We start from the raw sequence: 114,286 nt of genomic DNA on the forward strand, positions 1-114,286 counted from the left end.
CGCCGGGGGTCGCGGGTTCGAGTCCCGTCCGCTGCGCCATATTCGGTAACCTGGAACACTGAACGCCAGGTCACCACAGAAAGCCCGCCCAGTGCGGGCTTTTTGCTGTCTGGCGATTGGCTTTTTGCTCGTCCGGGCATGAAAAAAGCGACCTGCGGGTCGCTTTTTTCGTTTCTGCGGTTTGTTACTGGCTGGCGTTGCGACTGTGCCGGTAATCACTCACCGCTTCATACACCGCTTTACGCAGACGGTTGATCCCGCCAATCGGGCGGTGGGCCTCGATCCCAAACCATGGATTGAACGACAGGTTGTCGCATTGCAAGTTCAGAGCCGGGGTGTCGAAGTCCTGTGGGGGCAGGGTGATTTTGGCTACGGTCTGAAATGGACTGTCCTGTTCGCGCCATTCGATGCTGGTGTCTTCGATCGGCATGAACCGATTGGCGTCCTGACGCTGGATCTGCAACACAAAACACGCGGGCACCCGATCCGTGGACAGTTGCTGATTCAGCGCACTGCGCAGGAAATTCGGCAGATCCTGGTTTTGCTTCGGAAGCGTGTACGCCGGGCAGTTGTCCGGATCCGGCATCACCCGAAACTTCGCATTGGCCTCACCAAATTTGTAGGGCGATACCGAAAAGTAGGTCGTGCGTGTCGGGCTCTCTGGTGGCGGAGAAAGCGTCGCCAGCGCAATGAACAAATGCCTGATCTGCCAGTTTCGCGGGTCCCAGCCCGGAAAAAACGCCATGACCTTTTTGCCGTCAGCCTGCGCCGCCACATTCTGACGATATTCAGCGACGTCGCTGACGAAGAAATTCGGATGGCTGAACATCACGAAATCCTGTTCGTGCAGGCCCTGACGGTCACTTAGCAACTGTTTGCCCGGCACATCGAGCAATTTGATCGCCATGCCCCGGGCATCACGGATGCTGTCGAACTGCGGATAGGCGTTGCCGTTGGACAGGCGCATCGTCGCCTGCCAGAGCTTGCCCGGCTCGCTGAAAACACCTCGGCGCAGATCCTGAGCCAGATCCGGCAGCACCTGCACGTCGGCCTTCAAACAACCGTGGGCCTTGGCATGGGCGTCACGCAGGAAACGCGTACTTTCCCGGTGCTGGTCGACAATTCGCACAGCGGTCTGGATCACGTCCTGCGTCATCGCTGCTTCGCCGTCCGGAATCTGCTCCGTCGCCGACACTGGGCCTCGGTGTTGCCAGGCAAACCAGGCGGTTGCCAGAGCCCAGCCGATCAGGCCGACCACCAGCAAAAACAGCAGGGTTTTGCCCAGCAACCGCCCCAGCCACAACCAGAAACGCGCCAGCATCGATGGTTTCTTGAACGAATTGAAGATCATGGCAGTTGCGCCTCCAGCGGGCCGCCCAGCACTTTCAGGTATTCCAGCAGCGCCCAGCGTTCCTCGGGCTGCAGCAACCGTCCGATAACCCCGTTGCCGCGCTCGCCGGCGCGGAATTCATGGCCACTGTTGTGGTTGCCGGTGATGCGTGTGTCGAACAGGAAAGCGTTGGTAAAGGCTTCGGTGCGATAACCCAGATGCCGAGGGTCATATTCGAAGGTGCCCTTATAGAAAGTGGTGGCGCGTTCATCCTGAGGCGACAGCAACTGATAGAGACTCGGCACCGAGCCGTTGTGCAGGAAGGGCGGTGTAGCCCACACGCCTGCCAGCGGCCGGGCCTTGTAGGCCACTTTTTCCCGGACACCGATCGGCAGGCCAAAGCCGTCGAGCTGAGGTTTTTCAGCGGCAGTGACGCCAGCCTCGCGATAGGCGCGGTTTTCAACGAACGCCGTGACGTAAGCCAGGCCCTTGGCCACGGATAACTGGCTGAGGTCGAGTTGTTCTTTGGGAGTGGGGTGCAGCTTTACGTCCATCTGCTCCAGCTCTGCTGGATTCCATTGCAGGGCTGTCAGGTCGAAACGGTGGTTGGCGATGTTGTTGGCCGCGTTCGGATCGGTGCCGATGACGTCGACGGGCAACATGTGCAGGTGCTGGACCCAGCGTTCACCCTCTTGCGTCACCCGTGGGACGTGGCAGCCAGCGCAGTTTTCGGCAAATAACGCTCGACCCTTGGCCGCCAAAGGTTTGTCGACCTTGCCCAACAGCTCCTCTGGCCAGGCGGGTGGCTGAAGTTTTTGCAGGGTTTCTTCGATCTTGTGCAGATCGCGCACACGCACGCTTGATGCATAACGTTCATCACCCTGTAGCGGCTGGCCATTGGCATCGAAGAAATTCAGGGTAGCGCCTACCCCCAGCGCCTCGCCGATGTTGCGTGCCATCGGCTGCTGCGCCGAGCCGTTCCACTGCACCCAGTCGAACGTCCACATGTCCCACAGTTGCGGGTAATCCACGGGAGCGTTGGCCACGCGATAGTTGGCGGGGGAGATCGCATCGCCGAAGGTTGCGTTGGCGATTCGTCCGAAAGCATCGGTTCGGCCAGGGCCTTCCTCGGTGGGGTAGAGGCCGCGATGGGTGTCGTTCCACGCCACTTTGAGGAAGGTATTCAGTGAGCCTTTGAAGTCTTTGCGCAGTTGTTCATGGCGGGCGTCATAGTCGTTGCCCAGTACGTTGCGGGCGAACCGCTCGAATTTCCACGGGTTGTAGTAAGTGGAGGCCAGACTGGCGACCAATGCCTGTCCGAAACTGCCCCCGCGCAATGTAGGAACGCTGGAAGGCAGCACATGCTGCGCCGAGCCGCCGTCGATGCGCACGGCATGGCCATTCAGGTGCAACTCGCCGGTGTGGCAGGCCGCACAGGTGATGTCCAGATATTGCTCAGAGCTGCCGGGATTCTGATGGCGGGCGAAACCCACTGGCAGATTCCCCGGGTTGTTCGACGTTGCTTTCTGCTGTGGGTCGATCAGAAAGCCGAAGCGTGCAAGATATTCCGGAGAGGCAAAGCGTTGCTGCGAGAACGGCAGCTCCAGGGCCTGGAACCACTCATAACGCAGGCCTTTGACCTGGGTGCCTTGCGGCGTGAAGTAGTAGGTCTGGCGCTCTTCGTCAGTCCATTGTTTGAGGTAGTGGACCTGTTTGGCGGGCGTCGGGAAGGGCAGTTTCGGATTGGCGACATAGTAGAGAATCACCGCCAGGACCAGTCCCAGCAGTACCACGATCAGCGTCAGCACACGGAATATGAGGCGCAAGATGAACATCCTTGTCGAGTTGTTGCGCTGTTATGCCTGAGCCGAGCCGTGTGCGGCAAGTGGCCATTACGCCAAGTGTTGTGGGAAGGGGCATCGGTTAATGTCAGATCAAGATGACAGAAGCTTCATCATGCCTTTGCCCAAATGCTTTTTAATCCCTGAACTTATCGGAAGATTCCTGCTCTCATGCCGGTAGCCATTGGTCGTGGCGGCCTGATAAGCTCGCGGCTTTACTCGATTGCCCTTTCGGCGCATGAACAAGGAAATAGCATGAAACAGCATCGGTTGGCGGCGGCGGTAGCCCTGGTTAGCCTGGTACTCGCGGGTTGTGATTCGCAGACCAGCGTAGAGCTGAAAACCCCGGCGCAAAAAGCTTCCTACGGTATCGGCCTGAACATGGGCAAAAGCCTTGCTCAGGAAGGCATGGATGATCTGGACTCCAAAGCGGTAGCCCAGGGCATCGAAGATGCCGTCGGCAAGAAAGAACAGAAGCTGAAAGATGAAGATCTGGTCGAAGCCTTCGCTGCACTGCAAAAGCGTGCCGAAGAGCGTATGGCCAAGATGAGCGAAGAGTCGGCAGCCGCCGGCAAGAAATTCCTCGAAGAAAACGGCAAGAAAGCCGGCGTGACCACCACTGCTTCCGGTCTGCAGTACGAAGTGGTCAAGAAAGCCGACGGCCCACAGCCTAAGCCTACCGACGTAGTGACCGTTCACTACACCGGCAAGCTGACCAACGGCACCGTATTCGACAGCTCCGTCGAGCGCGGCAGCCCGATCGATCTGCCGGTCAGCGGTGTGATCCCGGGTTGGGTCGAAGGCCTGCAACTGATGCACGTTGGCGAGAAGTACAAGCTGTACATCCCTAGCGATCTGGCTTACGGCGCACAATCGCCAAGCCCGGCAATCCCGGCCAACTCGGTTCTGGTCTTCGACCTCGAACTGCTGGCCATCAAGGATCCAGCCAAAGAAGACGCTGCCGCCGCCAAGTAACAAGCGTCGGTACCGGCTTCAACAACAACGCCTCGCTTATGCGGGGCGTTGTTGCATCTGGGGCACGGCGAGCGTAAACAGACCGAACCGATACGCATCGCGACAGTCCTAGACTTTGAGGCCGCCCGCGCTAGACGCCCTGAGCTGCCAAGTCAATGAAATAATGGGGTTTTTTATGTGAGTAAAAAACGCCCGATCTGAGCGCAGCCCTTATGAACCGGGGCTCTCAGCGTCGAAATGCAGCTCTGTTCACAAGGTTATCCACAATTTGTGTGGATAACATTTCAACGGGAGAAATAGATGAAAGCTCCATGGAATTTCGCCCGATTCCTGCCGTTGGCCGGACGACTCCTGGCCCGTGGCCGTTTGCCGACGCTGTTGTTCGCCGTGGCCAGCAAAGGTGCCGCCCAAGGCAATCGTCTCGGTAAACTGAAGGATGACCTGCGATTGCTCCAGGCGCTGTGCCTGGCGTACTGGCGCGGCGAATATCGCGCGATCAGTCCCAAGGCGATCGTTTCGGTCGTTGCGGGCTTGATGTATTTCCTCAGTCCGGTGGATGCGATCCCGGATTTCATTCCCGTTTTCGGCATGCTCGATGACATCGCCGTCCTCGCCTGGCTGATGAAAACCCTCGACGACGAGCTCACTGCGTTCCGTCTGTGGCGTCAGCGTCAGGCGCCGGAAAAGCTCAGGGTTGTCGAGCGCCTGCCCGATACGCCCGAACAACTTCAGCTTCAGGGTCCGAAAAAGTCCTGAATCGCGACAGCCTCTTATACAGATAGATACCCCCCACGACCTTGGCCGCTGTTAGGATTACACTTCTAGGGAAAAGTGCCGACTCGCTAAGCGTTGTTGTCCTACGGGGTAGTCATGGATATTCAGATAATTGCACGCGATGGCGAACCCGAATATGCGGTTCTGCCATGGGCTCAGTATCAGGCTCTACTGAAAGCAGCAGGCATTAACGAAGCACCGTCGCAACCGGCTCCAGCGCCGCTTGCGGCCACACCGGACCCGATTCTTCCAGGTCTGGATCAGTTACGCAGTTTGCGCGAAGGGAAGGGCATCGCCATCGAGGCGCTCGCCCGCACGGTAGGCATCAGCCCGTCTTACCTGGCCATGATCGAAAGCGGTGAGCGTCTGCCCGACGCTGCGATTCGCCGCAGCCTGGCCTGGGAGTTGACGGTGCCAGGGTGGAGGGAACAATCGTGAGCGTACGCATCAGTCGTCAACATTGGGACGGATTGCTGGGGGAGCTGGACCAGGCGCGCAGGCAGCGCCATCTTCTGACCTATCGAGCCTTGCTCGAGCGTCTGCAACTGCCCACGCCGGCGATGCAGACATTGACCGCTGCACTGGAGCATCTCGCTGCGCTGGACGCGAAAGCCGAACAACCGTTGCGCAGTTCGCTGGTGATCAGCCAGGGCGCCAGTCGCCTGCCACGCACCGGTTTTTTTGAGTGTGTCGAGCGTCTGGGGCGTTTTTCCGGGCCGTCCGATGGTGTTGCCGCAGCCTCATGGCACGCCTCGGAAGTGGTGCGGGTCTTTGAATACGAATACCCTGAATCGGCGGAGGCCTGAGTGTTTTTACGACTCAAGGCGCGGGCAAGTTACTGGCTGGCCCGTAGGCTGTTTCACTGGTCGTGGTTTGTCCGTCAGCCCCGAGGCTGGCGCTGGCTCGAAGGGCAGTTTGCGCGTATGGCCAACCTGGGCGATGTCGGCGCGCAAAGCTTTTACGGGCACATCCTGACGTTTCGCGGCGTTGGCCTGGGCGCGCGTGAGGAGGGTGTTCGATTGCTGCGGCTGGCTGCGCTGGCCGGAGATGGCAAGGCGGCGTATCAGGTGGGTGTCATCAGTCTTGCAGGTACGCCCAGTAAAGCGCCGGATCCTTCGGAAGCCGTTCGCTGGTGGACCATGGCCGCCAAGGCCGGGCATCCGCTGGCTGAGCTCAAGTTGAAAGAGCTGGCCGGTCGGGATCATTCTCGGTAAGCGATTTTTGTGTTCCCTGAACGGGGCGTGAGGGAAACCTCCCGCCCCGTTTTTGCGTCTGCTGTTCGATAAAGATCAGTTACAGACTTCTCCTACATCCATCGCCTACTCGCCTGACTTCTTTTCTGTTTGATCCCCCGCAAAGTCCTTCGCCTGATTTTTGCGCGAGGGAACGCACATGTTCGACCCGGTTTTTCATTTCGTCATGCGCCTGGGAATGCGCTGATGGAAGCCATCACCCGCATCGAGCAAGCACTCGATAGCTTTCCCCACACCCTCGATCTCTATCGCGAACAGCTAAGGCACTGGTTCAGTCGTTCGGCAGACAGCGTCAGTCATGCGGCCGATCTGCCGTCGCTGATGGGGATGGAGCGGATCATCCGTTTCGGCGAACACCGCACGGCAGTCGCCATTGACGACGGCCGTTTCTCTTCGGCTGTCGTGCAATGCCCGGAAACCGGGCGAATGGAGATCGAGAGCAAGTTTGAGTCGGTATACGACATTCCGTTGGGCGACATCGTTGTCGATGTGGTGGCGGTGGATGGCGGCAAGGTCAAGTCCGTCACGCTCGATGCTCAGGGCAAGGGGTTGTTCACCGGAGAGGCGGGCAAGTTCTATCGGGTGTTAGTGCACAGCGAGGCCAGCGAGAAGCAGGTCGACGCGCTTTTCGATTCCTACGATGGCCTGACCCGGCAGCTCGACAGTTGGCTGCGTAGCGAATGGCAGGGCTTCAAGCCGCAGTGGTCACAGTCGGTGGCCACTGCTGCCGGCAACGGCCTGCTGGCCGGCAGTTGGGCGGCGATTGAGGGCGTGTGGGACAGCATCGGGTTGCTGTCGGAGATTCTCAAGGATCCCGGAAAGTTTGCCGAGCGGTTGGGCAGTGGCGCCGCACAGTTGATCGCGCTGGCAGAAACAGCGCCTGAAATGATGGAGAAGCTTCAGTTACTGGTCAGTGACGAGGCGGCGCTGTGCCTGTTGCTGCGTACCGCCAGCCTCTGGCTGGAGATGCTGCCGCCCACTGAAATTGCCGGAAAAACCGCCGAGGCCGTCTCGATGGTGGTAGTGCAACTGCTGATCGATGTGTTGATCGGCGTTGTACTGACCTTTGTCGGCGCCGGGGCGGGGATTGCGTATCTGACCTTGCGTCTGGCGGATCGCGGCGCTCAGTTATTGTCGGCGGTAACGCGTCTGGTGAAGGCGATGTTCGGCATCGTCAGCACCTTCATCGGCTATGTGAAGCACTACAAATCCGTCGCCGCGCGAGGCATCGCCGCCGGGGTGAAAAAGGGTCGCATGCAGTTGCGCTGGGACGCCCGACGGAACACCTCCCTGAAGAAAGACGAGCACCACGACGACAAGCCTGATCAGGCGACAAATCCTAACGGCGACAGTGCCGATTGCGCATCGTTGACCTGCACCAATGGCTGTCCGGTGTCGATGGTCACTGGCGAGGAATTGCTTACGCTGACCGATGGCGTGCTCGATGGGCTGCTGCCGTTCGAGTTCAGCCGGTTGTATCGCACCAGCGCGGCCGAGATTGATGTTGGGCTGGGGTTTGGCTGGAGCCATTCGCTGGCGCATCGGCTGGAGGTCGAGGGCGACGGCGTGGTCTGGGTTGATCACGAGAACCGACGCACGCGGTTTCCGTTGCCGAATGTCGAGCGGCCGGCGATTCACAACAGCTTGTCGCGGGCGGCGATTTTTCTCGGGGATGAGCCGGAGGAGTTGATTGTTGCGCTGGCGGGGGACGCGGCGCGGTTTTATCACTTTCGGGCTGGGCGTCTGACGCTCATTTGCGATGCGTACGGCAACCGGCTGCGGATTACGCGTGATCGTCAGAATCGGGTTGAGCGGCTGGATAACGGCGTCAGTCGTTCGCTGTTGCTGCGCTATGAGCGGGCGCATCTGGTCGCGGTCGATTATCAGGTTTTTCGGGAGTCTGCCTGGCGCACCGAACAGACGCTGGTCAGCTACCGCTTTGATGCTCGCCATCGATTGATCGAAGCGACCAACGCGGTCGGCGAAAGCGAGCGTTACGACTACGACGACCAGCACGTCATCCTGCAGCGGCAACTGAGCGGCGGCGCGAGCTTCTTCTGGGAGTGGGAGCATTCCGGCAAGGCGGCGCGTTGCGTGCGGCACTGGGCGTCGTTCTCGCAGATGGATACGCGTTACGTCTGGGATGACGCCGGCAGCGTTACCGTGCAGTACGTCGACGGCCGCGAAGAGGTTTACGTCCACGACGACACCGCGCGGCAGGTGCGTCAGGTCGCCGCTGACGGTGGCGAGCAGCTCAAGGCCTACGACGCGCAGGGCCGCTTGGTCGCCGAGCAGGATGCGCTCGGAGCGGTCACCGAATACCGCTACGACGAGGTCGGACGGCTGATCACGCTGATTCCGCCGGACGATGCGCCGACGTCCTACGAATACCGCAACGGTTTCCTGCACAGCCGCTCACGCGGTGATGCGCAGTGGACCTACCGGCGTAATGCCCAGGGCGATGTCACGGAAACCGTCGACCCCGACGGCCATGTCACCCATTACCACTACGACCCGCAAGGACGGTTGCTGTCGATCCGTTATCCGGACTCCGGCCGGCACGTGTTCGTGTGGAACGACCTTGGGCAACTGGTCGAGGAAAGCCTGCCCGACGGTGGGGTGCGGAAGTTTTCCTACGATGCGTTGGGGCGGCGGATTACTGCGCAGGATGAACACGGCGCGGTTACCCGTCACACCTGGGACGCCGTGGGCCGACTGATCCAGAGCACCTCACCGACCGGCGCTACCCGCGCCTGGTCCTACAGCGCCTACGGCCAGATCACCGCCGAACGCGATGAACTGGGGCGCATCACCCGCTACGAGTATGACGACGACCTGCACCTGCTCAGCCGGCGGATCAATCCTGACGGCACACGACTGCAGTATCGCTACGACCATGCGCAGCTGTTGCTCACGGAAATCGAGAACGAGTCGGGCGAAAAGTATCTTCTGGACTACACGCCCACCGGACTGATCCGACAGGAAACCGGTTTTGATGGACGGCGCACCGCGTACGCCTACGACCGCAACGGTCATTTGCTGGAAAAAACCGAGTACGGCGATGACGGCTCGACGCTGGTCACCAGCTACCAACGTGATGCTGCCGGGCGTCTGCTGCTCAAGACCCTGCCCGACGGCAGTACGGTCGAATACCGCTATGACCGTCTCGGCCGTTTGGTCGGTGTCGATGACGGTCAGAATCACCCACTGGCTTTTGAATACGACCTGCAGGACCGGCTGGTGCGCGAGCATCAGGGCTGGGGCACCTTGCGTTATGCCTACGACGCCTGCGGCCAGCTCAGCCGGATGCGTCTGCCGGACAACAGCAAGCTCGATTACCGCTACGCCAAGGGCGGCGCGCTGACCGCGATCGACCTCAACGGCGCCTTGCTCACCCGGCACGTCTATCAGTCCGGTCGTGAACAGCAACGCCAGCAGGGGCTGCTGCTCAGCGAATATGCCTACGACGAACAGGGTCGTTTGCGTTCTCACGCTGTAGGCCATCAACGCAGTGCACTGTACCGCCGCGACTTTGCCTACAGCGCCAACGGCAACCTCGAACACATCGCCGACACCCGTCACGGTCAGCGCAGCTACCAGTACGACGCCCTCGACCGGCTGATCCGCGTACGCCACACCCGCGACGATGTGCCGGAAAACTTCGCCCACGACCCGGCCGGCAACCTGCTGCTGCAGGACCGTCCGGGCCCCACACAGATCAAAGGCAACCGCCTGCTGATGCAGGGCGACCGTCATTACGACTACGACGCCTTCGGCAACCTGATCCGCGAACGTCGCGGCACTGCCCAGCAACTCGTCACCGAATACCGCTACGACAGCCAGCACCGCCTGATCGGCCTGACCCGCCCGGACGGCAAAACCGCGACCTACCAATACGACGCCTTCGGCCGACGTATCCGCAAAACCGTCGACGGCCAGAGCACCGAGTTCTTCTGGCAAGGCGACCACCTGATCGCCGAAAGCAGCCCGACTCAGCACCGCAGCTTCATCTACGAACCCGGCACCTTCCGCCCCCTCGCGATGCTCGACGGCAAAGGCCCGAAACGCGCCTGCCCGTTCTACTACCAGCTCGACCACCTCGGCACCCCGCAGGAACTGACCGACTACAGCGGCGACATCGTCTGGTCGGCCAAATACAGCGCCTACGGCAAGGTCACTTCGCTGGAGCTGGCGACCGAGGATTACCTCGACCAGCCGCTGCGCTTTCAGGGGCAGTACTTCGATGCGGAAAGTGGGCTGCATTACAACCGGCACCGGTATTACGACCCGGAGCTGGGGCGGTACCTGACGCCGGATCCGGTGAAGCTGGCGGGTGGGTTGAATCAGTACCGGTACGTGCCGAATCCGACGGGGTGGGTGGATCCGTTGGGGTTGAGCTCCAACTGTCCGCCGCCTAATAAGCCGGGTTGTTCGGTGCCGGATGGGGTGAGTGGTTCAGTTGTTGATGAGGGTGAGCCAGCGCTGCCGAAGATGACGGCGCAAGAGCGGAGGGCGAGAATTGATGAGTTAACAGAAAATATTGCATTAAAAGAGTTGAAAGATATGGAAAGCGCTAACAAAAAATCTCATTTTTTACAAAAACATGGCGCCCAAACCACTCTAGCTTCGCAGCAAGAGCGTCTGCAATATGCTAAAAATCCTACTACGGGAAAAGTTGAGATGAAACTAAATAAAAAAACTAAGCTTATGGAACCAAGCATTCCACGAGCTGCAACTAGATTTATAAGTCATAGAGATCAGTTGAATGCAATTAATCGTGCTAAATTAATTTTCCGACGGACTGGGAGTCTATCGCTCTCATCGCTCCCAGTGGAGATGGGAAGAAAGGTTGGAGAGGGGTATAGGGGGAAACAAGTGGAATATATAGAGCCAACAAGAACTGTCGTTATACTCGATAGTCATGGTGAGGCTATAACGGCTTATGTGGATTGATATCAAATGAAACCTAATCCAAAGCTTTCAATTTTGCCTGGCTTTCTATTTGTCTTTGACATTGACTATCCTCACGAAGGGGCTGTTGAAGAACTAATATGTTTGGCTGATGTAAATGATTCTTCTGATTTGATTAGAATTTTTGATGCTGTTCTGAAACCGGAGTTTGTTGGGTACTCTGAATCGGATAGGTGTTGGATAATTGATACGATTTCCTATTATTTGGAAAGGGGAGAAACATTTGTTGAGGTTTTGGAAAAGAGAAGTTTTTTATTTTCTGACGAGATAGTCGATGGGCGTGGCTTTATGCGCGTGTTGCTAGAATGTCTTTCTTTATATGAGGGTGAGATAGGTAAGGTTAAAGATCTATAGAGTTACATTCTATGCTTGAGGTTTTTATGTGTTTTGGGTTTTGGGCGGGTTGGTTGTTTTATTGGTTTTTATAATGAAGATGAAAATTGTGGGAGCTGATTTGTTTGGCCAAAGCCGATTCGCCACGTTTCCGATCGAGGTGAAGTGATGTTGAGGGATCCGTATTTGAGTGAAGAGTTTGAACCGGACTTGACGTGGCTTATAGGTGTTTTCGATGTTTATGATCGGGAAGAAACTCGAGGTTTGGAACTCGAGGATTACAACCCTAATGACTCTGCTGATAGAGAGCTTCTTGTTAGAAAGTATTGCCTGAATCTGCCATGCCTTTCCTATAGACATAAGCTGGTGCTGTTTGGAAATTTGGAAATGATACTTCAGGATCCAAATTATGAGTTTCAAAAACTATTCGAGATCGATGAATGCGAAGCAGCAAGTTGGCCGCGGGGAGAATGGTATTCTCTAGAGGATCCACGCGGCTTCTTCCAAGATATCTATAAGTTTGCGAAGGAAGCTTGGGGGGAGGATCTTGCGAAAGCCGCTGGAGAGGATCGGTCCACATGGTAGTTACCGAGCTTTTACATTAGCGATGACCTGAAACGAGCGCCTCGTTAAAAGGTAGCGCACGTATGCTGTCGATAACATGCACACTATACCCCGGAACATTCTTAGCATGATGCTTCGCCTGCGAAGCCATCTCCGCCAACTGACTCGCATCCAGTTGCGCACAAGCTTCAGGATGCAAATGCACCACGCCAATGGACAGTGACAGCAACGGAAATTCCTGGCGAATCCCTTGGCGGTTTGGCGCAACAAAACACCCAGCCTCAAGGTGTTCCGGTCGATAAAACCGTCGGCATTGACTCTGGAAGTCATCAAGCAGTTGATTAAGACGCTTGCGCCAATCCTCCGGGCCAAGCACCAACAGAAAATCGTCCCCCCCAATATGCCCGACAAAGTCGCGAGAAGGATCAACGCGTTCATTCAAACACTGCGCCAGACACAACAACACCTCATCCCCCCGCCCATACCCATAGATATCGTTAAAGGGCTTGAAGCTGTCGATGTCGACATAGCAAATAACTGATTCCCGCCCCTGTTGCAGCAACCGCGTCAGGCATTGCTGAATCGGCACATTGCCGGGTAGCAGAGTCAGCGGGTTGGCATAGCGAGCCTGCTGGATCTTCAGCTCGGTAATCAGCTTGAGCACGTCAATCACCCGACCCAGGCCCAGGTAGCTGCCGTTGAGGGTGATGATGAAGTCTTCTTCGATGCGCTGCCGGGCGCGGCTGGTGATCAGGCGGCTGACTTGTTGCAGCGACTGGCTCATTTCCACGGCGAGGAAGTCGTCGTTCATCAGGCGGCTGATGGGTTTGCGGGCGAACAGGTCGGTGGCGAACGGTTTGAGCAGGGCATCGGACAATGAATGACGATGCACGATGCCGCAGGGCTGGCCTTGCTCGTCGAGCACTGCCAGCGAGTTCAGGTTGGCTTGACGCCGGAAGGCTTCGAGTACGGTGGCGGTCGGTGTGTCGCGGTCGACGGCCGGTTGATCGTTGAGCAGGGCGCTGAGGTCGCTGCCTTCATCGTTCAGCGCCACGGCACTGCTGTCGTGCTTGGGCATCAAGGCCCGTGCGTCGCGTGGCGGGTGTTCCTGAGGGCGCCCGAGCAGGTAACCCTGCACCAGATCGACACCCATTTCGGTCAGCACCGCCAGTTCTTCCGGCAACTCGATGCCCTCGGCAATCACCTGCGCCCGGGAGGCCTTGGCGATCTGCAGGATCGATCCGACGAACTCTCGCTTCAACGCGTCCTGGTGAATGCCGTCGATAAAGTGCCGATCAATCTTCACGTAATCCGGCCGCAGCTCCGACCACAGGCGCAGGCTCGAATAACCCGCGCCAAGATCATCAAGTGCAATCGAAAACCCCATGGCTCGGTAGTGATGCAGCGCGGTTTGCAGCAGCTGGAAATCGTCGATCGGCGTCTGTTCGGTGAGCTCGATCACCACCTGGCTCGGTGGAATGCCGAAATCCTGAAGCAGTTGCAGCGTACGCCCCGGCTGGTGCGCGGCTTCGAGCAGGGATTCGGGAGAGACGTTGAGAAACAGCTTGCCCGGCAATTGCTGTTCGTTGAAACGGCGGCAGGCACTTTGGCGGCAGGCGATTTCCAGTTCGCTCAAGCGCCCGGCCTGGCGGGCCACGGCAAAGAGGGCGATAGGGGAGTGCAGCGGACTGTTGGACGGGCCGCGAGTCAGGGCTTCATAACCGAGAATGCGTCGTTCAGAGAGGCAAATGATCGGCTGGAACAGGCTGTGCAAACCGCTTTGAGTCAGGATCGAGCTCAAGGCACTCAGCTGTTCGGTCGTGGTCATGGCATTCTCTGGCGATAAAAAAAGGACTGGGAGCGTTCTCGATGAAGAGAACCGCTCCCAGTCCTTTATTGCACGACAGAATGATGACTGTTTGATGACGATCCGGGGATCGTCAGCATTAAATTGCCATCACCTTACTTCTTGGCCACCTGATTGCTCAGCTTCAGGTAATCCAGCAGCACGCGCCCGGTCTCGCTCAGGTAGGCGTCGTCTTCCGGTTTGACCTTGTCCGGCTCGGCTGCCGCGAGGGCGTCGTCGTCTTCTTTCTTCAGCTCTTTGAGCGGTTCTTCGCCTTTGGCCTTGCGACGGATGTTTTCCATCGCCAGTTGCTTGGCGTCGATATCGGCGTGCTGGGCACGGCGATCGGCTTCATTGAGGCTGACGGTTTTCTCTTCCATCAATTTCTGCGCCAGGGCCAGCTTGTCGCGAATGAACACGAACTCTGCGTCTTTTGCCGAACGTACATCGTGCTCCGACTTGAGCTGAGCGATGTACGGTTTGAACGGGTCAACCGCAGGCTTGATGGCCGGTTTGATGGTGTCCCATGGCATGGCTTCCGGCAGGGCGCTCTCGCCGATTTCCTTGGTGTCGATGATCGACGGGTAATCGATGTCCGGCAGTACGCCCTGATGCTGGGTGCTCTGACCGGAAACCCGGTAGAACTTGGCCAGGGTCAGTTTCAGTTCGCCATGGTTCAGCGGCTGAATGGTCTGCACGGTGCCTTTGCCGAAGGTCTGGCCACCGATGATCAGCGCGCGGTGGTAGTCCTGCATGGCACCGGCAAAGATCTCCGAAGCCGACGCGGACAGGCGGTTGACCAGCAGCGCCATCGGGCCTTTGTAGAACGCACCCGGGTTTTCGTCTTCGAGCACATCGACCCGGCCATCGGCGTTACGCACGAGCACGGTAGGGCCCTTGTCGATGAACAGGCTGGTCAGCTCGGTAGCTTCTTGCAGGGAGCCGCCGCCGTTGTTGCGCAGGTCGATGACCACGCCGTCGACTTTCTCTTTCTGCAGTTCGGTCAGCAGTTTCTTGACGTCGCGAGTGGTGCTCTTGTAATCCGGATCGCCGGCACGGAACGCCTTGAAGTCGAGATAGAAAGCCGGAATCTCGATCACGCCGAGCTTGTAGTCCTTGCCGTCCTGTTTCAGGCTCAGGATGGATTTCTTCACGGCCTGGTCTTCGAGCTTCACCGCTTCACGGGTGATCGGCACGATCTTGCTGGTCTGGTCGTTCGGCGCATTGCTCGCCGGGATGACTTCCAGACGAACCACGGTGCCTTTCGGACCACGGATCAGCTTGACCACTTCGTCCAGACGCCAGCCGACCACGTCGACCATCTCTTTGTTGCCCTGAGCAACGCCGATGATCTTGTCCGCCGGGGCGACCTGCTTGGTCTTGTCGGCCGGGCCTGCCGGCACCAGGCGCACGACTTTCACCTGGTCGTTGTCGCTCTGCAACACGGCGCCGATGCCCTCGAGGGACAGGCTCATGTTGATGTCGAAGTTTTCCGCATTATCCGGCGACAGATAGTTGGTGTGCGGATCGTAAGACATGGCGAAGGTATTGATGTACGCCTGGAAGATGTCTTCGGCACGGGTCTGGTCCAGACGCGCCAACTGGTTCTTGTAGCGCTTGGTCAGGGTTTCCTGGATCTGCTTTGGATCCTTGCCGGCGATCTTCTGCCGCAGCACTTCGTCCTTGACGCGTTTGCGCCACAGGTCGTCAAGTTCGGCGGTGGATTTGAGCCACGGGGCGTCCTTGCGATCGATCAGCAAGGTTTCCTTCGTGGAGAAGTCCATCTTGTCGACGCCTTTGTTCAGCTCGGCAATGGCGAAGTCCAGACGCGCTTTCACGCGGTCCAGATAACGCTTGTAGATGGTGAAGCCGGCGTTGAGGTCGCCGCTCTTGAGGAAGTCGTCGAACTGGGTCTTCCACTTGTCGAATTCGGCGATGTCGCTGGCCATGAAGTAGCTGCGCGACGGGTCCAGCAGCTTGATGTAGCTGTCGTAGATGATCACCGAGCGCGCATCGTCGAGCGGTGGCTTGCTGTAGTGGTGACGTTTGAGCAACTCGACGACGTTCAGACTGGCGATCACTTCATCGCGATCAGGCTGCAACTTGTCCCAGCTGTTGGCTGCGAATGTGGTGCCCGACACCGGCAAGAGGCCGATACCGATGAAAAGAGCGAGGGCGGTGCTGGGGAGCAAATGCTTCATGCTGATTCGACGCGGGGACAATTGATAACGCATATTAGGCCGTCTTTGAAGTCGCCGGTACCTCTACGCTCTGTACGATAACTGCTGTTCAGCGTTCGTTCAGACCCCAGGGCCGGTCGCATAATGCAAAAAGCCCGGCGCTTCAGCTTCGGGCTCAGTCCAGACTCACTATGGAGGCACTGTGAAGGCATTGCAAGGCGTTGAAGGTCAAGTGGCATGGGTTGATGAGCCGAGTCCTACGTGTGATGTAGGACAAGTTCGCATCCGGGTGGCGGCAGCCGGCCTCAATCGCGCGGATTTATTACAGAAGGCGGGCCTTTATCCACCGCCGCCGGGTGCCAGTCAGGTGCTCGGTCTTGAGTGCTCCGGGGTGATCAGCGAAGTCGGCGCCGGTTCTTCCTGGCAGGTCGGTGATCGTGTCTGCGCCTTGCTGGCCGGGGGCGGGATGGCCGAAGAAGTGGTCGTCGACGGGCGGCATGTGCTGCCCGTTCCGGAAGGCGTGTCGCTGATCGAAGCGGCTGCACTGCCTGAGGTGTACGCGACCGTCTGGCTGAATATTTTCCAGCTCGCTGCGCTCAAACCGGGTGAGAAAGTTCTTCTGCATGCCGGGGCCAGTGGTATCGGTTCAGCCGCCATTCAACTGTGCAAGGCGTTTGGCAATCCGTGCTGGGTCAGCGTCGGTTCGACCGAGCGCTTGGCCTACTGTGAAGCACTGGGGGCGCAAGGTGGCGTGGTGCGCACCGATGATCTGGAGAGCCTGCGGGACTTCGGGCCGTTCGATGTGATTCTGGATCCGGTCGGTGGCAATTATTCCGCATTGAATCTGAAGCTGATGGCTCAGGACGGACGTTGGGTGCTCATCGGTCTGATGGGTGGCCGCGAAGCGAAACTCGATCTGGCCCAGGTGCTGGCCAAGCGCGTGCAACTGCTGGGTTCGACCTTGCGCAGCCGCAACGATCAGTTCAAGGCCGATCTGTTCAGTGATCTGAGCCAGCACGTGTGGCCGCTGTTTTCCGAGGGACGCTTGAAGCCGCAACTGGCCAAGACCTTTGCGATCAAGGATGCCGAGGCGGCGTTCGCCGAACTGGCGAGCAATACTGTGGCGGGGAAGCTGGTGCTGGTGATCGACGAAAGCCTGAGCTGATCGTCGATGCTTGTGGGAGCAGGCCTGCTCCCACAAGGCAATCGCTTACTTCCAGAGGTGGATCGGCCAGCCGGACTTCTCGGCCTCTGCAAGCAGTACCGGATCCGGATTGACCACATGCGGGTAATCCACTTTCAGCAGCAGCGGCAGATCATTGCGTGAGTCGGAATAGAAACTCGCGCCTTCAAGGTTTTCCTCTTCGGCATCCAGCCATTCCAGCAAGCGGGTGATCTTGCCTTCGCGGTAGGTCAGGGTGCCCACGGTGTGGCCGCTGTATACGCCATGTGCCACTTCCAGTTCGATTCCCAGAATCTCGTCGATGCCCAACCGCTCGGCAATGGGTTTGACCAGGTGCGTGCCCGAGGCCGAGATCACCAGAATCCGGTCGCCGGCTTTGCGGTGGGCGGCGATGGTTTTGGTCGCGTCGCTGAAGATGATCGGCTCGATGAAGTCTTCCACCCACGGGCCGACCAGATGTTCGACTTCTTCCGGGGTTCGACCGATCAAGGGTTCGAGGCTGAACTCCATGAAGTCTTCCATGCGCAACTTGCCATGGCTGTAGGCGTCCATCAGCTCGTTGTTCTTGCGCATGAACGACTCGGGATCGACCCAGCCCAGGCGCCCCATCTGCTCGCTCCAGAGGGTGGCGCAGTCGCCGTGGATCAGGGTTTCGTCCAGATCAAAAATTGCCAGAGCCATCAGTGCAGTTCTCTCTTCAACGTCAGCAAAGTCATCAGGCTACCTCACACAGGGCCGTCGGATCGATGGAAAGTGCCAGGCGCTGACCGTCGGGATGCAGGTCCGCCGCCGAACGGTTGAGGACATCCACCACCAATTCCACGCCCCGGGCTTCGATGCGATAACGGATCACGTTGCCCAGCAGGCTGTGGCTTCGAATCTGTGCGTCGAGTTCGCCGTTCAGGCTCAGTTCGATGGCCTCCGGGCGAATGGCGATGCGATGGTTGATCGGCCGCTGCAACAGCTTCGAGGCACTGTCGGCGTCCAGCAGGTTGTAGTTGCCGATGAAGCCGGCAGCGAATACGTCGACCGGGGCGGTGTAAAGGGTTTCGGCGTCGCCGCTTTGTACGATCTTTCCCTGATTCATCAGGAAAATCCGGTCAGACATGGTCAGGGCTTCTTCCTGATCGTGTGTGACGAAAATCGTGGTCAGGCCGAGTTCGCGCTGGATCTGACGGATCTGCTCGCGCAGGTGTTTGCGAATCCGTGCATCGAGGGCCGAGAGCGGCTCATCCAGCAGCAACAGGCGCGGACGGGTGACCAGCGAGCGGGCGAGGGCGACACGCTGGCACTGACCGCCGGAGAGCTGGTGCGGATAACGGCTGGCGAAATCATTGAGTTCAACCAGTTTCAACACTTCGGCGACGCGCTTGTGGCTGTCGTCGGCGTTGACCTTCTGCATGCGCAGGCCGAAGGCGACGTTCTGCTCCACGGTCATGTTGGGAAACAGTGCGTAGCTCTGGAACACCATGCCGATCCCGCGTTTCTGTGGCGTCAGCGGCACGATGTCGACGCCGTCGAGCAGAATCTTGCCGCCATCCACCGGCGTCAGGCCGGCGATGCAGCGCAGCAGGGTGGATTTGCCGCAACCGGACGGGCCGAGCAGGGTGACGAATTCACCCTTCTGGATTTCGCAGTTGATGTCGCTGAATACGGTTGTACCCGCGTAGTTCTTTTGAAGATGTTGGACGCTGACATAGCTCATTCGCTTTTGTCCTTGTTCAAGATGTTGGCGACCCAGGTCAGGACCAGCACGAAAAAGAAGTAGGAAATCACCAGCGCACTGGTGAAGTGGCCGCTGCTGTTGCGCATGTTGTTGAGGTAGACCTGCAGGGTTTCATAGCGGGTGCCGACCAGGATGTTGGCGAACACGAACTCACCGAACAGGAACGAGAACGACAGCAGCAACGCCACCATCAGACCTTTGCGCAGGTTCGGCAGCACCACCAGGAAGGCTGCCTGAAAAGTGCTGGCGCCGAGCAGTTGCGCGGCGTCCATTAGGTCGCGCAGGTTGATCGCTTGCAGATTGTTGGTGATCGCCCGGTACATGAACGGCAGCGCCACGGTGAAGTAGCAACCGATCAGGATCCACGGTGTACCGACCATCGCGAACGGCCCGGAGCCGTAGAGCTGCAATAGCCCGACCGACGACACCACTGGCGGCACCGCGAAGGGCAGCAGGATCAGGATGTTCATCAGTGCATCGAGTTTCGGGAAGTGGTAATGCACCACGAACAGCAGCGGCAGGATCAGCACCACCGACAGGATCAGCGCGCCGACGCACACCAGCAGCGACTGGCCGAAGGCGTGGAGGAAGCGCGGATCGCTCCACAACTGGATGTACCACTTGAAGGTGAAACCGCTGGGCAGGATAGTGGCCGACCAACTGCTGGCGATCGAGTAGATCAGCGTGCCCACCAGCGGCAGTAGCAGGATGGCGAACAGCAGGTACACCACGACGCGGTGGTAGACGCCGGCCGGGCCGGATTCAGCGCGAGACATGGTAGCTCCTCTTCAACAGCAGTTGATGCACGACGGTCACCAGAGTCATCAGCGCCACCAGCACCACGGCCAGGGCACTGGCCAGGTTCGGATCGAGGGAAATGTCGCCGGAGACCATCGCGGCAATGCGGATCGGCAGCACGTTGAAGTTGCCGGTGGTCAGCGCATACACCGTGGCGTAGGCGCCGAGGGCGTTGGCCAGCAGGATCACGAAGGTGCCGAGCAGGGCCGGGGTCAACACCGGCAGGCCGATGTGGCGCCAGAACTGCCAGCCGTCAGCACCCAGCAGTGCGGCGGATTCACGCCAGTCTTCGCGTAATGCGTCGAATGCCGGGTACAGCAGCAGGACGCCGAGGGGAATCTGGAAGTAGGTGTAGAGGATGATCAGCCCGGTTTTCGAATACAGGTTGAAGTCCTGAATGATCCCGGCCTGTTTCAGCATGATGGTGATGCTGCCGTTGAAACCGAGCAGGATGATGAACGCGAACGCCAGAGGCACGCCGGCGAAGTTGCTGGTCATGTTGGCGAAGGCGTTGACGAAGTTGCGCAGCTTCGAATCGACCCGACGCAGGGAGTAGGCACCCAGCACCGCGATGATGATCCCGAACACACTCGACCAGAAACTGATTTCGAGGCTGTACTGGATCGCCTGCAGATAGAACTTCGAATTGAAGATCTTGCTGAAGTTGGCGAAACCCCAACCGAACTCTTCCGATTGCAGGCTGTTGATCATCACCCAGACCAGCGGGGCGATTTCGAACACGATAAAGAACAGGGCGAAGGGCACCAGGCACAGGGCGGCCAGCCATTTGCCGCGAGTCATTGAGTTCACTTGAGCAACTCCCGGCACACAGGTTTGTCGTGAGGTACGCCGAGCAGCTCACAGACGGTGCCGCAGATGTCGGTCTGCTTCGGTGTGGCGTCGGCGTTCAGGCTGAAGGCGTCGCCGAGCACAAACAGTGGCACCTGGCGTTCTTCCGGCAACAGGCCGTTGTGCGAGCGGTCGTTGTTCATGCCGTGGTCGGCGGTCACAAGCACTTGATAACCGGCGTCGAGCCAGCCTTGCAGGTAGTCGGCAAGGATGATGTCGGCGCTGCGCGCGCTGTTACGGTATTGCGGGGTGTCGAGGCCGTGCTTGTGCCCGGCGTCGTCGATGTTCATCGGATGGATCAGCAGAAAGTCCGGGGCGTGGCGCAGGCGCAGGTTTTCGGCGTCGGCGAACAGGTGCGAGTCCGGATAGTGATCGTTCCAGTAGAAGTGGCCGTGCTGGATCGGTAGCGCCGGGTCATCGGTGTGACGATCCCTGGCGGCCACGAACGGCGAGCGGTTGTAGAGCTCGCTGACCCAGTGGTACGCCGCGGCGGCGGTTTTCAGACCGGCATCGCGGGCGTAGTGATAGATGCTGCGCTGATTGGACAGGCGCGAGACGTTGTTGTGGACAATGCCGCTGTCGATGGGCGGCACGCCCGTGAGGATGCATTCGTAAAGCGGTCGGGACAGGGCCGGCAGCTCGCACTCCAACTGGTAGAGCGCGGCGCGTCCTGCGCCAACGTAAGCCTGCAGATGCCCCATGGCGTGACGCGCGACTTCGTAATTGAGGCCGTCGAGCACGACAAGGATGACGTTGTGCTTCATAGGGGCAAAAACTCCGCGAAACAGATCAGATTTTGAATTCAACGCAGATTCCCCTGTGGGAGCGAACTCGCTCCCACAGGGGATCTTCAGTAACCCCGAAAACGGGATCTACAGCATCACTTCATTTCTACGATGACTTCTTCGTTCCACTTCTGCGGCAGAGCCTTGGAGGTTTTCTCCCACGCATCGGCGTCCTTGATCGGCGTGACCTTCTTGTACTGCTCGTTCGGCAGCAGTTTGGCTTTCACGTCTTCCGGAAGGGTCAGGTGCTCGGCGCGGATCGGACGGGCGTTACCGCGGGCGAGGTTGGTCTGGCCGGCGTCGCTGAAGATGTATTCACGGGTCAGCTTGGCGGCGTTCGGGTTCTTCGCGTATTTGTTGATGATGGTGGTGTAGCCGGAAATCACCGAGCCGTCGGACGGGATCAGCACCACGTAGTCATCCGGGTTGGCCATCTTGGCCTTGTAGCTCAGGCCGTTGAAGTCCCAGACCACGCCGACTTCGATCTCGCCTTTTTCCATGGTGGCGATGGTCGGGTTGGCCATCGACAGGCGACCCTGCTTGGCGATGTCTGCGAACAGCAGCAGGGCAGGCTGGATGTTTTTCTCGTCGCCGCCGTTGGCCAGCGCAGCGGCGAGTACGCCGTTGGCAGCCTGGGCCGCGGTGCTCACGTCACCGATGGAGACCTTGTATTTGCCGCCCTTGAGGTCAGCCCATTTGGTCGGTACTTCGGAGCCGTGCAGCAGCTTTTTGTTGACGATGAAGGCGATGGTGCCGGTGTAGGCCAGTGCCCAGTTGCCGTCCTTGTCCTTGGCCCATGCAGGCACTTGATCCCAGGTGGTCGGCTTGTAGGGTTGCACGACACCTTGTTTGACCGCGATCGGACCGAAGGCCGCGCCGACGTCGCCGATGTCGGCGGTGGCGTTGTCTTTCTCGGCGGCGAACTTGGCGATTTCCTGGGCCGAGCTCATGTCGGTGTCGATGTGTTTCAGGCCGTAGGTCTTGGCCAGGTCTTCCCAGGTGCCTTTCCAGTTGGCCCAGTCATCGGGCATGCCGACGCTGTTGACGGCGCCTTCCGCTTTCGCAGCGGCTTCGAGGGTTTTCAGATCATCAGCCGCCATGGCGGCGGTGCACATGGCAATGGTCGAGCCTAACAGTGTTGCCAGGAAAAGCTGTTTCATTCCGAAGCTCCTTGGTCGTGTTCAACGCTGCGATTGCGGTTTGTGTTGGTCTAGGTCAGCAATACCTGAGCCAATGTAGGGGGGCTGGATGACACTTTGATGTCGGCGAATACCCGACCCGCGTTTTATTTCTCTGGTATCGACGGCTGCCCGATAAGCGTAGACCACCCTCAAAGTCCCGGTGGGCAAGGGACTTGGCCGATGTATTGCAAGTTGTCAGGACGACCGTTCGGTAGTTTTGTCATCTATCGGTCATCTGCACTGCCTAGGCTTGCAGCACGACCGAACGGCGCAATAGTCGTGCGGTTTTGCCCCGAAACAGTGCTGGTCTAGTCCAGATAGGTAACGTTGATGCGCGATGAGGCAACAAAAGCGGTGACAGCCATTGGCCAGATCCTTCAGGAGCAACTCGACCACGGCCTTCTCGCGGCGGGGAGCAAGTTGCCGGCCGAGCGCAAGCTCAGCGAGTTGTTCGGCACGACCCGGATTACGGTACGGGAAGCCTTGTTGCAGCTGGAGGCGCAAGGGCAGATTTATCGCGAGGAGCGTCGGGGCTGGTTCGTGTCGCCGCCGCGCCTGGCCTATAACCTGATGCAGCGCAGTCACTTTCACGCGATGGTCAGTGCGCAGGGGCGGGTGCCGTCGACCGAGGTGATTTCGGCGCGGCTGCAACCGGCGTCAGCGGCGGTGTGTGCGTGGTTGCAGTTGCCGGCGTTGTCGAGCGTGATTCAGATTTGCCGGTCGCGGCGGATCGATGGGCGGTTGGTGTTGTATGTGGAGCATTATCTGAATCCGCAGTTTTTTCCGGGGATTCTGGAGTTTGATCTGAATCAGTCGATTACCGAGCTGTATGCGCGGCATTACGATTTGCACTATGGGCGGGTGCGGTTCGAGATTGTGCCTACGTCTTTATCGGTCGATGCGGCGGCGGCGTTGAGGGTGTCGGTGGGGAGTCCGGGGTTACGGATTGCTCGGGTCAATTATGATCAGTTTGGGCGGTTGATTGATTGTGATCTGGAGTTTTGGCGGCATGATGCGATTCACGTCGGTGTTGATGTGGTTTGATTTTTTTGGGTGAATATCCGTTGCTTCGGTAACGGCTTCTTATGGTTTCGCCCTTACGGCGAGTCACTTTTTTCAAACGCCAAAAAAGTAACCAAAAACGCTGGGCCCCGGCGTTCGGCACCTCGCTTTGGCTCGGTGTTCCTTCGTTACGGGATTCATCCGGGGGCATCGCCTACGGTTTGCTTCGCTGCACCTCCTCTCGATGCATGCGGCTTCGCCGCACGGTCGCTGCGCTCCCACCCCCGGATAAATCCCTCCACTCAGCCTGCCGATGGGGCCGGCACGTCAAAAGCTTTTCTCGAGCTAACGCTCATCGTTTTGAGTGGTGAGGGGCTGGTTTATTCCTGTGTTTGGCCGCCGCCTGCTGTGATCACCTGCACATTCATCCTCGGCGTCGCCAGGTCCAGCCCCGCCTCATCCAGATGCCTTTTTAGCGACAAATTGAACGCCCGTGAAACTTCCCACTGTTTGATCGGTGCGGTTTTGAACCGGGCGCGCAATATCGCATTACCCGATTCAAAACTTTCCACCCCCTGAATTTCCAGTGGCGACCAGATGTTGCGGCGCTGCAATGGGTCGGTGCGCATTTTCTGGCCGACTTCGCGCATCAGTTTGATGGCTTCGTCGATGTTCATGTTGAACGGCACCGCCACGCGGAAGATCGCGTAGCCGAATTCCCGGGAGTAGTTTTTGATGCTTTTGATTTCGCTGAACGGGATGGTGTGGACGATGCCGTCGATGTCCCGCAGGCGTACGGTGCGGATGGTCAGGCCTTCGACGGTGCCGAGGTGGCCGCCGACATCGACGTAGTCGTCGATAGCCAGGGAGTCTTCGATGATGATGAACAGGCCGGTGATCAGGTCGGCCACCAGCGACTGGGCGCCGAAGCCGATCGCCAGGCCGATCACGCCGGCACCGGCCAGCAGTGGCGTGACGTTCATGCCCATGTTCGCCAGCGCGACGATCAGGGCGATGATGAAGATCGCCACGAACAGCACGTTGCGGATCAGCGGCATCATCGTTTGTGCGCGGGCGTTGGCCAGGCCTTTGCGTGAGCGGGTGAGGGCGTGGTGGACGGCGGTGTCGCTGAGGATCCAGATCAGCCAGGCGAAGATCAATGTGCCGATCAGGCTGAACAGTTTGACGCTGACGTCGTGGCCTTCGCCTTCGGTGAAGCCGATCAGTGACATGCCCCAGACCCGCAGGCCGAGTTCGATGAACGCCAGCCACACCAGCAAATGAGCGAGGGTGTAGAAGAAGCTTTTCAGGCGTTCGGAATAGAACGCGTGGCGTTTCGGGCCGCGTTGCGGTTTGAGGGCGTGGCGGCGGACGAGGCCGTTGATCACCATGCACAACACCAGCAGTACGGTGCAGATCAGCGACTGGCGCAATGCCGTGCTGGTGTCGCCGGCGGAGACGAAGGTGGCGAACAGGGAAATCCCCACCAGCACCAGCGCCGGCACGTACCAGAAGGTACCGAGAATTTCGATGGTGTCGCTGAGGGCGCGGCGGGTCAGGCGGCGGGACAGCGGCTGGTTGCGGATCAGGTGGGCGATCGGGCGGCGGAAGCGCAGGATGAACAGGCCGGTCGACAAGGCCGCGAGCACATTGGCGACGGTGGCGGCGGTGTGCGCCAGGTGCACGCCGAGGCCGGCCACCAGTCGCGGGTCGTTCAGGGCTTCGCCGAACGCGGCGAAGCTGCCGATCAACCACAAGGGGCGGAAGGCCTGATGGCGCAGGATGTACAGCGCGCGATGGCGGTGCGGGCCGTCGAGTACGGAGAAGGCAATCACGCAGATCGCCGAGAAACAGGTACCGACCACCAGCGCGTAGGCCAGAACCATCGCCAGGCTTTTGCCCAGCGACGACGGCAGCGCGTAGCTCATGTAAACCGTGATGGCCAGGGCAATCATCCATGGCCCGAGCTTGCGCAGGGCGAAGCGCAGCATGTCGAGGGCCCGGGGGTTTTGCGGCAGCTCTTCGGTCAGGCCGAAGCGCATGCGCACCCGGTGGCCAAGCCAGATCAGTGCGGCGGCGAGCAGGCTCCAGACGGCGAGAATCACGGCGAAGGCGAAGATGATCGGCAGCCATTCACTGGCCGGCAGCATCAGGTCAGACAGTTCGTCTTTGGCCAGATCGAATTCGGCGGACCAGCGATTGAGCGGGCTGTCACTGCCGGTGAATTGTTTTTCAAAAGTGGCGAGGGTGCCGCCAATCAGGCCCAGCACGCCTTCTTCCGGGGTGGCCTGGGCTTTTTTCGTGGCGTCGCGCAGTTTTTTCAGATCGCTCAGCAACTGGGCGCGTTGCTTGTCGTTTTCCAGCGACTTGATGACTTCGTCGAGGGACTGGCCGAGGGGTTCCTGGGCTTCGGGTTGCGCCTTGTTCGATCCACTGAGCAGGCCGGGCAGGCTCACCGCGTGGGCAGGCGCCAACGGCAGCAGCGTCATCAGGCAGATGAGGAACAGGCAGGGCAGGGCAGAAAGACGAGCGAACACTAGGCGGTCAACCTCGCAAGGGGCGGATCGGGCGAGTGTACGAGCCCGTCAAAATCAATGCGAGCCGAGCGCGGATTTATTCGTTGAGTTTGGCGAGGATCTTGTAGACCACGGTAGCCAGGATCAACAGCATGCCGATCCACATGGCGAACACTCCGGCGTTCTTGTCGCGGAAGTTGAAGCCGATCGCCAGCAGAATCATTCCGCACAGTATCGGAATGAGCATGGCGTGGAACGCAGACATCGAGATCATGGCGACAGCCTTGTCGTAGGGGATGATTTAAGTCTAGGTGGAATTTTGCCGACCGGTGGTGATGTGTATCACAGTCACTGCGCAGTCGCCGTGGCGAGGGAGCAAGCACCCTCGCCACAGAACCGGTTACGGCAATTCGCGGCTGGCGTAGAACGCGCTCAGCACTTTGACCAGGTGGGCCAGGTCATGGCTGCCGCACAGTTCGCGGATCGAGTGCATGGCGAACGTCGGCAGGCCGATGTCGACCGTGCGCACGCCCAGGTGGCTGGCGGTGATCGGGCCGATGGTCGAACCGCAACCCATGTCGCTGCGTACCACGAAGCTTTGCACCGGGACTTCTTCGGCCATGCACAGATGACGGAAGAACCCGGCGGTTTCACTGTTGGTGGCGTAGCGCTGGTTGCTGTTGACCTTGATCACCGGGCCGGCGTTGAGTTTCGGGCCGTGGTTGGCGTCGTGCTTCTCGGCGTAGTTCGGGTGCACGCCGTGGGCGTTGTCGGCCGAAACCAGCAGGGATTTCTGAATGGTGCGTACGAATTCGTCACCTTCCGGCAGCAGGCGACGCAGGGTCTGTTCCAGCATCGGGCCGTCAGCGCCGCACGCCGAGCAGGAGCCGACTTCTTCGTGGTCGTTGCACACCAGCACGCAGGTTTCTTCGGTGTCGGCGGTCAGCAGGGCTTGCAGGCCGGCGTAGCACGACAGCAAGTTGTCGAGGCGGGCGCCGGCGATGAAGTCACCGTTCAGGCCGATGACGGCGGCGCTTTGGGTGTCGTAGAAGCTCAGCTCGTAATCGAGCACCACGTCGGCATTGAGGCCGTGCTCGCGGGCCAGTTGATCGGTGAGGACTGCGCGGAAGTCCACACGCTCGTCACCGGCGAACTGCGCGAGAATCGGCGGCAGTTCGGTCTGGGCATTGATCGCCCAGCCCTGATTGGCTTCGCGATTGAGGTGGATGGCCAGGTTGGGAATGATCGCGATCGGGGCCTTGAAGTCGATCAACTGACTCTCGACCTTGCCGTCGCGGCGGAAGGTGACGCGGCCGGCCAGCGACAGATCACGGTCGAACCACGGTGCCAGTAGCGCGCCGCCGTAGACTTCGACGCCCAGCTGCCAGAAACCCTGGCGCTGCAATTCAGGTTGCGGCTTGACTCGCAGGCACGGGCTGTCGGTATGGGCGCCGACCAGGCGGATGCCGTCGTGCAGCGGAGAGTTGCGGCCCATCTTGATCGCGACGATCGAGGAGTCGTTACGGGTGACGTAGTAACGGCCATTGGCTTCGGTGTGCCAGGTCTCGCGCTCGTCGAGGCGCACATAACCGGCGGCCTCCAGGCGTTGAACAAGGCTGGCGGTGGCGTGAAACGGGGTAGGGGAGGCCTTGAGGAAGTCGATCAGGCCTTGGTTCAACTCTTCGCGCATAAGAAGCTCCAGACAGCAATGGGCGGGAGTTTAACGCATGCCGGTGCGCAGGCCACAATCGAAATCGAATGTAAAAGGAGATCCACTGCGGGGGCAGGCTCCCGCAGTGGACAGTGTGGGTCAGCGGACGGCGGCCACGCGTTTTTTCAGGTAGTTCATGATGATTTTTTCATCTTCAGGCCGCTCCGGGCGCGGCAGTTGTTGCGGCCATCGGCTCTGGCTCAGGAGCTTTTTCTGACGGCTCTCGTCCCAGCGAAGAATCTCCCGCGAGGCACATTCCCACCATTCATGACGACAGGCGCTGTAGTACGGATGATCTGGCGCGGCGCTGCCGTACAGCAGATCGCGGCCGACCTTGCGCATCGTGCCGCTCTGGTTGCGCAGCTTCCATTTGATTTTCAGGCGCTGCCAGGCGGACGGAAACGGCTTGACCCTCGGCACGTCTTTGCACAGATCCACCAGGCGCTGGCTGAACTTCTCGCCGTGCTGGGAGAAGAAGAACGCCTGCATCGCATGGAAAAAGCGCTTTTCCGCGAAGTAGTGATAGATGTACTTGCGCGCCTCGACCACCGGTCGCTTGCGCAGGGCGAACGACAGAGCGATCTGTTCGATGGTATGGATCTCGAAACCGTCGGCCGTCCATTCGTCGATCAGACGGATCGACTCTTCGAACAATTTCCCGTCGCTGTCGGTTACGCCGCACAGCCCGCTGTTGTAGAGCTTGAAGCCGTTGTCCGGGGTTACGCCGTGGGCGCTGAGGTCGCGACCGAGCTTCAGGTAGTCGTCGCGCTCGAAGACGTCTTTCCAGTCGTATTCGAAACGATCCATCACTGATTGCCCGGGGGTGATGTGCTGGAACAGCCGATTCGGGTCACTGGTGAACAGGGTGTCGGTGTCGACGAACAAGGTTTTTTCGGCCAGTTGCAGGCCGGCGGCAATCGCGCAAGCCTTGCGTCGGTGGTGATAGCCGTTTTCGCCTTGCCAGCGGGTCAGGGTCGGCTCGTCGAGCAGCACGGTGTCGACCGGCCAGCCTTCGTAGTCCTGCGGCCGGTCGGTGAGAATCCTGATCGCCGGACGTTTGCCGGTCTTGGCCTGAGACAGGGCGGTCAGGATGCTGAACTTGGCTTCGCGCCGGTAAACATCCTGGTTGCCGTAAATCAGGTAGAGCAGTTGATGACGGGTCTTCTTGACGGGTGTTGCCAGGGAATCAGTACAACTCATCCGGAACAAAATCCTTTAAAACAGGCGGCTGCCGGTCAGGCAGTGCTTAAAACGGAGCCGGGCATTCGAAGCGCAAGCGCTCGCCGGACTGTGGGTGGGTAAAGCTGAGCATGCTCGCGTGCAGGCACAGGCGCGGCCAGGCGGCGAGGGCTTGCTCATGAGCATAGAGCCCGTCACCGAGCAGCGGGTGACCGATGGACAGCATGTGCACGCGTAGCTGGTGCGAGCGGCCAGTGATCGGCGTCAGCTCGACGCGGCACCAGTCGCCGCAACGTTCCAGCACGCGCCAGAAGGTCAGGGCGTGTTTGCCGAATTCGTGGTCGACCACGTGGCGTGGCTTGGTTGGCGGGTCGTAGCGCAGAGGCAGGTCGATGCTGCCGCTGTCCAGTTCCGGCTGACCCCAGCACAGGGCGGTGTAGGCTTTTTCGGTTTCGCGGTCATGAAATTGGCGCGACAGTTCGCGGTGGGTGTCCGCGTCGCGAGCCAGCAGAATGATGCCGGAGGTTTCCCAGTCCAGACGATGGACGATACGCGCTTCCGGGTAGCCGTTTTCCTGCAGGCGAGTGATCAGGCAGTCCTTGTTGTCGTCGGCCCGGCCGGGCACCGAGAGCAACAGGGTCGGTTTGTTCACCACCAGAACGGCGGCGTCCTGATGGATGATGTGGATGTTGGACAGCGGCATTAAAACAGCCTCGTAACAAATGCCAACGGCGGCTCAGGGCCCCTCCGGTGTCGGAAGGGCCCTGAGCCGCCGTCGTTCCTGCCGGATCGACTCAGCGATCTGGCAGGGTGATGTTGAGTTCCAGAATCGAGCAACTGCCCTGGCTCTCCAGTGCAACATGTACGTCGTCGTTGCCGATATTGACGTACTTGCGGATCACGTCCACCAGTTCCTTCTGCAAGGCTGGCAGGTAATCCGGCGTGCTGCGCTGGCCGCGCTCATGCGCCACGATGATCTGTAGACGCTCTTTCGCTACCGAGGCAGTGCTTGGCTTTTTGTTGGCACGAAAGAAGTCAAAAAGGTTCATTACCTACCTCCAAACAGGCGCTCGAAGAATCCCTTCTTCTCGACATCGAGGAACCGGTGTGCTTTGTCTTTGCCCAGCAGGCGGTCGACGGTGTCGCTGTAGGCCTGGCCGGCATCGCTCTGGTCGTCGAGGATGACCGGGACGCCCTGGTTGGAAGCCTTGAGCACCGCCTGGGATTCCGGGATCACGCCCAGCAGGGTCACCGAGAGGATTTCCTTGACGTCTTCGACGCCGAGCATTTCGCCCTTTTCAACGCGCTCCGGGTGGTAGCGGGTGATCAGCAGGTGTTCCTTGATCGGGTCTTCGCCACGTTCGGCGCGACGGGACTTGCTGGCCAGCAGGCCGAGCATGCGGTCCGAGTCACGTACCGAGGAGACTTCCGGGTTGGTCACGACGATCGCTTCGTCAGCGAAGTACATGGCCAGGTGGGCGCCTTTCTCGATGCCTGCCGGGGAGTCGCAGACCACGAACTCGAATTGTTCCTTGAGCTCCATCAGGACTTTTTCCACGCCTTCGACGGTCAGCGCGTCTTTGTCGCGGGTCTGGCTGGCGGCCAGCACATAGAGGTTTTCCAGGCGCTTGTCTTTGATCAGGGCCTGTTGCAGGTTGGCTTCGCCGTTCACGACGTTGACGAAGTCATACACCACGCGGCGCTCGCAACCCATGATCAGGTCAAGGTTACGCAAGCCCACGTCGAAGTCGACGATCACTGTTTTGTGGCCGCGCAGAGCGAGGCCGGTACCGATAGCGGCGCTGGTGGTGGTCTTACCCACACCACCCTTGCCGGATGTAACCACGAGAATCTTGGCCAAGGTGTTTCACCCCTAAGGAAGAAGGACTGTTCAGCCCCTGAAAAACATCTCTTGAAAACTACTGCAGTCGGACAGCCTTGGCTGGAATTTGGCTTTTGGCCTTTTTCCTACTTCGTTTGAGCCGTTTTCGCTACGTTTTAGAGATGCTTGGAAAATGCGGCAGTATCCGTTAAAGCCGAATGATGTTCAACACGTCGCCCGATAGGCTGACCTGTACACCCGAACCCCACATCGGATCGCGACGCAGGTCTTCGGAAACCTTGTAATGGCCTGCGATGGAGATCAGTTCAGCGCTCAATTGCTGACAGAAAATCCGCGCCTTGGTGTCGCCCTTGACCCCGGCCAGCGCACGACCGCGCATCGGGCCGTATACATGGATGTTGCCATCGGCGAGAAGTTCCGCCCCCGGGCTGACCGAGGAAACCACCACCAGATCGCCACCCTGGGCGTAGATCTGTTGGCCACCACGTACTGGCGTGGTGATGACGCGGGTCTGTTTGACGGTCGGCTCAGGCGGTTTTTCCGGCTTCTTCGGTGCGACGGGTTCAGCGGTTTCCAGCGGTCGCTCGCGGGCGCCGGACGGCGGCAGCACCGGAATGTCGATGGCGATGGCGGCGGCGATGTCTTCGATGCGGCTGGCGCGGATCGCCAGGGTGCGCAGACCGTGCTGGCGGCACACGCGCATCAGGCCTGGCAGGTCGACGGCGCCTTCGCTCGGCGGCAACTTGTCCAGCGCCAGAACCAGCGGCGCGTTGCTGAAGAAATTCGGTGCCTGGGCGACTTTGGCGGCCAATTGCCGATCGAGGCTGTCCAGGTCGTTGCGGGACAGTTCCAGCACCGTAATGGCGAGCATGCTGCCCTTCAGCTGGAACACGGGATCTTGGTCTGGCGATTCGGTTTGGCTCATGTCGGCATACAACGGCTTGTCACTAAAAGTGCCGAGACTTATAACGAGAACGCCCGCCAGCCGCAAGCCGGGTCGAACGATGTAGAATGCGCGGCCACTGTATTTACGGAAGCTTTAATGGATCGCCCGCGTTTTCGAAAAGCATTTCTTGCTCCACGCTTCTGGCCGCTCTGGTGCGGCCTGGGGCTGTTGTGGCTGATCGTGCAGCTGCCGTATCCGGCATTGCTGGCCATCGGTCGCTTTCTCGGTGCCTTGATGTATCGCTTTGCCGGCGACCGGCGGCGCATCGCCAAGCGCAATCTGGAACTGTGTTTCCCGGAAAAATCTGCTGCCGAGCGCAAACGCCTGCTCAAGGAAAACTTTGCCTCCACCGGCATCGCCTTCTTTGAAATGGCGATGAGCTGGTGGTGGTCGCGTCAGCGACTGGCGAAACTGGCCCACGTCGAAGGCCTGGAGCACCTGCAACAGGCCCAGCGCGAAGGCAAGGGCGTGATTCTGATGGCGGTGCATTTCACCACCCTGGAAATCGGCGCAGCGCTGCTCGGCCAGCAGCACACCATCGACGGCATGTACCGCGAGCACAAGAACCCGTTGTTCGACTTTATCCAGCGTCAGGGCCGCGAGCGGCACAATCTTGATTCGCTGGCGGTGGAGCGTGACGACGTGCGCGGGATGCTCAAGCTGCTGCGTTCCGGGCGTGCGATCTGGTACGCACCGGATCAGGATTACGGCGCCAAGCAAAGCATCTTCGTGCCGTTGTTCGGCATTCAGGCCGCGACGGTCACCGCCACCAGCAAGTTCGCCCGGTTGGGCAAGGCACTGGTGGTGCCGTTCACTCAGGAGCGTCTGGCCGACGGTAGCGGCTATCGTCTGGTGATCCATCCGCCGCTGGAAGGTTTCCCGGGCGAGACTGAAGAAGCCGACTGCATCCGCATCAATCAGTGGGTAGAAGGCGTGTTGCGCGATTGCCCCGAGCAGTACCTGTGGGCGCATCGTCGCTTCAAGAGCCGTCCGCCGGGCGAGCCGAAGCTGTACGCCAAACGTCGTTGATCCACCCAATCCCATAAGCACCACGGAGCGTTGCGATGAGCCCAGCTGAACCGGTCACAGGTTTGATTCTTTCCGGCGGCGGGGCTCGGGCGGCGTATCAGGTGGGGGTGCTGGCGGCGATTGCCGAACTGCTGCCGCTGGGCGCGGACAATCCGTTTCCGGTGATCGTCGGCACCTCGGCCGGGGCGATCAACGCGGTCAGCCTCGCCAGCGGCGCCACGGACTTTCGCGCCGCCATCGAACGCCTGACCCTGTTCTGGCAAGGCTTTCGCAGCCATCGCGTGCTGCGCAGCGACTGGCCGGGGGTGATCCGCCAGGCCAGCCGTTTCGTCAGCCACAGCCTGCTGGGCATGGGCCGGCAACTGCCGGTGGCGCTGCTCAACAGCTCGCCGCTGCGCCATCTGCTCAATGAAAAACTGCACATGCCCGGCATCGCCGAATCCATCGCCCGCAAGCAGTTGCATGCGGTGGCGGTGACTGCATTCGGCTACGAGTCGGGGCAAGCGGTGACCTTCTATCAGGGCGGCGGTAGCATCGATGCCTGGCTGCGCCATCGACGCATTGGCGTACCGACGCAATTGACCGTGGAGCATCTGCTCGCGAGTTCAGCGATCCCGCTGTTGTTCGCGCCGGTGAAAATCGGCGAGGAATTTTTCGGCGATGGCGCGGTGCGGCAGTCGGCACCGATCAGTCCGGCCTTGCACCTGGGTGCGAGCCGGGTGCTGGTGGTGGGCGTCAGCGGCAACCCGCGCGGGTTCGACCCGGCACAACCGCTGGAGCGCACTTACACCGGTCAACAGCCGACACTGGCGCAGATCGGCGGGCACATGCTCAACAGTACGTTCATTGACAGCCTGGAAAGCGATATCGAGCTGCTTCAGCGTCTGAACCAGTTCAGCCATCTGATGCCCGACGGAACGCCAACGCGGGCTTTGGGTGTGGCGCCAGTGGAAGTGCTGGTGATCTCGCCGAGTCAGCCAATCGATGAAATCGCGGCGCGGCATCGTCAGGAACTGCCGGCGGCGTTGCGGCTGTTTTTACGTGGTCCGGGGGCGACCAAAACGAGCGGGGCAGGGGTGTTGAGTTATTTACTGTTCGAGGCGGGGTATTGCAGTGAACTGATCGACCTGGGGCGGCGCGATGCGTTGGCCAAGCGCGATGAGCTGTGCCGGTTTCTCGGAATCAGCGAGGCGGTGGTTCCGGCCTGAAACAGATGGCGCCCTGGCGGGCGCCATCCGCAGCACTATCAGAAGTGGAACTTCACCAGGAAGCTGGTCACGTTCTGATTGGTGGTGAAGGCACGGGTGTCATCGATCCCGTACTTGTCTTTCCAGTAGTCGTATTCAACACCGACGTACAACTGCTTCTCGCCGAAATTCAGCGCCTTGCCCAGGTCGTATTTGACCTGTGGGTTGAAGTGCAGGTTGGCGTGGTATTCGCCTTTACTGTTGACGTCGTTGTCGACCACCCAGTCCATGTAGCCGTCGATCAGCACGTTCGAATTGCCGACCGGAATGGTGTAGGACCAGACTGGGGTGATCTGCCAGACGTTGTCACCCGGACGCGAGCCTTCGGTGTGACGCTGGTAGAAGTTCAGCTGGAAGTAATCGAAGCCCGGAATCGCCAGGTCGAAGCCTGGACCGATCAGGTAAGACTCGACGTCGCCTTCACCGAACTCGTAAGTCATCGCCAGCAGCACGTCTTTGATCGGTCCGAATTCGATCTTCTGGTCGAGGATCTTGCCGAGCGACAGGCGTGGGCTGAATTCGCCGTAATAGGTGTTGTTGCCGACGCCGCCGTCTGGCTTGCCGTTGTAGAAGATCTTGTCGATGAACAGGAAGTTGTCCCCATACTTCCATGCATCGGCGTGCTCGAAGGTGACCGTCTGCTGGATGGCCGGGTTGACCTTGAAATCCTTGCCGTAAAGGTAGGTCAGGCTGTTGTTCTGCCATTGCAGCAGACCGTCGGCCATGGCCTGACCCCCGGCCAGCATGGTTCCCGCAAGCATCAGGCTGGTGCTCATACGTTTCATTCGGTTGCTCCCAAAGTAGGTGTTCCACGTTTATTTTTTTGAGTCGGCGCTCTGGTGTGGCGCCTTTTTTCGTTGCTGCAAAAATCATCCATCCGGTCAGCTTTCATGCTGTTAGCAAGAGCTGAGCCAAGGCTTTTCGAAAAGCAAAAAAACGCCCGTCGGCTGCTGAAAAACAGTCGACTGAGCGTGTTTTCGGGACGCCTCGGTACTGACCGGGGCCGGGATAAGTTGGCCCGTTGGTCAGGAATTAAATCCGGGCTTTTTTTTAGACCGAATTCAGAAGGCCGCGGAGAATACTGACTCAACGGCCAGGTCTCAAGTGCCCCGCAACAGAGCACCGACGACAGGTAGGGGGCACGGTTGCGGGTCATCTTAGAAGTGCACCTTCACCAGCAGGCTGGCGGTGTTCTGATTGGTGTCGAGGTTGTGGCTGCTTTCGACCCCGTATTTGTTCTTCCAGTAGCTGTATTCGGTGCCGACATACAGCTGCTTCTGGCTCCAGCCGAGGGCTTTGCCCAGGTCGTATTTGATCTGCGGATTGATGTGCAGGTTGGCGTGATAGGTGCCGCGCGAGTTTTCGTCGTTGTCGACGACCCAGTCGAGGTAGCCATCGATCAGCACATCGGAATTGCCCACCGGAATGCTGTAGGACCAGCCCGGGGTGATCTGCCAGACACCATCGCCCGGGCGCGGGCCTTCGGTCTGGCGGCGGAAGATGTTCAGGGTGACGTAGTTGAAGCCCGGCACTTTCAGGTCGAAGCCGGGGCCGATCAGATAGGCCTCGCTCTCGCCTTCGCCGTACTCGTAGGTCATCGCCAGCAGCACGTCCTTGATCGGGCCGAATTCGAGCTTGCGGTCGAAGATCTTGCCGAACGAGAAGCGCGGGGTGAATTCGCCGTAGAAGGTGTGCGGGCCTTTGTTGCGGTCTTCCTGGCCGTTGTAGAAGATCTTGTCGACAAACAGGAAGTTGTCGCCGTACTTCCACTTGTCGGCGTGCTCGAACGTCACCGTCTGCTGGATCGACGGGTTGATCGCGAAGTTCTTGCCGTACAGATAGCTCAGGCTGTTGGTCTGCCACAGCAATAAATCGCCGGCCATGGCTTGTGATGCGGCCAGCAGGCCGCCGCTCAACAACACGTTGGTTTGAGTCCGGATCATCTGTTGCTCCCTCTTGTTTTTATTGTTTGAGGCAAAGCTGTCGCGAGGGGGCTGGCGTTGGCGAGCCCCTCTTTTACTCTTCGGATCAGTGCGGGTGTGCGTGACAGTCGTTGATGGCCGCGCGTTCGGCGCCGCCCAGGATGTTGAACAACAGGTTCAGCGTCAGCGCGCTGAGGGTGGCCATGGCGATGCCGCTGTGGGTGATCGGGCTCATCCACAATGGCAAGTGGGCGAAGAATTCCGGGCGCACCACCGGGATCAGGCCCATGCCGATGCTTACCGCTACCAGCAACTGATTGCGCCGGTCGCCGATGTCGGCCTCTTGCAGGATCTTGATACCGGTAGCCGCCACCATGCCGAACATCGCAATCGCCGCGCCGCCCAGCACTGCCGGTGGAATCGACGCCACCAGGAACGCCGCTTTCGGCAACAGGCTCAGAACGATCAGCAAGCCCCCAGCGACGATGGTCACCGAGCGGCAGCGCACACCGGTCATCTGCACCAGGCCGATGTTCTGCGCGAAGGAGGAGTGGGTGAAGGTGTTGAAGAACCCGGCAACGAACGATGCGCCGGCATCACACAGCAAGCCGCGACGCAGCATGCGTGGGCAGACTTCCTGGCCGGTGATCTTGCCCAGTGCGAGGAACATCCCGGTGGACTCGACGAAGATGATCACCACCACCAGACACATCGACAGGATCGGTGCCAGTTCGAACTTCGGCATGCCGAAATGCAGCGGGGTGACGAATTGAACCCATGGCGCGTTGGCCATGCCGCTCAGATCGACCATGCCGATGGCGCCGCAGAGCACGTAGCCCAGGCACATGCCGATCAGCACGGAAATGTTGACCCAGAAACCGCGCATGAAGCGGTGGATCAGCAGAATGGTGGCCAGCACCAGCGCAGCGATGGCCAGATAAATCGGTGAACCGAATTGAGCGGCGCCAGCACCGCCACCGGCCCAGTTCACGGCCACGGGGAACAACGATAAACCGATCGAGGTGATGACCGTGCCGGTCACGAGAGGAGGGAAGAAGCGCACGACCTTGGACATGAACGGCGCGATGATCATGCCGAAGAACCCGGCGGCGATGGTAGCGCCGAAGATCCCCTGCAGACCGATGCCGGGCATGCCGGCCATGGCGACCATGCTGCCGACAGCGGCGAAACTGGCACCCATCATCACCGGCATGCGAATGCCCATCGGGCCGATCCCTAAGGATTGCACGATGGTGGCGATACCGGCGACCAGCAGGTCAGCGTTGATCAGGAAGGCGATTTCTTCACGACTCAGGCCAGCGGCCTGTCCGATGATCAGCGGTACCGCGATGGCGCCGCCGTACATCAGCAGAACATGTTGCAAACCGACCAGGATCAGTTGCAAAAGGGGCAAACGCTGAATGGCGGGTGCGTCGGGGATGCGCGCTTTGGACAGCTCGGACATGCAACACCTCGGATCTTTTTTATTCTTGTGATTGAACAGCTGCCGGGTTGCTCACAGCTGTCCTTTTGCATCAGGTAAACCGCGTTGCGGCTAATCGCAGGCAAGCCAGCTCCCACAGGATTGTGTGAATCCCTGTGTGAGCGGGCTTGCCCGCGATGCTTTTATTGCTTAGTTGGTCTGGGCTCCCTGCGCGATCCATGCACCGATCAGGTCACGTTCCTGCTGGGTCATCTGCGTGATGTTGCCCAGTGGCATGATCTGCGTAGTGATGGCTTGCGCCTGGATCCGCGCCGCGTTCTGGCGGATCTGCTCGGGGGTGTCGAACATCACACCGGCCGGTGCCGCGCTGAACAGCGGGCTGGTCGGTTTGGCCGAATGGCAGACCGCGCAGCGTTCCTGGATCACGTTGTGCACCTTGTCGAACGCAGGGCCGGTGTTGGACGCCTGAGCCGGAGCAGCGGCCGGTGCAGCAGGTGCGGCCGGTTGTGCCGCTTCAGCCGGTTTCGCGCCACCACCCAGGGCCGTTTCCGGCAGCGGCTGGTACTCGATTTTCGCAGGTGCCTTGGCCACTTCCGGCGCGGTCGGCATCGGCGCAGGGCCGGTGACGTAAGCCAGGGTGATCATGCCTACCGCTGCCACTGGCAGAGTCCAGGCAAACTTGTGGCTGTCGTGACGGGTGTTGAAGTAGTGACGCACCAACACCGCCAACACGGCGATCCCGGCCAGGATCAACCAGTTGTACTGGCTGCCGTAAGTGCTCGGGAAGTGGTTGCTGATCATGATGAACAGCACCGGCAGGGTGAAGTAGTTGTTGTGACGCGAACGCAGCAGGCCTTTGGCCGGCAGGGCCGGATCCGGCGTGCGGTTCTCGGCGATCGCAGCCACCAGTGCGCGTTGCGCCGGCATGATGATGCGGAACACGTTGCCGACCATGATGGTGCCGATGATCGCGCCGACGTGCAGGTACGCACCACGACCGCTGAACACCTTGCTGAAGCCATACGCCGCGCCGATGATCAGCACGAACAGGATGAAGCCGAGCAGGGCAGGTTTCTTGCCGAGGGGCGAATCGCAGAGGAAGTCGTAGATGAACCAGCCGGCGATCAGCGAACCGATGCCGATGGCCACGCCTTCAGGGCCGGTCAGGCCGCTGCCGGGTGCCACGAGGTAGAGCACGGGGTTGGAGTAGAACACCACGCACAGCAGCGCGATCCCCGACATCCAGGTGAAATAGGCTTCCCATTTGAACCAGTGCAGGTTCTCCGGCATCGACGGAGGGGCCAGTTTGTATTTTTCCAGGTGATAGATACCGCCGCCGTGGATCGCCCACAGATCACCGGCAAGACCGGTTTTCGGGTTGACGCGGTTGAGGTTGTTCTCCAGCCAGACGAAGTAGAACGACGCGCCGATCCAGGCCACGCCAGTGATCATGTGAACCCAGCGCACGCTCAGGTTCAGCCATTCCAACAGATGTGCTTCCACAGTCTTTACCTCTCGCCTGTCACTCTTGTTGTCGAGTGATCAGACCTTCTCTTATTGGTGGGGGGCGAGGATCAAACGCTCATCCTCTTTGAAAAAATGCTCATCGCAGTTATTGCCTGTGCCACTGCGATCAACCACCAGGAAGTCATCCCGCTTTTCGATCGTCAGCACCGGATGGTGCCAGACGCCGCGATGGTAATTGATGCCCTGCCTGCCGTTGGTGACGAAGGCGCGGACCAAGCCTGATACAGGTTCATCGCCAAGTGGCGCGACCACGATCAGAAAGGGGTTGCCGAGCAGCGGAATGAAAGCCTGGCTGCCCAGCGGATGGCGTTCCAGCATGCTGACGGTCAGCGGCATGTCCTGCGCGTCGGCGCGGAAGATGCTGATGATCGCGTTGTCCTCAGGCGTCGCGGTTTCGACCGTCGCCAGTTTGTGGAAGCGCATGGTCGAACCGTTGTTGATCATGAAGTGATCGCTGCCGTCGGTTTCGATCACGTCACCGAAAGGGGCGAAGGCTTCTTTGGTCAGCGGTTCAATCGTCAGTGTGCGCATGCTGTTCTTCTTAATCTCTTGAAAATTGATCGTTCCCACGCTCTGCGTGGGAACGCTGCCATGGACGCTCCGCGTCCACTGTGACGCGGAGCGTCACGGTATGCATTCCCACGCAGACGGTTCGACGCCTCGACGTGGGAACGATCGGGTGTTACTTCGCGACTTTGCCCAGTACGCGCAGGCGGCTCACACCACCGTCCGGGAACACGTTCAGACGGATGTGGGTGATCGGGCCCAGTGCCTTGATCTGCTCGACGAAGGTGTGTTCGGCGTGCATTTCCAGCTTCTGGCTCGGCAGCAGTTCGCGCCAGAACAGCGACTGGGTTTCGATCTGGCTGTCGGTGCCGCCCTTGACGAACGCGCCCTGGATCGAGCAGGTGTCCGGGTAGTTGCCCTTGAAGTGCAGGGTGTCGACGATGATTTTCTCGATCTCGCCCGGGTGGCCCAGCGCGACGATCACCCAGTCATTGCCCGGGGTACGACGACGCGCGGTTTCCCAGCCGTCGCCCATGTTGATGCCACGGCCCGGGTTGAGGATGTTGCTCATGCGGCCGAAGTGTTCGTCGGAGCAGGCGAGGGCGCGGCCACCGTTGAGGGCTGCTGCCAGGTCCACTTGCTCGTTGTCGCCAACAGCCGACCAGTCGCGAAACGGAATGCCGTACACGCGCAGACGGGCAACACCGCCGTCCGGGTAGATGTTGAAGCGCAGGTGGCTGAACGCCTTGTCGTTGCTGATTTCGTGGTAGTGGTGGCTGTTGCCCTGCAGCTCGACGGCCGACAGCACTTCAGTCCACTGGGTGTTTTCGTCCGGCTCGCCCGAGGCCAGGAAGCACGCTTCCAGAGAGGCCGATGGCGGGAAGTTGCCGGTGAAGAATGAAGTGTCGATGTCCACGCCTTTGATCGAACCCGGTACGCCCAGGCGGATTACCGCGCTGTCGTAGCCTTCGAAGCGCTTGCGGCGCGATTCCCAGCCGTCCATCCACTTGCCGTTGTCATCGAACACGCCCTCCTTCCACACGGCCGGGGTCGGCTGAAACAGACGATTGGCGTCTGCGAACCAGTCATCGGTGACCGAGATGATTTTGGTGCCCAGACGGGCATCGGCCAGGTTGACGAACTTCTCGAAAGGTACGGCGTAAGCTTTCATTCTTCTTGTCTGCCTTTAAATAAGTGGCTTGGGATGCTTGCGAGGCCCTGGGCGTTCTCCGCGTCTGACACGCTCGGGCCATGCTCGCTAAAGAGTCAGTAAACGGAACAGGGCGATCTTGTTGATCTCCGCCAGCGCGCATTTGAACTCGGTGTCGACCGGGTTGTGAATGCGCGTTTCGAACGCCGCGAGGATCTGATGCCGGTTGCTGCCTTTTACCGCCATGATGAAGGGAAACTTGAACTTGGCCTTGTAGGCGTCGTTCAGCTCGGTGAAGCGAGAAAACTCTTCGGCCGTGCATTGGTGAATACCGGCGCCAGCCTGTTCATTGGTGCTGGCTTCGGTCAACTGGCCCTGGACGGCAGCTTTGCCGGCCAGGTCCGGGTGAGCGTTGATCAGTGCCAGCTGACTGGCGTGATCGGCGCTCAACAGGATGTCGCTCATGCGCTGGTGCAGGGTTTCGATCTGGTCGATCGACGCGTCCTGACCCAGGTCGAAGGCCTTCTCGGCCACCCATGGCGAATGTTCGTAGATGTCGGCGAAGGCGTTGACGAAGGCGTCGCGGCTCAGGGTCGACGGTTTCAGGGTTTGAAAGGTGCTCATTTGGCAGCCCCTTGGTACGGGTGGGTTTCGTGCCAGTGACGCGCGATGTCGACGCGACGGCTGAACCACACCTGTTCATGACTTTTGGCGTATTCGATAAAACGCTTGAGCGAAGCCAGACGCGCCGGACGGCCCACCAGACGGCAGTGCAGGCCGATCGACAGCATCTTCGGTGCTTCGGCGCCTTCGGCGTACAGCACATCGAACGCGTCTTTGAGGTATTCGAAGAAGTCGTCGCCCTTGTTGAAACCCTGGACCTGGGTGAAGCGCATGTCGTTGGTGTCCAGGGTGTACGGGATCACCAGGTGCGGCTTGCCGGTCGGGTTGTTCGGTTCCCAGTAGGGCAGGTCGTCGTCGTAGGTGTCGCAGTCGTAGAGGAAACCGCCTTCTTCCATCACCAGACGACGGGTGTTCGGGCCGGTGCGACCGGTGTACCAGCCCAGTGGGCGCTCGCCGGTGAGTTCGGTAAGGATGCGGATCGCTTCGAGCATGTGCTCGCGTTCCTGCGCCTCGTCCATGTACTGGTAGTCGATCCAGCGGTAGCCGTGGCTGCAGATCTCGTGGCCGGCCTCGACCATCGCGCGGATCACGTCCGGGTGGCGCTGGGCGGCCATGGCCACGGCGAAGATGGTCAGCGGAATGTCGAATTCCTTGAACAGTTTCAGGATCCGCCAGACGCCGGCACGGCTGCCATACTCGTAAAGCGATTCCATGCTCATGTTGCGCGCGCCTTGCAGAGGCTGGGCCGCGACCATTTCCGAGAGGAAGGCTTCCGATTCTTTGTCGCCGTGCAGAATGTTGCGCTCGCCGCCTTCTTCGTAATTGAGTACGAAGGACAGGGCGATCCGGGCATTGCCCGGCCAGTGTGGGTGAGGAGGGTTACTGCCGTAACCGATCAGGTCGCGTGGGTAGTCAGCGCTCACTGCAGTCTTCCTTCTTATTCGTTGACAGGTTGTGTAACGGCCTGCACAGGCTGGCGTCACAGCGATGGGCTGATTGTATACAACTTTATTCTCAATTTGTAAGCCTGAATTTTCGCATTTTTCACCGGCTGTCATCTTTTACTGCTAATGGCGTGAGCCTGCAAGAAACCTGCCTGACCAGTCAGCTAATGGACTGGGGGTTCAATGAATGCATGGTGCAAGGGCAGATCACCGGGAAATCGGAGGATGGCGGGGGTAAGAGGAAAAATGTCGTTTTTATTGTGTACAATTTTTTTGAAAAGTGTCTTAATCAATCGCTCGCCGCAGCTTTTCGTGCTCCGAAACGGTGCGGTCTCCTTTTCAACTGACTTCGGGAGGCGCGAAGTCTGACTGCTCCACGCAGGCAGGCGCGCAGAATCAATGGGACGTTTGACAACACACGTTTTGGACGCTGCACACGGTTGCCCGGGCAGCTCGATCAAGGTCGAGCTGTACCGTGTTGAAGGTTCGCACCTGGAATTGGTCGCCAGTGCGCTTACCAACAGCGATGGCCGGGTCGATGCGCCGCTGCTGCAAGGCGATGACTACCGTACCGGTGTCTATCAGGTTCAGTTCCACGCCGGCGATTACTACCGCGCCCGTGGCGTCCAGTTGCCGGAGCCGGCATTTCTGGACGTGGTGGTGCTGCGGTTCGGCATCTCTGCCGAACAGGATCACTACCACGTACCGTTGCTGATCTCGCCTTACAGCTATTCCACCTATCGGGGCAGCTGACCCCCAAGCAGCTGCCCCTACCGGGAAGCGACTGCGCATATAGCTTCTTTGGTCTTTCGCCCGCTCACACTGCGGGCTTTTTTTCGTCGGTCATTCAGCAACCTGCGATCACAGCCGCGCGTGTCCGTCGCGCACGATAAACACCGTGTCGTCAGCGTTCGCCAGCGTCTGCGGGCCGCCCCTGAGCCAGACGACTTTGTGGGTGGCGTGTGCTGCAATAACCGCCGCTGCCGCCGCTGCACCCACCTGAATGTGCAGGCGCAGGCTGGCGCTGTGCTGATCGACATTCAGCGTCTGGTTGATCTTGCGACCCCGGATGCGATGCAGGCTGATGAAAAACACGTAGTCATGCCCGGTGCGTTTGAACACCAGCGCCGGAAAAGAGTTGGACGGGCTGGGATCGAACACGGCGTAGCCGTTACGGGTCAGCAGCGTCGCCATGAAACGTTTGAGATCCACCGCCGATTGAGTGTTGGTCGAATACAGCCATTCCTGGCGAAACAGCGCCGGATCGAAATCCAGTCGCTGCAATGGGCCACCCGGTGTCGGTGTCGGCAGTTCGATGACGCGGATCGCTCCACCACCCGACGTCGGCAGAATCGGCAGCATCAGCAGTGGGTCAGCCAGTTGCGGGCGTGGATGGGAATTTCCGGTTTTCCAGTCGTTGAAGGTTTGTCGCAGCAGGGTCAGTCCCGAGCCGGTGGCGATGTTGGCGCCATTCGCCAGTACAAACTGATGGAAGGCGATGTTCTCCAGTGAGGTCGCCGATAACTCCGGAAAGTATTGGCTGACGTAATTCGTCAATGGGCGTTCGAACGGTAACGTCGGATCAATTTGCCAGTGCTGGGCCGGTGGAACCTGAATGGCGCCTCGCGGCTGTTGCTGCGGGTCCAGTCTGAGTGTGCGGTCCAGCAGGTCGAAGTCGTAGATCAGATGATTCGGGTTCTTGATGTAGACGATCGGATCGTTCGCGTTGCCGCGTGGAATGACTTTGTACTGAATCCCGTCGACGCGGATGTCGCCCGGGGTGGCGTGTTGCGGGTCGATGCTCCAACCGTTCCACGGCGTCTCCTCAAGGCGTGGGCGTTTTGACGGTACGGCGGACGGTTCATCATCCGGCACTCGGTGGCGTGAAATGAACAATTGCGAGGTGCCGGCGTCCGGCGCATTTCCCGTCAGGACCGGACGCCACACCAGCGTCCCCTCAACCCGTTCCAGCAACGGACCGGACGCGAGGAGCTCGTTCGAAAGCCTGGCTCTCATTCCATTCTGTGCATCCGGTCCGATCTGCACCGTTCCGCCCTCGACAAGATCGACATAGGCATGGCGGCCCGCTGAACGAATGCCGTTCAGCAGGTCGGGAGGCGGCAGTCGGTTGACCAGCCCGGGTGCGAGAAAATAACTGCCGATCGGCCTTTGTACGGTGCTGTCCCGGACGTGCGTCTCGGCAGGGAGGTCGTAGATTTCGATCATCTGCCGGCGGGTCACAGGTGGCGCAGGCAACTGCCAGGCCGGGTGGCTCAAGGTCGGATCGATCAAGGTGTCGGGCATCAGGCGCGGTGGTGTTGGAGTGTCCGGCGGGGTGTCCCGTACGACAGGCGTGGTATCCGGCGTATCTGTTTTCGGTCGGGTGGGGCGTTTGGGGCTCATTGATTGTTTGGCTCTGTCAGGCAATCGATTATCTGGAGGGCACCGCCTCCGTGCGCCAGATGAGGCGCACGATGCGCAGAAATGATCGTCAAGCCGGGGTTTTGACGGGTGGTACATATGTATAGCGAAGACAGATGGACCCGATCGGGCAATCGTTCATCAGAAGAGGCGAGGGGGTTTAGCGAAGCGTCTGCCACCCTCGCATGGCGATTCGAGGGCGGCAGTCAGTTGCAAATCTGGGCAGTCAGGACGCGATATTTCAGTGACCGCTCAGCAGCGATGCGGTACCTGCGCCGCCAAACAGACCGGCGCTGATCCGGTTGAACCAGCTCTGACCCTTGCCGCTGCGCAGGTAGCGCGCCGCACCATGGGCACCGAGCCCGTAGGTCAACTTGCACAGCAGATCGAGCACCGTCCAGGTGGCGATCATCACCAGCAGTTGTGGGAGGAACGGTTGTTGCGCACTGAGGAACTGCGGCAGAAACGCGGCAAAGAACAAAATGTCTTTCGGATTGCTCGCGCCCAGCACGAAGGCCCGGCTGAACAATGCGCGGAATTTCGGAACCGGTGCCGCTTGCGGAACCTCGGCGCCGGTCGATGGCTGGCGTGATTGCTGCCAGCTCTGCCAGGCGAGGTAGAACAGGTAGATCGCGCCGATGATTTTCAGGGCGCTGAACAGTTTTTCGGACGCCAGCAGCAGGGCACCCAGCCCCAGCGCCGAGGCACTGAGCAGGCAGATCGATGCGAATACGCCACCGAGAAATGCCGGGTATGAACGGCGCAAACCGTAATTCAGACTGTTGCTGATCATCAGCAATGACAGCGGCCCCGGAATCAGGATCACCACAAGCGCAGCGCCGCTGAACAGCAGCCAGGTTTCCAGACTCATCACTTTCTCCTTTTTATCGTTATCAAGAATGTGCAAAAGCCCCACCCGCAAGGGTGAGGCTGTTTTGACGCTCGAACCGCGTGACGCTTACAAGAAGATGAACTTGGCGATGAAGATCGCGCAGAGCACCCACAGGCTGACGGAGATCTCTTTGTATTTACCGGTGCCGGCCTTCAGCGCGACATAGGTAATGAAGCCCAGCGCGATACCGTCGGCGACCGAGAAGGTCAACGGCATCATGATCGCGGTGACGATGGCCGGAATACTGTCGGTCGCTTCGTCCCATTCGATGTGCGCCATGCCGCCCATCATCAGCATCGCTACATAAATCAGCGCGCCGGCGGTGGCGTAGGCGGGAATCATGCCGGCCAGCGGTGCAAAGAACATCGCGGCTATAAATAGCACACCGACGGTGACTGCGGTAAGACCAGTCCGACCACCAGCCGCTACACCGGCGGCACTTTCCACATAGCTGGTGACCGGCGGAACGCCGACGACTGCACCGAATACGCTGGAGGCGGAGTCGGCTTTCATGGCGCGGGAGAGGTTTTCGATGCGGCCGTCAGCGCCTACCAGATTGGCGCGCTGGGCAACGCCCATCAGGGTGCCGGCGGTGTCGAACATGTGCACGAAAAGGAAGGCGAGCACGACGCTGATCATGCTGACGTTGAACACGCCGGCGACGTTCATGGCCATGAAGGTCGGCGCCAGGCTTGGTGGGGCGGACATGATGCCCTCGTAGTGCACCAGACCGATGCCCCAGCCAGCCAGGGTCACGGTGATGATGCTGATGAGGATTGCACCGAACACTTTGTGGTAGCTGAGGATCGCGATCATCAGGAAGCAGATGGCGGCGAGCAGCGGGCCGGGTTCACGCAGCGAGCCAAGCTTGATCAGCGTGGCCGGGCTGTCGACGACAATGCCGGCGGTCTTCAGGCCGATCAGCCCGAGAAACAGACCCACACCGGCACCCATCGCAAAGCGCAGGCTGACCGGAATGCTGTTGAGCAGCCATTCGCGAATCCGCGAAAAGGTCAGGATCATGAACAGCACACCCGAGACGAACACCGCACCGAGCGCGGTTTCCCAGTTGTAGCCCATGGTGCCGACCACGGTGTAGGTGAAGAACGCGTTGAGGCCCATGCCCGGCGCCAGGCCCACCGGCCAGTTGGCGTACAGACCCATCAGCAGGCAGCCCAGCGCGGCGGCGATACAGGTGGCGACGAAGGCCGCACCGTGATCGATCCCGGCATCGGCCATGATGTTCGGGTTGACGAAAATGATGTAGGCCATGGTGATGAAGGTTGTCAGACCGGCGATCAGCTCGGTCTTCACCGTGGTGCCATGCAAGCTGAGTTTAAAGAGGCGCTCAAGCAGGCCATTGCGTAACGGCGGCGAGAGTTCCAGCGTCGATGCTTCGGATTTGCGGCTTTCCACAGCGAGTACTCCTCAAGAGTTTTATTGTTATTTCCAGGACCGGACCCTATGAGGGGGTGGCAGCGGTCCTTTGAGGCATACGCGAATTTGTTGACCATGCGGTCAGGAACTCGCACGCTGTGGATTATGCTTTTGTATACAAATAAAGCAAATAATGTTTTTGGTTTTGTCGACGAAAGTTTTGAGGATCGGGCTATATCACTCGGCGGCGCGGTTTTTCCCCAACGACAGATTCACCGCCAGCCAGCCGTTGACCGCCGTTTCGCCCGCTTCGGCAAACACTCGCTCCAGCAATTTCACCTGCTCGCGGCGCAATGCCTGTTCAAATTTCGCGCCTTCGACGGTCAACGTCAGAAGTCGTTTCCGTTTGTCTTCTTCGGACGCCACGCTGTCCACCAGGTGCATTTCCTGCAACTGACGCAACGGCATGTTCAGTGCCTGTTTGCTCACACCGAGCAGCGCGAGCAACTCCTTGACGCTCAGGTTCGGGTAGCGGGCGATGAAAAACACGATGCGTTGATGCACGCGGGACAGGCCGCGACGCTCAAGCATTTCGTCAGCCTTGGCGGTGAACGCCTGGTAACCGAAGAAGAACGCTTCCATGGCTTGTTGTTGGCTGGCGCAGTTTTTAAGGTCAATCATATTGACGTTTCCGCTGAGGTTGTCGTAATTTCAGTCAATAAGTTTGACTCATTTTTCTCATGCCTCGCTAGCGGTGACTTCCATGGCTTTTTCCGAACGTGTCTCGCGTCTCAAAAGTTCTCTGATCCGTGAAATCCTGGCCGCAGCTCAGCGCCCGGAAGTCATGTCCTTCGCGGGCGGTTTGCCTGCTGAAGCCATGCTGCCGAAGGTCGAATGGGCCGACATGCCGCTGTCTCTCGGCCAGTACGGCATGAGCGAAGGCGAGCCCGCGTTGCGCGAAGCCCTGGCGGCAGAGGCGAGGGCGCTGGGGTTGCCGTGTGAGGCGAGTCAGGTGTTGGTGGTCAGCGGTTCCCAGCAAACCCTCGACCTGGCGGCCAAGCTGTACATCGACAAGGGCACCGAAATCCTGCTCGAAGCGCCGACCTATCTGGCGGCCTTGCAGATATTCCAGCTGTTCGGCGCCGATTGCCTGACCGTGCCGCTGGAGGCCGATGGACCAAATCTGGCACAACTGCGCCAGCGCCTGGAGCAGCATCGCCCAGCGTTCATCTATTTGATTCCGACCTTCCAGAACCCGTCCGCCGTGCGCTACAGCGAAACCAAGCGCGAGGCCGTCGCAGCACTGCTCGACGAATTCGGCGTAACCCTGATCGAAGACGAGCCTTACCGCGAACTGACCTTCGACGGCGGCAGCGCCCAACCGATTGCCGGTCGTTTGAAGAAATCCAACTGGATCTACACCGGCACTGTGTCGAAAACCCTGTTGCCGGGTCTGCGCGTCGGCTACCTGATCGCCAGCCCCGATCTGTTTCCGCACCTGCTCAAACTCAAACAATCGGCGGATCTGCACACCAACCGCATCGGCCAATGGCAGGCGTTGCAGTGGATCGGCAGCGAGAAATATCAACAGCACTTGAGTGAATTGCGCGGCTTCTACCGTCAGCGTCGCGATGCTTTTCAATCAGCGCTGGAAACTCACTTCGCCGATCTGGCTGACTGGAATATACCCCAGGGCGGGCTGTTTTTCTGGCTGACGCTGAAGCAGCCGCTGGACACACGTACGTTGCTGAACACCGCGCTGGCCAACGATGTGGCGTTCATGCCGGGCGAGCCGTTTTTCCCCGACCCGGATCGCAACCACGGTCATCTGCGCCTGAACTTCAGCCACATTGACCCCGCCCGGCTGGACGAAGGCCTCAAGCGTCTGGCAGCGGTGGTGCGCCACGCGCAGGCCGCACAGGCGGCATAAAAAAACCGGCCATCAGGCCGGTTTTATTATTCAGACTGCGGCGAACCGCTTGTTCAGATATTCGATGATCGTGTTGGACTCATACATCCAGGTGGTCTGACCGTTCTCTTCGATGCGCAGGCACGGCACCTTGATCTTGCCACCCTGTTCCAGCAGGGTCTGGCGATCCTGCTCGTTGTTTTTCGCATCCTTCAGGGCCACCGGCACATTCAGGCGACGCAGGCTGCGGCGGGTCTTCACGCAGAACGGGCAGGCGTGGAACTGATACAGGGTCAGGTCTTTCGCGGCGGTATCCACCTGAGCCTGGGCAGCGGCGGGGCGCTGTTTCTTGCCCGGGCGGGTCAGGAAATCAACGAAGATGATCAGTTGGCCGAGGCCGACACGAAGCGCTTTGACGAACACGTTACAAGCCTCACAGGGACATTGAAGAAGGCGCGCAGCTTACCCGATTTTTCACGGGCGAAAAAAAACCGGCGATCAACGCCGGTTTTTTTGTGTCACGAATTACTTGATCAGGCTGAGAAACTCGCTGCGGGTCGCCGCGTTTTCGCGGAACTCACCGAGCATCACCGAGGTGATCATCGACGAATTCTGCTTCTCCACACCGCGCATCATCATGCACATGTGCTTGGCCTCGATCACCACGGCCACGCCCAGCGCGCCGGTGACCTGCTGGACCGCATCGGCGATCTGGCGGCTGAGGTTTTCCTGGATCTGCAGGCGGCGGGCGTACATGTCGACGATCCGCGCGACCTTCGACAGGCCCAGCACTTTTCCGCTCGGGATATACGCGACGTGGGCCTTGCCGATGAACGGCAGCAGGTGGTGTTCGCACAACGAGTAGAGCTCGATGTCCTTGACCAGCACCATTTCGCTGTTGTCGGAGCTGAACAGGGCACCGTTGGTGACCTCTTCGAGCGTCTGTTCATAACCGCGGCAGAGGTACTGCATGGCTTTGGCGGCACGCTTTGGCGTGTCGAGCAGGCCCTCGCGGGACACGTCCTCGCCCAGTTGGCCGAGAATCGCGGTGTAATTCTGTTCCAGGGACATGAAACTACCTGTGGGGATTTTCGCAAAGGGCAAGGGTACGGTGGCGGACACGACCCTGCAAGTTCGGTGTGACGGGATTATTCGTCACGGCCTTCCATCATGGTGCGTTTGAGCATCACGTAAACCGCGCCGGCGCCGCCGTGTTTCGCCTGGCACGAGCAGAAACCGAGCACTTGCGCATGCTGGCGCAGCCAGGTGTTGACGTGGCTCTTGATCATCGGCCGCTTGCCGTCCAGCCGCACAGCCTTGCCGTGGGTGACGCGCACGCAGCGGATTTCGAATTTGGTCGCTTCGGCGAGAAACGCCCAAAGGGTTTCCCGGGCCTTTTCGACGCTCATGCCGTGCAGGTCGAGGCTGCCTTCGAACGGGATCTGCCCGACCTTGAGCTTGCGCATCTGGCTTTCCTGCACCCCGTCGCGGGCCCACATCAGCTCGTCTTCGGGCCCGACGTCGATCACGAACTGATCGGACAGACCGTCAACAGTGGTGGTTTCGGTACGGATGGTCGCGGACTGGCGCAGCTTGGCGATCTGTGCACGGTCAGCCTTGGGTTTGCCGGTGTCGGCGCGGTCGTGCTTGATCGGCTTGACGCCTTGGATCGCACTTTTGAACAGGGAAAAATCGTCGTCTTGCATATCAGCCTCCGCGAAGGGCGGCCAGTTTACCCAAACAGACACAAAACGGCCCGGCAAAAAGCCAGGCCGTCGATTCAGTCGTGTTTTTTCATCAGGTGCGGGGACATGTTCAGTTCCCGCGATTGCCGTGCGCGACGCCGGCAACGACGCCACAGGGCCACGCCGAAATACAGGAACAACAGGCCGACAGCGAGAATGATCGCCGAGCCCATCGGAGTTGCGTTCAAGTCGCCGAGTGCCGGTGGGTGCCCCAGCAGGCTGGCGGCCCCGGCCAGAGCCAGCAGCACGCCGAACGTCGCCAGAATGGCGGCGATCGCTGCGCCGAAACGAAAACGCCAGTTGCTTTGGCCTTTGGGCCGCAAGCGGCGTGCGTCAAATCCATCGGATAACTTCATTCCGACCTTCCTCAATGGGTATCGGCCCTTCGACCGGGAGTTGACCGGGTTGTTCCTGAGGCTAGGGTAATTGAAGCAAATGCGAGGTCTTTGCAGATGAGCGGCGGGCTGAGCCGCTCATTTACGCTCGATCAGATCAGATCCTGGGTCAGCGCGAGGGTGGCGAAGTTGTCGGCCATGATCGCCATTTCCGCCTCCTGAACCTGTTCGGCACTGAGCACGCGACCCTTGAACGGCAGGTCACGGGTGGCGCAGGCGTCTTCGACCAGGGTGCAACGGAAACCCAGGTTCTTCGCTGCGCGCACGGTGGTGCTGACGCTGGAGTGGCTCATGAAGCCGCAGACGATCAGGTCCAGCGAACCGATGGTTTGCAGACGATCGTAGAGTTCGGTGCCGTGGAAAGCGCTCGGCAGCAGTTTGCCGATAATGGTTTCATCGCCCAGGGGTTCCAGGCCGGGGATGAATTCGCCGCGTTCGCCTTGCGGGTCGAACAGACCGCCGACGGTGCCGAGGTGGCGTACGTGCACGATCGGACGGCCGGCTGCGCGGGCGGCGGCAACCAGTTGTTTGATGTTCGCGACAGCCGCGTCCATGCCGCTCAGGGCCAGCGGGCCGCTGAGGTACTCTTTCTGGGCATCGATGATGACCACGGTGGCATGGCTCAACGTGGCCGCTGCGTAACCGCGACCGCTGAGTTGAAACATCGTTTTTGGAACGGACATTCTGGGGCTCCTTGGGGTGGGGCTTTTGCGACATTGTCCTCTGGCTGAGCGGTTCTGTGAATCGCTACCATCGTAGGCACCGTCGTTACTGGCCTGCAGCCTCGTCAAGTTACACGTTCTGTTCAATAGCTGATAAAGAATTCGGAACACTCCTACCGTCGCCCCGGGATTTTTCCTGCGTCGTCGTGGCGCGTTTTGGCTGGTAGAATCGCCAGTCGTTTTTTCTGGAGTTCTGCCCCGTGATCACTTCCCGACTTCGTACCCTGCGCGACCACATCCGTTGGGCCGTCAGCCGCTTCCATGGGGAGGATCTGTTTTTCGGCCATGGCACCGACAATGCCTGGGACGAAGCCCGGCAGCTTGTGCTCGGCGCTTTGCACCTGCCATGGGAAATCGCCGACAGCTATCTGGACTGCGCGCTGGAAGACGACGAACTGGTCAACCTGCAACGCCTGCTCAAGCGCCGCATCGAAGAACGCATTCCGACCGCTTACCTGCTGGGCGAGGCGTGGTTCTGCGGCATGTCGTTCATCGTCGATGAGCGCGTGCTGATCCCGCGTTCGCCGATTGGTGAGTTGATCGAAAACCGTTTTGCACCGTGGATCGGCGACGAGCCGGCGCGGATTCTCGACCTGTGCACCGGCTCCGGCTGCATCGGCATCGCGTGCGCCTACGAATTCCAGAACGCCGAAGTGGTGCTGGCGGACCTGTCGTTCGAAGCGCTGGAAGTGGCGAACCAGAACATCGAGCGTCATGGCGTCGATGAGCGTGTGTTCACTGTGCAGGGCGATGGTTTTGAGGGTTTGCCGGGTCAACGTTTCGACCTGATCGTGTCGAACCCGCCCTACGTCGACGCGGAAGATTTCGCCGACATGCCGGACGAATACCAGCATGAGCCGGAACTGGGTCTGGCCTGCGGCGATGACGGTTTGAACCTGGTGCGCCGGATGCTCGCCGAAGCGGCGGATCACCTGACCGAGAAAGGTTTGCTGATTGTCGAGGTGGGCAACAGCCAGGTACACGTCGAAGCGTTGTACCCGGAAGTCGATTTCGCCTGGCTGGAATTCCAGCGCGGCGGGCATGGCGTGTTCATGCTGACCGCCGAACAGTGCCGCGATCATCAGGCCCTGTTCGCTTCCCGCGTCTGACCTGAACCGATCGTTCCCACCTTGGTGGGAACGATCATTGGCTTAGCGGTGTGTGGCAATCCAGATCAGCAAGCCGGCCTGGAACACCGCAAACGCCACCAGACACGTAATGGTGAAGCGCAAACCCGCGTCTTCACGCTTGAACTTGCTGACCTTGTCTTCCTGCTTTTTCAGCTTCACTTCCTGCTCGGCCAGGTTCTGCTCGGCCTGCTGCAACATTTGCGCGGCCTCGAGAATCTCGACGATCTGCAGCTTTTCGCTGTTCCAGTCGCCCAGCAAGTCGCCGACCTGCACTTCCTTGACGCTGCCCTTCAAATGCTGGGCGTCGGCGTAAACCACATCAAAGCCATGCACGCGCAGAAAGTGATCGCGGCGCAGGCGCGTGTCTTCGTTCAGCGCGTCCTTGTTGTTCAAGTCCATGCCGTCGACGGTGTAGGTGGGCCAGCGCTTTTTCGCCCAGTTGATGCCCTGGGCGGCCATGAAGCGGCCGATGCCACGGTTCAGCGGTTCGATCTGCAGACCGCTGTCCGGACCGAAGTGCACGCGTTTGGTCTTGTGGTCGACCCACACGTCGAGCTGGTTCTGCTCTTTGCGCACACGCTGCGCCGGCAGTTTGATCGACATGCGCATCAGGCTGTGTTCTTTGCTGTTGCGCTCGGCGTAACCGAATTCGACAAAGCGCAACGGCCGCCCTCCGGTGTTGCGATCGGTCTGCAACGGCGCCAGGCGGAGCATCTTGTGGTGCTCGACGTGGACATCCGCCCATGGCAGCTCGACCGCTGGCGGTGCGTCTTTTTCAGCGGTGGTGTCGGGTGAAGTCTGGGTATCAGTCATAACGGCGAGATCCTGTCCAAGCTGCTTGCCGCCAGCCAGTACGCTGGCGACAAAGGCTTATCGGCCGTTTTCTACAGGACTAGAGGGCAAAAAGAGCTTAACGGGTGCGAAGTCCGTCAATAAATTCGAGGATGCGTGTCCCCAATTCCGCCGCCAGCGGCAAATTCGGGTCCTTGTAAGAGGCCATTTGCCGCTTTACGTCGTTGGGCACGATGCGCATCACGTGGTTCATGCCTTCGATCAATGCCAGCGTCGCGTCGGGTTTTGCCGCCTTGAGCAGGTTGGCGTCATCGACTTGAACCTGAATGTCGTTGCTGCCCTGAACGATCAAGGCCGGCATTTTCAGATGGGCGAAGGCTGCGGACGGATCCTGACGGAACAACGAAATCAGATACGGCTGCACGCTAGGGCGAAATATTGGCTGCAAGGGCGCCGGGACATTGTCGTCGGTGTGGCCGGCCTTGAGGCTGTCGAGCAACTCGTTGCTGCGCTGCATCAGTGGCGGCGGAAGACTGCGGGCCAGTTGCCGGCGCAACACCTGATCGATTGGCCGAGCCGTGCCGGACAGCGAAATGACCGCAGCGGCGTCGACTTTCGGTGCGGCCAGGCTGGCAATCAGTGCGCCCTCGCTGTGACCCAACAGGATCAACGGGCCGAAACGCGGATCAGCCTTGAGCTTCTGGCCCCAGGCCACGGCGTCCGCGACGTAGGCATCCACCGACAGATTGCGCTCATCCGGCGTCGCGGCGAGGCTTGCGGCCACCCCGCGCTTGTCGAAACGCACGCTGGCGATATTGTGCTTGGCCAGCACCCAGGCCAGTCGCTTGAGGCTGTCGTTGCGCCCGCCGTCCGGGTTGTTTCCGTCACGATCCGTAGGACCCGAGCCAGAAAGAATGAGGACAACCGGCACCGGATTGTCAGACTTTGGCAGTAACAGCGAGCCGAAAAGTTCGCCGCTGCCGGTGTCCAAAGTCACCGGGCGTTGCAGGACGGTCGCCTGGACAAAGCCAGTAAACAGGGTAAGGCTCAAGATCAAAACTCGCAGCATCATCACGCCATCATTTGCAAAGGTGCCGGTTGGACTCACCAACACCGCCAAGGTTCGAGGATGAACTACTCGGTTAGCCTGCGTATACTGGCGCGCATCATGAATTTGGGTTTGATTTCACGGAGCGTCCTGCATGTCCGGCAATACCTACGGCAAGCTGTTCACTGTCACCACCGCGGGCGAAAGCCATGGTCCGGCGTTGGTCGCCATTGTCGACGGCTGCCCGCCGGGCCTGGAGATTTCCCTTGAGGACCTGCAACGCGACCTCGATCGCCGCAAGCCGGGCACCAGCCGCCACACCACCCAGCGTCAGGAGGCCGACGAAGTCGAAATCCTCTCCGGCGTGTTCGAGGGCCGCACCACCGGCTGCTCCATCGGCCTGCTGATCCGCAACACCGACCAGAAGTCCAAGGACTACTCGGCGATCAAGGATCTGTTCCGTCCGGCCCACGCCGACTACACCTACCACCACAAATACGGCGAGCGCGATTATCGCGGCGGCGGTCGCAGCTCCGCGCGGGAAACCGCGATGCGCGTGGCGGCCGGTGCGATTGCCAAGAAATACCTGGCGACGCAGGGCATCGTCATTCGCGGCTACATGAGCCAGCTCGGCCCGATCGAAATCCCGTTCAAGACTTGGGAATCGGTCGAGCAGAACGCCTTCTTCAGCCCGGACCCGGACAAGGTTCCGGAACTGGAAGCCTACATGGACCAGTTGCGCCGCGATCAGGACTCGGTCGGGGCCAAGATCACCGTGGTCGCCGAAGGTGTGATGCCGGGTCTGGGCGAGCCGATCTTCGACCGTCTCGATGCCGAACTGGCCCACGCGCTGATGAGCATCAACGCGGTCAAAGGCGTGGAAATCGGCGCCGGTTTCGCCTCAGTCGCCCAACGTGGCACCGAGCATCGCGATGAAATGACTCCGGAAGGTTTCCTCAGCAACAACGCCGGCGGCATTCTCGGCGGTATCTCTTCGGGTCAGCCGATCGTGGCGCACCTGGCGCTGAAGCCGACGTCGAGCATCACCACGCCGGGCCGTTCGATCGACATTCATGGCAACCCAGCGGAAGTGATCACCAAGGGGCGTCACGATCCGTGCGTCGGCATCCGCGCCACGCCGATTGCCGAGGCGATGATGGCCATCGTGCTGATGGATCACCTGCTGCGTCACCGTGGTCAGAACGCCGACGTGCGCGTGAGCACGCCGGTCCTGGGTCAGCTCTGATGGGTCTACTCACAGCCGCTGCGGTCTGACCGTGGCGGCGCTCCCGTACTGGCGGCTGTCCAGTTTCTATCTGTTCTATTTCGCCTTGCTCGGCTCGACGGCGCCATTTCTGGCGCTGTACTTCGATCACCTCGGATTCAGCGCCGCACGCATCGGCGAGCTGGTAGCGATCCCGATGCTGATGCGCTGTGTGGCGCCGAACATCTGGGGCTGGCTCGGCGACTACACCGGCAAGCGCCTGGCCATCGTGCGCTTCGGCGCGGTGTGTACGCTGCTGACCTTCTCGCTGATTTTCGTCAGCAAGACCTATGCCTGGCTGGCGATGGTCATGGCGTTGCATGCGTTCTTCTGGCACGCGGTGTTACCGCAGTTCGAAGTCATTACCCTCGCGCATCTGCAGGGCCAGACCTCCCGCTACAGCCAGATTCGGTTGTGGGGTTCCATCGGTTTCATCATCACCGTGGTGGCGCTGGGGCGATTGTTCGAGTGGCTCAGCCTCGACATCTATCCGGCGGCGCTGGTGCTGATCATGGCCGGCATCGTGCTCAGCAGTCTGTGGGTGCCGAACGCGCAGCCGCCTCAGGGCAATCGGCCAACGGGCGAAGGTTTTCTCAAGCAGTTGCGCAATCCCGGAGTGCTGGCGTTCTACGGTTGCGTGGCGCTGATGCAGATGAGCCACGGGCCGTATTACACGTTTCTGACCTTGCACCTCGAACGCCTAGGTTACAGCCGTGGTGTGATCGGCATGCTCTGGGCCGTTGGCGTGGTGGCGGAAGTGCTGATGTTCATGGCCATGAGCCGGATTCTTGCGCGTTTTTCCCTGCGTCGTGTGCTGATGGCGAGTTTTCTGCTGGCGGCGCTGCGCTGGTTGCTGCTAGGTTCGTTCGCCGAATTCCTCTGGGTGCTGCTGTTTGCCCAGGTGCTGCACGCCGCGACGTTCGGCAGCTTTCATGCCGCTGCCATCCAGTTCGTGCAACGTAGTTTCGGCGCTCGTCAGCAAGGGCAGGGCCAGGCGTTGTACGCGGCACTGGCCGGAACCGGCGGTGCGCTGGGCGCGTTGTATTCCGGCTACAGCTGGAATGCCCTCGGCGCGACATTGACCTTTAGTATTGCCAGTCTCGCGGCGCTCGCTGCTGCCGTTATCATTGCCACACGTATGCAAGAGGACAGGCCATGAGCCTTACGCGTGAACAGCTTGCCCAGCAAATCGTCGACGCCGGGCGTTTTCTTTACGGTCGCGGCTGGTCGCCGGCCACCAGCAGCAACTACTCGACGCGCCTGTCGCCAAGCGAAGCGCTGCTGACCGTGTCCGGCAAGCACAAGGGCCAGTTGGGTCTGGACGATGTGCTGGCCACCGATTTGTCTGGCAACAGCCTGGAACCGGGGAAAAAACCGTCCGCGGAAACCCTGCTGCACACCCAGCTCTATAGCTGGCGTCCGGAAATAGGTGCCGTGCTGCACACCCACTCGGTGAACGCCACGGTGCTGTCGCGCCTGACGCCGGAAGATTTCATCGAGTTCGAAGACTACGAACTGCAAAAAGCCTTCAGCGGTATTTCGACCCACGAATCCCGGGTGCGGGTGCCGATCTTCGACAACGATCAGGACATTGCGCGCCTCGCCGCCAAGGTGCAGCCTTGGCTCGACGCCCATCCCGATTGCGTCGGTTATCTGATTCGCGGTCACGGCCTCTATACCTGGGGCGCGCAGATGAGCGACGCGTTGCGCCAGATCGAGGCCTTTGAATTTCTGTTTGAATGCGAGTTGAAGACCCGCAGCGTCATGAACCGCCAAGGCTGACTTCACCAGAACCAGCCCATTTGCCTGATGAATGCAGTGCCCGACCGGTCTCGAAGAACCGGACGGCAAGGCCGATACCGAGGAATTGCCCCCATGAGCAGCCTGTCCGTCTATCACGTTTCCAGCCCTGAAATTCCGAACAAGGTGCTGACCCATTTCGAAGACATCGCCTCGACCCTGGCCGAGCAGGGCGTGCGCTTCGACCGCTGGCAAGCCGCCGCGAAGATTCAGCCCGGTGCCAGCCAGGAAGAAGTGATCGGCGCCTACAAAGAGCAGATCGACAAGCTGATGACCGAGCGTGGTTACATCACCGTCGATGTGATCAGCCTCAACAGCGATCACCCGCAAAAAGCCGAATTCCGCGCCAAGTTCCTCGAAGAACATCGCCATGGCGAAGACGAAGTACGCTTTTTCGTCGCCGGCCGTGGCCTGTTTACCCTGCACATCGACGATTACGTTTACGCCGTGCTGTGCGAGAAGAACGACCTGATTTCGGTACCGGCCGGCACCAAACACTGGTTCGACATGGGCGAGAACCCGCATTTCGTGGCGATCCGCCTGTTCAACAACCCTGAAGGCTGGGTCGCCAACTTCACCGGCGAAGACATCGCCGGCCGCTTCCCGCGCCTGGAGGACTGAGCCGATGTCGATCAAGGTCATTCTCACCGACATCGAAGGCACCACCAGCGCGGTGAGTTTTGTGTTCGACGTGCTGTTCCCGTATGCCGCCAAACACCTGCCGGACTTCGTTCGCCAGAACGCCACCCGCGCCGATGTCGCCGAGCAACTGGACGCCGTGCGCCGTGACAGCAACGAATCGCAGGCCGACGTTGAACGGGTCGTGGAAATTCTGCTGGCCTGGATCGCCGAAGACCGCAAAGCCACGCCGCTGAAAGCGTTGCAAGGCATGGTCTGGGAGCAGGGTTATCAGGCCGGGCAGTTGAAGGGTCATGTTTACCCGGACGCCGTCGAAGCGCTCCAGCGCTGGCATCAGGCCGGGTATCAACTGTTTGTTTATTCGTCTGGTTCGATTCAGGCGCAGAAGCTGATTTTCGGCTGCTCGGAGGCGGGGGATCTGACACCGCTGTTCAGCGGCTATTTCGACACCACGTCGGGCCCGAAGCGCGAAGCGCAGTCGTACAGCACTATTCAGCAGGCCATCGGGGTCGAACCGCAGGAAATCCTGTTCCTGTCCGACATCGTGCAGGAACTCGACGCCGCCCAGGCCGCCGGCCTGCAAACCTGCGGCCTGGCCCGTGAGGGTGGAGAGCTGGAAGGCCATGTGACCGTCGACAGCTTTACCGGGATCGAACCGGAAGCGTTCTGATTCCACACAATCGATGCGCAAAAAAAACAGGCCGTGAAGCGAAAGCTCCACGGCCTGTTTGTTTATGCGGTGTTTACATCGAGTGATAGGTCGGCAGGGCAAAACGCTGCTGACTTTGCAGCATGCCGATTTGCGGCAGCTCGCTGGCTTGTTCGGCCAGGTCACGACGGATCGCGCTGATCGCCCACGACAATTGGTCGCCGGCATGCAGTTGCTGATAAGTGAGCGCACGTTTGAACACTTTGCCGTCGGCACTCTTCAGCGTCAGCAGGATCCCGCCATCGGGACGCGGTTGGGTGGTGACGTTGAAGTTGGAGAACAGGGAGGTAAATTTTTCTTGGATCAGGCTCATGTCTTTCAGCTCCGTATGCACTTGAATGGCAAGCATGCAGAGGGAGTTGCAGTGATTGTGCCAGTATTCTGTTTTTATAAAATCGTTATAAATCAACAAGTTAGAAATTATGCAAATTCAAGTCGTCGTGCAATCTGCATGAATGGCCATCGTGCATCCTGCATTTTGCGGGATCGCTGTCGATCCGATGGAACCATTCCATCCGGCTGCAATCGCGTTTCGCCTTGTAGCGTTGGCGGATACAAAACATTGCAAAAACCGCGTGTACAGCCCGCGAAGCGCTGACGTATTTTCGGCCTCGACCCTCGCTCAAGAAGCGCCGGTTGCCTTACCCGATTGCCCGACAATAAAAAATCCGGCCTGCACGCCAAGGTCGAACGGGAGCTGCCATGAGCCACGCGCCTAGCGACACGATTACCTGGAGCATGATGCTCCGCAAACTGCCGATGATTGCCAAAGCCATCCCTCGGGTGGTGAAAGGCATGAAGGTGGCCAACGTCAAGGATCCGACCCAAACCTGTGGCCTGGGCTGGACCTTCGAGCAAGCGACGCTGCGCAATCCCGAGGGCCCCGCGCTGCTGTCGGGTGAGGTGGTGCTGAGTTATTCACAGGTCAACCAGTGGGCCAACCGCATTGCCCACTACCTGATCGGGCAGGGCATCGGCAAAGGCGATGTGGTGGCGGTGTTCATCGAAAACCGCCCGGAACTGCTGGTGACGATTCTGGCGCTGGCCAAGGTCGGCGCCGTCAGCGCGCTGCTCAACACTTCGCAGACTCGCGACACGCTGATTCACAGCATCAATCTGGTGGCGCCGGTGGCGATTGTCGTCGGTGAGGAATTGCTGCCAGCCTTCACCGCGGTGCGCGAGCAAGTGACGATTGCGCCGGCCCGCACCTGGTTCGTGGCGGATCAGGACACCTTCAGCCAGCCGGGCATCGCCCCGGAGGGTTACACCAATCTGATCAGCGCCAGCGCCGATGCGCCAAGCGACAACCCGGCCAGCAGCCGGCAGATTTTTTTCGATGACCCGTGCTTCTACATCTACACCTCAGGCACCACCGGTTTGCCCAAGGCCGGCGTGTTCAAGCACGGACGCTGGATGCGCAGCTCGGCGAGCTTCGGCATGATCGCCCTCGACATGCGTCCGGACGACATCGTCTATTGCACCTTGCCGCTGTATCACGCCACCGGGCTTTGCGTGTGCTGGGGCTCGGCGGTCAATGGCGCCTCGGGTTTCGCGATTCGCCGCAAGTTCAGCGCCCGGCAGTTCTGGAGCGACGTACGCCGCTACCGCGCAACCACCATCGGCTACGTCGGTGAATTGTGCCGTTATCTGGTGGATCAGCCGGTCAGCAGCGATGACAGCCGCCATGACGTGCGCAAGATGATCGGCAACGGTTTGCGGCCCGGTGCCTGGGCCGAGTTCAAGACCCGGTTTGCGGTGGATCACATCTGCGAACTGTACGCGGCGAGCGACGGCAATATCGGCTTCACCAACATCCTCAATTTCGACAACACCATCGGATTCTCGCTGATGGCCTGGGAACTGGTCGCCTACGATCAGGACAGCGGCGAACCGATTCGCGGTGCTGACGGGTTCATGCGCAAGGTCGGCCGGGGTGAGCGCGGCCTGTTGCTGGCGCGGATCGACGACAAGGCGCCGCTGGATGGCTACACCGATCCGCAGAAAACCGCGAAAGTCGTGCTGCAGGACGTATTCACCAAGGGCGACCGCTTCTTCAACACCGGCGATCTGCTGCGCAACATCGGTTTCGGTCATGCGCAGTTTGTCGATCGCCTCGGCGACACCTACCGCTGGAAGGGCGAAAACGTCTCGACCACCGAGGTCGAGAACCTGTTGCTCCAGCATCCGCACATTTCCGAAGCCGTGGCCTATGGCGTGGAAATTCCCAACACCAACGGTCGCGCCGGCATGGCGGCGATCACGCCGGCCGAGTCTCTGGCGACGCTGGACTTCACCGAGCTGCTGGCCTTCGCCCGCCAGCGCATGCCGGCCTATGCGGTGCCGTTGTTCCTGCGGGTCAAAGTGAAAATGGAAACCACCGGCACCTTCAAATACCAGAAGACGCGCTTGAAAAACGAAGGCTTCGACCCCGGCCAGACAGGTGATGACCCGATCTATGCCTGGCTGCCGGGTACTGAAACCTACGTGCAGGTCACGGATGAAATCCTGGCGGACATCCGCGCCGGCAAGTTCCGTTATTGATATTGGCTATCGACTGTCTTGGAAAAAAGGGGGTGACAGCTATCGCCGCGCTCGGGAAACTATCGGCTTCCGATTGACCGAAAGTGGAGTTGCCCCATGTCCGACCAAAGCCGCCAGATGACCCCCGAAGAAGCTGCCGAATTCACCGAGCAGGTATTCAACAAGGCGCGCGACGGCGATGCGGCGATGCTGGATCGCCTGATCACGGCCGGTCTGCCGGTCAACCTGACCAATAGCAAGGGCGATACCTTGCTGATGCTCGCCAGTTATTACGGGCATGTGGACGCGGTACAAGTGCTGCTCAAGCACAAGGCCGACCCGGAACAACGCAACGGCAACGGCCAGAGCCCGATTGCCGGCGCGGCGTTCAAGGGTGACCTGGCGGTGGTCAAGGCATTGGTGGCCGGTGGGGCGCAGATTGAAGGCGCTTCCTTCGACGGCCGCACGGCGCTGATGATGGCGGCGATGTTCAACCGGGTTGAAATCGTCGAGTTCCTGATCGACCAGGGCGCGGACCCGAAAGCCAAGGACGCCAACGGCATCACCGCGCTGGACGCGGCCCGCACCATGGGCGCTGTGGACACCACCGCGCAGCTGGAAAAACTGCTGGGCTGAACCGTCGGGCCGGAACCCGCTCTGTGGCGAAGGCGAGAATGCGCTATCCTTCGCGCCCTCAAAATTCTCTTCGCCACAGGATCCGCCCCCATGAAAGCCGCACTCGCCGAACTCATCAGCAAAATCAGCTCCGGCTGCATGGGCGACGACGAGATTCAGAAGGTCGCTGATGAAGCGGCGCAGGCCTACGCCGATGCCGACGCTTTTCTGACCGCCAATCCGGACATCAACTACGACGACACTTTCCCGATTCCTTTGGGCGAATGGGTCGTGGTCGGCAGTCTGCCGGAAACCGTGCTGTTCCAGGCCGACACCTACGTTGACCTGTTCGCGCAGATCGTGGCTTCGTTCGGCCCGGGCGTGGAGTTCAACCTCAAGCCCAAGCAACTGGCCAAGACCGAAGCGCTGACCGCACTCAACCGCATCCAGGTGCAGATGAGCAGCATGAACAAGGAAAACGGCGGCTACACGCTGATGAACTTCAGCCAGTTGCTCGACGACGAACTGCAAGTGGTGCTGGTCTACGGCAACGACGTGCCGCGCGTGCTGGAACTGTGTGCCGAAGTCGGCATCGCCGCTGCGCCGTCGCTGGAAGCCTTGAAGGTCGCCGTTCACGTCTGAGCGCAATAAAAGGGAACCCTGCGCGCGACCGTCTATCCTAAAAGTGCATGCCACTATTCTGGAGTGACACCATGGGTTCCACGTTCAACAGCCTGTTCGCCCTGATTGTTTTCGCACTGGACATTTGGGCCGTCATAAATGTCTTGAAAAGCGGCGCCGAGACCGGGATGAAAATCCTCTGGGTGCTGTTGATCATCTTCCTGCCGGTGCTGGGCCTGATCATCTGGGCGATTGCCGGGCCGCGGGGCAATGTGCGGATCTGACCGTTCGCGCCAATGGATTGTGCCGAGCCGATGAAGTGAGGTTCGACCTGTCATCTTCGGCAACGTAGAATGCGCGCCTTTCCCGGGCAATCGAACCTGACGATTGGCGCCCGCGCATTCATCGGAGCACTTCACCATGACCGTCACCAAGACCAGCGAATACCTGGAAACCCTCTACGAAGGCTACGGCCAGCGTTTTCGCATGGAAAAACTGCTGCACGAAGTGCGCACCGAACACCAGCACCTGGTGATCTTCCAGAACCCGCGCATGGGCCGGGTGATGGCGCTGGACGGCGTGATCCAGACCACCGAAGCCGATGAATTCATCTACCACGAAATGCTCACCCACGTGCCGATCCTCGCCCATGGCACCGCCAAGCGCGTGCTGATCATCGGCGGCGGCGACGGTGGCATGCTGCGCGAAGTGACCAAGCACGCCAGCGTCGAGCACATCACCATGGTCGAAATCGACGGCACCGTGGTCGACATGTGCAAGGAATTCCTGCCGAACCACTCCAAGGGCGCCTACGACGACCCACGCCTGAACCTGGTGATCGACGACGGCATGCGCTTCGTCGCAACCACCACTGAAAAGTTCGACGTGATCATTTCCGACTCCACCGACCCGATCGGCCCGGGCGAAGTGCTGTTCTCGGAAAACTTCTACCAGGCCTGCCACCGCTGCCTGAACGAGGGCGGCATCCTCGTGACCCAGAACGGCACGCCGTTCATGCAGATCGAAGAAGTGAAAACCACCGCCGGTCGCCTGCGCAGCCTGTTCCCGGACTGGCACTTCTATCAGGCGGCCGTGCCGACCTACATCGGCGGTTCGATGACCTTCGCCTGGGGCTCGACCAACCCGGCCTACCGCAAGCTGAGCCGTGAAACCCTGCAACAGCGTTTCATCGGCAGCGGCATCGTCACCCGTTACTACAACCCGGAAATCCACATCGGCGCCTTCGCCTTGCCGCAATACGTGCTGCAAGCGGTGAACAAGCCAAGCAACGACTGATCACTCAGCCGTTATCACTGCGGGAGCGAGCGGCTTCGTTCCCGCAGATGAAATGTTTTTCATGTTTCATCGGTGTAAAGCTTTTGAACGATCAATCCTGACAAAAGTCGAGATAGATATGAGCCCATTTGCGGGTTTGTTCGAGGAGGCACCAATGCAAAAGTGGAAAGTCACTTTCGTGGATGATCACGGTGAAATTGTCGATGAAATCTTCGAGCGCGCGGAATGCCCCAGCGACGATGAGGCCGCTCGATTGATCAAGGAACGACTCCTTCCTGTCGCCGCCGCACTGGATCTGAACGATCTGGAAGGGCGCACCTCCGATGCAGGCGCGAAAAGCCTGAAAACCCAGAACAGCATCGAAATCCGCAGCATCACGCCCATCTGAAAATCTTCTTGTCCGTAACGTACCAGGCCTTGGCAGCGGCTCTATCTTGGGGCTACTCTGCAAGCGAGATCAGCGAACGGATCGCTAAGGTCTGGTCTTGTCAGCTACATGCTTGTTTCCCGCCGGCAACACGGTTGTCGTAGCGCTTGAGCCGTTCGGCCAGGTGCAGGGAATACGGAAAGTCTATCCATCTATGCGAGGGGGACGTTCATGAGCACAGCCTATCAAGAAGACATCAGCAGCAGCGTGCTGCGCCGCATGAAAGAAGGCGGTTTCGATTTTTCCCGATTCCATCCCATCGAGTTCTACGCCATTTTCCCGGACGAGGAGCGGGCGCGCAGGGCGGCAGGCAAATTTCGCGGTGAATCCATCAATGCCCAGGTCAGCGCGCGCGACGACGGCGCGTGGTCCCTGGAATTGAGCAAGGTGATGTACGCAACCTACGACGACATTGGCGATTTCGAACAGGGCTTTTCGGCGGTGGTCGAGCCCTTGGGCGGCATCATCGAAGGCTGGGGCGTGAAGCAGGAGGTGCGCAACCGCCATCGTTTGAACTGATAACCCTCGCAACACGTCGAGCAACGGCTGACCTTCGGGTCGGCCGTTGTCGTTTCTGCACCCTGAACATCGCCCGGCAAAACCCTGAAACAAGAATCCGGCGCAAAAAAAAGCCACCGGGAGAGGTGGCTGAAAGGGAAGACCGGAAGGAGAGGAAACCGGTCAGGGTTACGGCCGGTAGGGCTGCCAGGGCAAGCCGGATCAGTTGGGCTGCGCACTTCGTCAGGGACGTTTCGCAGCGGATGTGCGGATTATCCGCAGGCGGCGCCGGGCAGTGAAATCAACTCTGACTATGCTGGTGATAGGCGACTGCACTGCGTCGCAATGAGGCGGGGGCGATCAGGTTGGGGCATTTGCCGCACAGGAATGGTGCGGTGTTTGTGGCGTGAATATCCAACTGATTGAAATCAAAGCGTTTATGCCGATGGCACGGGCCTTGCGAAGGCCTGTATGTCCGGGGTGACAAGGAGTACGGCATGATCCGCACCTATTTTGATGAAATGTACGATGCCGGCGGCCAGGTCCGCCCGCATTACCGGGAGTTTGCCCGCTGGCTGGCCGATACGCCTGACGAGCTGTTGGCCCAGCGGCGACGCGAGGCCGATCTGCTGTTCCATCGTGCCGGGATCACTTTCACGCTCTACGGGGACGAGCAAGGGACAGAACGCCTGATTCCCTTCGACACCATTCCGCGCAGCATTCCCGCCAGCGAGTGGCGGATCGTCGAGCGCGGCTGCATCCAGCGCGTCAAGGCGTTGAACATGTTCCTCGCCGACCTCTATCACGAGCAGCGCATCATCAAGGCCGGGATCATTCCCGCCGAGCAGGTGCTGGCCAACGAGCAATACCAGTTGGCGATGCAGGGGCTGGATCTGCACCGCGATATCTATTCGCACATCTCTGGCGTCGATCTGGTGCGCGACGGCGACGGCACGTATTACGTGCTCGAGGACAACCTGCGCACGCCCAGCGGCGTGAGCTACATGCTCGAAGACCGCAAGATGATGATGCGCCTGTTCCCCGAGCTGTTCGCGGCCCAGCGCATCGCCCCGATCGACCATTACCCGAACCTGCTGCTCGACACCCTGAAAAGCTCAAGCCCCATCGACGACCCGAGTGTGGTGGTGCTGACGCCGGGCCGGTTCAACAGCGCGTTTTTCGAGCATGCGTTCCTGGCCCGGGAAATGGGCGTCGAGCTGGTCGAAGGTGCCGATCTGTTCGTGCGCGACGACAAGGTCTTCATGCGCACCACTGACGGCCCGAAAGCGGTGGACGTGATCTACCGCCGGCTCGACGACGCGTTCCTCGACCCGTTGGCCTTCCGCCCGGATTCGATGCTCGGCGTGCCGGGACTGTTGTCGTCGTATCGCTCCGGCAATGTGGTGCTGGCCAATGCGATCGGCACCGGCGTGGCGGACGATAAGTCGGTGTATCCGTTCGTCACCGAGATGATCCGTTTCTACCTTGATGAAGAGCCGATCCTGAAGAACGTGCCGACGTGGCAATGCCGCAATCCGTCTGAACTTTCCCATGTGCTGGCCAATCTTCCGGATCTGGTGGTCAAGGAAACCCAGGGCTCCGGCGGTTACGGAATGCTCGTGGGGCCGGCGGCGACGACAGCGGAAATCGATGCGTTCCGCGAGCGGATCAAGGCCAAGCCCCACGCGTACATCGCGCAACCGACGCTGTCGCTGTCGACCTGTCCGACCTTTGTCGAAAACGGCATTGCGCCGCGCCATATCGACCTGCGTCCGTTCGTATTGTCCGGCCGCGAAACCCGGGTTGTGCCCGGCGGTTTGACCCGTGTCGCCCTGCGTGAAGGCTCTCTGGTGGTGAATTCATCCCAGGGTGGCGGAACCAAGGACACCTGGGTGGTCGAGGATTGAAGGAAGCCTGCCATGTTAAGTAGAACTGCCTCGGATCTGTACTGGATGTCGCGTTACCTGGAGCGGGCGGAAAACCTCGCCCGCATGCTCGATGTCAGCTATTCGCTGTCGCTGATGCCGCAGGACGGCCGTGGCGATGGTCTGCACGAACTGGCGATGCCGCTGTTGATCACCGGCACGCTGGACGACTACCTGGAACGCCACGGCGAGCTGCATGCCGAGCGATTGCTGCACTTCTTCGCGCTCGACGCGGCCAACCCGGCGAGCATCTATAGCTGCCTCGGCGCGGCGCGAGCCAGCGCCCACGCGGTGCGCGGTCGGATCACCGCCGACATGTGGGAGAACATCAACGCCACTTGGCTGGAGATCCGCGGGATCGCCAACCAGGGCCTCAGCCGCTATGGCATGAGCCGTTTCTGTGAGTGGATCAAGGAACGTTCGCACCTGTTCCGCGGGGCGTCCTACGGCACCATCATGCGCAACGATGCGTTTCGTTTCATCCGGTTGGGCACGTTCATCGAGCGGGCCGACAACACTTTGCGCCTGCTAGACGCCCGCTATGAAATGGCCGGCGATCAGGCCGAAGCGGTCAGCGACGGCACCGCCCACGCCTATTACCAATGGAGTGCCTTGTTGCGGGCCTTGTCCTCGTTCGAGGCCTACACCGAAATCTACCGCGACGCGCCCGGCGCCCGGCATGTCGCCGAGCTGCTGCTGTTGCGTGCCGACGTGCCGCGCTCGCTGCGGGCCTGCACCGAGGAGATCGACCAGATCCTCGCGCAACTGCCGGGGGCCAACGGTCGTCCTGCGCAACGACTGGCGGCGGAAATGGACGCACGCCTGCGTTACACCGGCATCCACGAAATCCTCGAGGAAGGGCTGCACGCCTGGCTCACCGAGTTCATCCCGCTGGTGCGCCAGTTGGGCAACGCCATTCACAGTTCCTACCTGGAGGCCGCATGAGACTTTCCATCAGCCACGAGACCACCTATCACTACGAAGATCAGGTGCGGGCGAGCATCCAGTACCTGCGCCTGACACCTCACGACAGCGAGCGTCAGCATGTGCTGAGCTGGCAGCTCGACCTGCCGCGCCCGGTGCGCGCCCAGCTCGATCCGTTCGGCAACATTCTGCACGTGCTGACGATGGACGAACCCCACGAAGCGATCATCATCGGTGCTCGTGGGCAGGTCGATATCGACGAGTTGCGCGAGGCGGAACACGAGAGCCAGTCGGCGCTGCCATTCCTGCGCTTCACCCGCCTCACCGAGGCTGACGAGGCGCTGCGGGCGTTTGCCGAGAAGTCCTGCAAGCAACGACGCGACCGCAATGCATTGATCGACCTGATGCATGGCCTGAATCAGCACATGACCTATAAGCCTGGCTCCACCGAAGTCGACACCAGCGCCGCCGAGGCGTTTGCCGGGCGGGCGGGTGTTTGCCAGGATCACGCTCACGCGTTTCTGGCCTGCGCGCGCAGCCTCGGTGTGCCGTCGCGGTATGTGTCGGGTTATCTGTACAGCGAGGATTGCGAGCATCTGGCCAGTCACGCCTGGGCCGAGGCCTGGATCGATGACGCCTGGTACAGCTTTGACGTGACCAATGAACTGGCCCGGCCGGAGCGGCACCTGAAACTGGCGGTGGGCCTGGATTACCTCGACGCCTGCCCGGTGCGGGGCATGCGCCGGGGCGGCGGGTCAGAGCAGATGCACGCGAAAGTGCTGGTGTCGCCGACACCAGCGCCAATCATCTCGGTGCAACAGCAGTAAACGACGTAGTCGGGTTACTTGGCGGGCGCAACCTTGCGCCCGGCCATGTGCTGCAAGTACCCCACCAGTTTCTGTAGATCCGCATCCGGTAATACCTCGGCGGAAAACCCTGGCATCTTCGCTTGCGGCCACTGGCGCAAACTCTGCGGATCGCGGATGTAGCGCTTGAGGAAGTCCGCGCCGAAATACTCGGTCGGGTTGTAAGGAATATTCAAGTCCGGTCCGAATTGCGCATCCCCCGCACCATTCAGACGATGGCAGGCCAGACAGTTCTTCTGGAACAGCGCAAAACCCTGATTCACCGGGTCATCGGCCTTCAACGCAGGATCCGGCAGCAGGGCAGGGAAGCGCTCGGCCACCGGCGCCATGCGTTTGATGCTCGCCACTTCGAACGGCCATTGTTCCGGGCTGATATGGCCGGCCTGCGGATCGGTCCACACCAGATAGAACGGCCCGGCGCTGTGCTTGCCTTCCGACAGCGGCGGCCATGGGTGAGCGGGGTCTTCGATGGCCAGCCAGGCGCGGGAACCTTTGGTGTTCAGCAGCGGCGCGGCAGACAGTTCGGCGGCAAAGCCATCCAGTGCTACGGCTTGCAGGTGATCGTCCGGTTTGATGCCGGTCAGCAATGCGGCTACGGGCACGGCGCGATAGGTCATGTCCTTCTTGTAGGACACATCATTCTTGATCGTGAGGGTTTGTACCTGAGGATGCTTGAGCAATTCCTCGGTCTGCCAGTTGCGGCTGTTCGCGCCCAGCTCCAGATTCAGCTGTGCGGCAGACAGGGGCAAGCTCAGCAGCATGGCCCCAAACAGAATGAGCGTTTTCAATTGATCGCCGTCCATGTCGTGGAAGTGCGCAAAGGTTGGCACAGCCACGCTGGCCCGGGTAGCGGGCCAGTCACATTTTCAGTGGCGATGAGCAATACCTGTCGCTTGAATCAGCCGATGACCTTGGTCAGATTCGGCAAAATCAACAACAGCGTCGTGGCGAAAAGAATGAGCCCTGCTTGACGAACTTTCGGTTGTTTGAACATGGCTTGACCGCCTTTTTTGTTATTTCCTGATGCCTGCCTGCATATCCATGATGGCAAGCGCTGCACTTCCTGTTGAAGAACGCCTGCCTCGGCAAAACCCGACGACAACGACGTACATGTTCACCTTAGGGCCCGCGTCACGCTTGGCTTAGATCCATTTCATATGTATTTGCTGCTGAACGCGATTAAAAAGGCATGAGGCCCATTGCCAGCTTCTTTGCCGCCCTTTTGCTAGACAGCTCGCTGACCTGAACCGGTTAACCTGGTCGGGAATGACCGTCCGTCTGAGCGTGCGCGTCAACGTCATTGAGCGCTGTGGTCATTGAATCCGTGACCGTCCCGGCCAAGAGTGGAGGCACGAATTTCACTCACCGCACAGGTTCGAGAACGCCATGACCCAAGCTTTGATTTTCGACGCGTTACGCACGCCCCGTGGCCGGGGCAAGGCCGACGGTTCGCTGCACAGCGTCAAACCGGTGAACCTGGTGGCCGGGCTGCTGACCGCTTTGCAGGCGCGCACGGCGCTGGACACCAGCCAGGTCGATGACGTGGTGCTCGGTTGCGTCACGCCGATTGGCGATCAAGGCTCGGACATCGCGAAAACCGCCGTGCAGGTGGCCGATTGGGACGTCAGCGTTGCCGGCGTGCAGATCAACCGGTTCTGCGCCTCGGGCCTGGAAGCGGTGAACCTGGGGGCGATGAAAGTGCGCTCCGGGTTCGAAGACCTGGTGGTGGTTGGCGGTGTCGAATCCATGTCCCGCGTACCGATGGGCAGTGATGGCGGTGCCTGGGCGCTGGACCCGCAGACCAACCTGCACAGCCATTTCACCCCACAAGGCGTCGGCGCCGATCTGATCGCCACGCTTGAAGGCTTCAGTCGTCAGGACGTCGATACCTACGCGCTGCACTCGCAACAAAAAGCCGCCCGGGCTCGGGCCGACGGTTCGTTCAACAAGTCGTTGGTGCCGGTGCAGGATCAGAACGGCATCATTCTGCTCGATCACGATGAGTTCATTCGCGCCGAGTCGACCCTCGAAGGCCTGGGCAAGCTCAAGCCGAGTTTCGAAATGATCGGCCAGATGGGTTTCGATGCCACGGCGCTGCGGGTCTACAGTCATGTCGAGCGGATCAACCATGTGCACACGCCGGGCAACAGCTCGGGCATCGTCGACGGTGCGGCGCTGATGCTTATCGGTTCCGAAGCCAAGGGCCGGGCGTTGGGCCTGCAACCTCGGGCGCGGATTGTCGCCACGGCGGTCACCAGCACCGACCCGACCATCATGCTCACCGGCCCGGCGCCGGCCACTCGCAAGGCGCTGGCCAAGGCCGGGCTGCGGGTCGAAGACATCGACCTGTTTGAAGTCAACGAGGCGTTCGCCTCGGTGGTGCTGAAATTCATCAAGGACATGGCCGTCGACCCGGACAAGGTCAACGTCAATGGCGGCTCGATTGCGATGGGCCATCCGCTGGGCGCCACCGGTTGCGCGATTCTCGGCACCTTGCTCGATGAACTGGAAGCTCGGCGCCTGCGCTATGGCCTGGCGACGCTGTGCGTCGGCGGCGGCATGGGCATCGCAACCATCATCGAACGCCTCTGACCCCAAGGAATCTTGTCATGACCCAAGCCATTCGTTACGAAAAAGGCCAGGACGGCATCGTCCTCCTGACCATCGACATGCCGGGCCAGAGCGCCAACACCATGAACGCGGTGTACCGCGAGGCCATGGCCGACAGCGTCGCCCGACTGCTCGCGGAAAAAGATGACATCGCCGGCGTGATCATCACTTCGGCCAAAAAGACCTTCTTCGCCGGCGGCGACCTGAATGAACTGATCAAGGTCGGCAAGCCCGAAGCCAAGGCTTTCTACGACATGGTGCTGACGCTCAAGGGCCAATTGCGCACCCTGGAAACCCTCGGCAAACCGGTGGTCGCGGCGATCAACGGCGCGGCGCTCGGCGGAGGCTGGGAAATCTGTCTGGCCTGCCACCACCGCGTGGCGCTGGACGATGCTTCGGTGCAGCTCGGCCTGCCGGAAGTGACCCTCGGCCTGTTGCCGGGCGGCGGCGGAGTGGTGCGGATGGTACGCATGCTCGGCATCGAAAAAGCCCTGCCGTATCTGCTCGAAGGCAAGAAAGTCCGTCCGCAGCAGGCGTTGCAGGCCGGTTTGATCGATGAACTGGCGGCGGATCGCGATGAACTGCTGGCCAAGGCCCGGGCCTGGATTCTGGCCAACCCTGCGGCCGTGCAGCGTTGGGATGTGAAGGGCTATCAGATTCCCGGCGGCACACCGTCGAACCCGAAAGTCGCGCAAATGCTGGCGATTGCGCCGTCGATCCTGCGCAGCAAAACCCAGGGCACGTTGCCGGCGCCGGAGAGGATTCTCTGCGCAGCGGTGGAAGGCGCGCAGGTGGATTTCGATACCGCACACCTGATCGAGACCCGTTACTTCACCGAACTGACCACCGGCCAGATCTCGAAAAACCTGATCGGCACCTTCTGGTTCCAGCTCAATGAAATCAATGCCGGCGGTTCGCGCCCGCAGGGTTTTGCACCTTACGTGACGAAGCGCGTGGGCGTCCTCGGGGCGGGCATGATGGGCGCCGGCATCGCCTATGTCAGCGCCTCGGCCGGGATCGAGGTGGTGCTCAAGGACATCAACCTCGCTGCCGCCGAAAAGGGCAAGGCGCATTCGGCGGCGCTGCTGGACAAGAAAGTCGCTCGCGGGCAAATGTCTGCGCAGCAGCGTGAAGCGGTGCTGGCGCGGATCAAGACCACTGAAAGCGATGCCGATCTGGCGGGTTGCGATCTGATCATCGAAGCGGTGTTCGAGGACCGTCAGCTCAAGGCCAAAGTCTCGGCAGCGGCGCAACAGGTGGTCGGTGCCGACGCGGTGATCGCCTCCAATACTTCGACCTTGCCTATCACCGGCCTGGCGGCTGCGGTGCCGGATCAGAGCAAGTTCATCGGCCTGCACTTCTTCAGTCCGGTGGAAAAAATGCCGTTGGTAGAAATCATCAAAGGCGCGCAAACCAGCGATGAAACCCTCGCACGCGGGTTCGATTTCGTCCTGCAAATCAAGAAAACGCCGATCGTGGTCAACGACAGTCGCGGCTTCTTCACCTCGCGGGTGTTTGGCACCTTCACCAACGAAGGCATTGCCATGCTCGGCGAAGGCATCAGTGCGCCGATGATCGAAACCGAAGCACGCAAGGCCGGCATGCCCATCGGGCCTCTGGCGATCTCTGACGAAGTTTCCCTCAGCCTGATGAGCCATATCCGTCAGCAAACGGCCAAAGACCTGCAAGCGGAGGGGAAACCGCTGATTGAGCACCCGGCGTTCGCCGTGATTGACTTGCTGCTCAACGAATACAAGCGGCCGGGCAAGGCGGCGGGAGGCGGTTTTTACGAGTACCCGGCGGGAGGCCAGAAACACCTGTGGCCCGAGCTGAAATCCCGCTTCGAGACAGCCGACGGGCAGATTTCGCCGAAGGATGTGCGTGACCGGTTGCTGTTTGTACAGGCCATCGAAACCGTGCGCTGTGTGGAGGAGGGCGTGCTGACTTCGACGGCGGACGCCAATGTCGGCTCGATCTTTGGCATCGGTTTCGCGGCCTGGACGGGCGGCGCGTTACAGTTCATCAATCAATATGGCGTGAAGGACTTTGTCGCGCGGGCCCAGTACCTGGCTGAGCAATACGGCGAACGTTTCGCGCCGCCAGCGCTGCTGCTGGAAAAGGCTGCGAAGGGCGAGTTGTTCTAACGGGCGGGGACGCATTTCGGGGCTTGCCTTGCCGGGTGGTTTCAAGGCAGGCTCTGGGGTGTGCATTATTCCCATCACGTGTCAGGTATTTTTTATGTCGCTACGCATCTGCATTCTGGAAACCGACATCCTGCGTCCGGAACTGGTCGATCAATATCAGGGTTACGGGCAGATGTTCCAGCGCCTGTTCTCGCAACAGCCGATCGCCGCCGAGTTCACGGTATACAACGTGATGCAGGGCGACTATCCGAGTGATGACCTGACGTTCGATGCGTACCTGGTCACTGGCAGCAAGGCCGACTCGTTCGGCACCGACCCATGGATCCAGACCCTCAAGCAGTACCTGCTGACCCGCTATGAGCGTGGCGACAAACTGCTCGGCGTGTGCTTCGGCCATCAACTGCTGGCGCTGCTGCTGGGCGGCAAGAGCGAGCGCGCGACCCAGGGTTGGGGCGTCGGCATTCACAACTACAAACTGGCGGCCAAGGCACCTTGGATGAGCCCGGTGCGCGAAGAGCTGACGCTGCTGATCAGCCATCAGGATCAGGTCACGGCGTTGCCGGAGAACGCCACGGTGATCGCCTCCAGCGATTTCTGCCCGTTCGCCGCGTACCACATCAACGATCAGGTGCTGTGCTTCCAGGGGCATCCGGAATTCATTCACGATTACTCGCGGGCACTGCTGGAACTTCGCCAGGAAGCGTTGGGCGAGCAGATCTACAGCAAGGGTGTGGCCAGCCTTGAAAACGATCACCACGGCGCTACGGTGGCCGAATGGATGATGCGTTTCGTGGCGCACAAACCGAACGCCGCTTGAACCCAAACGCCCCTGTGCCGTACACGGGGGCGTTTTTTTAACCTACAGCCAGCCCGATTTCTTGAAGCTCGCCCACAGTCCCACGCAGCCCACCGTGATAAAGCTCAGTACGGCGAAATAGCCGTAGTGCCAGCTCAGCTCCGGCATGTTCTGGAAGTTCATCCCGTAGATCCCGGCGACCGCCGTCGGGAACGCCAGAATCGCTGCCCATGCCGCAAACTTGCGCTGCACCACGCTTTGGCGTGACGCCTCCAGCAACACACCGATCTCGATGGTCTGGCTCGCAATGTCGGCCAGGGTGGTCAGGTCTTCCATCTGCCGCGTGACATGGATCTGCACATCCCTGAAGTAAGGACGCATGTTCTTGTCGATGAAGGGGAAGCTCAGCTTCTGCAACTCTTCGCCGATTTCCACCATCGGCGCCGCGTAACGACGCAAGCGCAGCACATCGCGGCGCAGGCCATGAAGCTTCTGGATGTCGTGCTCGTTCAGCGCGCTACACAACACGTTGCGCTCCAGTTCATCGATCTCGGCGTGGATCGCTTCACCCACCGGCTGATAGTTTTCGATCACGAAATCCAGCAACGCATACAGTACGAAATCTTCCCCGTGCTCCAGCAACAGCGGCCGCGCCTCACAGCGCTGACGGACATGGGCGTAGGACGCCGAATGGCCGTTGCGGGCAGTGATGATGTAGCCCTTGCCGGCGAAGATGTGGGTTTCGATGAACTGCAGAATGCCGTGCTCGCGCACGGGGGAGTAGGTGACGATAAACAGGGCGTCGCCGAAGGTTTCCAGTTTTGGACGACTGTGTTTTTCCAGGGCGTCTTCGATGGCCAGTTCGTGCAGGTTGAACTGGCGTTGCAGGTTGGCCAGCTCCTGGGCGTTCGGCTCTTCGAGGCCGATCCAGACGAAGTGCCCGGTCTTGGCGGCCCAGGCGGCGCCTTCATCGAGGGAAATATTGGTGACTTTCTTACCGGCGCTGTAAACCGCAGCAGCAACAACTCGACCCATGGTGGTGGTTCACTTCTTATTGGCAGATGGCAGGGGAGACATGGCTTCAGCTTAGCCGTGTCGCTGCTTGAGAGTCAGTGAAATCTGCACAGTTCACCGGGCAAAAGAAAACCCGCACAGGGCGGGTTTCTTTTTCACGCAGCTTGAAGTTGCCGATCCATTGCATCGATGCATTCGCGCATCTGCTCGCGGCACTGGGTGATGAGCATGGGCATGTCGTCCATGGTCAGGCCGGCGGTAGGAATTGCCGGCAGCGAACGGATGAGAATTTTCCCGCTGCGCCAGCGGTTCAAGCGCATGTGCTTGATGTAGCTGCTGACACACACTGGAACGATCGGCACACCGGCGGCGATGGCCATCTGGAACGCGCCTTTCTTGAACGGCAGCAGTTCTTCACCCAGGTTGCGCGTGCCTTCCGGGAAGACCCAGATCGAGGTGTCTTTGTGCTGCAAGGTGTCGGTGGTCGTCAGCATCGACTGGCGCGCCTTGTGCGCGTTCCCACGATCGATCAACACGTTGCCGGCCAGCCAGAACAACTGTCCGAACAACGGCACCCATTTCAGACTCTTTTTGCCAATGCACACGGTCCGTCGCGGCACCACATTGCCGAACACGAACAGGTCGTAGTTGGACTGATGGTTGGCGATGATCACGCAGCTGTCAGGCTTGCTCATCAGCTGACCGACGTCGGCCTTCACTCGCAGGCGCAGGATGCACATGGCCGGCAGTGCGTACAGTCGGGCGCACAGACGACTGTTGTCCGGATTGAATGGTCGGCACAGCCCGAGGATCACCCCGAGCACACCCGCCAGAATAAAGTGCAGGCCCATCAATAACATACGAAACACAAACAGCATTTTCAGGCCCTACCGGGACAAAAGGTGGCGCAGTGTACGGATGTGCACTGTTTTCGGCAATTGCCGCTATAGAGTCAGGAGATGGGCGATGTTTAAGCGCATGTTTCCGACTTGTCGGTCAGAGGCGTCCTAGAGCAGCTGCGGAGTTTTGAAACGTGCGTGCAAGAAAAAGCCCGACACGACGGTCGGGCTTTTCTATAAAGGAGCGAACCGGGTTCAGCCCAGGTGTTCCTGATCCTGAATGATCGCGTTGTCCAGGGTTTCCAACAGCGCTTTGCGTACTTTCAACTTGGTGTTCTTGTGCGCGGTCATGTTGATCTTCTTCAACTGACGCGCAGCGGCGAGGGCGGCACCTTGCAGCTCTTCGGCCGAAACCACCTTGTCGAGGAAACCGGCATCCACAGCACTTTGTGGATCAAACATTTCGCCATTGATCACCGAGCGATGAAACGCCGAGCGGCGCAGGCGATCACGGGCCAGCTCGATGCCGGCGTGGTGCATGGTCATGCCGATCTGCACTTCGTTCAGACCAATGCTGAACGGACCGTCGACGCCGATCCGGTAATCGGCGGACAGTAGAATGAACGCGCCTTTGGCCACGGCATGACCCGGGCAGGCAACGATCACCGGGAACGGGTGCGACAGCAGACGACGAGCCAGAGTCGAACCGGCGGTCACCAGCGACACGGCTTCTTTAGGGCCGGCGGTCATCACCTTCAAGTCGTAGCCGCCGGAGAGAATGCCCGGCTGGCCAGTAATGATCACAATGGCGCGATCCGCCACCGCCTGATCCAGCGCCGCGTTGAAGGCCGCGATCACGTCCGGGGAAATGGCGTTGACCTTGCCGTTGCTCAGGGTCAGGGTCGCGATACCGTCTTCGAGGTGGTAGGCAATCAGGTCGCTCATGGCGCAATTCCTTATAAGAAAGATGGGCAGACGTTACCCACCGTCGCCGGTCAGGTAAAGCACTGTGACTGACCCGCCGGTCACCCTCGACCGGCTGATGCACCGCAACGCGCCCCGCGGCAAACGCCTCTACGCCTATATAGAAGGGCCGAGCCCACCCGAGATTGGCCGGATCGCCATGGCCCATCGGCAGCAGAAACGACTTTTTCTCTTAACCGCATGAAAATTCTGAAAAAAAGTTTGCCATCAGAAAAGCTTTCGACTACATTAACGCGCCTCGACAGACAGAACATGTTTGAAGAGATACGGTGAAGTGTCCGAGTGGCTTAAGGAGCACGCCTGGAAAGTGTGTATACAGGAAACTGTATCGAGAGTTCGAATCTCTCCTTCACCGCCACATTCAGTAAACACAAACCCCTGATTTTCCTAGAGAAAGTCGGGGGTTTGTGGTTTTTGGCGTCTGGAAAAAGGCGATATGGGAACAGTATGGGACTGGCGCACCATTTCGCTGAGTAAAAAGCAGGCGCGGCTTTTGAGTTTCCAATGAATGTGGGTGAAATTCCCGCGTATCGTCAGTTCCCTTTGGTTATGTTTCTGCGCGATAGTGGCGTTTTGTTATCGACTTCAGGAAACGCTACTTGCCTGGAAGGTCATCGGCAGTTCAACGCAGGAAGCGCAGTGAAGACAATAGTCACGATGGTTCTATTTTTGGGGTTGTGTGGCTGCGGCTCCGACTCTCGCAGTTCTGCGCCGACACTCTGGACAGACGGCATCATGCTCGAGCAGAAGAAGGTTGTCGTCGATGATCAGCACGCCAAAGTGATCATGCAGGCATCAGGCGATACGGCCAATCCGGTAGATTTTGAAGTGATCCGAGGTAATGACCCGGACAGGCGTCCTGATCATTTGGGGACGGTAGTCAAACCGTTTCGCAATAAAGTCGGCGAATGGTTCAGCCGTCTCGACAGCGCGGTCTCCAAGCGTTTTCCCCAATTGGAAATGCAGGCCGATGCTGGCCAGATTCTGCAAGTGGGCGGCTCATCGACGATCAGCAGTCAGGTTCCGGCACCGGGCTATCGGACTCTTTATAACGAAGACTATGTATTCAACCCGTCGAAGAACAAGTATGAGAAAAAGCTAACCGCCAATCCGACCGTCCCGTCGTCTTACTCCTGTGGGCCGATCACAAGTGCCTTTATTCCCGAGAAACAAAAGGTCTATCTGGCGGAGTTTGTCTTCGTGGATCGGGGGGACGGTTGTGAACTGCAGCTCTATGACATCACGCAACCCGAACTGCGTATCCCCGTCGTTGCCATCAAAGGCACGCAGCCCTCGTCCGCCAGGTCGTTCCGTTACCCATAAGTTCATAAACAAACCCCCCGGTTTCGCAAGAAGCCAGGGGGCTTGTGCATTCTGGTGTCCGGATTTCTTTGGTCACAGAGATGGGTTCGGCTTCATTTTGCCGGGGCGGTACAATCGCGGTTTTATCTGTATGTAAAAGGACGACTTCCATGATCATTTCCACTACCCACTCCATCGAAGGCCGGCAGATCACGGCGTATCTGGACATTGTCAGTGCCGAGTCGGTGCAGGGCGTGAATGTGATTCGCGATATGTTCGCCGGGATGCGGGACTTTTTTGGCGGGCGTTCGCAGACGCTGGAGCGGGCGTTGAAGGAGGCGCGTGTTCAGGCGACTGACGAGATCAAGGAGCGGGCGCGGGCCTTGCAGGCGGATGCGGTGGTCGGGGTGGATTTCGAGATCAGCATGCCGGCGGGGAAGGGCGGTATGGTTGTGGTGTTCGCGACCGGCACAGCGGTCAAGTTGCGCTGAGCATCGGTTTCCGCTTGTGAGCCCATTCAAGTGAATGGGCTCGTTGCTGACAATCAGCCCTGCGGCTTGAGCAGGACGGTGCCTTTCGAGTCGTAGGTCAGTGGAGTGTCGATCGCGACGAGTGGAGTGCCGGTGGACTGGCCAGGCTGAATCGGGTCTGGATAATAGATGACGCCAGGTTTGCCAGGCTGCACCGGACTAGGTCCGTCCAGCGGCTTGATGACGATCTCACCTGAGGCAAGCTTCTCCTTGAATTTTTCCGCCGCGGCTTTACCGGCGGCGATCTGCTCGTCCGTGAGCTTTACAACAGGCATCGGTGGGAATCCTTTGATTTCCATGTTCTCTCCTTGAGATTCATTGCGTAGGAAAAAGGGCAACGGCCAGTCATCGAGAATCTTTAGCTCTGTGGGACCAGCGGTTCATCTTCGCGCCGAGCTTTTTGTAGGCCATTCGTCGGGCTCTGGGCGATCTGAATCACAAGTCCAGGAATGACCGGCTAGTCTCAAAAGCCTTGGAGGTCGATATTTTTTCAGGCAAAAGGGTCTTGCCGGTATCGACCCGCTTTTGAAAGGGGTGAAGAGATGACTGATCCGTACATCGAAGACGACGGGGCTGAATTTCCATTCAACAATTGCGTGCGCTGTGGCCAGACCGAGTACCAGGCGGGCTTTGGCGAAGATCCGGTGCAGACCGGCAAGATCAAGTCGACAGCACCCAAGGGGCCGAAAGCGAAATTTCTGCCCAAGGTGACGACACGTTCCAGGAAGTAATCCGGATGCGAAAGAACCCCGCCAATGAGCGGGGTTTTTTATCCGTGTTTTTCAGAAAGAAACGTCCTACAGAAATTGCGGATTCGTCTGGTTTCTTTCACAAACTTTTCACACCGGTCTACGTAGGGTGAAGCCATCCGTTAGAAAGCAAGTCTCCAGCCCGTCTCCCCAGCGGGCTTTTTTTTGCCTGCCATAAAACCTTTTCCATAATCGCTGTCCAATCGGCGCCAAGTGCGTTGCGACGCTGGACTTTACCGCGGCAACAGCATTCAATCTGCGCCCTTTTTTCTTCCTTCTGTTGAGGTTTTCGTCATGCGTTTAACTCTGCCTGCTCTGGTTCTGGGGCTTCTGGTTGCTCAAGGTGCAATGGCTGGCGACGGTACCGCCGCACTGGGTGGCGGTCTGGGGGGCGCGTTGGGTAATGTGGTCGGCCAGAAAATGGGCGGCAGCACCGGTGCAGCGATTGGTGCTGGTGTAGCGGGTGCGGCCGGTAGTGCATTGGCTGCCAAGAAAGGTGCCCGTACCAAAGCGGCCATTGGCGGCGGTGTCGGCGCGGCAGGTGGTTCGGTGATCGGTAACAGCCTGGGCGGCAAGACTGGCGCAACCATCGGTGCCGGCCTGGGTGGCGCAGCTGGCGGCGCGGTAGGCAGCAATCTGTCCAAAGGTCACAAGCGTCACTGATTGCGAATGCATGTCTGAAAAGGCCCGGCTTGATGCCGGGCCTTTTCGTTGCTGAACGTTTTCCCTGAATGCGCCTCCAATCTCACATAGCCCCTCTCCGGGCATACCGTCCCGATCCGGGACCTGTGAGGTCTGTATGCGCTCGACTTTAACTGCAACTGCGTTGGTTATTGGACTGCTCGTGGCTCAAGGCGCCATGGCTGCCGGCGATGGTTCCGCGGCTGTCGGTGGTGGGCTGGGCGGTGTGCTGGGTAATGTGGTCGGCGGTCAGCTCGGCGGCAGCACCGGTGCGGCGGTTGGTGCTGGCGTGGGCGGTGCGGCCGGCAGTGCCGTCGGGGCGAACAAGCGCAATCGTACGGAAGCCGCGATTGGCGGTGGTCTCGGCGCCGCTGGTGGCTCAGTGCTCGGCAACAGCCTCGGCGGCTCCACCGGTTCGGCCATCGGCGCAGGATTGGGTGGCGCAGCGGGTGGCGCGGTCGGCAACAACCTGGGTGACGATGGTGGTAGATCGCACTCTGGGGGCGGCCATAAGCACAAGTACAAACACAAGAATCGTCATCATTGAGTGACCGCTTCTACATAAACCCGGCTTGATGCCGGGTTTTTTGTGCCTGCGTGTCAGGCGCAGGAACGATTAGCGACCATACTTTTCGAACGTCGTATACGAATGCGATTGACGAGGTGCGCCATGACTCCCGAAACCGAAGGCAAGGAAGAAAAAGGTCCGAGTGGATTGCCGTTTATCAATGATCCGGGGAATGAAGATCCGGGGTCGTTGATGGATGACGCGACGGTTCCGCTTTGGGAGGGTGAGGGAGAGGAGCTTGAGTATGAGGATTTTGATGATGATGAGTGATTTGATTTTTATAAATTATTAGGGCCTGGATTTCAGGCCCTATGGTTAATGATTTTTTAGGACTTTATCCATTCAAGGTAAAAGGATCGTTGTTTTTCTGGATCGTTGGTTAGATTTTGATCTTCGTAGTCAAAAATAAACACAATATCCTCTAGGTTGGACTCTTTCCCAATTGTGAGTTCGTAAGCCTTTAGTCCGAGTGACATTTGTGATGACATGCTTGAGGTGTGGACGTTTAGTTTTGATCCTTTGCAGAAAAATGTAATTTCTGGGTTGTCTTTTCGTAGTGAACCAAAACATTTGTAGAAGTCGCTACCCACGTATGTTTTGCAGTCGTTATCTTCGAGATTTAAAGTTATGGTTTTCGCCTCGCTATTGCATATTAGCTCTGCGTGTTTTTTTTCATTATGAACGCCTATGCATATGGTAAACCGCGAAATCATTTGTCTATTATCCTGTAAGGGTTGGGAATCGAATAACCGAACTCTCTGCCGTCGTCAATGATAAGAGTAGCTCCCAGAATGTCTTCCCTTTTGATTTCTTTTGGGATAGCAACCTCTTGCTCCCTCCCAAACCTATAAGCCGATCCCAGCTCATTTTTTAGATCATGTCCTGGGATCATTTTAAGTGTGTAAAGAAATCCAGGTGTTGTGAAGCTGGATGTCGCAAATTCTTTGCCCATATCCCTAGATAGCGATGTGCTAATGAAGTTGCTGGGAGGGTAGTCACTATCAATTGAGTGAAGTAGCAAATCATTACTGTCTCCCTTGCTTTTAAATCCGTTTTCAAAAACTTGTGTAGGATCTTTTTGGTCTCCACGGTACAAGTACCTACGCTGTATTTGTGGGGCTGGAACGTTAAGGGGGAGTTCGCCGCCTTGAATTGTTTTTGTCGGATCATCTTGTTCAAATGATGGTTCGTTACACCCGTCACCTCCTGGACAATTACTCAACCCCAACGGATCCACCCACCCCGTCGGATTCGGCACGTACCGGTACTGATTCAACCCACCCGCCAGCTTCACCGGATCCGGCGTCAGGTACCGCCCCACCTCCGGGTCGTAGTACCGATGCCGGTTGTAATACAGCCCGCTTTCTTCATCGAAATACTGCCCCTGAAAGCGCAGCGGCTGGTTGAGGTAATCCTCGGTCGCCAGCGCCAGCGAAGTGACCTTGCCGTAGGCGCTGTACTTGGCCGACCAGACGATGTCGCCGCTGTAGTCGGTCAGTTCCTGCGGGGTACCGAGGTGGTCGAGCTGGTAGTAGAACGGGCAGGCGCGTTTCGGGCCTTTGCCGTCGAGCATCGCGAGGGGGCGGAAGGTGCCGGGTTCGTAGATGAAGCTGCGGTGCTGAGTCGGGCTGCTTTCGGCGATCAGGTGGTCGCCTTGCCAGAAGAACTCGGTGCTCTGGCCGTCGACGGTTTTGCGGATGCGGCGGCCGAAGGCGTCGTATTGGTAGGTCGCGGTGGTGCCGTCCGGGCGGGTCAGGCCGATCAGGCGGTGCTGGCTGTCGTAGCGGTATTCGGTGACGAGTTGTTGGGCGCGGCCGCGGCGTTCGCGGATCAGGTTGCCGAAGGCGTCGTAGTCGTAATGACGGTCGCCCTGCATCAGCAGGCGGTTGCCTTTGATGCTGGTCGGGCCTGAACGGTCCTGTAGCAGGTTGCCGGCGGGGTCGTGGGCGAAGTTTTCCGGCACGTCATCACGGGTGTGGCGCACGCTGGCCAGACGGTCGAGTGCGTCGTAGTAGTAACGGCGTTGACCGTGACGGCTGTCGGCGATAGACGCCAGGTTGCCGTTGACCGCGTAGCTGTAGTGACGCAGGTACAGTGCTCGGTCATGTTGATGAACCGAATGCACTCGCAAACGGCCCTGTTCGTCGTAGGCATATTCGCTGAGCAGCAGACCCTGCTGGCGCTGCTGTTCGCGACCGGACTGGTAGACATGACGGGTGAGCAAGGCGCCGTTGAGGTCGATCGCGGTCAGCGCGCCGCCCTTGGCGTAGTGGTAATCGAGCTTGCTGTTGTCCGGCAGGCGCATGCGGCTGAGCTGGCCGCAGGCGTCGTAGGTGTAACGCAGGGTGCCCCAGCCCTGGTGCTCGCGGACCAGTCGGTCCTGCAGGTCGTACTCGAAGGCCAGCGGATGGCCCTGGCAGTCATCGACCCCGGTCAGCCGACCTAGGCGGTCATACCGATAGCTGACTTCAACCCCGTCCGGCAGGGTCTTGAGCAGCAGACGCCCGGCGCTGTCGCGCTCATAAGTGGTGACCAACGTGGTGCCGTCGTCACCAAACTCGGTCTTTTCCAGCAGATGGCCGTTGCGGTCGTAGGCATAGGCGGTGCGCCGACCATCGAAGCCGGTTTCCTGTCGGATCAGTCCGGTGGGCGTGTAGTCCAGAAGATACTTGTCGCCCGACTCGTTCTCGATTTCCGTCAGCAACAGCTGCGTATGGTCGTAGCGGTACTGCAGCCGCGTGCCGTCAGGGTTGATCCGCCGGCTGACCAGGTGCAGGTCGTCGTCATACTCGTAGCGGGTGATTCGCCCCAGCTCATCGCGCTCGGCGGTGATCTGGCCGTAGGCGCTGTAGGACCAGGCCCGCGTCGCCTCGGTTGGAAGCGTCGTCTGGATCAGTCGGCCAACGGCGTCCCAGGCGTGACGGGTAACCGCGCCGTGTTCATCCTGCGCAGTAATCCGCCGCCCCAACGCATCGTAGGAAAACTTCCGCACCCCACCGTCGGGCAGGCTTTCCTCGACCAGTTGCCCAAGGTCGTTCCACACGAACACGTGCCGGCCGGAGTCCGGATAACGGATCGACAGCAACCGTCCTTGCGGGTCGTAGTGGTAATGGGTGACATGGCCGTCGGGATCGACCGCTTCGGTGACGTCACCCTGAGCATTGCGCCGGTATGTCCAGATGGCGTCACCGCGCGAACGGCTGTGCAGGAAACCGTGGCGGTATTCGTAGGACGTCGGCGCATCGTCCGGCGGAATCAGCGCGATCAGCCGTCCGACCTCGTCGTAGCGGTATTCGGTGACCGCCCCCAGCGCATCCTGCTCGGCGACCAAGCGGCCCTGCGCATCGTAGGCCTTGAGCTGCTCGCCACCGTCAGCGGCGACCTGACGCACCAGCCGCGCCGTGTCGTCGTGGACGTAAACCTCTTCGCGACCGTCGACGTACTGCACGGTAACGCTGCCGGCGTCGTCCCAGACGTAGCGCGTATCCATCTGCGAAAACGACGCCCAGTGCCGCACGCAACGTGCCGCCTTGCCGGCACGCTCCCACTCCCAGAAGAAACTCGCGCCGCCGCTCAGTTGCCGCTGCAGGATGACGTGCTGGTCGTCGTAGTCGTAACGCTCGCACTCACCGACGGCGTTCGACGCTTCGATCAACCGGTGGCGGGCATCAAAGCGGTAGCTGACCAGCGTCTGCTCGGTGCGCCAGGCCGCATCGCGCCAGACTTGATAATCGACCGCCACCAGATGTGCCCGGTCGTAGCGCAGCAACAAGGACCGACCGGCCCCGTTATCCAGTCGCTGAATCCGGTCGGAAAGATCCCGATGCACCGTCAGGCGATTGCCGTACGCATCGCTGACAACCGTCAGACGCCCGCCCCGAAAGTAATAAAACCGCGCCGCCTCACCCGCCAGCGCAACGATCAGTTCCTCCGGCTCATCCCCAAGAAAGATCGCCGCCCGCGACAGACTGTTGTGAATCGCCGGCCGCTCGACACTCGGCAACGGAAACCGCGTGCGCCGGTTTTCGTGATCGATCCAGACCAGGCCATCGCCCTCGACCTCCAGCCGATGCGCCAGCGAATGGCTCCAGCCAAACCCCAGCCCGACATCGATTTCCGCCGCACTGGTGCGATACAGCCGGCTGAACTCGAACGGCAGCACCCCGTCGAGCACGCCATCAGTCAGGGTCAGCAGCTCTTCGCCAGTGACCATCGACACCGGACAACCGTTGGTGCAGGTCCTGGGCACACAGTCGGCACTGTCACCGTTGGGATTCTTCGCCTGAGCCGAAGCATCGTCGCGAGGCTCATGCCGCTCCATTCGCGTCGTGCCGTGGGACTTGTTACGTGCAATGGCCGCCGGATTGGGCACCGTCAGTACCAGCGCATCCGCCGTGCGAATCTCCAGCGGAATGGCAGGTGTCGGCCGCAGCGGTGCCGGACGTGCATTGATCATCAGCGGTTTCAAAGCGCTCGCATGCCGGGTCAGATCGGGCGCCGAAGTCAGCTCCGCCAACCGTAACGCCGACGCCGCCAGCCACTCCCGGGCACGCGGCGACTTGACCTTGCCAAGTACCTTGGCACTCAAGCGCAGCGGCACACCCATGCCACCCGACACGCACATCAGCAGAAAACTGACCAGCAACTCGGCCCGAACTTCAGCCACCACCTCGGCCAGATACTGCGGGGGCAACATCTTCAGCCAACTGGTGAAGGCCGCCAGATGGATGAACAGCAGCGGCTCGTCGCTGAGCATCAGCAAGCCATTGGCGATGGCCTCGGAAGAGGCCTCGAGCAAGGTTTCCAGCTCGACGCTGGACAGGTACTGCAGAAGTTTTTCGCTGTTGGCCTGCCAGTCGGCGAGCAGGGCGAACAGTTGCTTCACGTCATCCCAGACACCGTTCAGGGCCGTTTCGAAACCGCGCCAGTCAGCCTGTTGCAACTGCCCGTAACGCTCGGTGAAACCGGCGCTGGAAAACTCCGTCCACTGCGGTTGAAACCCTTTCCATTCCTCACGTAGCCAGCCTTCCAGACCATCGATAAGGCCCTGATACGAGGCGTACAGCGTCTGGACATGCGAACTGGAAACATCGGGAAAGAAGGTGATGCGATAACGCTGGCCCCGGTCGCAATCGTCGATCTTGAGAATGCCGCTGGGGCCAATGGTGTAGTGCCGTGGTTCGCCAAAACCCAGAATGCCGTCGACATCGGAAATGACTGGTTCAAGGACCACCGGCGTGTCACCGATCGGAACGAAGCGCGCGGCTTCGAACATGTGCACCAGCGTCAGGGAGCCAGTGGCGGAACACATGGCCACGGAGGAACTGATGGGTTTTCGGCTGGCAACCGGTGCACTGAGCCGAACATCGTTGCCGACCTCGAACACCTGGTCGACATCCAGCGCTGTTCCTGTCCAGAACTGCTCCGCCCAGCCTTCATAGTCGTTGAGGCAGAGGCGGAACTCCTGAAACAGCGTTTCGACGTCGGGCTGGTCAGGGTTCAGCGCAGCGACCACCAGCAAACCAATGCTGTTGTTCAGGTACAGGAGCCGATCGGATGGAAGCATTCGCAGTCACTCGCGCGCATCAAGGGGATGGCGCGAAACTTTGCGGGGGATCAAACAGGAAAGAAGTCAGGCAAGTAGGCGATGTCTGTAGGGCAATTCTCTAAATGTGCCTGGCAACGTTCGGCGGACAACCGACATTGCCCGTTGCTCAACCTCGGCGGCGCTCGTTATGCTGCTGAACCCTTTAATCAGATCCGAGCAGCGGTACCCGATGCCGCCTGGGATGTTTTTGATAACGGATCCGATGATGAATGCACCGCTGAAGGCGTTCGGCCCGATCAAGGCCGTGATTTTCGATATGGACGGTTTGCTGCTGGACACCGAGGGCATCTACACCGAGGTCACCTCGCTGATTGCCGAGCGTTACGGGCGGACTTTCGACTGGAGTATCAAGCAGAACATCATCGGGCGTGGCGCCGGCGATCTGGCCCGTTATGTGGTCGAAGCGCTGGACCTGCCAATCACCGCCGAAGAGTTTCTGGTGATTCGCGAGCCGCTGATGCGCGAGCGTTTTCCGACCGCGCAAGCGATGCCTGGGGCCGAGGAACTGATCCGCCATCTCAAGGCGCACAACATTCCGATTGCCGTCGGCACCAGTTCGTCGCGACAGTCGTTCGGTCAGAAAACCACGCTGCACCGTGATTGGTTCGCGTTGTTCGACTTCATCGTCACAGCGGATGACCCGGAAGTTGGCGCGGCCAAACCAGCCCCGGACATTTTCCTCACCGCCGCTCGCCGTCTCGGTGTGGCGCCGGAAGATTGCCTGGTGTTCGAGGATTCGCCGTTCGGCGTGACGGCAGCGAAAGCCGCGGGCATGACCGCCATCGCGATTCCCGATGCGGCCATGGCCGATGAAAAATACGCACACGCCGACGGGATTCTTCGTACGTTGAAAGCGTTCACACCGAGTGCATGCGGGTTGCCGGCGCTGGACTGGGCCTGATCAAACCGCAGACAAAAAAAACGCCGCCCCTCAGTTAAAGGAGGGGCGGCGTTTTTCGTTATCGACAATCTGATCAATCAGGCGCCGAAACCACCGTCGATGCTCAGGCTGGCACCGGTGATGTAACCGGCTTCCGGGCCTGCGAGGTAGGCGACGAAGCTGGCGATTTCCTCGGCTTTGCCGTAACGACCGACCGCCATCAGCGGAATCAGGCTTTCGGCAAAGTCACCGTGGGCCGGGTTCATGTCAGTGTCCACCGGGCCGGGCTGCACGTTGTTGATGGTGATGCCCCGTGGGCCGAGGTCGCGGGCCAGGCCTTTGGTCAGGCCGACCAGCGCGGATTTGCTCATCGCATACACGCCGCCACCGGCGAAGGGCATGCGGTCGGCGTTGGTGCTGCCGATGTTGATGATGCGTGAGCCTTCGCCCATGTGTCTGGCGGCTTCCTGACTGGCGATGAACACGCTGCGCACGTTGATTGCCAGGGTCTGGTCGAAGTCTTCCAGTTTGAAGTCTTCCAGCGGGGCGACGGCCAGTACACCAGCGTTGTTGACCAGGATGTCGAGGCGGCCAAAGGTTTCGACCGTCGCGTTCACGGCGTTGCGGATGGCGCTGGCGTCGGCGCTGTCAGCCTTGATCGCCAGGGCTTTGCCGCCGGTGGCGGTGATGCTGTTTTGCAGTTCTTCAGCCTTGGCAGCGGAACTGACGTAAGTAAAGGCAACTGCGGCGCCTTCAGCGGCCAGGCGTTTGACGATGGCGGCACCGATGCCGCGAGAGCCGCCTTGAATCAGAGCGACTTTACCGCTGAGGTGTTGAGTGGTCATGTTCGATCTCCAGAAATTTCAAGGCAGGCTGCCTTGTTGTGGTGTCGAGTATCTGCCCCTCGCCAATAGGCGGGTAGACCGTGGTTGCTATAGTCTGTGTAAACCAAAAGTTTATAGTGGCGGCCATGGAAACCTTCAGCAGTATCGAATGCTTCGTACGCAGTGCCGAAGTCGGCAGCTTTGCCGAGGCCGCGCGCCGCCTGAGCCTGACACCGGCCGCGGTGGGTAAAAGCGTGGCGAAACTGGAAGCGCGCCTCGGCGTGAGGCTGTTCCAGCGTAGCACCCGTCGGTTGACCCTGACGGAAGCGGGGCAACTGTTTCTGAGTGAGGTCAGCGGCAGCCTTACCACCATCCAGAACGCGGTGAACAATCTGGCCAGTGCCGGTGGTCAACCGGCGGGCACGTTGAAGGTCAGCATGGGCACGGTGTTCGGCCGCTTGTACATCGTGCCGTTGCTGGGTGAGTTCCTGACAAGGTTTCCGGCGATCAACCCGGACTGGCACTTCGATAACCGCCAGGTCGATCTGATCGGCCAGGGTTTCGATGCGGCGATTGGCGGTGGCTTCGAGCTGCCACAAGGCGTGGTGGCGCGCAGGCTGACGCCGGCACATCGAGTATTGGTGGCTTCCGCAGATTATCTGGATCGGCATACGCCGATCAGCGAACCGGACGATCTCAAGCTGCACGAGGGCATCCTGATCCGCTCTCCGCAGACCGGTCGCGTGCGCTCCTGGCAGTTGACGCATCGCACCCAGCAGCACAGCCCGCTGACCCTCAAGGCGCGAATGACCATGAGCGATTCCGAAGCCGCCTGCGCCACGGCGGCGCAGGGGCTGGGGATTGCACTAGTCAGCATGCCGTTTGCCGTCAGTTATCTTGAGGCGGGAACGTTGCAGCGAGTCTTGCCCGACTGGTACGTCGACGACGGCAATATCTCCATCTATTACGCCGAACACAAACTGCTGCCGGGCAAGACCCGGGCATTCGTCGATTTCATCATCGAGCAGTTTTCAACGCAGAGGCTGGCGGAGCGGTTCAACGCGCAAAACGTGCTGGCCAGCCGATGATGGTTTTCGGACGTGGCGTCGCATAGGTCCGCACCTTGGACGTCGACAGGCCCAGGCGCACCAGTGATTCGGCGATGGTCACAGCGGCGGTGACGCCATCGATCACTGGCACGCCGGTACGCTGACGGATCTTCTCATCGAGCCCGGCCATGCCACCGCAACCGAGGCAGATCACTTCAGCTTTGTCCTGAGTCACCGCCAGTTCGGCCTGATGGACGATTGCTTCCAGCGCCCGCTGCGGTTCGTGTTCCAGCTCCAGAACGGCAAGACCACTGGCACGCACCGAGGCGCAGCGATCCCACAGGCCGGACAGTTTCAGTCGATCCTCAATCAGCGGAACGGTGCGATCCAGCGTGGTGACCACTGAGTAGGCGTGGCCGAGAAACATCGCGGTGCTGGCGGCGGCATCGGTGATGTCCACCACGGGCACATTGAGCAACTCCTGCAAACCTTCACGACCGTGCTCGCCGTACCCGGCCTGGATCACCGCGTCGAACGGTTGTTCGTAGGACATCACCCGGTCCATCACGGCGATGGCGGCCAGGTAACTTTCGAAATTTCCTTCGACTGAATCAGCCCCGAAGTACGGCGTGAGGCCGACGATCTCGGTGCCGGGGGAAGCCACAGCCTGTGCCGAGCGGGCGATGGCCTGGGTGATGGATTCGGTGGTGTTGACGTTGACCACGAGAATACGCATGGGAAGTCCTTATTACGGTTGGTTCTGCGGCCCCGCGAAGGGCCGCCAAAAAATTCAGTGGCTGACGTTTTCGACGGCGATGGCTTCACCGTCCACATCGGCGTAGTGCGGTTGGCGTTTGGCGATGATCAGGTAGAGCATTCCGGCGATCCCGGCACCGATCAGCCAGGAGAAGGGCGAAACGCTGTGGAAGCCCGGCACCAATGCCAGGACGATGGCGATCAGCGCGGCCGGAATGAACGCCGCCACCGCCCGCAGATTGACCCCGCGGCTGTAGTAATACGCGCCGTTCGGGTCTTCGCTGTACAGCTGCGGTACGTGGATCCGGCCTTTGCGGATCAGCCAGTAGTCGACCATGATCACGCCGTACAGCGGGCCGAGCAGGGCGCCGAGGCCGGACAGGAAATACACGATCACCAGCGGGCTGTTGTAGAGATTCCACGGCAGGATCAGTACCGCAATCGTCGCGCTGATCAGCCCAGCGCGGCGAAAGGTCAGGTACTTCGGCGCCAGGTTACTCAGTACGAAGGCCGGGGCGACAAAGTTGGCCATGATGTTCACCGCCACGGTGACGATCAGGAACGCCAGGCAACCGAGCACCAGGAAGAACGTGTTGGGGATCGAGGCGATGATTTCGGTCGGGCTTTCGATAATCCGGCCGTTGATCTGAAATTGCGCACCGCACAGCAGGACGGTGATCCCGGCGAACACCAGAATATTCACCGGCAGGCCCCAGAAGTTTCCGACCTTGATGGTTTTGCGGCACGGCGAAGAACGGGCGAAGTCGCAGAAGTTGAGGATCAGCGTGCCGTAGATCGCCAGCCACAAAGCGCCGCCGGCAAAGATATTGCGCCACATCTCGCCGCCGGTCAGCGGTTCGCGGATCGACCAGGCAATGGTCGCGTTGGCCTGGGTGTACATCCACGCGGCGAGGCAGGCGACGGTCAGCAGAATCACCGGCCCGGCGAAGGCTTCGTAGCGACGAACCATCTCCATGCCGTAGGCCAGAATCCCCAACTGCACGAACCAGATTGCCACGAAACACACCCAGCCCAGGCTCGACAGGCCGAGGATCGAGTTGTGGTCGTAGTTGGCGAAACCGGGGTGAACTGCCGTGAGCAACACGCGAAACACCACCGACGCCAGGTACGTCTGAATCCCGAACCAGGCGATGGCGATAATTGCCCGGATCAACGCAGGAATCTGCGCCCCGTGGATACCGAAACTGATCCGGCTGATGACTGGAAACGGCACCCCGGTTTTCTGCCCCATGTAACCGGACAGGTTCATGAAGAAATACACCAGCGCCGCGCCGATCCCTAGCGACAGCAGAATCTGCCAGCCGCCCAGACCCAGGGCGTAAAGGCCGATGGCAAACGAGTAGTTGGCGATGTTGTGCACATCGTTGGTCCACAGGGCAAAAATGCTGTATTTGCCCCAGCGACGTCCTTCGACCTTGGTCGGTGCGAGGTCACTGTTGTGCAGACGCGGGCTCAATTGCAGCGGTTCGGCGATGCCATCACCGGGCACGGTGTGATCGAGGGTTGAGGAGGAGGGCAGATTCAGCGCGATGTTGTTGTTCGAGAGACTCGTACGCATTCCGGCAGGCTCCTGATGTTCGGGCCGCGATGACTGTGCATGAGCGCTCTGGCCCGGCAGATCTTCGTCGCGGCGGTGAAACATCACTGGTTACGGGGCATCTGCAGCCTGTACGGGATAGGGCGCTTCAGGCTTGCGGATCAAAAGTGTGGGTTCATGTTTCGCAGTTTTGTATACAAAACATGTATGCACTAAAGCCAGATCTGTGCCAGTCAGCGATCTATGAAAATCGCCGTTGATTTCGAATAGTTATTGAATGGCGCTAAGTCGCTGAAATTCAGGTGATATAAATTGACCGTTTGAACAGGTATTTATTTTTCGGGAGGGATTTTGGCGGACGTCGGAAGGGATCGCTTTGGAAGCGGGATGTAACTTTTCAGGGCGCAGAAATGAAAAGTGCACACATAAATGGCACCGATGGTGACATTCGTGTGTACACATTTTTCATGTCTGGCAGAGACAACTGTGGGTCGAACGGTTTACGCCTTGCTGATGATATTCCCGGCATGCAACCCGCATTCTTTCTGGGTCGCTTCTTCCCACCACCAGCGGCCTTCGCGCTCGTGCTGGTTTGGCAGCACAGGGCGGGTGCACGGTTCGCAGCCGATGCTGATGAAACCGCGCTCATGCAGGCTGTTGTACGGCAGCTCCAGCATGCGGATGTAGCCCCAGATTTCCTCGCTGGTCATCTGCGCCAGCGGGTTGAACTTGTACAGGGTGCGCTCCGGGGTGGAGAACGCGCTGTCGATTTCCATTACCGCGACCGCGCTGCGGGTGCCAGGGCTCTGGTCACGGCGCTGGCCGGTGGCCCAGGCTTTGACACCGGACAGTTTGCGGCGCAGCGGCTCGATCTTGCGGATGCCGCAGCACTCGCCATGGCCGTCCTTGTAGAAACTGAACAGGCCTTTTTCCTTCACGAACGGTTCGAGTTTCGTGTAGTCCGGCGAGACCAGTTCGATGTCGATCTTGTAGTGCTCGCGCACCTGATCGATGAATCGGTAGGTTTCCGGGTGCAGACGGCCGGTGTCGAGACTGAACACCTTGACGTTCTTGTTCAGCTTCCAGGCCATGTCCACCAGCACCACATCCTCGGCGCCGCTGAAAGATATCCACAGGTCATCACCGAACTCGGCGAACGCGAGCTTGAGGATGTCTTGCGCGGATTTGTTGGCATAGGTCGTGGCGAGTTCCACGACGTCGAACGTTGGGCTCATCAGGGCGGCTTCCTACAGGTCGGTGGCGCTGGGCGCTCTATATGGCGGCGATGTTAACAAAAAGCGGCGCAGGCCGGGGGCCACTCTGCGTTGCGTGGCCCGGAACGAGCCGCTAGAGTTCGGGCTCGCTCGACTCAATAAACATTACAAACGGAGTGTCCTGTGGAAATTGCCTGTCTTGATCTTGAAGGGGTGCTGGTACCGGAAATCTGGATCGCCTTCGCCGAAAAAACCGGAATCGAATCGCTCAAGGCCACCACCCGGGACATTCCCGACTACGACGTGCTGATGAAACAGCGCCTGCGCATCCTCGACGAGCATGGCCTCAAGCTTTCAGACATTCAGGAAGTGATCGCCACCCTCAAGCCGCTGGACGGTGCGGTGGAGTTCGTCAACTGGCTGCGCGAGCGGTTTCAGGTGGTGATTCTGTCGGACACGTTTTATGAGTTTTCCCAGCCGCTGATGCGTCAACTGGGCTTCCCGACCTTGCTCTGCCACCGTCTGATTACTGACGAAAGCGGGCGGGTGACGAGCTATCAGTTGCGTCAGAAAGATCCGAAACGTCAGTCGGTCCTGGCCTTCAAAAGCTTGTATTACCGGGTGATTGCGGCGGGGGATTCCTACAACGACACCAGCATGCTGGGCGAAGCGGATGCGGGGATTCTGTTCCATGCGCCGGATAACGTGATTCGGGAATTCCCGCAGTTTCCGGCGGTGCACAGCTTTGGCGAATTGAAGCAGGAGTTTCTCAAGGCTTCGAATCGCGACTTGAGCCTGTAAGTCATACTGTGGCGAGGGCGCAACCACCCTCGCCGCAAGCGTCAGAGGTTCTGCAAGGTTTCGAGCAGGACCCTGACCTTGGTGATCGACTCCTGATACTCCGCCTCCCAATCCGAGTCGGCCACAATCCCGCCACCGCCCCAGCAACACACCTGCCCATCCTTCACCAGCAGACTGCGAATGGCGATGGAACTGTCCATCTCGCCGCGCACATCCAGGTACAGCAACGAGCCGCAATACAACCCGCGTCGGGTCGGTTCCAGTTCGTCGATGATCTGCATCGCGCGGATTTTCGGCGCTCCGGTGATCGAGCCGCCGGGGAAGCTGCCGGCAATCAGGTCCAGGGCATCGCGATCATCCGCCAGTTCGCCGGTCACGCTGCTGACCAGGTGATGCACGTTCGGATAACTTTCCAGGCTGAACAACTCCGGCACTCGCACGGAGCCGATTCGGCAGGTGCGGCCCAAGTCGTTGCGCAGCAGGTCGACGATCATCAGGTTTTCCGCGCGATCTTTGGGGCTGGCCAGCAGTTCGGCGGCGTTGGCGGCGTCTTCGGCCGGGGTCGCGCCTCGGGGGCGGGTGCCCTTGATCGGGCGGGTTTCCACCTGACGCTGGCTGACTTTGACGAAGCGCTCGGGTGACAGGCTTAGTACTGCGTTACCGTCAGGCAGGCTCTGGAACCCGGAAAACGGTGTCGGGCAGGCCTCGCGCAATTTGCAGTAGGCCAGCCATGGATCGCCCTGGCACGGCGCGCGGAAACGCTGGGCGAAATTGACCTGATAGCAGTCCCCGGCCTGGATGTATTGATGAATGCGTTCGAGTGCTTGGTGGTACTCATCGGCCGAGAGGTCGGCTGCCATCGGGCTGTTCAGCTTGAACGGGGTCAGCTTGCCGACTGCCGGTTGGCTGAACACATCGATCAGGCGTTGTTTTTCGCTAGCGCTGACCGACGGGTGAAACACCAGCTGGCTGGTGGCCTTGTGGTGATCACTGATTAAAGCCCAGTCGTACAGACCAAAACGCGCATCCGGCAGCTGCAGATCATCCAGCGCCTGACTCGGCATGTTTTCCAGATGCCGGCCGAAGTCGTAGCTCAGGTAACCGATCAATCCACCGGCGAACGGTAGTTCATAGGCGTCAGGCAATTGCGCGTCGCCCAACCGCGTCAGATTATCCCGCAGGCGTTGCAGGAAACTCTCGCCGCGCTCGTCCGGCAACACCGCCAGTTGTTCCAGCGGCCAGGCGCTGAGCAGGTCATAACGGCCACGGTCGGCACTTGGCCGGCCACTGTCGAGCAGCACGGCGCCGGGCGCATGGCGGACGGCCGCGAAATAGTCGGCGGGGTTGGCGCGGTAGGGCAGCGGGTGTACGGAACAGGTCAACATGGGCGGGGCAGATCGGCCATCGAGGCGGGGTGGGGATTGTAGTCCCCTCGGGGAATTGCTCCTAGAGGGGATGTCGGGGATTGGCAGATCAGAGGCCGGTAACGCGACTCAGCCCTCAACAGCCGGAATATGCCCAAACAACTCCTGAGCAAACGCCACGCGCTCTTCAACCGTTTCAGTCACACCACGTGCCTTGAGGTCTTCCAGATGCGCTTCCACCGCATGGGTGCGCGAGGTCAGGCCGCAGTCGTTGGCAATCTGGATATTCAGCCCCGGTCGCGCATTCAGCTCGAGAATCAGCGGGCCTTTCTCCTGGTCCAGCACCATGTCCACGCCGATGTAGCCCAGCCCGCACAGCTCATAGCAACCGGCCGCGAGCCTCATGAAACCGTCCCAGTAGGGCAGTTGCACGCCGTCCACCGCGTTGGTGGTGTCCGGGTGTTTGGCGATGATGTTGTTCAGCCAGGTGCCGCGCAATGTCAGGCCGGTCGCCAGGTCGACCCCGACGCCGATGGCGCCCTGGTGCAGGTTGGCCTTGCCGCCGGACTGACGGGTCGGCAGGCGCAGCATGGCCATCACCGGGTAGCCCATCAGCACGATGATGCGAATGTCCGGCACGCCTTCGTAGCTGATGCTCTTGAAGATCTGGTCCGGGGTCACCCGGTATTCGATCAGCGCCCGGTCACGGTGGCCGCCCAGCGAATACAGGCCGGTGAGGATGCTGGAGATGTGATGCTCGAGCTCTTCGTGAGTGAGGATCTTGCCCGATACCGTGCGATAGCGACCCTCGAAACGGTCAGCGATGACGATGATGCCGTCACCGCCGGCGCCCTGGGCCGGCTTGATCACGAAATCGCTGCGCCCGCCGATGATCTCGTCGAGATTGTCGATTTCCTTCTCCGTGGAAATCACGCCATACAGTTCCGGCACATGAATGCCGGCCTTGATCGCGCGTTCCTTGGTGATGATCTTGTCATCGACGATCGGGTACAGGCTGCGCTTGTTGTACTTGAGCACGTAGTCCGCGTTACGCCGATTGATGCCCATGATGCCCCGGGCTTCCAGGGCCTTCCAGGTCTTCCAGAAACCGAACATCAGGCGTCAGCCTTCTTCAGGAAAGCCTTGAAGCGCACCAGTTCGGTCAGGCGATAACCGCGATAGCGACCCATGGCCAGCATGAAGCCCACCAGGATCAGCAGGATCGCCGGGAAGGTGAACACGAAGTACACCAGCTCCGGAACGGTCATGATCAGGTGCGCCAGGGACGCCGCGAACAGCGTGCCGATCGCCACTTTCAAGGCATGGCTGGCGCCGCGTTCTTCCCAGGTGATCGACAGGCGTTCGATGGTCATGGTCAGAATCACCATCGGGAACAACGCCACCGACAGGCCGCGTTCCAGGCCGAGCTTGTGGCTGAACAGGCTGATCGCCGCGATCAGCACCACCACGAACGTCAACACCACCGACAGGCGCGGCAGCATTTGCAACTTCAGGTGCTCCAGATACGAACGCAGCGACAGGCCCAGCGCCGTAATCACGGTAAACAGCAGGATGCCGAAGCCCAGCTGTGTTTCGCGGAAGGCCAGGGCGATCAGCACCGGAGTGAACGTGCCGAGGGTCTGCAGGCCGATCAGGTTGCGCAGGATCAGGATCACCAGCACGCCGATCGGGATCATCACCATGATCATGAACGTCTGCTGGGTTTGCAGCGGCAGGCCGTACAGCGAGTATTCGAGGAAGTTGGCGTCGGTGTTTTCGTCAGTCAGCTTGGCCAGACGAATCGCGTTCATCTCGCTGTTGTTCAGGCTGAAGGTCACGTTGGCTTTCTTGCCGCCGTCGACGGTGATCAGGTTTTCATCGCCGCTCCACCACAGCAGGCGGTCGGTCGGCAGGCCTTGTTCGCCGGTTTCCGGGTTGAAGTACAGCCAGTCGGTGCCATTGAAGCTGCGCAGCCACAGTTCAGGGGTTTGCGGCTGATCGGCGACGAGGCGGATGGTGTGGACCTTTTCCACCGGCACGTGGGCGATGGACAGCAGCAGTTCGACGATTTTCGCCTTGTGCGGCGTCGACGGATCGCCGGCCAGCAGCAGTTTCACGTTGTCGTCGTTGACGTTGTTGACGCGTTTGATTGCCTCGCCAATAAAGGTTTCGACGTCGGCCGAGTGTTGGCGGATCGGCGCGAGCAGGGCTTCGGCGGCGATTTTTTCCGGGCCTTCGATGGCGATGCTGTCGCGGAAGGTCGGGCCTTTGATCTTGGTTTTTTCAGCGGTGTAGCGCTTGGTCAGCACCAGACGGTAATACAGGGTCTGGTTGCCCTTGGCCCGGCGCGCCGACCACGTGACCTTGCGGTTGCCGTCGACACGGTTGACCGCCACGCCGTAGTTGTTGGAGATAAAGCTTTCATTGAGGCTGACGTAATCGCGGCTCAGGGGCGGCACGAACATCTGGATCTTCACCGGATCCTTGGTGCTGGCGACGAACTCGACCTTGGCGTCGATGTTCCACAAGTCGTCGGTGGCATCTTCGGTCACCGGGATGCCGAGCACGAAAATCTGATAGGCCGTAACCGAAACGCCCAGGAGCACCAGAATGGTGATCAGGATTTTCAGGTGGAAGGTTAGAGAACGCATGGAAATTACTCGGCGGTATGAGCGGCGATGGCGCAGGCGGGTTTGCCGGCAGCGTATTTAAGACTGGGATCGACCAGCGCATCGAAGCGTTTCAGCGCCTCGGAGCCGATCAAAAGCGGGTATTGGAACGCACTGCGGTCGGTCAGGTTCACTTCGATGCTGCGCATTGCCGTGCCCATGCAGATATCCAGCTCGATCACCGGGCGGGCGGTGTACTTCTTGCCTTCTTCCGGGTCGTAGTCGCCGGCGCGGCGCTTGATCTTGCTGACCCGGGCCAGCGGCCGTTCGATCGGGTGCGAATGCGCGGCGTCGATGGCCAGGTAGAAGCGCACCCAGGACTCGCCGTTGCGCTTGAAGCGTTTGATGTCGCGAGCGCTCAGGGAGGCGGTTTTCGCCCCGGTGTCGAGTTTGGCTGCCACTTCCAGGTTGATCCCGTCGAGGGCGGCGTATTCGTTGAGGCCGTACACAGTCTTTTCCCCCGCCACAGCCAGGCTGGGCAGGCAAAACAGATAGAAAAAGGTGGGGAAGGGCTTGAGTCTCATAAATCCTGGCGAGCAGCGGTCCGTTCTCGGTTCAGGGCCACGGCGTCAGGAGATCCTGTCTGCGCGCGCCTTCGTGTGCCTATCAGCTTTTTATGACAAGCCGTGCAAGTGACCAGCAAATGCGGGCGGCATTCTAGCACGGTGGTTTTATGGCGCCAGCGCCCGAGCGGGTCTATAACCCTTGGGGTTGATGCTGGGGGTTATTAGACGATTGTCGACAATATCCATTTATCCTTTGACTGATGAAGGCTGATTCGCTAGTTTTTGCCGCATTGGTTTTCAAGGTGTCGACAATATGCTGGATCAACTCGATCCCCCGGTCATCAGCGGCGACGATTCGGAAACCCTGTCCGAAAACGTCTTCCGACGTATCCAGGCCGCCATCGTCAAAGGCGAGATCGCCCCGGGCAGCAAGATCTCCGAGCCGGAACTGGCGCGCACCTACGGCATCAGTCGCGGGCCGCTGCGCGAGGCCATTCACCGGCTCGAAGGCCAGCGCCTGCTGGTGCGCGTGCCGCACGTCGGTGCGCGGGTGGTGTCGCTGAGCCACGCCGAACTGCTCGAACTCTACGAAATCCGCGAATCCCTCGAAGGCATGGCGTGCCGTCTGGCGGCCGAACGCATGAGTGTCGAAGAAATCGACGAACTGCGCCGGGTGCTGGAAACCCATGAGCGCGATGCGGCTTTTCAGGCCGGCGTCGGCTACTACCAGCAGGAAGGCGATTTCGACTTTCACTACCGGATCATCCAGGGCAGCGGCAACCGCACCCTCACGCAGATGCTCTGCGGCGAGCTCTATCAACTGGTGCGCATGTACCGCATCCAGTTTTCCACCACGCCTAATCGCCCGCGCCAGGCCTTTGCCGAACACCACCGGATTCTCGATGCCATCGCCGACCGTGACGGCGAACTCGCGGAATTGTTGATGCGCCGCCACATCGGCGCCTCGAAACGCAACATCGCCCGTCATTACCAGGACGGCGCCGACAATAAGACAGCCACTGAACGAGGTGAGTCATGAGTTTCAACAAGAGCACTCCAGGCCAGCGTTTCCGCGATGCGGTCGCCAGCGAACATCCGTTGCAAGTGGTCGGCGCGATCAACGCCAACCACGCGCTGCTGGCCAAGCGCGCCGGCTTCAAGGCGATTTACCTCTCGGGTGGCGGGGTGGCCGCCGGCTCCCTCGGCGTGCCGGACCTGGGCATCACCGGCCTGGATGACGTGCTGACCGACGTGCGCCGCATCACCGATGTCTGCGACCTGCCGCTGCTGGTGGACGTGGACACCGGTTTCGGCGCCTCGGCGTTCAACGTGGCCCGCACCGTGAAGTCGATGATCAAGTTCGGCGCCGCGGCGATCCACATCGAAGACCAGGTCGGCGCCAAGCGCTGCGGCCACCGTCCGAACAAAGAGATCGTCACCCAGCAGGAAATGGTTGACCGCATCAAGGCTGCCGTCGATGCCCGTACCGACGACAGCTTCGTGATCATGGCCCGCACCGACGCGCTGGCCGTTGAAGGTCTGGAATCGGCACTGGATCGCGCCGCCGCGTGCATCGAGGCCGGCGCCGACATGATCTTCCCGGAAGCCATCACGGAGCTGGACATGTACAAGCTGTTCGCCAGCCGCGTGAAAGCGCCGATCCTGGCCAACATCACCGAGTTCGGCTCGACGCCGCTGTACACCACCGAGCAGTTGGCCGGTGCCGATGTGTCGCTGGTGCTGTACCCGCTGTCGGCGTTCCGCGCGATGAACAAGGCCGCGGAAAACGTCTACACCGCGATCCGCCGCGACGGCACCCAGCAGAATGTCATCGACACCATGCAGACTCGCATGGAGCTCTACGATCGCATCGATTACCACACCTTCGAGCAGAAGCTCGACGCGTTGTTTGCGGCGAAGAAGTAAGCCGCAACCGTACTCCCTAACAAATTCAAGATTGGAGACAACAATGGCCGAAGCAAAAGTACTCAGTGGCGCCGGGCTCCGGGGCCAGGTTGCCGGGCAAACCGCACTGTCCACCGTGGGCCAGGCCGGTGCCGGGCTGACCTATCGCGGCTACGACGTGCGCGAACTGGCGGCAGACGCACAATTTGAAGAAGTCGCGTACCTGCTGCTCTACGGGGAGCTGCCGACCAAGGCACAGCTCGCCGAGTATCAAGGCAAGCTGAGCAAGCTGCGTGACCTGCCGCAAGCGCTGAAAGAAGTGCTGGAACGCATCCCCGCCGACGCCCACCCGATGGACGTGATGCGCACCGGTTGCTCGTTCCTGGGCAACATCGAGCCGGAGAAAGACTTCTCCGAGCAGCGCGACAAGACCGACCGCCTGCTGGCCGCGTTCCCGGCGATCATGTGCTACTGGTATCGCTTCAGCCACGACGGCAAACGCATCAACTGCGTGACGGACGAACAGTCCATCGGCGGCCACTTCCTGCACTTGCTGCACGACAAGAAGCCGAGCGAATTGCACGTCAAGGTGATGAACGTGTCGCTGATCCTCTACGCCGAACACGAGTTCAACGCTTCGACCTTCACCGCTCGGGTGTGCGCTTCGACCCTGTCCGACCTGTATTCCTGCGTCACGGCGGCCATCGGTTCGCTGCGCGGCCCGCTGCACGGCGGTGCCAACGAAGCGGCGATGGAAATGATCGAGCGCTTCTCGTCGCCGGAAGAGGCGATCAAAGGCACCCTCGGCATGCTCGAGCGCAAGGACAAGATCATGGGCTTCGGCCACGCGATCTATAAGGACAGCGATCCGCGCAACGAAGTGATCAAGGGCTGGTCGAAAAAACTCGCCGACGAAGTGGGCGACAAGGTGTTGTTCGCGGTTTCGGAAGCCATCGACAAGACCATGTGGGAGCAAAAGAAACTGTTCCCCAACGCCGACTTCTACCATGCCTCGGCGTACCACTTCATGGGCATCCCGACCAAGCTGTTCACCCCGATCTTCGTCTGCTCGCGCCTGACCGGCTGGGCGGCGCACGTGTTCGAACAGCGCGCCAACAACCGCATCATCCGTCCAAGCGCCGAGTACGTCGGCGTCGAACAGCGCAAGTTCGTGCCAATCGAACAGCGCTGACCGGGGAGGGCGCCGGTACAGGCGCCCCCTCTTTGAAACTACCGTGACCGAGTCCTGACCGATGAACACAGAATTTCGCAAGAACCTGCCCGGCACGCCGCTGGACTTTTTCGACGTCCGCGCGGCTGTCGATGCGATCCAGCCCGGCAGCTACGACACCCTGCCGTACACCTCTCGCGTGCTGGCGGAAAACCTCGTGCGTCGCTGCGACCCGGCCACGCTCACTGATTCCCTGAAGCAACTGATCGAGCGCAAGCGCGACCTCGACTTTCCGTGGTTCCCGGCCCGCGTGGTGTGCCACGACATTCTTGGCCAGACCGCGCTGGTGGATCTGGCCGGCCTGCGTGACGCGATTGCCCAGCAGGGCGGCGACCCGGCGCAGGTCAACCCGGTGGTGCCGACGCAACTGATCGTCGACCACTCGCTGGCGGTGGAAGCGGGCGGTTTTGACAAGCAGGCGTTCGAGAAGAACCGCGCCATCGAAGACCGCCGCAACGAAGACCGTTTCCACTTCATCAACTGGACCAAGAAGGCGTTCAAGAACGTCGACGTGATCCCGCCGGGCAACGGCATCATGCACCAGATCAACCTGGAGAAAATGTCTCCGGTGATTCAGGTGCGTGACGGCGTGGCGTTCCCGGATACCTGCGTCGGCACCGACAGCCACACCCCGCATGTCGATGCGCTGGGCGTGATTGCCATTGGTGTCGGTGGTCTCGAAGCCGAGAGCGTGATGCTCGGCCGCGCGTCGTGGATGCGCCTGCCGGAAAGCGTCGGCGTCGAACTGACCGGCAAGCTGCAACCGGGCATCACCGCCACCGACATGGTGCTGGCGTTGACCGAGTACCTGCGCAAACAAAAAGTGGTCGGCGCGTGGCTGGAGTTCTTCGGCGAAGGCGCTTCCGCGCTGACCCTCGGCGACCGTGCGACCATCTCCAACATGGCCCCGGAATACGGCGCCACGGCGGCGATGTTTTACATCGACCAGCAGACCATCGACTACCTGAAACTCACTGGTCGCGAAGACCAGCAAGTGCAGCTCGTCGAGCAATACGCCAAGCAGGTCGGTCTGTGGGCCGACAGCCTGAAAGGTGCGCAATACGAGCGCGGTTTGACCTTCGATCTGTCTTCGGTGGTGCGCAACATGGCCGGCCCGAGCAACCCGCACGCCCGCGTGGCAGTGTCGGATCTGGCGGCCAAAGGCATCGCCGGTCAGTGGGAAGACGTGCCGGGGCAAATGCCCGACGGCGCGGTAATCATCGCCGCCATCACCAGTTGCACCAACACCAGCAACCCGCGCAACGTGATCGCCGCCGGCCTGCTGGCGCGCAACGCCAACCAGCTCGGGCTGACCCGCAAACCCTGGGTCAAGTCGTCGCTGGCGCCGGGCTCGAAAACCGTGGCGCTGTACCTCGATGAAGCAGGGCTGACCACGGAGCTGGAGCAACTCGGTTTCGGCGTCGTCGCGTTTGCCTGCACCACCTGCAACGGTATGTCCGGCGCGCTGGACCCGGTGATTCAACAAGAGATCATCGACCGCGACCTGTATGCGACCGCTGTGCTGTCCGGCAACCGCAACTTCGACGGCCGGATTCACCCGTACGCCAAGCAGGCGTTCCTCGCTTCGCCGCCGCTGGTGGTGGCTTACGCGATTGCCGGCACCATCCGTTTCGACATTGAAAAAGACGTGCTCGGCGTGGTCGACGGCAAGGAAATCCGTCTGAAGGACATCTGGCCGAGCGACGAAGAAATCGACGCAGTGGTGAAATCCTCGGTCAAGCCCGAGCAGTTCCGTCAGGTCTACATCCCGATGTTCGCCATCCATGAAGACACCGGCCCGAAAGTCACGCCGCTGTACGACTGGCGCGAAATGAGCACCTACATCCGCCGTCCGCCGTACTGGGAAGGCGCGCTGGCCGGGGCACGTCCGCTCAAAGGCATGCGCCCGCTGGCGGTGCTGCCGGACAACATCACCACCGATCACCTGTCGCCGTCGAACGCGATCATGCTCGACAGTGCCGCCGGCGAATACCTGGCGAAAATGGGCCTGCCGGAAGAGGACTTCAACTCTTACGCGACCCACCGTGGCGACCACTTGACCGCGCAGCGCGCAACGTTTGCCAACCCGAAACTGTTCAACGAAATGGTCGTGGAGAACGGCAAGGTCAAACAGGGTTCGCTGGCGCGTGTGGAGCCGGAAGGCAAAGTGATGCGCATGTGGGAAGCCATCGAAACCTACATGGAGCGCAAGCAGCCGCTGATCATCATCGCCGGCGCCGACTACGGCCAGGGTTCGTCCCGGGATTGGGCGGCCAAAGGCGTGCGTCTGGCGGGTGTGGAAGCGATTGCCGCCGAAGGTTTCGAGCGCATTCACCGCACCAACCTGGTGGGCATGGGCGTGTTGCCGCTGGAGTTCAAACCGGGCACCGACCGCAAGACTCTGGGCATCGACGGCAGCGAAACCTACGACGTGATCGGCGACCGCAAGCCACGCGCTGACCTGACGCTGGTGATCCATCGCAAGAACGGCGAACGCGTCGAAGTGCCGGTGACCTGCCGCCTCGACACCGCCGAAGAAGTGTCGATCTACGAGGCCGGCGGCGTGCTGCAACGCTTCGCCCAGGACTTCCTCGAAGAGTCGGCGGTTGCCGTTTAAATCAATCGATGTGGGCATGGGACTTCAAGTCCCATGCTTTCGTTAAGGAGCACCATGGCTCACGCACCGCAAATAAAGATCCCCGCCACCTACATGCGCGGCGGCACCAGCAAAGGCGTGTTTTTCAGTCTCAAGGACCTGCCCGAAGCGGCGCAGATTCCCGGCCCGACTCGCGATGCGCTTTTGCTCCGGGTGATCGGCAGCCCCGATCCGTACGACAAACAGATTGACGGCATGGGCGGCGCCACGTCCAGCACCAGCAAAACCGTGATCCTGTCGAAAAGCATCAAGGCCGATCACGACGTCGATTACCTGTTCGGTCAGGTGTCCATCGACAAGCCGTTCGTGGACTGGAGCGGCAACTGCGGCAACCTGTCGGCGGCGGTCGGCTCGTTCGCCATCAGCAACGGTCTGGTGGACGCCAGCCGCATTCCGCACAACGGCGTGGCGGTGGTTCGCGTGTGGCAGGCCAATATCGGCAAAACGATCATTGCCCACGTGCCGATCACCAACGGCGAAGTCCAGGAAACCGGTGATTTCGAACTCGACGGCGTGACCTTTCCGGCCGCCGAAGTGCAGGTCGAATTCATGGACCCGGCGGCGGAAGAAGAGGGCGGCGGTGGCTCGATGTTTCCCACCGGCAACCTGATCGATGAGCTGGAAGTGCCGGGTGTCGGTACGTTCAAGGCGACCATGATCAACGCGGGCATCCCGACGATCTTCGTCAATGCCGAAGACATCGGTTACACCGGCACCGAACTGCAGAGCGCGATCAACAGCGATCCGAAAGCCTTGCAGATGTTCGAGACCATTCGTGCCTACGGTGCGTTGCGCATGGGCCTGATTTCCAATCTGGATGAAGCGGCCAAGCGTCAGCACACGCCGAAAGTGGCCTTCGTCGCCAAACCTGCGGATTACGTGGCGTCCAGTGGCAAGGCGATTGGGGCCGGGGATGTGGATTTGTTGGTGCGGGCGTTGTCGATGGGCAAGCTGCACCACGCGATGATGGGAACCGCCGCAGTGGCGATCGGCACCGCCGCAGCGATCTCCGGCACCTTGGTGAATCTGGCGGCCGGCGGTGTTGAACGCAATGCCGTGCGGTTCGGGCATCCGTCCGGGACGTTGCGTGTGGGGGCTGAGGCCAGTCTTGAAAACGGCGAATGGGTTGTGAAGAAAGCAATCATGAGCCGTAGTGCGCGGGTACTGATGGAAGGTTTCGTCCGCGTGCCTGGAGATTCGTTCTAACGCACAGTCGCTGAGAGCGAACCTGATCGCTCTCAGCGCTTTACGCATTTCAATAACAAGAAAAATTAGCCCTGAACCGAGGTCCCATCAACGAACCACTTCCAAGAGTGAATCGAACATGAGCGCCAACGTCGACCTGAACAACCGCCCCGACTACGACCGTGTCCTGCAGGACATCGCCGATTACGTCCTCACCTGCAAGATCGAATCTGCCGAAGCCCTCGACACCGCCCGCAACTGCCTGATGGACACGCTGGGCTGCGGCCTGCTGGCTCTGCGTTTCCCCGAATGCACCAAACACCTTGGCCCCATCGTCGAAGGCACCGTCGTGCCGTTCGGCGCGCGAGTCCCCGGCACGTCCTATCGCCTGGACCCGGTAAAAGCCGCGTGGGACATCGGCTGCATCGTGCGCTGGCTGGATTACAACGACACCTGGCTCGCCGCCGAATGGGGGCATCCATCGGACAACCTCGGCGGGATTCTCGCGGTGGCCGATCACCTGTCGCAGAAACGTCTGGCCAATGGCGAAGCGCCGCTGACGGTGCGCGATGTGCTTGAAGCAATGATCATGGCCCACGAGATTCAGGGCGTGATCGCGCTGGAAAACTCCTTCAACCGTGTAGGCCTCGACCACGTGATTCTGGTGAAAGTGGCTTCAACGACGGTTGTCGCCAAACTCATGGGCGCCAATCGCGAACAACTGTTGTCGGCGTTGTCCCATGCGTTCGCCGACGGTCAGGCGTTGCGCACTTACCGCCATGCGCCGAATGCCGGTTCACGTAAATCCTGGGCGGCAGGGGATGCATCGAGCCGGGGCGTACGGCTGGCGGATATCGCGATGCGCGGCGAAATGGGCATTCCCGGCGTGTTGACGGCCAAACAGTGGGGTTTCTACGACGTGCTGTTCAGCCACACCAATAACGACTTGGCGCTCAAGCCTGAAGACAAACGCGCCTTCAGCTTCTCGCGACCCTTCGGCAGTTACGTAATGGAAAACGTGCTGTTCAAGATCAGCTTCCCCGCCGAATTCCACGCGCAAACTGCCTGCGAAGCCGCCGTGACCCTGCATCCGCAGGTGCGCAATCGTCTGCATGAAATCGATCGGATCGTCATCACCACCCACGAATCGGCGATCCGCATCATTTCCAAGGTCGGGCCGCTGGCCAATGCCGCCGACCGCGACCACTGCATCCAGTACATGACCGCCGTGCCGCTGGCGTTCGGCAATCTGGTGGCGGAGCAGTACGAAGACGATTTCCACGCAGCCCATCCGGTCATCGATGTGCTGCGCGAGAAAATGGTCATCGTCGAAGAGCCGCGTTTCACCCGCGAATACCTCGAAGCCGACAAGCGCTCGATTGCCAATGCGGTGCAGGTGTTTTTCAAGGACGGTTCCAGCACCGAAAACGTGGTGGTGGAATACCCGATCGGTCACCGTCGGCGCCGGGCCGAGGGCATTCCGTTGTTGGAGGACAAATTCAGGGCGAACCTGGCCACGCGTTTCACCGGCCAGCGCAGCGCCGAGATCCTTGCGCTGTGCAAGGATCAGGCGCGGCTTGAGGCGACGCCGGTGAACCGTTTTGTTGACTTGTTCGTGATCTGAATCGCCGGGATGGTCGAGGGCTACAGGCTGCCCTCGACGTCCTCCAGGCTGAATGTCTCCGTATGGTCGTCGTAAGAGAAAATCTCCGCGTAACGGCCCCAGGCAATCACGATCTCCAGGTTTTTCTCGACGAAGGCTTCAGTCAGCGAATCTTCCAGTTCCTGCTCGAAACGCACCCGTGGCGCCCGGTGGCCGTTGCGTTCCAGCAACACCTGGCGGATGCGTGCGGCCAGCGGTATGTAGCGGATCAGATGTTCGGCAAACAGGGTCTTGCGTTCCTGGGTGCCGTAGTCCGCAAACAGTTTGCCGGCGTCGGTCAGGGTGATGTCGGCGCCCTTGAGTTCGGCGAAGCCCAGGTATTCGAGCATCTCGGCCACCGGAAACAGGTCGTCCACTTCCAGCAAGCGCCGCTCGGCCACGGTGGGCAGGCCGGCGTGGCCGTTGTAGGGCTCGGCCGCGAGGGTTTCGATCAGGCCGGCCATCAGGTTGGTGGACACTTCCTGCAGCGGGCTGCTGATCTTCAGCTCGGGTTTGCCGGTGCTGGCGTCGGCACTGCGGCGGTCGGTCATCTGCGCGTAAATGTCATCGACCATCTGCCGGAAAGCCGGGTCCAGACGATTGCGCGGATGGGCGAAGGGCACCTTGATTTCCGCCACCAGCCGCCCGGGGTTGGACGACAGCACCAGAATGCGGTCGCACATCAGCACCGCTTCTTCGATGTTGTGGGTCACGATCAGGATCGATTTGATCGGCAGTTGCTTGCCGCTCCAGAGGTCCAGCAGGTCGTTCCTCAGGGTTTCGGCGGTCAACACGTCCAGCGCCGAGAAGGGCTCGTCCATCAACAGCAGTGTCGGGTTGACCACCAGCCCGCGAGCGAACCCCACGCGCTGGCGCATGCCACCGGACAATTCGCGAGGGTAGGCGTTTTCGAAACCGTCCAGGCCGATCAGGTCGATGGCGGCCAAGGCACGCTTGCGCGCTTCCTTGCGTTCGACCTGCAGGGCTTGCAGGCCGGCTTCGACGTTTTCCAGCACGGTCAGCCACGGGAACAGCGCAAAGGTCTGGAACACCATGGCCACGCCTTCGGCCGGGCCGTCCAGCGGTTTGCCGTGGTACAGGACTTCGCCGGACGAAGGCTCGATCAGGCCCGCGATGATCCGCAGCAGGGTCGATTTGCCCGAGCCGGAGCGGCCGAGCATGCCGACGATCTCGCCTTCGTGCAGGGCCAGGTCGACCCCGCTGAGCACTTGCAGCTCGTCCTTGCCCTTGCCAAACAGCCGGTTGACGTTGGTGAGCGAGTAGATTTCGGGTGTGGCGCCAGCGTGTTCGGTAAAGGTATTCATCACATCGAATCCCGTCAGTTCAGGCGAAGTTTGTTTTCGGCCATGGCGTACATCGGCCGCCAGACCAAGCGATTGAAGGCCACGACAAAGAACGACATCACCACCACGCCGAGGGTGATTTTCGGGAAGTCACCGGCAGCCGTGGTTTGCGCGATGTAGGCGCCGAGGCCGTGGGCGACGACCTTGTCCTGCCCCCAGGACACGAATTCGGAGACGATGCTGGCGTTCCACGCACCGCCCGAGGCGGTGATGGCGCCGGTCACGTAATACGGGAAGATCCCCGGCAACATGACCTTGCGCCACCACAGCCAGCCGCGAATGCGGAAGTTGGCGGCGGCTTCCTTGAAATCATTGGGGAAGGCGCTGGCCCCGGCGATCACGTTGAACAGGATGTACCACTGGGTGCCGAGCACGATCAGCGGGCTCAGCCAGATGTCCGGGTTCAACTGGTAACGCAGGATCACAATGACGAACACCGGGAACAGCAGGTTCGCCGGGAACGCCGCGAGGAACTGCGCCAGCGGCTGGATCTTTTCTGCCAGCGCCGGTCGCAGGCCGATCATCACGCCCAGCGGCACCCAGATCAGCGAGGCGATGAAGATCAGTCCGGCCACCCGCAGCAGGGTAAACAACCCCATCAACAACACATGCCCGACCTCGGCAAACGTCACTTCGGTGCCGACGTACAGCGCGATGTGGTAGAGCGCATAGGCGGTCAGCAACCCGATAAACGAGCCCCAGATCCAGTCAATGGCCTTGGTGGTGGCGGGACTTTCCGAGGCCATGACCTTGCGCGCCGAACGCGGCAAGCTCAGGCGCATGTTGCCGAGCCGGCCGATGACGCGGGTGACGGGGCGCAAAATGCGCTGGATCAACCGGGTGCGCTGGATCAGATTCAGTACCCAGGACTCCGGCGCGGCGGTCTGCGATGCGGTGTTTTCCATGCGGAACTTGTCGGCCCACGCCACCAGCGGGCGGAACAGGAACTGGTCATAGATCAGGATGACCACGACCATCGTCAGGATGACGTAGCCCACCGCGTGCATGTCTTTTTGCGCGATGGCCATGGCCAGGAACGAACCGATCCCCGGCAGGGTGATGGTCTGGTCGCCGACGGTGATCGCTTCGGACGCCACCACGAAGAACCAGCCGCCGGACATGCTCATCATCATGTTCCAGACCAGTCCGGGCATGGCGAAGGGTACGTCGAGCTTCCAGAATTTCTGCCAGCCGGACAGTTGCAGGTTGGTCGATACCTCCACCAGATCCCGCGGCAGCATGCGCAGCGACTGGTAGAAGCTGAAGGTCATGTTCCATGCCTGGCTGGTGAAAATGGCAAAGATCGCGGCGAGTTCCGCGCCCAGCACCCGGCCTGGAAACAATAATAGAAAGAAGGTCACGGTGAAGGAGATGTAACCCAGCACGGGCACCGATTGCAGGATGTCCAGCACCGGCACCAAGAGTTTTTCGGCCCGACGGCTTTTCGCCGCCAAGGTGCCGTAAAGCAGGGTGAACACCAGTGCCGCGACCATCGCCGCGAGCATGCGCAGGGTGGTGCGCATGGCGTATTCGGGCAGGTTGCTCGGGTCGAGGGACACCACCTCACTTTGCAGGGAGCCGATCGGGGCCCAGGTTTCCCGGGCACCGATGGAGAAAAACAGCAAAAAGCCGATCACCAGCGGCAGGGCGATCAAGTCCCAGCGATTGGGCAGCAGGCGCCGTGTTGTGGCCGGGATGTAGTGACGGAACACTTTATTCATAAGCAGTGAGTCCTGCAGCGTTCTGAATGGAGGCGCGGCTGTCTGAGCGTAGCTTCTGTCTGCATTGCGCACCCGGGAACGAGCGGGCGCTCATTCCATGACTTCAAGCAGGAAGTGGATGCTGCGGACCCGGTGAATTCACCGGGTCGAGAGGGTTGGCGCATCCGGTTTCGGGCCGGATACGCAACTTGCGCGGATTGTATATTTCGGAATGTTACAGGGGCGTAAAAAACACCGCCCGCGAGGACTTTGCGTTAGTTCATTCAGCGTGCGTACAGGTTGAGGAACCAGGGGGTTACTTGAACCGCCGCTCCACACCTTTTTCCACCAGGATCTTCGCCGAAATCTCTTCCACCGAAAAATGCGTGGAGTTGATGTGCGGGATGTTCTCGCGGCGGAACAGGTTCTCCACTTCGCGTACTTCGAATTCGCACTGGGCGTAGCTCGAATAGCGGCTGTTGGGCTTGCGCTCGTTGCGGATCGCGGTAAGGCGGTCCGGGTCGATGGTCAGGCCGAACAGCTTGTGCTGGTGGGCGCGCAGGGCAGCCGGCAGTTGCAGGCGTTCCATGTCGTCTTCGGTCAGCGGATAGTTGGCCGCGCGGATGCCGAACTGCATCGCCATGTACAGACACGTCGGCGTCTTACCACAACGCGACACGCCCACTAGTATCAGGTCGGCCTTGTCGTAATAGTGGGTGCGGGCGCCGTCGTCGTTGTCGAGGGCGAAGTTCACCGCCTCGATCCGCTCCATGTAATTGGAGTTATGACCGATCGAATGGGATTTGCCGACGGTGTAGGAAGAATGCTCGGTCAGTTCCTGCTCGAGCGGGGCGAGGAAGGTCGAGAAGATGTCGATCATGAAACCATTGGAGGTTGCGAGAATCTCACGAATGTCCTGATTGACGATGGTGTCGAAGATGATCGGCCGGAAACCGTCGGTTTCAGCGGCTTTGTCGATTTGTTGTACCATGGCCCGCGCTTTTTCCACGCTGTCGATGTAGGGCCGCGTGAATTTGCTGAAGGTAATGTTTTCGAACTGCGCCAGAAGGCTTTGACCCAGGGTTTCGGCGGTGATGCCGGTGCCATCGGAGATAAAGAAAGCAGATCGTTTCATTTGCACCTTGGGCCTTAAGCTAGTGACGAATCTTGGATATGATAGGCGCGATTTGCCGGCCGCCATTGGCCCGCATTCTCACTTATTTTCCAGGTCCAGGCCATACAGCCGGCCAACGCTCCCCCGAGCCGCCGGTTTCTGAGCTTTTCCAACACAGTTAGTGGAGAGATCACCTTGGTAGAGTACGTAGTTTCCCTCGATAAGCTCGGCAAACACGATGTTGAGCATGTGGGGGGCAAGAACGCATCCCTGGGCGAGATGATCAGTAACCTGGCCGGTGCCGGTGTTTCGGTCCCCGGCGGCTTCGCCACGACGGCGCAGGCCTATCGCGACTTCCTGGAACTGAGCGGTCTGAACGATCAGATCCACAAGGCCCTCGATGCCCTGGACGTCGATGACGTCAATGCCCTGGCCAAGACCGGCGCCCAGATCCGCCAATGGATCATGGAAGCCGAATTCCCTGAAAAACTGAATGCCGAGATCCGCACCGCGTTCGCCGCGCTGTCGGCCGGCAATCCTGACGTGGCCGTGGCCGTGCGTTCCTCCGCCACCGCCGAAGACTTGCCGGACGCATCGTTCGCCGGTCAGCAGGAAACCTTCCTGAACATCCGTGGCGTTGAGAACGTCATTCGCGCGGCCAAGGAAGTGTTCGCTTCCCTGTTCAACGACCGTGCCATTTCCTACCGCGTGCACCAGGGCTTCGACCACAAACTGGTCGCCCTGTCGGCCGGCGTGCAGCGCATGGTGCGTTCGGAAACCGGCACCGCCGGCGTGATGTTCACCCTCGATACCGAATCCGGCTTCCGTGACGTGGTGTTCATCACCGGCGCCTACGGCCTGGGCGAAACCGTCGTACAAGGCGCGGTGAACCCGGACGAATTCTATGTCCACAAGGGCACGCTGGAGGCCGGTCGCCCGGCAATCCTGCGCCGCAACCTGGGCAGCAAGGCCATCAAGATGATCTACGGCGACGAGGCCAAGGCCGGTCGTTCCGTGAAGACCGTTGATGTCGACAAGGCCGAGCGCGCGCGTTTCTGCCTGACCGACGCTGAAGTCAGCGAACTGGCCAAGCAGGCGATGATCATCGAGAAGCACTACGGCTGCCCGATGGACATCGAGTGGGCCAAGGACGGTGACGACGGCAAGCTGTACATCGTGCAGGCCCGTCCGGAAACCGTGAAGAGCCGCACTCAGGCCAACGTCATGGAACGTTACCTGTTGAAAGAAACCGGCACCGTGCTGGTGGAAGGCCGTGCCATCGGCCAGCGCATCGGCGCCGGCAAGGTGCGGATCATCCGCGACGTGTCCGAGATGGACAAAGTCCAGCCGGGCGACGTGCTGGTCTCCGACATGACCGACCCGGACTGGGAACCGGTCATGAAGCGCGCCAGCGCCATCGTCACCAACCGTGGCGGCCGTACCTGCCACGCGGCGATCATCGCCCGTGAACTGGGGATCCCGGCAGTCGTGGGTTGCGGCAACGCCACTCAGTTGCTGAAGGATGGCCAGGGCGTGACCGTGTCCTGCGCCGAAGGCGACACCGGTTACATCTTCGAAGGCGAACTGGGCTTCGACATCAAGAAGAACTCCGTCGACGCCATGCCGGAGCTGCCGTTCAAGATCATGATGAACGTCGGCAACCCGGACCGCGCCTTCGATTTCGCGCAACTGCCGAATGCCGGTGTGGGCCTGGCCCGTCTGGAATTCATCATCAACCGCATGATCGGCGTCCACCCGAAAGCACTGTTGAACTACGACGGCCTGCCGCAGGAAATCAAGGACAGCGTCGACAAGCGCATCGCCGGCTACGACGATCCGGTCGGCTTCTATGTCGAAAAACTGGTTGAAGGCATCAGCACCCTGGCGGCGGCGTTCGCACCGAAGAAGGTCATCGTGCGTCTGTCGGACTTCAAGTCCAACGAATACGCCAACCTGATCGGCGGCAAACTGTACGAGCCGGAAGAAGAAAACCCGATGCTGGGCTTCCGTGGCGCGTCGCGTTACATCAGCGAATCGTTCCGTGACTGCTTCGAACTCGAGTGCCGTGCGCTGAAACGCGTGCGCAACGAGATGGGCCTGACCAACGTCGAAATCATGGTGCCGTTCGTGCGTACCCTGGGCGAAGCCAGCCAGGTGGTCGATCTGCTCGCCGAAAACGGCCTGGCCCGTGGCGACAACGGCCTGCGCGTGATCATGATGTGCGAACTGCCGTCCAACGCGATCCTGGCCGAAGAATTCCTCGAATTCTTCGACGGTTTCTCGATCGGTTCCAACGACCTGACTCAGCTGACACTGGGTCTGGACCGTGACTCCGGGATCATCGCGCACCTGTTCGACGAGCGTAATCCGGCGGTCAAGAAGCTGCTGGCCAACGCGATTGCCGCGTGCAACAAGGCCGGCAAATACATCGGCATCTGCGGTCAGGGTCCTTCGGACCACCCGGACCTCGCCAAGTGGCTGATGGAACAAGGCATCGAAAGCGTTTCGCTGAACCCGGACTCCGTGCTGGAAACCTGGTTCTTCCTGGCTGAGGGTCAGGCGCAGGCCTGATCGGTGAGTGAAGAGGCCGGTCCCTGACCGGCCTCTTTAGGATTCAAGTAGGGCGAGCTCTCCGGATGCCGCCCTTTTTTGTGCAAGAGCATTATGCAAAGCAGCAGTGACCTATTTCCTGTCGCCCTGATCAGCGCCGAACGACGCGGTGATCTGAGCGAAGACGTATACCGCTTGAAACCGGGCAACAGCCCTGACTGGTCCGTGGAAATCGCGGTGACCCGTCTCGGCATGGCCGATGAACCGGCGACACGCGGCGTACCGGTAATTTTGCTGCATGGCAGCTTTTCCAATCGGCGCTTCTGGTTCTCCCCGAAAGGGCTGGGGCTGGGCGCCTACCTGACGCGTCTGGGTTTCGATGTGTGGATCCCGGAAATGCGCGGCCACGGCCTGTCCCAGCGTAACGAGGACTACCGCCGCAACCGCGTCGCCGACTACGCCCGTTACGATTTGCCGGCCATCGCCGCGTTCGTGCGTGAGCAGAGCGGGCAGGTACCGCACTGGATCGGTCATTCGCTGGGCGGCATCACCCTGGCGGCAGCGCTGGGTGGCGAATACCTCGGTGAACCGGCCGTGGCGTCGGCGGCGTTTTTCGGCACGCAGGTCAGCCGTACGTACTGGCCGTTGAAAATTCCGCCGGTGGAGTGGAGCGGACGCTTCATTCTCAAGCGTTTTGCCCAGTTGTCTGGCTCGCGGCTCAAGCGTGGCCCCGAAGATGAGCCGATCGGCCTGGCGCTGGAAAGCATGCGCTGGTACG

The 114,286-nt window shown here is 60.1% G+C and carries 105 protein-coding genes and 1 tRNA gene (1 of these 106 cut by a window edge); 51 read left to right on the plus strand and 55 right to left on the minus strand.

The genetic code is table 11. The features are described 5' to 3' along the window. Positions 1 to 184: 184 nt before the first annotated feature. Both AC1RR7_RS20140 and AC1RR7_RS20145 read right to left on the minus strand, forming a co-directional pair. Positions 185 to 1,321: a catalase family protein gene (locus AC1RR7_RS20140; protein WP_493158396.1), complete on the minus strand. Its 1,137-nt coding sequence runs from the start codon at positions 1,319 to 1,321 to the stop codon at positions 185 to 187. A gap of 26 nt (positions 1,322 to 1,347) precedes the next feature. Next, positions 1,348 to 3,156: a di-heme-cytochrome C peroxidase gene (locus AC1RR7_RS20145; RefSeq protein ID WP_493158272.1), complete on the minus strand. Its 1,809-nt coding sequence runs from the start codon at positions 3,154 to 3,156 to the stop codon at positions 1,348 to 1,350. Between the two features lie 270 nt (positions 3,157 to 3,426). Here AC1RR7_RS20145 and bamJ point away from each other — a divergent pair, with 270 nt between their 5' ends. The 8 genes from bamJ (at position 3,427) to AC1RR7_RS20185 (ending at position 12,062) form a co-directional block, all read left to right on the plus strand. After that, positions 3,427 to 4,146 (plus strand): BamJ family beta-barrel-assembly machinery protein, encoded by a 720-nt coding sequence (gene bamJ, locus AC1RR7_RS20150; RefSeq protein WP_096823013.1) that lies wholly within the window; start codon positions 3,427 to 3,429, stop codon positions 4,144 to 4,146. A gap of 300 nt (positions 4,147 to 4,446) precedes the next feature. Beyond that, positions 4,447 to 4,902, plus strand: coding sequence for a YkvA family protein (locus tag AC1RR7_RS20155; protein WP_096823014.1), 456 nt, complete (start codon positions 4,447 to 4,449; stop codon positions 4,900 to 4,902). A 114-nt stretch (positions 4,903 to 5,016) separates the two neighbouring features. Then, positions 5,017 to 5,358 (plus strand): helix-turn-helix domain-containing protein, encoded by a 342-nt coding sequence (locus AC1RR7_RS20160; protein ID WP_007950435.1) that lies wholly within the window; start codon positions 5,017 to 5,019, stop codon positions 5,356 to 5,358. Then, on the plus strand, positions 5,355 to 5,726 hold the full coding sequence (locus tag AC1RR7_RS20165; RefSeq protein WP_003223109.1) for a hypothetical protein: 372 nt from the start codon (positions 5,355 to 5,357) through the stop codon (positions 5,724 to 5,726). Before AC1RR7_RS20160 ends, AC1RR7_RS20165 begins: the two co-directional genes overlap by 4 nt. Further along, entirely contained in the window at positions 5,727 to 6,134 is a 408-nt protein-coding gene (locus tag AC1RR7_RS20170) for an SEL1-like repeat protein (RefSeq protein ID WP_102622754.1), read from the plus strand. A 225-nt stretch (positions 6,135 to 6,359) separates the two neighbouring features. Continuing rightward, positions 6,360 to 11,126, plus strand: a complete 4,767-nt coding sequence (locus AC1RR7_RS20175; protein ID WP_493158273.1) for an RHS repeat-associated core domain-containing protein — start codon at positions 6,360 to 6,362, stop codon at positions 11,124 to 11,126. Between the two features lie 6 nt (positions 11,127 to 11,132). Next, positions 11,133 to 11,498, plus strand: coding sequence for a hypothetical protein (locus AC1RR7_RS20180; RefSeq protein WP_102622775.1), 366 nt, complete (start codon positions 11,133 to 11,135; stop codon positions 11,496 to 11,498). A gap of 165 nt (positions 11,499 to 11,663) precedes the next feature. After that, positions 11,664 to 12,062, plus strand: coding sequence for a hypothetical protein (locus AC1RR7_RS20185; protein ID WP_256580658.1), 399 nt, complete (start codon positions 11,664 to 11,666; stop codon positions 12,060 to 12,062). Positions 12,063 to 12,078: 16 nt separating this feature from the next. Here the strand turns inward: AC1RR7_RS20185 and AC1RR7_RS20190 are convergent, their stop codons facing one another. Continuing rightward, positions 12,079 to 13,869 carry a bifunctional diguanylate cyclase/phosphodiesterase gene (locus AC1RR7_RS20190; protein WP_096822919.1) on the minus strand — a complete coding sequence of 597 codons (1,791 nt, stop codon included), beginning with the start codon at positions 13,867 to 13,869 and terminating at the stop codon, positions 12,079 to 12,081. A gap of 134 nt (positions 13,870 to 14,003) precedes the next feature. Further along, the gene (locus AC1RR7_RS20195; RefSeq protein WP_173861398.1) at positions 14,004 to 16,088 is read right to left on the minus strand and encodes a carboxy terminal-processing peptidase; all 2,085 of its coding nucleotides are present in this window, start codon (positions 16,086 to 16,088) and stop codon (positions 14,004 to 14,006) included. Between the two features lie 181 nt (positions 16,089 to 16,269). Here AC1RR7_RS20195 and AC1RR7_RS20200 point away from each other — a divergent pair, with 181 nt between their 5' ends. Further along, a complete protein-coding gene (locus AC1RR7_RS20200; protein ID WP_493158274.1) occupies positions 16,270 to 17,232 on the plus strand; it encodes a zinc-binding dehydrogenase in 963 nt (320 codons plus the stop codon). Between the two features lie 45 nt (positions 17,233 to 17,277). Here the strand turns inward: AC1RR7_RS20200 and AC1RR7_RS20205 are convergent, their stop codons facing one another. The 6 genes from AC1RR7_RS20205 to AC1RR7_RS20230 form a co-directional block, all read right to left on the minus strand. After that, entirely contained in the window at positions 17,278 to 17,931 is a 654-nt protein-coding gene (locus tag AC1RR7_RS20205; protein WP_096822922.1) for an HAD family hydrolase, read from the minus strand. Between the two features lie 34 nt (positions 17,932 to 17,965). Next, positions 17,966 to 18,955: an ABC transporter ATP-binding protein gene (locus tag AC1RR7_RS20210; protein WP_192560138.1), complete on the minus strand. Its 990-nt coding sequence runs from the start codon at positions 18,953 to 18,955 to the stop codon at positions 17,966 to 17,968. Beyond that, positions 18,952 to 19,752 carry an ABC transporter permease gene (locus tag AC1RR7_RS20215; RefSeq protein WP_007960203.1) on the minus strand — a complete coding sequence of 267 codons (801 nt, stop codon included), beginning with the start codon at positions 19,750 to 19,752 and terminating at the stop codon, positions 18,952 to 18,954. Before AC1RR7_RS20215 ends, AC1RR7_RS20210 begins: the two co-directional genes overlap by 4 nt. Further along, positions 19,739 to 20,575 carry an ABC transporter permease gene (locus AC1RR7_RS20220; protein ID WP_167748736.1) on the minus strand — a complete coding sequence of 279 codons (837 nt, stop codon included), beginning with the start codon at positions 20,573 to 20,575 and terminating at the stop codon, positions 19,739 to 19,741. Before AC1RR7_RS20220 ends, AC1RR7_RS20215 begins: the two co-directional genes overlap by 14 nt. Before the next feature lie 5 nt (positions 20,576 to 20,580). Continuing rightward, positions 20,581 to 21,387, minus strand: coding sequence for an alkaline phosphatase family protein (locus AC1RR7_RS20225; protein WP_102622780.1), 807 nt, complete (start codon positions 21,385 to 21,387; stop codon positions 20,581 to 20,583). Between the two features lie 116 nt (positions 21,388 to 21,503). Then, positions 21,504 to 22,568, minus strand: a complete 1,065-nt coding sequence (locus AC1RR7_RS20230; RefSeq protein WP_085710620.1) for an ABC transporter substrate-binding protein — start codon at positions 22,566 to 22,568, stop codon at positions 21,504 to 21,506. A gap of 351 nt (positions 22,569 to 22,919) precedes the next feature. On the opposite strand from AC1RR7_RS20230, the gene AC1RR7_RS20235 reads away from it, so the two are divergent. Then, positions 22,920 to 23,633 (plus strand): UTRA domain-containing protein, encoded by a 714-nt coding sequence (locus AC1RR7_RS20235; protein WP_011333178.1) that lies wholly within the window; start codon positions 22,920 to 22,922, stop codon positions 23,631 to 23,633. A 338-nt stretch (positions 23,634 to 23,971) separates the two neighbouring features. Here AC1RR7_RS20235 and AC1RR7_RS20240 read toward each other — a convergent pair whose 3' ends face one another. From AC1RR7_RS20240 to minC, 8 genes are all read right to left on the minus strand, one after another. After that, entirely contained in the window at positions 23,972 to 26,128 is a 2,157-nt protein-coding gene (locus tag AC1RR7_RS20240; RefSeq protein WP_102622514.1) for a mechanosensitive ion channel family protein, read from the minus strand. Between the two features lie 76 nt (positions 26,129 to 26,204). Beyond that, on the minus strand, positions 26,205 to 26,381 hold the full coding sequence (locus AC1RR7_RS20245; RefSeq protein ID WP_173861399.1) for a hypothetical protein: 177 nt from the start codon (positions 26,379 to 26,381) through the stop codon (positions 26,205 to 26,207). A gap of 126 nt (positions 26,382 to 26,507) precedes the next feature. After that, positions 26,508 to 27,797, minus strand: a complete 1,290-nt coding sequence (locus tag AC1RR7_RS20250) for a M18 family aminopeptidase (RefSeq protein WP_085710626.1) — start codon at positions 27,795 to 27,797, stop codon at positions 26,508 to 26,510. A gap of 120 nt (positions 27,798 to 27,917) precedes the next feature. After that, complete coding sequence (locus AC1RR7_RS20255) at positions 27,918 to 29,018, minus strand: hypothetical protein (protein WP_273535981.1); 1,101 nt, start codon at positions 29,016 to 29,018, stop codon at positions 27,918 to 27,920. Positions 29,019 to 29,064: 46 nt separating this feature from the next. Next, positions 29,065 to 29,700, minus strand: a complete 636-nt coding sequence (locus tag AC1RR7_RS20260; RefSeq protein WP_085732336.1) for an RluA family pseudouridine synthase — start codon at positions 29,698 to 29,700, stop codon at positions 29,065 to 29,067. Positions 29,701 to 29,791: 91 nt separating this feature from the next. Beyond that, a complete protein-coding gene (minE, locus tag AC1RR7_RS20265; protein WP_003223146.1) occupies positions 29,792 to 30,046 on the minus strand; it encodes a cell division topological specificity factor MinE in 255 nt (84 codons plus the stop codon). Further along, the gene (gene minD / locus AC1RR7_RS20270) at positions 30,046 to 30,858 is read right to left on the minus strand and encodes a septum site-determining protein MinD (protein ID WP_096822931.1); all 813 of its coding nucleotides are present in this window, start codon (positions 30,856 to 30,858) and stop codon (positions 30,046 to 30,048) included. Before minD ends, minE begins: the two co-directional genes overlap by 1 nt. A gap of 169 nt (positions 30,859 to 31,027) precedes the next feature. Continuing rightward, positions 31,028 to 31,765 (minus strand): septum site-determining protein MinC, encoded by a 738-nt coding sequence (minC, locus tag AC1RR7_RS20275; protein WP_096822970.1) that lies wholly within the window; start codon positions 31,763 to 31,765, stop codon positions 31,028 to 31,030. A 117-nt stretch (positions 31,766 to 31,882) separates the two neighbouring features. Here minC and AC1RR7_RS20280 point away from each other — a divergent pair, with 117 nt between their 5' ends. Beyond that, positions 31,883 to 32,815 carry a lipid A biosynthesis lauroyl acyltransferase gene (locus AC1RR7_RS20280; RefSeq protein WP_096822932.1) on the plus strand — a complete coding sequence of 311 codons (933 nt, stop codon included), beginning with the start codon at positions 31,883 to 31,885 and terminating at the stop codon, positions 32,813 to 32,815. A 35-nt stretch (positions 32,816 to 32,850) separates the two neighbouring features. Beyond that, entirely contained in the window at positions 32,851 to 34,023 is a 1,173-nt protein-coding gene (locus AC1RR7_RS20285) for a patatin-like phospholipase family protein (RefSeq protein ID WP_273535977.1), read from the plus strand. 38 nt (positions 34,024 to 34,061) lie between these two features. On the opposite strand, the gene AC1RR7_RS20290 is transcribed toward AC1RR7_RS20285, so the two are convergent. The 8 genes from AC1RR7_RS20290 to puuE form a co-directional block, all read right to left on the minus strand. Further along, positions 34,062 to 34,847: an outer membrane protein OmpK gene (locus AC1RR7_RS20290; RefSeq protein ID WP_096822934.1), complete on the minus strand. Its 786-nt coding sequence runs from the start codon at positions 34,845 to 34,847 to the stop codon at positions 34,062 to 34,064. Between the two features lie 372 nt (positions 34,848 to 35,219). Next, complete coding sequence (locus AC1RR7_RS20295) at positions 35,220 to 36,005, minus strand: outer membrane protein OmpK (RefSeq protein WP_096822935.1); 786 nt, start codon at positions 36,003 to 36,005, stop codon at positions 35,220 to 35,222. An 85-nt stretch (positions 36,006 to 36,090) separates the two neighbouring features. After that, on the minus strand, positions 36,091 to 37,449 hold the full coding sequence (locus AC1RR7_RS20300; protein WP_085608811.1) for a nucleobase:cation symporter-2 family protein: 1,359 nt from the start codon (positions 37,447 to 37,449) through the stop codon (positions 36,091 to 36,093). 168 nt (positions 37,450 to 37,617) lie between these two features. Further along, entirely contained in the window at positions 37,618 to 38,931 is a 1,314-nt protein-coding gene (locus AC1RR7_RS20305; RefSeq protein WP_096822936.1) for a urate hydroxylase PuuD, read from the minus strand. A 51-nt stretch (positions 38,932 to 38,982) separates the two neighbouring features. After that, complete coding sequence (locus AC1RR7_RS20310; RefSeq protein ID WP_007960046.1) at positions 38,983 to 39,486, minus strand: ureidoglycolate lyase; 504 nt, start codon at positions 39,484 to 39,486, stop codon at positions 38,983 to 38,985. Between the two features lie 151 nt (positions 39,487 to 39,637). Further along, the gene (gene alc, locus AC1RR7_RS20315) at positions 39,638 to 40,633 is read right to left on the minus strand and encodes an allantoicase (RefSeq protein WP_007960036.1); all 996 of its coding nucleotides are present in this window, start codon (positions 40,631 to 40,633) and stop codon (positions 39,638 to 39,640) included. Between the two features lie 87 nt (positions 40,634 to 40,720). Next, the gene (gene uraD, locus AC1RR7_RS20320) at positions 40,721 to 41,236 is read right to left on the minus strand and encodes a 2-oxo-4-hydroxy-4-carboxy-5-ureidoimidazoline decarboxylase (protein ID WP_493158275.1); all 516 of its coding nucleotides are present in this window, start codon (positions 41,234 to 41,236) and stop codon (positions 40,721 to 40,723) included. Beyond that, positions 41,233 to 42,159, minus strand: a complete 927-nt coding sequence (gene puuE / locus AC1RR7_RS20325) for an allantoinase PuuE (protein WP_007960032.1) — start codon at positions 42,157 to 42,159, stop codon at positions 41,233 to 41,235. Before puuE ends, uraD begins: the two co-directional genes overlap by 4 nt. Positions 42,160 to 42,579: 420 nt before the next feature. Between puuE and uraH the strand changes: the two genes are divergently transcribed. Beyond that, positions 42,580 to 42,933 carry a hydroxyisourate hydrolase gene (uraH, locus tag AC1RR7_RS20330; protein WP_011333195.1) on the plus strand — a complete coding sequence of 118 codons (354 nt, stop codon included), beginning with the start codon at positions 42,580 to 42,582 and terminating at the stop codon, positions 42,931 to 42,933. 108 nt (positions 42,934 to 43,041) lie between these two features. Here the strand turns inward: uraH and AC1RR7_RS20335 are convergent, their stop codons facing one another. The 4 genes from AC1RR7_RS20335 to AC1RR7_RS20350 form a co-directional block, all read right to left on the minus strand. After that, on the minus strand, positions 43,042 to 44,583 hold the full coding sequence (locus AC1RR7_RS20335) for a hypothetical protein (RefSeq protein WP_493158276.1): 1,542 nt from the start codon (positions 44,581 to 44,583) through the stop codon (positions 43,042 to 43,044). Positions 44,584 to 44,842: 259 nt separating this feature from the next. Next, a complete protein-coding gene (locus AC1RR7_RS20340) occupies positions 44,843 to 45,472 on the minus strand; it encodes a LysE family translocator (protein ID WP_493158277.1) in 630 nt (209 codons plus the stop codon). Positions 45,473 to 45,559: 87 nt separating this feature from the next. Next, the gene (locus AC1RR7_RS20345; protein ID WP_085710637.1) at positions 45,560 to 46,909 is read right to left on the minus strand and encodes an NCS2 family permease; all 1,350 of its coding nucleotides are present in this window, start codon (positions 46,907 to 46,909) and stop codon (positions 45,560 to 45,562) included. 198 nt (positions 46,910 to 47,107) lie between these two features. Further along, complete coding sequence (locus AC1RR7_RS20350; RefSeq protein ID WP_102622507.1) at positions 47,108 to 47,551, minus strand: MarR family transcriptional regulator; 444 nt, start codon at positions 47,549 to 47,551, stop codon at positions 47,108 to 47,110. An 82-nt stretch (positions 47,552 to 47,633) separates the two neighbouring features. Here AC1RR7_RS20350 and AC1RR7_RS20355 point away from each other — a divergent pair, with 82 nt between their 5' ends. After that, the gene (locus tag AC1RR7_RS20355; RefSeq protein WP_493158278.1) at positions 47,634 to 48,800 is read left to right on the plus strand and encodes an aminotransferase-like domain-containing protein; all 1,167 of its coding nucleotides are present in this window, start codon (positions 47,634 to 47,636) and stop codon (positions 48,798 to 48,800) included. Between the two features lie 30 nt (positions 48,801 to 48,830). Here the strand turns inward: AC1RR7_RS20355 and AC1RR7_RS20360 are convergent, their stop codons facing one another. From AC1RR7_RS20360 to AC1RR7_RS20380, 5 genes are all read right to left on the minus strand, one after another. After that, on the minus strand, positions 48,831 to 49,202 hold the full coding sequence (locus AC1RR7_RS20360) for a glutathione S-transferase N-terminal domain-containing protein (protein ID WP_096822943.1): 372 nt from the start codon (positions 49,200 to 49,202) through the stop codon (positions 48,831 to 48,833). Between the two features lie 102 nt (positions 49,203 to 49,304). Beyond that, the gene (gene folE / locus AC1RR7_RS20365; RefSeq protein WP_003204506.1) at positions 49,305 to 49,850 is read right to left on the minus strand and encodes a GTP cyclohydrolase I FolE; all 546 of its coding nucleotides are present in this window, start codon (positions 49,848 to 49,850) and stop codon (positions 49,305 to 49,307) included. Positions 49,851 to 49,927: 77 nt separating this feature from the next. Further along, a complete protein-coding gene (locus AC1RR7_RS20370) occupies positions 49,928 to 50,485 on the minus strand; it encodes a Smr/MutS family protein (RefSeq protein WP_085732349.1) in 558 nt (185 codons plus the stop codon). Between the two features lie 74 nt (positions 50,486 to 50,559). Continuing rightward, complete coding sequence (locus AC1RR7_RS20375; RefSeq protein ID WP_096822944.1) at positions 50,560 to 50,880, minus strand: hypothetical protein; 321 nt, start codon at positions 50,878 to 50,880, stop codon at positions 50,560 to 50,562. Between the two features lie 131 nt (positions 50,881 to 51,011). Then, positions 51,012 to 51,602 carry a cysteine hydrolase family protein gene (locus tag AC1RR7_RS20380; RefSeq protein ID WP_096822945.1) on the minus strand — a complete coding sequence of 197 codons (591 nt, stop codon included), beginning with the start codon at positions 51,600 to 51,602 and terminating at the stop codon, positions 51,012 to 51,014. Positions 51,603 to 51,841: 239 nt separating this feature from the next. On the opposite strand from AC1RR7_RS20380, the gene prmB reads away from it, so the two are divergent. Next, positions 51,842 to 52,750 (plus strand): 50S ribosomal protein L3 N(5)-glutamine methyltransferase, encoded by a 909-nt coding sequence (gene prmB / locus AC1RR7_RS20385; protein WP_096822946.1) that lies wholly within the window; start codon positions 51,842 to 51,844, stop codon positions 52,748 to 52,750. A gap of 42 nt (positions 52,751 to 52,792) precedes the next feature. Here the strand turns inward: prmB and AC1RR7_RS20390 are convergent, their stop codons facing one another. Next, the gene (locus AC1RR7_RS20390; RefSeq protein ID WP_096822947.1) at positions 52,793 to 53,584 is read right to left on the minus strand and encodes a hypothetical protein; all 792 of its coding nucleotides are present in this window, start codon (positions 53,582 to 53,584) and stop codon (positions 52,793 to 52,795) included. A gap of 97 nt (positions 53,585 to 53,681) precedes the next feature. After that, on the minus strand, positions 53,682 to 54,635 hold the full coding sequence (locus tag AC1RR7_RS20395; protein ID WP_096822948.1) for an alpha/beta hydrolase: 954 nt from the start codon (positions 54,633 to 54,635) through the stop codon (positions 53,682 to 53,684). Between the two features lie 130 nt (positions 54,636 to 54,765). On the opposite strand from AC1RR7_RS20395, the gene aroC reads away from it, so the two are divergent. The 5 genes from aroC to mtnC all read left to right on the plus strand — a co-directional run bounded on the left by aroC (position 54,766) and on the right by mtnC (position 58,984). Next, positions 54,766 to 55,857: a chorismate synthase gene (aroC, locus tag AC1RR7_RS20400; protein WP_096822949.1), complete on the plus strand. Its 1,092-nt coding sequence runs from the start codon at positions 54,766 to 54,768 to the stop codon at positions 55,855 to 55,857. Between the two features lie 31 nt (positions 55,858 to 55,888). Continuing rightward, positions 55,889 to 57,034, plus strand: a complete 1,146-nt coding sequence (locus AC1RR7_RS20405) for an MFS transporter (protein WP_493066325.1) — start codon at positions 55,889 to 55,891, stop codon at positions 57,032 to 57,034. Further along, positions 57,031 to 57,657: a methylthioribulose 1-phosphate dehydratase gene (locus AC1RR7_RS20410; protein WP_085710648.1), complete on the plus strand. Its 627-nt coding sequence runs from the start codon at positions 57,031 to 57,033 to the stop codon at positions 57,655 to 57,657. Before AC1RR7_RS20405 ends, AC1RR7_RS20410 begins: the two co-directional genes overlap by 4 nt. 93 nt (positions 57,658 to 57,750) lie before the next feature. After that, positions 57,751 to 58,296: a 1,2-dihydroxy-3-keto-5-methylthiopentene dioxygenase gene (locus AC1RR7_RS20415; RefSeq protein ID WP_007959995.1), complete on the plus strand. Its 546-nt coding sequence runs from the start codon at positions 57,751 to 57,753 to the stop codon at positions 58,294 to 58,296. Between the two features lie 4 nt (positions 58,297 to 58,300). Next, a complete protein-coding gene (gene mtnC, locus AC1RR7_RS20420) occupies positions 58,301 to 58,984 on the plus strand; it encodes an acireductone synthase (protein WP_096822951.1) in 684 nt (227 codons plus the stop codon). Between the two features lie 73 nt (positions 58,985 to 59,057). On the opposite strand, the gene AC1RR7_RS20425 is transcribed toward mtnC, so the two are convergent. Beyond that, positions 59,058 to 59,336 (minus strand): DUF3509 domain-containing protein, encoded by a 279-nt coding sequence (locus AC1RR7_RS20425; protein WP_096822971.1) that lies wholly within the window; start codon positions 59,334 to 59,336, stop codon positions 59,058 to 59,060. A gap of 389 nt (positions 59,337 to 59,725) precedes the next feature. Here AC1RR7_RS20425 and AC1RR7_RS20430 point away from each other — a divergent pair, with 389 nt between their 5' ends. The 10 genes from AC1RR7_RS20430 (at position 59,726) to AC1RR7_RS20475 (ending at position 68,676) form a co-directional block, all read left to right on the plus strand. Next, positions 59,726 to 61,564 (plus strand): long-chain-acyl-CoA synthetase, encoded by a 1,839-nt coding sequence (locus AC1RR7_RS20430; RefSeq protein ID WP_096822952.1) that lies wholly within the window; start codon positions 59,726 to 59,728, stop codon positions 61,562 to 61,564. Positions 61,565 to 61,660: 96 nt separating this feature from the next. After that, the gene (locus tag AC1RR7_RS20435) at positions 61,661 to 62,179 is read left to right on the plus strand and encodes an ankyrin repeat domain-containing protein (protein ID WP_096822953.1); all 519 of its coding nucleotides are present in this window, start codon (positions 61,661 to 61,663) and stop codon (positions 62,177 to 62,179) included. 90 nt (positions 62,180 to 62,269) lie between these two features. Beyond that, positions 62,270 to 62,800: a hypothetical protein gene (locus AC1RR7_RS20440; protein WP_096822954.1), complete on the plus strand. Its 531-nt coding sequence runs from the start codon at positions 62,270 to 62,272 to the stop codon at positions 62,798 to 62,800. Positions 62,801 to 62,871: 71 nt separating this feature from the next. Beyond that, on the plus strand, positions 62,872 to 63,063 hold the full coding sequence (locus AC1RR7_RS20445) for a PLDc N-terminal domain-containing protein (protein ID WP_096822955.1): 192 nt from the start codon (positions 62,872 to 62,874) through the stop codon (positions 63,061 to 63,063). 136 nt (positions 63,064 to 63,199) lie between these two features. Continuing rightward, positions 63,200 to 64,075, plus strand: a complete 876-nt coding sequence (gene speE, locus AC1RR7_RS20450; RefSeq protein ID WP_085690505.1) for a polyamine aminopropyltransferase — start codon at positions 63,200 to 63,202, stop codon at positions 64,073 to 64,075. A 154-nt stretch (positions 64,076 to 64,229) separates the two neighbouring features. Further along, on the plus strand, positions 64,230 to 64,463 hold the full coding sequence (locus tag AC1RR7_RS20455) for a hypothetical protein (RefSeq protein ID WP_096822956.1): 234 nt from the start codon (positions 64,230 to 64,232) through the stop codon (positions 64,461 to 64,463). Between the two features lie 210 nt (positions 64,464 to 64,673). Continuing rightward, the gene (locus tag AC1RR7_RS20460) at positions 64,674 to 65,021 is read left to right on the plus strand and encodes a ribonuclease E inhibitor RraB (RefSeq protein ID WP_096822957.1); all 348 of its coding nucleotides are present in this window, start codon (positions 64,674 to 64,676) and stop codon (positions 65,019 to 65,021) included. 476 nt (positions 65,022 to 65,497) lie between these two features. Beyond that, positions 65,498 to 66,907, plus strand: a complete 1,410-nt coding sequence (locus tag AC1RR7_RS20465; RefSeq protein WP_025113343.1) for a circularly permuted type 2 ATP-grasp protein — start codon at positions 65,498 to 65,500, stop codon at positions 66,905 to 66,907. A 12-nt stretch (positions 66,908 to 66,919) separates the two neighbouring features. Continuing rightward, positions 66,920 to 67,870: an alpha-E domain-containing protein gene (locus AC1RR7_RS20470; RefSeq protein ID WP_096822958.1), complete on the plus strand. Its 951-nt coding sequence runs from the start codon at positions 66,920 to 66,922 to the stop codon at positions 67,868 to 67,870. Continuing rightward, the gene (locus tag AC1RR7_RS20475) at positions 67,867 to 68,676 is read left to right on the plus strand and encodes a transglutaminase family protein (protein WP_085710657.1); all 810 of its coding nucleotides are present in this window, start codon (positions 67,867 to 67,869) and stop codon (positions 68,674 to 68,676) included. Before AC1RR7_RS20470 ends, AC1RR7_RS20475 begins: the two co-directional genes overlap by 4 nt. Before the next feature lie 14 nt (positions 68,677 to 68,690). Here AC1RR7_RS20475 and AC1RR7_RS20480 read toward each other — a convergent pair whose 3' ends face one another. Then, the gene (locus AC1RR7_RS20480; RefSeq protein WP_102622500.1) at positions 68,691 to 69,518 is read right to left on the minus strand and encodes a c-type cytochrome; all 828 of its coding nucleotides are present in this window, start codon (positions 69,516 to 69,518) and stop codon (positions 68,691 to 68,693) included. A gap of 583 nt (positions 69,519 to 70,101) precedes the next feature. Here AC1RR7_RS20480 and AC1RR7_RS20485 point away from each other — a divergent pair. The 3 genes from AC1RR7_RS20485 to AC1RR7_RS20495 all read left to right on the plus strand — a co-directional run bounded on the left by AC1RR7_RS20485 (position 70,102) and on the right by AC1RR7_RS20495 (position 74,286). Further along, positions 70,102 to 71,307 carry an acetyl-CoA C-acetyltransferase gene (locus AC1RR7_RS20485; protein ID WP_493158280.1) on the plus strand — a complete coding sequence of 402 codons (1,206 nt, stop codon included), beginning with the start codon at positions 70,102 to 70,104 and terminating at the stop codon, positions 71,305 to 71,307. A 17-nt stretch (positions 71,308 to 71,324) separates the two neighbouring features. Next, positions 71,325 to 73,469 (plus strand): 3-hydroxyacyl-CoA dehydrogenase NAD-binding domain-containing protein, encoded by a 2,145-nt coding sequence (locus AC1RR7_RS20490; protein ID WP_493158281.1) that lies wholly within the window; start codon positions 71,325 to 71,327, stop codon positions 73,467 to 73,469. A 94-nt stretch (positions 73,470 to 73,563) separates the two neighbouring features. Further along, positions 73,564 to 74,286 carry an amidotransferase gene (locus tag AC1RR7_RS20495; protein WP_102622497.1) on the plus strand — a complete coding sequence of 241 codons (723 nt, stop codon included), beginning with the start codon at positions 73,564 to 73,566 and terminating at the stop codon, positions 74,284 to 74,286. Between the two features lie 42 nt (positions 74,287 to 74,328). Here the strand turns inward: AC1RR7_RS20495 and AC1RR7_RS20500 are convergent, their stop codons facing one another. From AC1RR7_RS20500 to AC1RR7_RS20510, 3 genes are all read right to left on the minus strand, one after another. Beyond that, on the minus strand, positions 74,329 to 75,300 hold the full coding sequence (locus tag AC1RR7_RS20500; RefSeq protein ID WP_096822963.1) for a magnesium and cobalt transport protein CorA: 972 nt from the start codon (positions 75,298 to 75,300) through the stop codon (positions 74,329 to 74,331). Between the two features lie 134 nt (positions 75,301 to 75,434). After that, complete coding sequence (locus AC1RR7_RS20505) at positions 75,435 to 76,157, minus strand: 1-acylglycerol-3-phosphate O-acyltransferase (protein ID WP_096822964.1); 723 nt, start codon at positions 76,155 to 76,157, stop codon at positions 75,435 to 75,437. Positions 76,158 to 76,373: 216 nt separating this feature from the next. Beyond that, positions 76,374 to 77,063: a crotonase/enoyl-CoA hydratase family protein gene (locus AC1RR7_RS20510; RefSeq protein ID WP_085732367.1), complete on the minus strand. Its 690-nt coding sequence runs from the start codon at positions 77,061 to 77,063 to the stop codon at positions 76,374 to 76,376. Positions 77,064 to 77,370: 307 nt separating this feature from the next. On the opposite strand from AC1RR7_RS20510, the gene AC1RR7_RS20515 reads away from it, so the two are divergent. From AC1RR7_RS20515 to AC1RR7_RS20525, 3 genes are all read left to right on the plus strand, one after another. Further along, positions 77,371 to 77,460, plus strand: a tRNA-Ser gene (locus AC1RR7_RS20515). 146 nt (positions 77,461 to 77,606) lie between these two features. After that, entirely contained in the window at positions 77,607 to 78,425 is an 819-nt protein-coding gene (locus tag AC1RR7_RS20520) for a hypothetical protein (protein WP_493158283.1), read from the plus strand. A 149-nt stretch (positions 78,426 to 78,574) separates the two neighbouring features. Further along, positions 78,575 to 78,895, plus strand: coding sequence for a YbjQ family protein (locus AC1RR7_RS20525; protein ID WP_007959944.1), 321 nt, complete (start codon positions 78,575 to 78,577; stop codon positions 78,893 to 78,895). Positions 78,896 to 78,948: 53 nt separating this feature from the next. Here AC1RR7_RS20525 and AC1RR7_RS20530 read toward each other — a convergent pair whose 3' ends face one another. After that, complete coding sequence (locus tag AC1RR7_RS20530) at positions 78,949 to 79,233, minus strand: hypothetical protein (RefSeq protein WP_493158284.1); 285 nt, start codon at positions 79,231 to 79,233, stop codon at positions 78,949 to 78,951. 243 nt (positions 79,234 to 79,476) lie between these two features. Here AC1RR7_RS20530 and AC1RR7_RS20535 point away from each other — a divergent pair, with 243 nt between their 5' ends. The 4 genes from AC1RR7_RS20535 (at position 79,477) to AC1RR7_RS20550 (ending at position 81,202) form a co-directional block, all read left to right on the plus strand. Further along, on the plus strand, positions 79,477 to 79,665 hold the full coding sequence (locus AC1RR7_RS20535) for a hypothetical protein (RefSeq protein ID WP_085701198.1): 189 nt from the start codon (positions 79,477 to 79,479) through the stop codon (positions 79,663 to 79,665). Positions 79,666 to 79,977: 312 nt separating this feature from the next. Beyond that, on the plus strand, positions 79,978 to 80,346 hold the full coding sequence (locus AC1RR7_RS20540; RefSeq protein ID WP_039769955.1) for a glycine zipper domain-containing protein: 369 nt from the start codon (positions 79,978 to 79,980) through the stop codon (positions 80,344 to 80,346). A gap of 136 nt (positions 80,347 to 80,482) precedes the next feature. Continuing rightward, the gene (locus tag AC1RR7_RS20545; protein ID WP_096822966.1) at positions 80,483 to 80,911 is read left to right on the plus strand and encodes a glycine zipper domain-containing protein; all 429 of its coding nucleotides are present in this window, start codon (positions 80,483 to 80,485) and stop codon (positions 80,909 to 80,911) included. 123 nt (positions 80,912 to 81,034) lie between these two features. After that, on the plus strand, positions 81,035 to 81,202 hold the full coding sequence (locus AC1RR7_RS20550; RefSeq protein ID WP_167443766.1) for a hypothetical protein: 168 nt from the start codon (positions 81,035 to 81,037) through the stop codon (positions 81,200 to 81,202). 439 nt (positions 81,203 to 81,641) lie between these two features. On the opposite strand, the gene AC1RR7_RS20555 is transcribed toward AC1RR7_RS20550, so the two are convergent. After that, on the minus strand, positions 81,642 to 86,498 hold the full coding sequence (locus AC1RR7_RS20555) for an RHS repeat-associated core domain-containing protein (RefSeq protein ID WP_493158285.1): 4,857 nt from the start codon (positions 86,496 to 86,498) through the stop codon (positions 81,642 to 81,644). Positions 86,499 to 86,745: 247 nt separating this feature from the next. Between AC1RR7_RS20555 and AC1RR7_RS20560 the strand changes: the two genes are divergently transcribed. Then, entirely contained in the window at positions 86,746 to 87,441 is a 696-nt protein-coding gene (locus tag AC1RR7_RS20560) for an HAD-IA family hydrolase (protein WP_007960113.1), read from the plus strand. Positions 87,442 to 87,518: 77 nt separating this feature from the next. On the opposite strand, the gene AC1RR7_RS20565 is transcribed toward AC1RR7_RS20560, so the two are convergent. Continuing rightward, a complete protein-coding gene (locus tag AC1RR7_RS20565) occupies positions 87,519 to 88,265 on the minus strand; it encodes a 3-oxoacyl-ACP reductase family protein (protein ID WP_102622781.1) in 747 nt (248 codons plus the stop codon). Positions 88,266 to 88,390: 125 nt separating this feature from the next. Between AC1RR7_RS20565 and AC1RR7_RS20570 the strand changes: the two genes are divergently transcribed. Continuing rightward, positions 88,391 to 89,332, plus strand: coding sequence for a LysR family transcriptional regulator (locus tag AC1RR7_RS20570; RefSeq protein WP_493158287.1), 942 nt, complete (start codon positions 88,391 to 88,393; stop codon positions 89,330 to 89,332). On the opposite strand, the gene AC1RR7_RS20575 is transcribed toward AC1RR7_RS20570, so the two are convergent. The 3 genes from AC1RR7_RS20575 to AC1RR7_RS20585 form a co-directional block, all read right to left on the minus strand. After that, positions 89,301 to 90,029 (minus strand): aspartate/glutamate racemase family protein, encoded by a 729-nt coding sequence (locus AC1RR7_RS20575; RefSeq protein WP_493158288.1) that lies wholly within the window; start codon positions 90,027 to 90,029, stop codon positions 89,301 to 89,303. The genes AC1RR7_RS20570 and AC1RR7_RS20575 overlap by 32 nt on opposite strands. Positions 90,030 to 90,083: 54 nt before the next feature. After that, positions 90,084 to 91,628, minus strand: coding sequence for an NCS1 family nucleobase:cation symporter-1 (locus AC1RR7_RS20580; RefSeq protein WP_493158290.1), 1,545 nt, complete (start codon positions 91,626 to 91,628; stop codon positions 90,084 to 90,086). A gap of 479 nt (positions 91,629 to 92,107) precedes the next feature. After that, a complete protein-coding gene (locus AC1RR7_RS20585) occupies positions 92,108 to 92,842 on the minus strand; it encodes a phosphoadenylyl-sulfate reductase (RefSeq protein WP_085711886.1) in 735 nt (244 codons plus the stop codon). A 162-nt stretch (positions 92,843 to 93,004) separates the two neighbouring features. On the opposite strand from AC1RR7_RS20585, the gene thrH reads away from it, so the two are divergent. Next, on the plus strand, positions 93,005 to 93,622 hold the full coding sequence (gene thrH, locus AC1RR7_RS20590; protein WP_096822532.1) for a bifunctional phosphoserine phosphatase/homoserine phosphotransferase ThrH: 618 nt from the start codon (positions 93,005 to 93,007) through the stop codon (positions 93,620 to 93,622). 41 nt (positions 93,623 to 93,663) lie between these two features. Here the strand turns inward: thrH and pabB are convergent, their stop codons facing one another. From pabB to rloA, 4 genes are all read right to left on the minus strand, one after another. After that, positions 93,664 to 95,007: an aminodeoxychorismate synthase component I gene (gene pabB / locus AC1RR7_RS20595; protein ID WP_493158291.1), complete on the minus strand. Its 1,344-nt coding sequence runs from the start codon at positions 95,005 to 95,007 to the stop codon at positions 93,664 to 93,666. A gap of 108 nt (positions 95,008 to 95,115) precedes the next feature. Then, complete coding sequence (locus tag AC1RR7_RS20600; RefSeq protein ID WP_096822530.1) at positions 95,116 to 96,102, minus strand: alpha-L-glutamate ligase-like protein; 987 nt, start codon at positions 96,100 to 96,102, stop codon at positions 95,116 to 95,118. Next, complete coding sequence (rloB, locus tag AC1RR7_RS20605) at positions 96,102 to 97,637, minus strand: osmotic stress tolerance membrane protein RloB (protein ID WP_096822529.1); 1,536 nt, start codon at positions 97,635 to 97,637, stop codon at positions 96,102 to 96,104. The genes AC1RR7_RS20600 and rloB overlap by 1 nt, the downstream gene beginning before the upstream one ends. Before the next feature lie 5 nt (positions 97,638 to 97,642). After that, positions 97,643 to 98,179 carry a retropepsin-like aspartic peptidase RloA gene (gene rloA, locus AC1RR7_RS20610; protein ID WP_096822528.1) on the minus strand — a complete coding sequence of 179 codons (537 nt, stop codon included), beginning with the start codon at positions 98,177 to 98,179 and terminating at the stop codon, positions 97,643 to 97,645. A gap of 298 nt (positions 98,180 to 98,477) precedes the next feature. Between rloA and AC1RR7_RS20615 the strand changes: the two genes are divergently transcribed. The 6 genes from AC1RR7_RS20615 (at position 98,478) to prpD (ending at position 106,762) form a co-directional block, all read left to right on the plus strand. Further along, positions 98,478 to 99,200, plus strand: coding sequence for a GntR family transcriptional regulator (locus tag AC1RR7_RS20615; RefSeq protein ID WP_169432611.1), 723 nt, complete (start codon positions 98,478 to 98,480; stop codon positions 99,198 to 99,200). Next, the gene (gene prpB / locus AC1RR7_RS20620) at positions 99,197 to 100,087 is read left to right on the plus strand and encodes a methylisocitrate lyase (protein WP_493158292.1); all 891 of its coding nucleotides are present in this window, start codon (positions 99,197 to 99,199) and stop codon (positions 100,085 to 100,087) included. Before AC1RR7_RS20615 ends, prpB begins: the two co-directional genes overlap by 4 nt. 43 nt (positions 100,088 to 100,130) lie before the next feature. Next, entirely contained in the window at positions 100,131 to 101,258 is a 1,128-nt protein-coding gene (prpC, locus tag AC1RR7_RS20625; RefSeq protein ID WP_493158293.1) for a bifunctional 2-methylcitrate synthase/citrate synthase, read from the plus strand. A gap of 61 nt (positions 101,259 to 101,319) precedes the next feature. Then, positions 101,320 to 103,914, plus strand: a complete 2,595-nt coding sequence (acnD, locus tag AC1RR7_RS20630) for a Fe/S-dependent 2-methylisocitrate dehydratase AcnD (protein WP_493158295.1) — start codon at positions 101,320 to 101,322, stop codon at positions 103,912 to 103,914. A gap of 54 nt (positions 103,915 to 103,968) precedes the next feature. Beyond that, a complete protein-coding gene (gene prpF, locus AC1RR7_RS20635) occupies positions 103,969 to 105,159 on the plus strand; it encodes a 2-methylaconitate cis-trans isomerase PrpF (RefSeq protein WP_493158297.1) in 1,191 nt (396 codons plus the stop codon). A gap of 118 nt (positions 105,160 to 105,277) precedes the next feature. Further along, a complete protein-coding gene (prpD, locus tag AC1RR7_RS20640; protein ID WP_493158299.1) occupies positions 105,278 to 106,762 on the plus strand; it encodes a 2-methylcitrate dehydratase in 1,485 nt (494 codons plus the stop codon). Positions 106,763 to 106,782: 20 nt separating this feature from the next. Here the strand turns inward: prpD and AC1RR7_RS20645 are convergent, their stop codons facing one another. From AC1RR7_RS20645 to ppsR, 3 genes are all read right to left on the minus strand, one after another. After that, a complete protein-coding gene (locus AC1RR7_RS20645) occupies positions 106,783 to 108,105 on the minus strand; it encodes a nitrate/sulfonate/bicarbonate ABC transporter ATP-binding protein (protein ID WP_273537511.1) in 1,323 nt (440 codons plus the stop codon). Between the two features lie 14 nt (positions 108,106 to 108,119). Next, positions 108,120 to 109,865 carry an ABC transporter permease gene (locus AC1RR7_RS20650; protein ID WP_493158300.1) on the minus strand — a complete coding sequence of 582 codons (1,746 nt, stop codon included), beginning with the start codon at positions 109,863 to 109,865 and terminating at the stop codon, positions 108,120 to 108,122. 295 nt (positions 109,866 to 110,160) lie between these two features. Next, the gene (gene ppsR, locus AC1RR7_RS20655) at positions 110,161 to 110,979 is read right to left on the minus strand and encodes a posphoenolpyruvate synthetase regulatory kinase/phosphorylase PpsR (RefSeq protein ID WP_096822521.1); all 819 of its coding nucleotides are present in this window, start codon (positions 110,977 to 110,979) and stop codon (positions 110,161 to 110,163) included. Between the two features lie 174 nt (positions 110,980 to 111,153). Here ppsR and ppsA point away from each other — a divergent pair, with 174 nt between their 5' ends. Together ppsA and AC1RR7_RS20665 are read left to right on the plus strand one after the other, a co-directional pair. Continuing rightward, on the plus strand, positions 111,154 to 113,529 hold the full coding sequence (gene ppsA, locus AC1RR7_RS20660) for a phosphoenolpyruvate synthase (RefSeq protein WP_096822520.1): 2,376 nt from the start codon (positions 111,154 to 111,156) through the stop codon (positions 113,527 to 113,529). 93 nt (positions 113,530 to 113,622) lie between these two features. After that, a protein-coding gene (locus tag AC1RR7_RS20665) for an alpha/beta fold hydrolase (RefSeq protein WP_493158302.1) crosses the window boundary here: on the plus strand, positions 113,623 to 114,286 show its 5' portion. The gene runs 326 nt beyond the window's last position; 664 of the gene's 990 nt are visible here — the first part of the coding sequence; it begins with the start codon at positions 113,623 to 113,625; its stop codon lies off the right edge, out of view.

Source organism: Pseudomonas sp. GW821-FHT11G12 (genome assembly GCF_058808055.1).

Bases quoted from the DNA above. Each gene is read 5' to 3' on its own strand.
- AC1RR7_RS20140 (WP_493158396.1), bottom strand. From the start codon at position 1,321: ATGCTGGCGCGTTTCTGGTTGTGGCTGGGGCGGTTGCTGGGCAAAACC.
- bamJ (WP_096823013.1), top strand. From the start codon at position 3,427: ATGAAACAGCATCGGTTGGCGGCGGCGGTAGCCCTGGTTAGCCTGGTA.
- AC1RR7_RS20155 (WP_096823014.1), top strand. From the start codon at position 4,447: ATGAAAGCTCCATGGAATTTCGCCCGATTCCTGCCGTTGGCCGGACGA.
- AC1RR7_RS20160 (WP_007950435.1), top strand. From the start codon at position 5,017: ATGGATATTCAGATAATTGCACGCGATGGCGAACCCGAATATGCGGTT.
- AC1RR7_RS20175 (WP_493158273.1), top strand. From the start codon at position 6,360: ATGGAAGCCATCACCCGCATCGAGCAAGCACTCGATAGCTTTCCCCAC.
- AC1RR7_RS20180 (WP_102622775.1), top strand. From the start codon at position 11,133: ATGAAACCTAATCCAAAGCTTTCAATTTTGCCTGGCTTTCTATTTGTC.
- AC1RR7_RS20190 (WP_096822919.1), bottom strand. From the start codon at position 13,869: ATGACCACGACCGAACAGCTGAGTGCCTTGAGCTCGATCCTGACTCAA.
- AC1RR7_RS20195 (WP_173861398.1), bottom strand. From the start codon at position 16,088: ATGAAGCATTTGCTCCCCAGCACCGCCCTCGCTCTTTTCATCGGTATC.
- AC1RR7_RS20205 (WP_096822922.1), bottom strand. From the start codon at position 17,931: ATGGCTCTGGCAATTTTTGATCTGGACGAAACCCTGATCCACGGCGAC.
- AC1RR7_RS20210 (WP_192560138.1), bottom strand. From the start codon at position 18,955: ATGAGCTATGTCAGCGTCCAACATCTTCAAAAGAACTACGCGGGTACA.
- AC1RR7_RS20215 (WP_007960203.1), bottom strand. From the start codon at position 19,752: ATGTCTCGCGCTGAATCCGGCCCGGCCGGCGTCTACCACCGCGTCGTG.
- AC1RR7_RS20220 (WP_167748736.1), bottom strand. From the start codon at position 20,575: ATGACTCGCGGCAAATGGCTGGCCGCCCTGTGCCTGGTGCCCTTCGCC.
- AC1RR7_RS20225 (WP_102622780.1), bottom strand. From the start codon at position 21,387: ATGAAGCACAACGTCATCCTTGTCGTGCTCGACGGCCTCAATTACGAA.
- AC1RR7_RS20230 (WP_085710620.1), bottom strand. From the start codon at position 22,568: ATGAAACAGCTTTTCCTGGCAACACTGTTAGGCTCGACCATTGCCATG.
- AC1RR7_RS20235 (WP_011333178.1), top strand. From the start codon at position 22,920: ATGCGCGATGAGGCAACAAAAGCGGTGACAGCCATTGGCCAGATCCTT.
- AC1RR7_RS20245 (WP_173861399.1), bottom strand. From the start codon at position 26,381: ATGATCTCGATGTCTGCGTTCCACGCCATGCTCATTCCGATACTGTGC.
- AC1RR7_RS20250 (WP_085710626.1), bottom strand. From the start codon at position 27,797: ATGCGCGAAGAGTTGAACCAAGGCCTGATCGACTTCCTCAAGGCCTCC.
- AC1RR7_RS20255 (WP_273535981.1), bottom strand. From the start codon at position 29,018: ATGAGTTGTACTGATTCCCTGGCAACACCCGTCAAGAAGACCCGTCAT.
- AC1RR7_RS20260 (WP_085732336.1), bottom strand. From the start codon at position 29,700: ATGCCGCTGTCCAACATCCACATCATCCATCAGGACGCCGCCGTTCTG.
- minE (WP_003223146.1), bottom strand. From the start codon at position 30,046: ATGAACCTTTTTGACTTCTTTCGTGCCAACAAAAAGCCAAGCACTGCC.
- minC (WP_096822970.1), bottom strand. From the start codon at position 31,765: ATGAGCCAAACCGAATCGCCAGACCAAGATCCCGTGTTCCAGCTGAAG.
- AC1RR7_RS20280 (WP_096822932.1), top strand. From the start codon at position 31,883: ATGGATCGCCCGCGTTTTCGAAAAGCATTTCTTGCTCCACGCTTCTGG.
- AC1RR7_RS20285 (WP_273535977.1), top strand. From the start codon at position 32,851: ATGAGCCCAGCTGAACCGGTCACAGGTTTGATTCTTTCCGGCGGCGGG.
- AC1RR7_RS20290 (WP_096822934.1), bottom strand. From the start codon at position 34,847: ATGAAACGTATGAGCACCAGCCTGATGCTTGCGGGAACCATGCTGGCC.
- AC1RR7_RS20295 (WP_096822935.1), bottom strand. From the start codon at position 36,005: ATGATCCGGACTCAAACCAACGTGTTGTTGAGCGGCGGCCTGCTGGCC.
- AC1RR7_RS20300 (WP_085608811.1), bottom strand. From the start codon at position 37,449: ATGTCCGAGCTGTCCAAAGCGCGCATCCCCGACGCACCCGCCATTCAG.
- AC1RR7_RS20310 (WP_007960046.1), bottom strand. From the start codon at position 39,486: ATGCGCACACTGACGATTGAACCGCTGACCAAAGAAGCCTTCGCCCCT.
- alc (WP_007960036.1), bottom strand. From the start codon at position 40,633: ATGAAAGCTTACGCCGTACCTTTCGAGAAGTTCGTCAACCTGGCCGAT.
- uraD (WP_493158275.1), bottom strand. From the start codon at position 41,236: ATGAGCACCTTTCAAACCCTGAAACCGTCGACCCTGAGCCGCGACGCC.
- uraH (WP_011333195.1), top strand. From the start codon at position 42,580: ATGGGACGTTTGACAACACACGTTTTGGACGCTGCACACGGTTGCCCG.
- AC1RR7_RS20335 (WP_493158276.1), bottom strand. From the start codon at position 44,583: ATGAGCCCCAAACGCCCCACCCGACCGAAAACAGATACGCCGGATACC.
- AC1RR7_RS20340 (WP_493158277.1), bottom strand. From the start codon at position 45,472: ATGAGTCTGGAAACCTGGCTGCTGTTCAGCGGCGCTGCGCTTGTGGTG.
- AC1RR7_RS20350 (WP_102622507.1), bottom strand. From the start codon at position 47,551: ATGATTGACCTTAAAAACTGCGCCAGCCAACAACAAGCCATGGAAGCG.
- AC1RR7_RS20355 (WP_493158278.1), top strand. From the start codon at position 47,634: ATGGCTTTTTCCGAACGTGTCTCGCGTCTCAAAAGTTCTCTGATCCGT.
- folE (WP_003204506.1), bottom strand. From the start codon at position 49,850: ATGTCCCTGGAACAGAATTACACCGCGATTCTCGGCCAACTGGGCGAG.
- AC1RR7_RS20370 (WP_085732349.1), bottom strand. From the start codon at position 50,485: ATGCAAGACGACGATTTTTCCCTGTTCAAAAGTGCGATCCAAGGCGTC.
- AC1RR7_RS20375 (WP_096822944.1), bottom strand. From the start codon at position 50,880: ATGAAGTTATCCGATGGATTTGACGCACGCCGCTTGCGGCCCAAAGGC.
- AC1RR7_RS20380 (WP_096822945.1), bottom strand. From the start codon at position 51,602: ATGTCCGTTCCAAAAACGATGTTTCAACTCAGCGGTCGCGGTTACGCA.
- AC1RR7_RS20390 (WP_096822947.1), bottom strand. From the start codon at position 53,584: ATGACTGATACCCAGACTTCACCCGACACCACCGCTGAAAAAGACGCA.
- AC1RR7_RS20395 (WP_096822948.1), bottom strand. From the start codon at position 54,635: ATGATGCTGCGAGTTTTGATCTTGAGCCTTACCCTGTTTACTGGCTTT.
- aroC (WP_096822949.1), top strand. From the start codon at position 54,766: ATGTCCGGCAATACCTACGGCAAGCTGTTCACTGTCACCACCGCGGGC.
- AC1RR7_RS20410 (WP_085710648.1), top strand. From the start codon at position 57,031: ATGAGCCTTACGCGTGAACAGCTTGCCCAGCAAATCGTCGACGCCGGG.
- AC1RR7_RS20415 (WP_007959995.1), top strand. From the start codon at position 57,751: ATGAGCAGCCTGTCCGTCTATCACGTTTCCAGCCCTGAAATTCCGAAC.
- mtnC (WP_096822951.1), top strand. From the start codon at position 58,301: ATGTCGATCAAGGTCATTCTCACCGACATCGAAGGCACCACCAGCGCG.
- AC1RR7_RS20425 (WP_096822971.1), bottom strand. From the start codon at position 59,336: ATGAGCCTGATCCAAGAAAAATTTACCTCCCTGTTCTCCAACTTCAAC.
- AC1RR7_RS20430 (WP_096822952.1), top strand. From the start codon at position 59,726: ATGAGCCACGCGCCTAGCGACACGATTACCTGGAGCATGATGCTCCGC.
- AC1RR7_RS20435 (WP_096822953.1), top strand. From the start codon at position 61,661: ATGTCCGACCAAAGCCGCCAGATGACCCCCGAAGAAGCTGCCGAATTC.
- AC1RR7_RS20440 (WP_096822954.1), top strand. From the start codon at position 62,270: ATGAAAGCCGCACTCGCCGAACTCATCAGCAAAATCAGCTCCGGCTGC.
- AC1RR7_RS20445 (WP_096822955.1), top strand. From the start codon at position 62,872: ATGGGTTCCACGTTCAACAGCCTGTTCGCCCTGATTGTTTTCGCACTG.
- speE (WP_085690505.1), top strand. From the start codon at position 63,200: ATGACCGTCACCAAGACCAGCGAATACCTGGAAACCCTCTACGAAGGC.
- AC1RR7_RS20455 (WP_096822956.1), top strand. From the start codon at position 64,230: ATGCAAAAGTGGAAAGTCACTTTCGTGGATGATCACGGTGAAATTGTC.
- AC1RR7_RS20460 (WP_096822957.1), top strand. From the start codon at position 64,674: ATGAGCACAGCCTATCAAGAAGACATCAGCAGCAGCGTGCTGCGCCGC.
- AC1RR7_RS20465 (WP_025113343.1), top strand. From the start codon at position 65,498: ATGATCCGCACCTATTTTGATGAAATGTACGATGCCGGCGGCCAGGTC.
- AC1RR7_RS20470 (WP_096822958.1), top strand. From the start codon at position 66,920: ATGTTAAGTAGAACTGCCTCGGATCTGTACTGGATGTCGCGTTACCTG.
- AC1RR7_RS20475 (WP_085710657.1), top strand. From the start codon at position 67,867: ATGAGACTTTCCATCAGCCACGAGACCACCTATCACTACGAAGATCAG.
- AC1RR7_RS20480 (WP_102622500.1), bottom strand. From the start codon at position 69,518: ATGGACGGCGATCAATTGAAAACGCTCATTCTGTTTGGGGCCATGCTG.
- AC1RR7_RS20485 (WP_493158280.1), top strand. From the start codon at position 70,102: ATGACCCAAGCTTTGATTTTCGACGCGTTACGCACGCCCCGTGGCCGG.
- AC1RR7_RS20490 (WP_493158281.1), top strand. From the start codon at position 71,325: ATGACCCAAGCCATTCGTTACGAAAAAGGCCAGGACGGCATCGTCCTC.
- AC1RR7_RS20495 (WP_102622497.1), top strand. From the start codon at position 73,564: ATGTCGCTACGCATCTGCATTCTGGAAACCGACATCCTGCGTCCGGAA.
- AC1RR7_RS20500 (WP_096822963.1), bottom strand. From the start codon at position 75,300: ATGGGTCGAGTTGTTGCTGCTGCGGTTTACAGCGCCGGTAAGAAAGTC.
- AC1RR7_RS20505 (WP_096822964.1), bottom strand. From the start codon at position 76,157: ATGCTGTTTGTGTTTCGTATGTTATTGATGGGCCTGCACTTTATTCTG.
- AC1RR7_RS20510 (WP_085732367.1), bottom strand. From the start codon at position 77,063: ATGAGCGACCTGATTGCCTACCACCTCGAAGACGGTATCGCGACCCTG.
- AC1RR7_RS20520 (WP_493158283.1), top strand. From the start codon at position 77,607: ATGAATGTGGGTGAAATTCCCGCGTATCGTCAGTTCCCTTTGGTTATG.
- AC1RR7_RS20525 (WP_007959944.1), top strand. From the start codon at position 78,575: ATGATCATTTCCACTACCCACTCCATCGAAGGCCGGCAGATCACGGCG.
- AC1RR7_RS20530 (WP_493158284.1), bottom strand. From the start codon at position 79,233: ATGGAAATCAAAGGATTCCCACCGATGCCTGTTGTAAAGCTCACGGAC.
- AC1RR7_RS20535 (WP_085701198.1), top strand. From the start codon at position 79,477: ATGACTGATCCGTACATCGAAGACGACGGGGCTGAATTTCCATTCAAC.
- AC1RR7_RS20540 (WP_039769955.1), top strand. From the start codon at position 79,978: ATGCGTTTAACTCTGCCTGCTCTGGTTCTGGGGCTTCTGGTTGCTCAA.
- AC1RR7_RS20545 (WP_096822966.1), top strand. From the start codon at position 80,483: ATGCGCTCGACTTTAACTGCAACTGCGTTGGTTATTGGACTGCTCGTG.
- AC1RR7_RS20550 (WP_167443766.1), top strand. From the start codon at position 81,035: ATGACTCCCGAAACCGAAGGCAAGGAAGAAAAAGGTCCGAGTGGATTG.
- AC1RR7_RS20555 (WP_493158285.1), bottom strand. From the start codon at position 86,498: ATGCTTCCATCCGATCGGCTCCTGTACCTGAACAACAGCATTGGTTTG.
- AC1RR7_RS20560 (WP_007960113.1), top strand. From the start codon at position 86,746: ATGAATGCACCGCTGAAGGCGTTCGGCCCGATCAAGGCCGTGATTTTC.
- AC1RR7_RS20565 (WP_102622781.1), bottom strand. From the start codon at position 88,265: ATGACCACTCAACACCTCAGCGGTAAAGTCGCTCTGATTCAAGGCGGC.
- AC1RR7_RS20570 (WP_493158287.1), top strand. From the start codon at position 88,391: ATGGAAACCTTCAGCAGTATCGAATGCTTCGTACGCAGTGCCGAAGTC.
- AC1RR7_RS20575 (WP_493158288.1), bottom strand. From the start codon at position 90,029: ATGCGTATTCTCGTGGTCAACGTCAACACCACCGAATCCATCACCCAG.
- AC1RR7_RS20580 (WP_493158290.1), bottom strand. From the start codon at position 91,628: ATGCGTACGAGTCTCTCGAACAACAACATCGCGCTGAATCTGCCCTCC.
- AC1RR7_RS20585 (WP_085711886.1), bottom strand. From the start codon at position 92,842: ATGAGCCCAACGTTCGACGTCGTGGAACTCGCCACGACCTATGCCAAC.
- pabB (WP_493158291.1), bottom strand. From the start codon at position 95,007: ATGTTGACCTGTTCCGTACACCCGCTGCCCTACCGCGCCAACCCCGCC.
- AC1RR7_RS20600 (WP_096822530.1), bottom strand. From the start codon at position 96,102: ATGTTCGGTTTCTGGAAGACCTGGAAGGCCCTGGAAGCCCGGGGCATC.
- rloB (WP_096822529.1), bottom strand. From the start codon at position 97,637: ATGCGTTCTCTAACCTTCCACCTGAAAATCCTGATCACCATTCTGGTG.
- rloA (WP_096822528.1), bottom strand. From the start codon at position 98,179: ATGAGACTCAAGCCCTTCCCCACCTTTTTCTATCTGTTTTGCCTGCCC.
- prpB (WP_493158292.1), top strand. From the start codon at position 99,197: ATGAGTTTCAACAAGAGCACTCCAGGCCAGCGTTTCCGCGATGCGGTC.
- prpC (WP_493158293.1), top strand. From the start codon at position 100,131: ATGGCCGAAGCAAAAGTACTCAGTGGCGCCGGGCTCCGGGGCCAGGTT.
- acnD (WP_493158295.1), top strand. From the start codon at position 101,320: ATGAACACAGAATTTCGCAAGAACCTGCCCGGCACGCCGCTGGACTTT.
- prpF (WP_493158297.1), top strand. From the start codon at position 103,969: ATGGCTCACGCACCGCAAATAAAGATCCCCGCCACCTACATGCGCGGC.
- prpD (WP_493158299.1), top strand. From the start codon at position 105,278: ATGAGCGCCAACGTCGACCTGAACAACCGCCCCGACTACGACCGTGTC.
- AC1RR7_RS20645 (WP_273537511.1), bottom strand. From the start codon at position 108,105: ATGAATACCTTTACCGAACACGCTGGCGCCACACCCGAAATCTACTCG.
- AC1RR7_RS20650 (WP_493158300.1), bottom strand. From the start codon at position 109,865: ATGAATAAAGTGTTCCGTCACTACATCCCGGCCACAACACGGCGCCTG.
- ppsR (WP_096822521.1), bottom strand. From the start codon at position 110,979: ATGAAACGATCTGCTTTCTTTATCTCCGATGGCACCGGCATCACCGCC.